The organism is Serratia sp. TSA_105.2 (genome assembly GCF_052692115.1).
The window spans coordinates 630,557-743,565 of record NZ_JBQZFT010000001.1 but is presented as its reverse complement, the minus strand read 5'-3'; the positions used below and the strand labels follow the sequence as shown (position 1 = coordinate 743,565).

103 protein-coding genes and 2 pseudogenes (2 of these 105 running past the window's edge) are annotated in these 113,009 nt (G+C 59.5%); 64 read left to right on the top strand and 41 right to left on the bottom strand.

The window, feature by feature from the left end; genetic code table 11:
• Positions 1-1,134 carry the 5' portion of an FAD-dependent monooxygenase gene (locus ACUTSC_RS03300; protein ID WP_033645813.1) on the bottom strand. It extends 18 nt beyond the left edge of the window, so only the first 1,134 of its 1,152 coding nucleotides appear in the window; it begins with the start codon at positions 1,132-1,134; the stop codon falls past the left edge of the window.
• 327 nt (positions 1,135-1,461) lie between these two features.
• On the opposite strand from ACUTSC_RS03300, the gene ACUTSC_RS03295 reads away from it, so the two are divergent.
• The 5 genes from ACUTSC_RS03295 to uilS all read left to right on the top strand — a co-directional run bounded on the left by ACUTSC_RS03295 (position 1,462) and on the right by uilS (position 8,213).
• On the top strand, positions 1,462-2,520 hold the full coding sequence (locus tag ACUTSC_RS03295) for a 2,5-dihydroxypyridine 5,6-dioxygenase (protein ID WP_197773979.1): 1,059 nt from the start codon (positions 1,462-1,464) through the stop codon (positions 2,518-2,520).
• A gap of 66 nt (positions 2,521-2,586) precedes the next feature.
• Positions 2,587-3,060, top strand: a complete 474-nt coding sequence (locus tag ACUTSC_RS03290; RefSeq protein WP_033634451.1) for a MarR family winged helix-turn-helix transcriptional regulator — start codon at positions 2,587-2,589, stop codon at positions 3,058-3,060.
• Between the two features lie 85 nt (positions 3,061-3,145).
• On the top strand, positions 3,146-3,688 hold the full coding sequence (locus ACUTSC_RS03285) for a (2Fe-2S)-binding protein (protein WP_445653072.1): 543 nt from the start codon (positions 3,146-3,148) through the stop codon (positions 3,686-3,688).
• Entirely contained in the window at positions 3,681-7,253 is a 3,573-nt protein-coding gene (locus ACUTSC_RS03280) for a molybdopterin cofactor-binding domain-containing protein (protein WP_445653071.1), read from the top strand. Before ACUTSC_RS03285 ends, ACUTSC_RS03280 begins: the two co-directional genes overlap by 8 nt.
• A 99-nt stretch (positions 7,254-7,352) precedes the next feature.
• Positions 7,353-8,213 carry a UilS family quorum-quenching N-acyl-homoserine lactonase gene (uilS, locus tag ACUTSC_RS03275; protein ID WP_197773977.1) on the top strand — a complete coding sequence of 287 codons (861 nt, stop codon included), beginning with the start codon at positions 7,353-7,355 and terminating at the stop codon, positions 8,211-8,213.
• Here the strand turns inward: uilS and ACUTSC_RS03270 are convergent.
• Entirely contained in the window at positions 8,197-9,102 is a 906-nt protein-coding gene (locus ACUTSC_RS03270; protein ID WP_197767804.1) for a LysR substrate-binding domain-containing protein, read from the bottom strand. The genes uilS and ACUTSC_RS03270 overlap by 17 nt on opposite strands.
• Before the next feature lie 107 nt (positions 9,103-9,209).
• On the opposite strand from ACUTSC_RS03270, the gene ACUTSC_RS03265 reads away from it, so the two are divergent.
• From ACUTSC_RS03265 to ACUTSC_RS03215, 11 genes are all read left to right on the top strand, one after another.
• Entirely contained in the window at positions 9,210-9,956 is a 747-nt protein-coding gene (locus ACUTSC_RS03265) for a TSUP family transporter (protein ID WP_197767805.1), read from the top strand.
• Between the two features lie 547 nt (positions 9,957-10,503).
• Entirely contained in the window at positions 10,504-10,770 is a 267-nt protein-coding gene (locus tag ACUTSC_RS03260; RefSeq protein ID WP_443003376.1) for a hypothetical protein, read from the top strand.
• A gap of 58 nt (positions 10,771-10,828) precedes the next feature.
• On the top strand, positions 10,829-10,993 hold the full coding sequence (locus ACUTSC_RS03255; RefSeq protein ID WP_443003375.1) for a TcdA/TcdB catalytic glycosyltransferase domain-containing protein: 165 nt from the start codon (positions 10,829-10,831) through the stop codon (positions 10,991-10,993).
• Between the two features lie 89 nt (positions 10,994-11,082).
• Complete coding sequence (locus tag ACUTSC_RS03250) at positions 11,083-12,357, top strand: HlyD family secretion protein (protein WP_445653070.1); 1,275 nt, start codon at positions 11,083-11,085, stop codon at positions 12,355-12,357.
• Positions 12,350-14,449, top strand: coding sequence for an ABC transporter transmembrane domain-containing protein (locus tag ACUTSC_RS03245; RefSeq protein WP_197767807.1), 2,100 nt, complete (start codon positions 12,350-12,352; stop codon positions 14,447-14,449). The genes ACUTSC_RS03250 and ACUTSC_RS03245 overlap by 8 nt, the downstream gene beginning before the upstream one ends.
• A 348-nt stretch (positions 14,450-14,797) precedes the next feature.
• Positions 14,798-15,853, top strand: a complete 1,056-nt coding sequence (locus ACUTSC_RS03240; protein WP_197767808.1) for a P1 family peptidase — start codon at positions 14,798-14,800, stop codon at positions 15,851-15,853.
• A 16-nt stretch (positions 15,854-15,869) separates the two neighbouring features.
• Positions 15,870-16,694 (top strand): M55 family metallopeptidase, encoded by an 825-nt coding sequence (locus ACUTSC_RS03235; RefSeq protein WP_197767809.1) that lies wholly within the window; start codon positions 15,870-15,872, stop codon positions 16,692-16,694.
• Positions 16,695-16,894: 200 nt separating this feature from the next.
• Entirely contained in the window at positions 16,895-19,117 is a 2,223-nt protein-coding gene (locus ACUTSC_RS03230; protein WP_445653069.1) for a molybdopterin cofactor-binding domain-containing protein, read from the top strand.
• Entirely contained in the window at positions 19,117-19,575 is a 459-nt protein-coding gene (locus ACUTSC_RS03225) for a (2Fe-2S)-binding protein (protein WP_038880659.1), read from the top strand. The genes ACUTSC_RS03230 and ACUTSC_RS03225 overlap by 1 nt, the downstream gene beginning before the upstream one ends.
• 11 nt (positions 19,576-19,586) lie before the next feature.
• Complete coding sequence (locus ACUTSC_RS03220) at positions 19,587-20,891, top strand: c-type cytochrome (RefSeq protein ID WP_445653068.1); 1,305 nt, start codon at positions 19,587-19,589, stop codon at positions 20,889-20,891.
• A gap of 238 nt (positions 20,892-21,129) precedes the next feature.
• Positions 21,130-21,714: a LysE family transporter gene (locus ACUTSC_RS03215; RefSeq protein WP_197767811.1), complete on the top strand. Its 585-nt coding sequence runs from the start codon at positions 21,130-21,132 to the stop codon at positions 21,712-21,714.
• Between the two features lie 29 nt (positions 21,715-21,743).
• On the opposite strand, the gene ACUTSC_RS03210 is transcribed toward ACUTSC_RS03215, so the two are convergent.
• Entirely contained in the window at positions 21,744-22,637 is an 894-nt protein-coding gene (locus ACUTSC_RS03210) for a LysR family transcriptional regulator (protein WP_445653067.1), read from the bottom strand.
• Between the two features lie 110 nt (positions 22,638-22,747).
• On the opposite strand from ACUTSC_RS03210, the gene ACUTSC_RS03205 reads away from it, so the two are divergent.
• From ACUTSC_RS03205 to ACUTSC_RS03180, 6 genes are all read left to right on the top strand, one after another.
• Positions 22,748-23,491, top strand: coding sequence for an SDR family oxidoreductase (locus ACUTSC_RS03205; RefSeq protein ID WP_060428129.1), 744 nt, complete (start codon positions 22,748-22,750; stop codon positions 23,489-23,491).
• A 164-nt stretch (positions 23,492-23,655) separates the two neighbouring features.
• Entirely contained in the window at positions 23,656-24,501 is an 846-nt protein-coding gene (locus ACUTSC_RS03200) for an MBL fold metallo-hydrolase (RefSeq protein ID WP_443003373.1), read from the top strand.
• 167 nt (positions 24,502-24,668) lie between these two features.
• On the top strand, positions 24,669-25,484 hold the full coding sequence (locus ACUTSC_RS03195) for an AraC family transcriptional regulator (RefSeq protein WP_039566251.1): 816 nt from the start codon (positions 24,669-24,671) through the stop codon (positions 25,482-25,484).
• 67 nt (positions 25,485-25,551) lie between these two features.
• Entirely contained in the window at positions 25,552-26,184 is a 633-nt protein-coding gene (locus tag ACUTSC_RS03190; protein WP_443003371.1) for a LysE family translocator, read from the top strand.
• 127 nt (positions 26,185-26,311) lie between these two features.
• Positions 26,312-27,061 carry an SDR family NAD(P)-dependent oxidoreductase gene (locus ACUTSC_RS03185; RefSeq protein WP_033634470.1) on the top strand — a complete coding sequence of 250 codons (750 nt, stop codon included), beginning with the start codon at positions 26,312-26,314 and terminating at the stop codon, positions 27,059-27,061.
• A gap of 22 nt (positions 27,062-27,083) precedes the next feature.
• Entirely contained in the window at positions 27,084-28,547 is a 1,464-nt protein-coding gene (locus ACUTSC_RS03180) for an aldehyde dehydrogenase family protein (protein ID WP_197767814.1), read from the top strand.
• Between the two features lie 39 nt (positions 28,548-28,586).
• Here the strand turns inward: ACUTSC_RS03180 and ACUTSC_RS03175 are convergent, their stop codons facing one another.
• Positions 28,587-29,501: an AraC family transcriptional regulator gene (locus ACUTSC_RS03175; RefSeq protein ID WP_039566244.1), complete on the bottom strand. Its 915-nt coding sequence runs from the start codon at positions 29,499-29,501 to the stop codon at positions 28,587-28,589.
• 225 nt (positions 29,502-29,726) lie between these two features.
• On the opposite strand from ACUTSC_RS03175, the gene ACUTSC_RS03170 reads away from it, so the two are divergent.
• From ACUTSC_RS03170 to ACUTSC_RS03160, 3 genes are all read left to right on the top strand, one after another.
• The gene (locus ACUTSC_RS03170) at positions 29,727-30,929 is read left to right on the top strand and encodes an MFS transporter (RefSeq protein WP_197773275.1); all 1,203 of its coding nucleotides are present in this window, start codon (positions 29,727-29,729) and stop codon (positions 30,927-30,929) included.
• Between the two features lie 485 nt (positions 30,930-31,414).
• Positions 31,415-32,470 carry an adenosine deaminase gene (gene add / locus ACUTSC_RS03165; RefSeq protein WP_060419028.1) on the top strand — a complete coding sequence of 352 codons (1,056 nt, stop codon included), beginning with the start codon at positions 31,415-31,417 and terminating at the stop codon, positions 32,468-32,470.
• Positions 32,467-33,450, top strand: coding sequence for a nucleoside hydrolase (locus ACUTSC_RS03160; protein ID WP_197773273.1), 984 nt, complete (start codon positions 32,467-32,469; stop codon positions 33,448-33,450). The genes add and ACUTSC_RS03160 overlap by 4 nt, the downstream gene beginning before the upstream one ends.
• A 23-nt stretch (positions 33,451-33,473) precedes the next feature.
• Here ACUTSC_RS03160 and ACUTSC_RS03155 read toward each other — a convergent pair whose 3' ends face one another.
• Entirely contained in the window at positions 33,474-34,385 is a 912-nt protein-coding gene (locus tag ACUTSC_RS03155; RefSeq protein ID WP_080432929.1) for a LysR family transcriptional regulator, read from the bottom strand.
• Positions 34,386-34,536: 151 nt separating this feature from the next.
• Here ACUTSC_RS03155 and ACUTSC_RS03150 point away from each other — a divergent pair, with 151 nt between their 5' ends.
• Positions 34,537-35,457: an alpha/beta fold hydrolase gene (locus ACUTSC_RS03150; protein WP_197773272.1), complete on the top strand. Its 921-nt coding sequence runs from the start codon at positions 34,537-34,539 to the stop codon at positions 35,455-35,457.
• Positions 35,458-35,499: 42 nt separating this feature from the next.
• On the opposite strand, the gene ACUTSC_RS03145 is transcribed toward ACUTSC_RS03150, so the two are convergent.
• Together ACUTSC_RS03145 and ACUTSC_RS03140 are read right to left on the bottom strand one after the other, a co-directional pair.
• A complete protein-coding gene (locus tag ACUTSC_RS03145; protein ID WP_197773271.1) occupies positions 35,500-36,669 on the bottom strand; it encodes a cupin domain-containing protein in 1,170 nt (389 codons plus the stop codon).
• A gap of 290 nt (positions 36,670-36,959) precedes the next feature.
• A complete protein-coding gene (locus ACUTSC_RS03140) occupies positions 36,960-37,871 on the bottom strand; it encodes a LysR substrate-binding domain-containing protein (RefSeq protein ID WP_445653066.1) in 912 nt (303 codons plus the stop codon).
• 103 nt (positions 37,872-37,974) lie between these two features.
• Here ACUTSC_RS03140 and ACUTSC_RS03135 point away from each other — a divergent pair, with 103 nt between their 5' ends.
• Together ACUTSC_RS03135 and ACUTSC_RS03130 are read left to right on the top strand one after the other, a co-directional pair.
• Positions 37,975-38,541 carry a chromate transporter gene (locus ACUTSC_RS03135; protein ID WP_033634481.1) on the top strand — a complete coding sequence of 189 codons (567 nt, stop codon included), beginning with the start codon at positions 37,975-37,977 and terminating at the stop codon, positions 38,539-38,541.
• Positions 38,538-39,059, top strand: a complete 522-nt coding sequence (locus ACUTSC_RS03130; RefSeq protein ID WP_033648485.1) for a chromate transporter — start codon at positions 38,538-38,540, stop codon at positions 39,057-39,059. Before ACUTSC_RS03135 ends, ACUTSC_RS03130 begins: the two co-directional genes overlap by 4 nt.
• A gap of 4 nt (positions 39,060-39,063) precedes the next feature.
• Here the strand turns inward: ACUTSC_RS03130 and ACUTSC_RS03125 are convergent, their stop codons facing one another.
• Positions 39,064-39,417 carry an AprI/Inh family metalloprotease inhibitor gene (locus tag ACUTSC_RS03125; RefSeq protein WP_197767819.1) on the bottom strand — a complete coding sequence of 118 codons (354 nt, stop codon included), beginning with the start codon at positions 39,415-39,417 and terminating at the stop codon, positions 39,064-39,066.
• Positions 39,418-39,828: 411 nt separating this feature from the next.
• On the opposite strand from ACUTSC_RS03125, the gene ACUTSC_RS03120 reads away from it, so the two are divergent.
• On the top strand, positions 39,829-41,445 hold the full coding sequence (locus ACUTSC_RS03120; protein WP_197767820.1) for a serralysin family metalloprotease: 1,617 nt from the start codon (positions 39,829-39,831) through the stop codon (positions 41,443-41,445).
• 43 nt (positions 41,446-41,488) lie between these two features.
• Here ACUTSC_RS03120 and ACUTSC_RS03115 read toward each other — a convergent pair whose 3' ends face one another.
• A complete protein-coding gene (locus ACUTSC_RS03115; protein ID WP_197767821.1) occupies positions 41,489-42,139 on the bottom strand; it encodes a dihydrofolate reductase family protein in 651 nt (216 codons plus the stop codon).
• A 69-nt stretch (positions 42,140-42,208) separates the two neighbouring features.
• On the bottom strand, positions 42,209-43,210 hold the full coding sequence (locus tag ACUTSC_RS03110) for an alpha/beta fold hydrolase (protein ID WP_445653065.1): 1,002 nt from the start codon (positions 43,208-43,210) through the stop codon (positions 42,209-42,211).
• Positions 43,211-43,444: 234 nt separating this feature from the next.
• On the opposite strand from ACUTSC_RS03110, the gene ACUTSC_RS03105 reads away from it, so the two are divergent.
• The 5 genes and pseudogenes from ACUTSC_RS03105 to ACUTSC_RS03085 all read left to right on the top strand — a co-directional run bounded on the left by ACUTSC_RS03105 (position 43,445) and on the right by ACUTSC_RS03085 (position 49,726).
• Positions 43,445-43,876, top strand: coding sequence for a DcrB-related protein (locus tag ACUTSC_RS03105; protein ID WP_033634486.1), 432 nt, complete (start codon positions 43,445-43,447; stop codon positions 43,874-43,876).
• 31 nt (positions 43,877-43,907) lie between these two features.
• Positions 43,908-48,176, top strand: a complete 4,269-nt coding sequence (locus ACUTSC_RS03100) for an RHS repeat-associated core domain-containing protein (RefSeq protein ID WP_445653064.1) — start codon at positions 43,908-43,910, stop codon at positions 48,174-48,176.
• Positions 48,173-48,649: a hypothetical protein gene (locus ACUTSC_RS03095; protein ID WP_445653063.1), complete on the top strand. Its 477-nt coding sequence runs from the start codon at positions 48,173-48,175 to the stop codon at positions 48,647-48,649. Before ACUTSC_RS03100 ends, ACUTSC_RS03095 begins: the two co-directional genes overlap by 4 nt.
• Positions 48,650-48,712: 63 nt before the next feature.
• Positions 48,713-49,369 (top strand): annotated as a pseudogene (locus ACUTSC_RS03090) (RHS repeat-associated core domain-containing protein); the annotation flags it as partial.
• A gap of 3 nt (positions 49,370-49,372) precedes the next feature.
• Positions 49,373-49,726 carry a hypothetical protein gene (locus ACUTSC_RS03085; protein ID WP_197773260.1) on the top strand — a complete coding sequence of 118 codons (354 nt, stop codon included), beginning with the start codon at positions 49,373-49,375 and terminating at the stop codon, positions 49,724-49,726.
• Positions 49,727-50,022: 296 nt separating this feature from the next.
• Here ACUTSC_RS03085 and ACUTSC_RS03080 read toward each other — a convergent pair whose 3' ends face one another.
• Entirely contained in the window at positions 50,023-50,919 is an 897-nt protein-coding gene (locus ACUTSC_RS03080) for a PhzF family phenazine biosynthesis isomerase (protein ID WP_197773259.1), read from the bottom strand.
• A 54-nt stretch (positions 50,920-50,973) separates the two neighbouring features.
• Entirely contained in the window at positions 50,974-51,891 is a 918-nt protein-coding gene (locus ACUTSC_RS03075; protein WP_049199489.1) for a DMT family transporter, read from the bottom strand.
• 181 nt (positions 51,892-52,072) lie between these two features.
• Between ACUTSC_RS03075 and ACUTSC_RS03070 the strand changes: the two genes are divergently transcribed.
• From ACUTSC_RS03070 to ACUTSC_RS03055, 4 genes are all read left to right on the top strand, one after another.
• Positions 52,073-52,942: a helix-turn-helix domain-containing protein gene (locus ACUTSC_RS03070; RefSeq protein ID WP_197808495.1), complete on the top strand. Its 870-nt coding sequence runs from the start codon at positions 52,073-52,075 to the stop codon at positions 52,940-52,942.
• A gap of 17 nt (positions 52,943-52,959) precedes the next feature.
• Complete coding sequence (locus tag ACUTSC_RS03065; protein WP_197658281.1) at positions 52,960-53,394, top strand: glyoxalase; 435 nt, start codon at positions 52,960-52,962, stop codon at positions 53,392-53,394.
• Between the two features lie 310 nt (positions 53,395-53,704).
• Entirely contained in the window at positions 53,705-54,157 is a 453-nt protein-coding gene (locus tag ACUTSC_RS03060) for a MoaF-related domain-containing protein (protein ID WP_204275775.1), read from the top strand.
• 9 nt (positions 54,158-54,166) lie between these two features.
• Positions 54,167-54,658: a nuclear transport factor 2 family protein gene (locus ACUTSC_RS03055; protein WP_047727596.1), complete on the top strand. Its 492-nt coding sequence runs from the start codon at positions 54,167-54,169 to the stop codon at positions 54,656-54,658.
• A gap of 171 nt (positions 54,659-54,829) precedes the next feature.
• Here the strand turns inward: ACUTSC_RS03055 and ACUTSC_RS03050 are convergent, their stop codons facing one another.
• Positions 54,830-56,029: a multidrug efflux MFS transporter gene (locus ACUTSC_RS03050; protein ID WP_004940721.1), complete on the bottom strand. Its 1,200-nt coding sequence runs from the start codon at positions 56,027-56,029 to the stop codon at positions 54,830-54,832.
• Between the two features lie 251 nt (positions 56,030-56,280).
• Between ACUTSC_RS03050 and ACUTSC_RS03045 the strand changes: the two genes are divergently transcribed.
• A complete protein-coding gene (locus ACUTSC_RS03045; protein ID WP_038875187.1) occupies positions 56,281-56,730 on the top strand; it encodes a MarR family winged helix-turn-helix transcriptional regulator in 450 nt (149 codons plus the stop codon).
• A 37-nt stretch (positions 56,731-56,767) separates the two neighbouring features.
• Here ACUTSC_RS03045 and ACUTSC_RS03040 read toward each other — a convergent pair whose 3' ends face one another.
• Positions 56,768-57,049: a YjcB family protein gene (locus tag ACUTSC_RS03040; protein ID WP_033634498.1), complete on the bottom strand. Its 282-nt coding sequence runs from the start codon at positions 57,047-57,049 to the stop codon at positions 56,768-56,770.
• 294 nt (positions 57,050-57,343) lie between these two features.
• On the opposite strand from ACUTSC_RS03040, the gene mrdA reads away from it, so the two are divergent.
• Positions 57,344-59,269 (top strand): penicillin-binding protein 2, encoded by a 1,926-nt coding sequence (gene mrdA / locus ACUTSC_RS03035; RefSeq protein WP_197767173.1) that lies wholly within the window; start codon positions 57,344-57,346, stop codon positions 59,267-59,269.
• Between the two features lie 107 nt (positions 59,270-59,376).
• Positions 59,377-61,095, top strand: a complete 1,719-nt coding sequence (locus ACUTSC_RS03030; RefSeq protein ID WP_038875183.1) for a penicillin-binding transpeptidase domain-containing protein — start codon at positions 59,377-59,379, stop codon at positions 61,093-61,095.
• 72 nt (positions 61,096-61,167) lie between these two features.
• On the opposite strand, the gene ACUTSC_RS03025 is transcribed toward ACUTSC_RS03030, so the two are convergent.
• The 3 genes from ACUTSC_RS03025 to ACUTSC_RS03015 form a co-directional block, all read right to left on the bottom strand.
• The gene (locus ACUTSC_RS03025; RefSeq protein ID WP_071605288.1) at positions 61,168-61,368 is read right to left on the bottom strand and encodes a hypothetical protein; all 201 of its coding nucleotides are present in this window, start codon (positions 61,366-61,368) and stop codon (positions 61,168-61,170) included.
• 229 nt (positions 61,369-61,597) lie between these two features.
• The gene (locus ACUTSC_RS03020) at positions 61,598-61,993 is read right to left on the bottom strand and encodes an SRPBCC family protein (protein WP_197767174.1); all 396 of its coding nucleotides are present in this window, start codon (positions 61,991-61,993) and stop codon (positions 61,598-61,600) included.
• A gap of 49 nt (positions 61,994-62,042) precedes the next feature.
• Entirely contained in the window at positions 62,043-63,281 is a 1,239-nt protein-coding gene (locus ACUTSC_RS03015; protein WP_197767175.1) for a hypothetical protein, read from the bottom strand.
• Positions 63,282-63,695: 414 nt separating this feature from the next.
• Here ACUTSC_RS03015 and ACUTSC_RS03010 point away from each other — a divergent pair, with 414 nt between their 5' ends.
• On the top strand, positions 63,696-65,240 hold the full coding sequence (locus tag ACUTSC_RS03010) for a methyl-accepting chemotaxis protein (RefSeq protein ID WP_197767407.1): 1,545 nt from the start codon (positions 63,696-63,698) through the stop codon (positions 65,238-65,240).
• 155 nt (positions 65,241-65,395) lie between these two features.
• Here ACUTSC_RS03010 and osmB read toward each other — a convergent pair whose 3' ends face one another.
• The gene (gene osmB, locus ACUTSC_RS03005) at positions 65,396-65,608 is read right to left on the bottom strand and encodes an osmotically-inducible lipoprotein OsmB (RefSeq protein ID WP_044031272.1); all 213 of its coding nucleotides are present in this window, start codon (positions 65,606-65,608) and stop codon (positions 65,396-65,398) included.
• 231 nt (positions 65,609-65,839) lie between these two features.
• Here osmB and ACUTSC_RS03000 point away from each other — a divergent pair, with 231 nt between their 5' ends.
• From ACUTSC_RS03000 to ACUTSC_RS02990, 3 genes are all read left to right on the top strand, one after another.
• Positions 65,840-66,235: a DUF427 domain-containing protein gene (locus ACUTSC_RS03000; protein WP_197767176.1), complete on the top strand. Its 396-nt coding sequence runs from the start codon at positions 65,840-65,842 to the stop codon at positions 66,233-66,235.
• A 131-nt stretch (positions 66,236-66,366) separates the two neighbouring features.
• Positions 66,367-66,837: an Rrf2 family transcriptional regulator gene (locus tag ACUTSC_RS02995; RefSeq protein WP_048321542.1), complete on the top strand. Its 471-nt coding sequence runs from the start codon at positions 66,367-66,369 to the stop codon at positions 66,835-66,837.
• Positions 66,838-67,028: 191 nt separating this feature from the next.
• Positions 67,029-67,163: an AcrZ family multidrug efflux pump-associated protein gene (locus tag ACUTSC_RS02990; RefSeq protein WP_033643027.1), complete on the top strand. Its 135-nt coding sequence runs from the start codon at positions 67,029-67,031 to the stop codon at positions 67,161-67,163.
• A gap of 83 nt (positions 67,164-67,246) precedes the next feature.
• On the opposite strand, the gene ACUTSC_RS02985 is transcribed toward ACUTSC_RS02990, so the two are convergent.
• A complete protein-coding gene (locus tag ACUTSC_RS02985) occupies positions 67,247-68,134 on the bottom strand; it encodes a LysR substrate-binding domain-containing protein (protein ID WP_197767177.1) in 888 nt (295 codons plus the stop codon).
• 121 nt (positions 68,135-68,255) lie between these two features.
• Here ACUTSC_RS02985 and ACUTSC_RS02980 point away from each other — a divergent pair.
• A pseudogene (locus ACUTSC_RS02980) lies at positions 68,256-69,420 on the top strand (serine hydrolase domain-containing protein).
• Complete coding sequence (locus tag ACUTSC_RS02975; protein WP_197767179.1) at positions 69,411-70,628, top strand: MFS transporter; 1,218 nt, start codon at positions 69,411-69,413, stop codon at positions 70,626-70,628. The pseudogene ACUTSC_RS02980 and the gene ACUTSC_RS02975 overlap by 10 nt, the downstream one beginning before the upstream one ends.
• Here ACUTSC_RS02975 and ACUTSC_RS02970 read toward each other — a convergent pair.
• On the bottom strand, positions 70,555-71,430 hold the full coding sequence (locus ACUTSC_RS02970; RefSeq protein WP_197767180.1) for an alpha/beta hydrolase fold domain-containing protein: 876 nt from the start codon (positions 71,428-71,430) through the stop codon (positions 70,555-70,557). The genes ACUTSC_RS02975 and ACUTSC_RS02970 overlap by 74 nt on opposite strands.
• Before the next feature lie 148 nt (positions 71,431-71,578).
• Here ACUTSC_RS02970 and ACUTSC_RS02965 point away from each other — a divergent pair, with 148 nt between their 5' ends.
• The 3 genes from ACUTSC_RS02965 (at position 71,579) to ACUTSC_RS02955 (ending at position 74,916) form a co-directional block, all read left to right on the top strand.
• On the top strand, positions 71,579-72,328 hold the full coding sequence (locus tag ACUTSC_RS02965) for a DeoR family transcriptional regulator (protein WP_197767181.1): 750 nt from the start codon (positions 71,579-71,581) through the stop codon (positions 72,326-72,328).
• Between the two features lie 12 nt (positions 72,329-72,340).
• Entirely contained in the window at positions 72,341-73,408 is a 1,068-nt protein-coding gene (locus ACUTSC_RS02960) for an oxidoreductase (protein ID WP_197767182.1), read from the top strand.
• Positions 73,409-73,521: 113 nt separating this feature from the next.
• The gene (locus ACUTSC_RS02955) at positions 73,522-74,916 is read left to right on the top strand and encodes an MFS transporter (protein ID WP_197767183.1); all 1,395 of its coding nucleotides are present in this window, start codon (positions 73,522-73,524) and stop codon (positions 74,914-74,916) included.
• On the opposite strand, the gene ACUTSC_RS02950 is transcribed toward ACUTSC_RS02955, so the two are convergent.
• The 6 genes from ACUTSC_RS02950 to ACUTSC_RS02925 form a co-directional block, all read right to left on the bottom strand.
• Positions 74,901-75,440, bottom strand: coding sequence for a dihydrofolate reductase family protein (locus ACUTSC_RS02950; RefSeq protein ID WP_197767184.1), 540 nt, complete (start codon positions 75,438-75,440; stop codon positions 74,901-74,903). The two genes, ACUTSC_RS02955 and ACUTSC_RS02950, sit on opposite strands and share 16 nt — an antisense overlap.
• A complete protein-coding gene (locus ACUTSC_RS02945; protein WP_197767185.1) occupies positions 75,440-75,841 on the bottom strand; it encodes a VOC family protein in 402 nt (133 codons plus the stop codon). Before ACUTSC_RS02945 ends, ACUTSC_RS02950 begins: the two co-directional genes overlap by 1 nt.
• Before the next feature lie 141 nt (positions 75,842-75,982).
• Positions 75,983-76,177 (bottom strand): ribbon-helix-helix protein, CopG family, encoded by a 195-nt coding sequence (locus ACUTSC_RS02940; RefSeq protein WP_004928567.1) that lies wholly within the window; start codon positions 76,175-76,177, stop codon positions 75,983-75,985.
• Between the two features lie 80 nt (positions 76,178-76,257).
• On the bottom strand, positions 76,258-77,046 hold the full coding sequence (locus ACUTSC_RS02935) for a fused MFS/spermidine synthase (RefSeq protein WP_197767186.1): 789 nt from the start codon (positions 77,044-77,046) through the stop codon (positions 76,258-76,260).
• 30 nt (positions 77,047-77,076) lie between these two features.
• A complete protein-coding gene (gene fabZ, locus ACUTSC_RS02930) occupies positions 77,077-77,532 on the bottom strand; it encodes a 3-hydroxyacyl-ACP dehydratase FabZ (protein WP_033648284.1) in 456 nt (151 codons plus the stop codon).
• Positions 77,533-77,721: 189 nt separating this feature from the next.
• On the bottom strand, positions 77,722-78,216 hold the full coding sequence (locus tag ACUTSC_RS02925; protein ID WP_197767408.1) for a TIGR00645 family protein: 495 nt from the start codon (positions 78,214-78,216) through the stop codon (positions 77,722-77,724).
• Between the two features lie 215 nt (positions 78,217-78,431).
• Here ACUTSC_RS02925 and ACUTSC_RS02920 point away from each other — a divergent pair, with 215 nt between their 5' ends.
• Complete coding sequence (locus tag ACUTSC_RS02920) at positions 78,432-79,094, top strand: CPBP family glutamic-type intramembrane protease (RefSeq protein ID WP_197767187.1); 663 nt, start codon at positions 78,432-78,434, stop codon at positions 79,092-79,094.
• A 22-nt stretch (positions 79,095-79,116) separates the two neighbouring features.
• Here the strand turns inward: ACUTSC_RS02920 and ACUTSC_RS02915 are convergent, their stop codons facing one another.
• Both ACUTSC_RS02915 and ACUTSC_RS02910 read right to left on the bottom strand, forming a co-directional pair.
• Complete coding sequence (locus ACUTSC_RS02915) at positions 79,117-79,410, bottom strand: SelT/SelW/SelH family protein (protein WP_004928553.1); 294 nt, start codon at positions 79,408-79,410, stop codon at positions 79,117-79,119.
• A 118-nt stretch (positions 79,411-79,528) separates the two neighbouring features.
• Entirely contained in the window at positions 79,529-80,767 is a 1,239-nt protein-coding gene (locus ACUTSC_RS02910) for an FAD-dependent oxidoreductase (RefSeq protein WP_197767188.1), read from the bottom strand.
• 191 nt (positions 80,768-80,958) lie between these two features.
• Here ACUTSC_RS02910 and ACUTSC_RS02905 point away from each other — a divergent pair, with 191 nt between their 5' ends.
• The 3 genes from ACUTSC_RS02905 to adhP all read left to right on the top strand — a co-directional run bounded on the left by ACUTSC_RS02905 (position 80,959) and on the right by adhP (position 84,263).
• The gene (locus tag ACUTSC_RS02905; protein ID WP_443002518.1) at positions 80,959-81,744 is read left to right on the top strand and encodes a sulfite exporter TauE/SafE family protein; all 786 of its coding nucleotides are present in this window, start codon (positions 80,959-80,961) and stop codon (positions 81,742-81,744) included.
• Between the two features lie 16 nt (positions 81,745-81,760).
• The gene (blh, locus tag ACUTSC_RS02900; RefSeq protein ID WP_197767410.1) at positions 81,761-83,050 is read left to right on the top strand and encodes a bifunctional sulfur transferase/dioxygenase Blh; all 1,290 of its coding nucleotides are present in this window, start codon (positions 81,761-81,763) and stop codon (positions 83,048-83,050) included.
• Positions 83,051-83,246: 196 nt separating this feature from the next.
• Complete coding sequence (gene adhP / locus ACUTSC_RS02895) at positions 83,247-84,263, top strand: alcohol dehydrogenase AdhP (protein WP_004928541.1); 1,017 nt, start codon at positions 83,247-83,249, stop codon at positions 84,261-84,263.
• A 52-nt stretch (positions 84,264-84,315) separates the two neighbouring features.
• Here adhP and exaC read toward each other — a convergent pair whose 3' ends face one another.
• On the bottom strand, positions 84,316-85,836 hold the full coding sequence (gene exaC, locus ACUTSC_RS02890) for an acetaldehyde dehydrogenase ExaC (RefSeq protein WP_110157812.1): 1,521 nt from the start codon (positions 85,834-85,836) through the stop codon (positions 84,316-84,318).
• A gap of 275 nt (positions 85,837-86,111) precedes the next feature.
• Between exaC and ACUTSC_RS02885 the strand changes: the two genes are divergently transcribed.
• Complete coding sequence (locus tag ACUTSC_RS02885) at positions 86,112-87,887, top strand: sigma-54-dependent Fis family transcriptional regulator (RefSeq protein ID WP_107226169.1); 1,776 nt, start codon at positions 86,112-86,114, stop codon at positions 87,885-87,887.
• 37 nt (positions 87,888-87,924) lie between these two features.
• Here ACUTSC_RS02885 and ACUTSC_RS02880 read toward each other — a convergent pair whose 3' ends face one another.
• On the bottom strand, positions 87,925-88,923 hold the full coding sequence (locus tag ACUTSC_RS02880; RefSeq protein ID WP_197767189.1) for a colicin-like pore-forming protein: 999 nt from the start codon (positions 88,921-88,923) through the stop codon (positions 87,925-87,927).
• Positions 88,924-89,227: 304 nt separating this feature from the next.
• On the bottom strand, positions 89,228-90,145 hold the full coding sequence (locus tag ACUTSC_RS02875) for a transporter substrate-binding domain-containing protein (RefSeq protein ID WP_197767190.1): 918 nt from the start codon (positions 90,143-90,145) through the stop codon (positions 89,228-89,230).
• A 149-nt stretch (positions 90,146-90,294) separates the two neighbouring features.
• Here ACUTSC_RS02875 and ACUTSC_RS02870 point away from each other — a divergent pair, with 149 nt between their 5' ends.
• Positions 90,295-91,488, top strand: coding sequence for an MFS transporter (locus ACUTSC_RS02870; RefSeq protein ID WP_197767191.1), 1,194 nt, complete (start codon positions 90,295-90,297; stop codon positions 91,486-91,488).
• A gap of 30 nt (positions 91,489-91,518) precedes the next feature.
• Here ACUTSC_RS02870 and ACUTSC_RS02865 read toward each other — a convergent pair whose 3' ends face one another.
• The 7 genes from ACUTSC_RS02865 to ACUTSC_RS02835 all read right to left on the bottom strand — a co-directional run bounded on the left by ACUTSC_RS02865 (position 91,519) and on the right by ACUTSC_RS02835 (position 100,899).
• A complete protein-coding gene (locus ACUTSC_RS02865; protein WP_142109878.1) occupies positions 91,519-92,331 on the bottom strand; it encodes a hypothetical protein in 813 nt (270 codons plus the stop codon).
• A 22-nt stretch (positions 92,332-92,353) separates the two neighbouring features.
• On the bottom strand, positions 92,354-93,526 hold the full coding sequence (locus ACUTSC_RS02860; protein ID WP_197767192.1) for an MFS transporter: 1,173 nt from the start codon (positions 93,524-93,526) through the stop codon (positions 92,354-92,356).
• Positions 93,523-94,332, bottom strand: a complete 810-nt coding sequence (locus tag ACUTSC_RS02855; protein WP_197767411.1) for a hypothetical protein — start codon at positions 94,330-94,332, stop codon at positions 93,523-93,525. The genes ACUTSC_RS02860 and ACUTSC_RS02855 overlap by 4 nt, the downstream gene beginning before the upstream one ends.
• Positions 94,333-94,335: 3 nt before the next feature.
• Entirely contained in the window at positions 94,336-95,784 is a 1,449-nt protein-coding gene (locus ACUTSC_RS02850) for a radical SAM protein (protein ID WP_197767193.1), read from the bottom strand.
• A complete protein-coding gene (locus ACUTSC_RS02845) occupies positions 95,784-97,061 on the bottom strand; it encodes a glycosyltransferase (RefSeq protein ID WP_197767194.1) in 1,278 nt (425 codons plus the stop codon). The genes ACUTSC_RS02850 and ACUTSC_RS02845 overlap by 1 nt, the downstream gene beginning before the upstream one ends.
• An 81-nt stretch (positions 97,062-97,142) precedes the next feature.
• Positions 97,143-98,492: a glycosyl transferase family 2 gene (locus tag ACUTSC_RS02840; RefSeq protein ID WP_443006749.1), complete on the bottom strand. Its 1,350-nt coding sequence runs from the start codon at positions 98,490-98,492 to the stop codon at positions 97,143-97,145.
• Between the two features lie 301 nt (positions 98,493-98,793).
• Positions 98,794-100,899 (bottom strand): EAL domain-containing protein, encoded by a 2,106-nt coding sequence (locus ACUTSC_RS02835; protein ID WP_197767196.1) that lies wholly within the window; start codon positions 100,897-100,899, stop codon positions 98,794-98,796.
• A 944-nt stretch (positions 100,900-101,843) separates the two neighbouring features.
• Here ACUTSC_RS02835 and ACUTSC_RS02830 point away from each other — a divergent pair.
• Positions 101,844-103,283 (top strand): serralysin family metalloprotease, encoded by a 1,440-nt coding sequence (locus ACUTSC_RS02830; RefSeq protein ID WP_197767197.1) that lies wholly within the window; start codon positions 101,844-101,846, stop codon positions 103,281-103,283.
• A 98-nt stretch (positions 103,284-103,381) separates the two neighbouring features.
• Positions 103,382-103,696 carry an AprI/Inh family metalloprotease inhibitor gene (locus ACUTSC_RS02825; protein ID WP_197767198.1) on the top strand — a complete coding sequence of 105 codons (315 nt, stop codon included), beginning with the start codon at positions 103,382-103,384 and terminating at the stop codon, positions 103,694-103,696.
• A gap of 74 nt (positions 103,697-103,770) precedes the next feature.
• Here ACUTSC_RS02825 and ACUTSC_RS02820 read toward each other — a convergent pair whose 3' ends face one another.
• Both ACUTSC_RS02820 and ACUTSC_RS02815 read right to left on the bottom strand, forming a co-directional pair.
• Positions 103,771-104,067, bottom strand: coding sequence for a DUF1330 domain-containing protein (locus ACUTSC_RS02820; RefSeq protein WP_197767199.1), 297 nt, complete (start codon positions 104,065-104,067; stop codon positions 103,771-103,773).
• A gap of 1 nt (position 104,068) precedes the next feature.
• On the bottom strand, positions 104,069-104,863 hold the full coding sequence (locus ACUTSC_RS02815; RefSeq protein ID WP_443006750.1) for a GntR family transcriptional regulator: 795 nt from the start codon (positions 104,861-104,863) through the stop codon (positions 104,069-104,071).
• Positions 104,864-105,202: 339 nt separating this feature from the next.
• Between ACUTSC_RS02815 and ACUTSC_RS02810 the strand changes: the two genes are divergently transcribed.
• The 6 genes from ACUTSC_RS02810 to ACUTSC_RS02785 all read left to right on the top strand — a co-directional run bounded on the left by ACUTSC_RS02810 (position 105,203) and on the right by ACUTSC_RS02785 (position 111,602).
• The gene (locus ACUTSC_RS02810; RefSeq protein ID WP_445653062.1) at positions 105,203-105,805 is read left to right on the top strand and encodes an amino acid synthesis family protein; all 603 of its coding nucleotides are present in this window, start codon (positions 105,203-105,205) and stop codon (positions 105,803-105,805) included.
• Complete coding sequence (locus ACUTSC_RS02805) at positions 105,777-106,604, top strand: alpha/beta fold hydrolase (RefSeq protein ID WP_070914354.1); 828 nt, start codon at positions 105,777-105,779, stop codon at positions 106,602-106,604. Before ACUTSC_RS02810 ends, ACUTSC_RS02805 begins: the two co-directional genes overlap by 29 nt.
• A complete protein-coding gene (locus ACUTSC_RS02800; RefSeq protein WP_147839969.1) occupies positions 106,591-107,520 on the top strand; it encodes a flavin reductase family protein in 930 nt (309 codons plus the stop codon). The genes ACUTSC_RS02805 and ACUTSC_RS02800 overlap by 14 nt, the downstream gene beginning before the upstream one ends.
• Before the next feature lie 19 nt (positions 107,521-107,539).
• Positions 107,540-108,577 (top strand): LLM class flavin-dependent oxidoreductase, encoded by a 1,038-nt coding sequence (locus ACUTSC_RS02795; RefSeq protein WP_049199552.1) that lies wholly within the window; start codon positions 107,540-107,542, stop codon positions 108,575-108,577.
• A gap of 11 nt (positions 108,578-108,588) precedes the next feature.
• A complete protein-coding gene (locus tag ACUTSC_RS02790) occupies positions 108,589-110,055 on the top strand; it encodes an aldehyde dehydrogenase family protein (RefSeq protein ID WP_197767200.1) in 1,467 nt (488 codons plus the stop codon).
• A gap of 161 nt (positions 110,056-110,216) precedes the next feature.
• Positions 110,217-111,602: a purine-cytosine permease family protein gene (locus ACUTSC_RS02785; protein ID WP_443006751.1), complete on the top strand. Its 1,386-nt coding sequence runs from the start codon at positions 110,217-110,219 to the stop codon at positions 111,600-111,602.
• A 406-nt stretch (positions 111,603-112,008) separates the two neighbouring features.
• Here the strand turns inward: ACUTSC_RS02785 and pqqF are convergent, their stop codons facing one another.
• Positions 112,009-113,009, bottom strand: the 3' end of a protein-coding gene (gene pqqF / locus ACUTSC_RS02780) for a pyrroloquinoline quinone biosynthesis protein PqqF (RefSeq protein WP_197767202.1). Its footprint extends 1,312 nt past the window's final position; the window shows 1,001 of its 2,313 coding nt (coding positions 1,313-2,313); its start codon lies off the right edge, out of view; its stop codon occupies positions 112,009-112,011.

The window sequence follows — 113,009 nt, the reverse complement described above, 5'->3', positions numbered from 1 at the left end:
TTTCAGCGCTTGCGCGTACAGGTCATAGCCGTAGACCCAGGCCGGATCTTCCTGGGTGCGCAGGAAGGTGTTGGCGTTGGACACCGCCTGCACCCTGGATGCGCGCTCCTTGCGGTTGGCTTCATACAGCTGGAAGGCGGTGCGGTAGTCGCCGAGGCCGGTTTCCTGCAGGCAACGGGTCAGCATGGCGGCGTCTTCGATCGCCATCGCCGCGCCCTGCGCCATGTGCGGTTTCATCGGATGGCAGGCGTCGCCGAGCAGCACCAGGCGGCCTTCGCTCCACAGCGGCAGTGGTTTGCGGTTCAGCAATGGCCATTTGGTGACCTGCTCGCTGGATTCGATCAGCGCCTGCACGATCGGGTGGTAGCCGGCGAAGGTCTCGAACATCTCTTCGCGGCTGCTGTCGATGAAGCTGCCCTGGAAATCCCAGGCTGGGTGTGGCACGCCGCTCACGTAGTAATACTCGTCGCGCCGTTGGGTGGTGTAGTAGACCATCAGATGGCGATCCGCCGACCACCACTTCACGCAGTCTTCGAACGTCAGGTTGTATTTCGCCAGCTTCTCGCCGCGGATCAGCGCGCGGTGGGCCACCCAGCCGCTGTAGGTCGGCGCTTCCGCCCCCAGCAGATGTTCGCGGATGCGCGAATTGATGCCGTCGGCGCCGATCACGATGTCGGCATGGGCCGAGGTGCCGTCGACGAAGTTCAGCACCACCTCGTCCCCGCGATCTTCAATCTTGCTCAGGCATTTGCCGAAGTGCAGGGTGCCGGGCTGCAGCGCGGAAAGCTGCAACGCCTGGAGATCGCCGCGGTGCACCGTCACATAGGCGGCGCCGTACTCCCGGCGGGCGAAGGCGCCCAGTTCGATGCGCGACAGATAGTCGCCGCTCTCGGCATCGCGGCTGAACCAGAAATCGGGATGAGACGCCATCTGCTCCAGCCGCTGCTCAATGCCGAGCCGGCGGAAAATCTTCAGGACGTTCGGCCCCATGTGAATGCCGGCGCCGAGGCGCGAGAACGCCGGGCTCTGTTCATACAGATCGACGGTAAAGCCGGCTTTTTGCAGCAGCCCGGCGGCGGCGGCGCCCCCCAGCCCGGCGCCGACGACGGCGATGCGTGGTTGTTTGCTCATCATATTTCCCCTGTCTGTTGGCTTTTTTCAGCGTAGGCCCAACGCGTGGCTGGACGATCGATTTATAGTGTATGCACTAGATAACGCAAAGTTGCAAAAGTGTTAAATCAGATCTTGCTCACGCTAATTGACGGCGCATTACTGTTAAACTCATGTTAATCACAGGATTGCAGAGGGATGAAATAGGACTTTCTTATGATGGATAGTCGCGACTTGCTTTCCTTTGCTTTTTTGACTTAGATAAAAACGAGTGTGTTCACTTTAAATTGTTTGAAAAATCACCGCCGCCTTGCGGGCGTCGGACCCCCTTGACGAGACAGGAGACAGGCCATGGCGGTCAATGAAACCCAGTTGGTACAGCTGTTCGAGCAGGTGCTTACGCTGTCGAAGGTCGATGCTTCGCAGAGCGTGGCGATTTTGAAAAGCCATTATTCCGATGCGCGCACGGTGCGCGCCGCGACCGACGCGGCGCTGCGGCTGGGTGCCAGGGTGTATGCCGTCGAGCTGCCGGCGTTCAACCATCCGCGGGCGATGGGCAACGACATGACCGCCTATTGCGGCGATACCGCGCTGACCGGCAACCTGGCGGCGCAGCGTGCGCTGGAGGCCGCCGACCTGATCGTCGATACCATGATGCTGCTGCATTCGCCGGAGCAGGAGCAGATCCTGAAAACCGGCACCCGCATCCTGCTGGCGGTGGAGCCGCCGGAGGTGCTGGCGCGCATGTTGCCCAACGCGGAGGACAAGGCGCGGGTGCTGGCCGCCGCCGCCGTACTGGAGCAGGCGAAGCTGATGCAGGTGACCTCCGCCGCCGGCAGCGATTTCCGCGCGCCGCTCGGGCAATACCCGACGGTGACCGAGTACGGCTATGCCGATGAACCGGGGCGCTGGGATCACTGGCCGAGCGGCTTCCTGTTCACCTGGCCGAATGAGGAGCAGGCGGAAGGGGTGCTGGTGCTGGAGGTCGGCGATATCTTGCTGCCGTTTAAAAGCTACGCGCGCGAACGCATCACGCTGGAGATCGAACAAGGGTTCGTTACCCGCATTCACGGCGGTTTCGAGGCGGAATACCTGCGCGAATACATGAAATACTTCGACGATCCGGAGGTGTACGGCATCTCGCACATCGGCTGGGGCCTACAGCCGCGCGCCCAGTGGACGGCGATGGGCCTGCACGACAAGAACGACGGCATGTGCATGGACGCGCGCGCGTTTTACGGCAACTTCCTGTTCTCCACCGGGCCGAACACCGAAGTGGGCGGCACGCGCAAAACGCCTTGCCATATGGACATCGCGCTGCGCCGCTGCGACATCCGCCTCGACGGGCAAACGGTGGTGGTGGACGGGGAAGTGGTGGCGCCGGAGGCCTCGCGCGTGCGCCGGGCTTAATCGTTGCTGCCAACGGCGGGGGTTTGTACTATTCTCGTGGATTCCATAGATGGTGAGAGTAACGCAATGACGCCCCCCGAATACCCGTCAGCCGTGAGCGGCCAACCCGAAAATTATCATTTTACCGAGCAAGTCGGGCACCTGCTGCGCAAGGTTTATCAGCGCCACCTGGCGATTTTCCAGCAAAACGTCGGCGATTCGCAGCTGACGGCGGTGCAGTTCATTACCCTGTGCGCGGTGCGCGATATGGGGCCGAGCTCGCTGACCGAGCTGGTGCAGGTGACGGCGGTGGATCAGGCCACCATACGCGGCATCGTCGAGCGGCTGAAGGCGCGCGATCTGATCACGGTGACGCCGGATCCGGTCGATCGGCGCAAGGTGGTGGTCGGCCTGACCGACGCCGGCGCCGTGCTGCTGACGGAAACGGTGCCGCAGGCGGCGAAAATCACGGAGCTGACGTTCGGCACGCTCAACCCGGCCGAACGGATAGCGCTGATATTCCTGCTGAATAAAATGCTGGAAGATCCGCCCACCGGCTGATTCGCCCGCGCAACGTCGGTTGCCTGGTGGTCGGTGGCGAGAGGCCAGCCCATAAGACCATCACGTGCAGGCGGAGACGCGAACAATGGCGATATCTGAAGTGCAGTCGCCCAGGGAAGGCGCGAAAACCACGCTGACGGAGCATCCGCTGATGCTGTCGGTGAACGGCGAACAACTTCATGCGCAGGTGATGGCGGATACGCCGCTCTTGCTGGTACTGCGCAACGATCTGGCGCTCAACGGCCCGAAATACGGCTGCGGCCTGGGCGAATGCGGCGCCTGTACCGTGTTGATCGACGGCGTGGCGGCGCGCTCCTGCGTGATCCCGGCGCTCGGCGTGTCCGGCCGGGCGATCGTGACCCTGGAAGGCCTTGGCGATCGCCAGCGCCCGCATCCGGTGCAGCGTGCCTTTATCGAAGAGCAGGCGGCGCAATGCGGCTACTGCCTCAACGGCATGATCATGACCACCAAAGCCCTGTTGGATCGCAATCCCGCCCCGAGCGAGGCGGAGATCCGTCAGGCGCTGTCCGGCAACCTGTGCCGCTGCGGCACCCATCTCGAAATCCTGCGTGCGGTTCAGCGCGCCATCATCTTCTGCCGCGATGAGGACGCCCACGCTCATGACTGATTCCCGTCCCTCATCGCCGAGCCAGGCCGAATTGCTGCAGCGCGACGGCGTGCTGCTGATCGTCGACAGCGTGCAACCGCCGTCGGGGCCGGTGCCCAAAGGGCAAACGCCGGTGCTGAAGCCCAGGGAGCAAGGGCTGTTTATCGCCCTGTGCGGCAGCGGCGAAATCTATGCCTTTAACGGCCATGTCGATCTCGGCACCGGTGTACGCACCGCGCTCGGCCAAATCGTCGCCGAAGAGCTGTACCTGCGCATGGATCAGGTGCGAATGGTGTTGGGCGATACCGAACGCGCGCCGAATCAGGGCGCCACCATCGCCAGCGCCACGCTGCAGATCTCCGCCGTGCCGCTGCGCAACGCCGCCGCCGAAGCGCGCCGTTGGCTGTTGCGCCAGGCGGCGCAGCGCTTCGATGCGCCGGTGGAACAGCTGACGCTGGTGGAGGGCGTGATCCGCAGCCCGCAGGGGCAGGCGCTCAGCTACGCCGAGCTGGTGGCCGGCGGTCATGTCGAACTGTCGATTTCCGGTGACGCGCCGCTGAAACCGCAGGCGGAATATCGCCTGGTGGGCACCAGCGCCGCGCGCGTCGATATTCCGGCCAAGGCGACCGGCGAAACCACCTACGTACACGACATGCGCCTGCCGAACATGCTGCACGGCCGAGTGGTGCGGCCGCCCTATGCCGGGTATGACAGCGGCGAATTCGTCGGCACCAGCCTGCTGGCGGTGGACGAAACCTCGATCGCGCATATTCCCGGCATCGTCAAACTGGTGGTGATCGGCGATTTCATCGGCATTGTCGCCGAGCGCGAAGAGCAGGCGATCAAGGCGGCGCAGGCGCTGCAGGTCAGTTGGAAAGACTGGCGGCGCAATTTGCCGCAGATGACCGACGTGGCGCAGGCGCTGCGCGACAACCCGCATTCGACCCGGGTGGTGCACGATACCGGCGATGTGGACGCGGCGCTGGCGGCGGCCGACAGGCGTTTCACCCGCAGCTACCTGTGGCCGTATCAGCTGCATGCCTCGATTGGCCCTTCCTGCGCGCTGGCGGACTACCGGCCGGAGCGCCTGCAGGTCTGGTCAGGCAGCCAGAACCCGCACCTGCTGCGCGCCGATCTGGCCTGGCTGCTGGAATACCCGGAAGCGCAGATCGAGATTGTTCGCATGGAGGCGGCCGGTTGCTATGGCCGCAATTGCGCCGATGACGTCTGCGCCGACGCGGCGCTGCTGTCGCGCGCGGTGGGCAGGGCGGTGCGGGTGCAGCTGACCCGTGAACAAGAACATGTGTGGGAACCGAAGGGCACGGCGCAGCTGATGGAAGTGGACGGCGGGCTGGACGCCGCCGGGCACCCGGTCGCCTACGACTTTCGCACCTATTATCCTTCCAACGGCGCGCCGACGCTGGCGCTGTTGCTGACCGGTCGGGTCGAGCCGTTGCCGGTGGCCTATGAAATGGGCGACCGCACCTCGGTGCCGCCTTATGAATATCCGGCGCTGCGCGTCAGCATCGAGGACATGGCGCCGATCGTGCGCGCCTCCTGGATGCGCGGCGTTTCCGCCTTGCCGAACACCTTCGCCCACGAATCTTATATCGATGAGCTGGCCCACGCCGCCGGCGTCGATCCGCTGGAATACCGGCTGCGCTATATCCATGACGAACGCGCCAGTGAGCTGATGCGCAGCACCGCAGAGCGCGCCGGCTGGACGCCGCATACCGAACCGATGCAGACCCCGGCGGAAGACGGCGTGCTGCGCGGGCGCGGCTTTGCCTATGCCCGTTACATCCACAGCAAGTTTCCCGGCTTTGGCGCGGCCTGGGCCGCTTGGGTGGCCGACGTGGCGATCGACAAAGCCAGCGGCGAAGTGGCGGTGACGCGCATCGTGGTCGGCCACGACGCGGGCATGATGGTCAACCCGGACGGCGTGCGCCACCAAATTCACGGCAACGTGTTGCAATCGACCAGCCGGGTGTTGAAAGAGCGCGTGACCTTTGAGGAATCGACGGTCTCCGCCAAAGAATGGGGGGCTTACCCGATCCTGACCTTCCCGGAGGTGCCGGAGGTGGACGTGGTGATGATGCCACGCCCTTACGATCCGCCGCTGGGCGCCGGGGAGTCGGCGTCGGTGCCCAGCGCGGCGGCCATCGCCAACGCGGTGTTCGACGCCACCGGCATTCGTTTTCGCGAGCTGCCGATCACCTCGGATAAGCTGCGAGAGGCGCTGAACGGGCCGGACACCGAGCGGCAGGCCGCCCCGCCCAAGAAAAAGAAGCGCGGCAAATGGTGGTTCGGCGGTGCGGCGGGGCTGTTCGGCGCGGTGCTGGGCATCGCGGGCAGCGCCTTGCCGTGGCGGGCGGAGATCGCGCCGGTGGCGACGCCCGGTGCCGGCACCTGGTCGGCCGCCACGCTGGAGCGCGGCCGCCAATTGGCCGCCGCCGGAGACTGCGCGGTTTGCCATACCGCGTCGGAAGGGGCGACCAACGCCGGCGGGCTGGCGATGGCGACGCCGTTCGGCACGCTCTACAGCACCAACATTACCCCGGACGTGGCAACCGGCATCGGCAACTGGTCATTTACCGCGTTCGATCGGGCGATGCGCCAGGGCATCGCCCGCGACGGCCGCCATCTCTATCCGGCATTTCCTTACACCGCATTCAGTAAAATGACCGACGGCGACATGCAGGCGCTGTACGCTTATCTGATGTCGCAACCGGCGGTGCGCCAGAGCAATCCGGCCAATCAGATGCGCTTCCCGTTTAACCTGCGGCCGCTGATGGCCGGCTGGAACGCGCTGTTCCTGCGCCAGGGGGAATTTCAACCCGATCCGCAACAAAGCGCGCAGTGGAACCGCGGCGCCTATCTGGTCAACGGGCTCGGCCACTGCGCCGCCTGCCATTCGCCGCGCAATCTGCTGGGGGCAGAAAAGGGCGGCGCGGCTTTCCTGGCGGGGGGGATGGTGGACGGATGGGAAGCGCCGGCGCTGAATCAATTGGCCAATGCGGACAAGCCCTGGACCGAGGAGCAGCTGTTTCAGTACTTCCGCAGCGGGCATTCTGCCGAACACGGCGTGGCGGCCGGGCCGATGGGGCCGGTGGTCAGCGAACTGGCGACGTTGCCGCAGAGCGATCTGCGGGCGATGGCCAACTATGTGATGTCGCTGAGCACCAAGGCGACGCTGAATGTGGAACCGCAGGCGCAGTTGGCGGCCCGCGCCTTGCCGGCGGCGGGGCAACTGGCGGGCGAGCGGTTGTTTCAGGGCGCTTGTCAGGCCTGCCACAGCGCCGCCGCCGGCGGGCCGCAGCTGTTCGGCGTCAGCCCGGATCTGGCCAATAACACCAATATCTTCAGCGATCGCCCCGATAACCTGATCAAGGTGATCCTGCAAGGGATCCCCAAACCGGCCACCGCCGAATTGGGCTTTATGCCGGGCTTTAAGGACAGCTTTTCCGATCGACAGGTGACGGCGCTGGTGAATTATCTGCGCCAACGCTATGCCGGTGACAAACCGGCCTGGCGCGACGTGGAGGCGCAGGTGGCGCGGCTGCGCGCGGAACCGGGGAATCATTAACATTGTAAATTGTTACATTGAGTTATTGACTGGCGACGTTCATTCGGGGATTAATGTGAGCCTGATTTTTACCTTACCTATAAAAAACAGGATGTTAACATGGCATTAACCACGCATAAAATGGAAAGCGGCCTGGCCGTAACAGTTCGTTTACCTGATAACCCGACCAAGGTTCCGGCGATTATTCTGTGTCACGGCTTCTGCGGCATTCAGGAACTGTTGCTGCCGGCCTTTGCCGAGGCCTTCGTCAACGCCGGTTTTGCGGCGGTGACGTTTGACTATCGCGGCTTCGGCGCCAGTGAGGGCGAACGCGGGCGGCTGGTACCGGCGCTGCAGATTGAGGATATCCTGGCGGTGAGCCGGTGGGTGCAAACGCAGCCGCGGATCGACAGCGAGCGCATCGGCTTGTGGGGCACGTCGTTTGGCGGCTGCCACGTGTTCGGCGCTGCCGCGGCCGAGCCGGCCATCAAGTGCGTCGTTAGCCAGTTGGCCTTCGCCGACGGGGAAACCATCGTGACGGGGAAAATGGCCGCCGACGAAAAACAGGCGTTCATCGCCACGCTGGACAAAATGGCGGAGAAGAAACAGGCCACCGGCAAAGAGATGTTTGTCGCCGTCACCCGGGTGTTGAGCGATGACGAGTCGAAGGCGTTCTTCGAGGAGAACAAGGCGCGTTACCCGGCGATGGACATCAAGATCCCGTTCCTGACCGTGCGCGAAACGCTGCGCTATCAGCCGCGTGACAATGCGGCGCGCGTCGCATGCCCGGCACTGGTGGTGGTGGCGGGCGGCGATACCGTCAATCCGCCGGAGCAGGGCATCGCGCTGTATGAGGCGGTAGGCAGCGCGAAAAAGGCGCTGCATGTCGAGCAGAATGCGAAGCACTACGACATGTACGCCGGCCCGCATTTCGCCGGCATCATCGGGCGTCAGATCGCCTGGTTCAACGATCACCTGTAAGACCGTCTTCCCCCTGGCGCAGGAATGCCACCAGCCGCTGCGCCGGCAGCGGCAGCTGCGCCCGTTCACGCACCACAACCGACAGGTTCCGGGTCGCCCAGTCGTCCGTGAGCGGCAGAGCGCCATGCCGGATCTCCGGATGGCGTTGGGCGCTCTCTTCCGGCACCACCGCCAGCCCGGCGCCGCGCCGCACCATACGACAGATGGCGTCGAAATTAGCGGCGCGCGCCCGTAGCCGCATCGGGCCGCCGCTGCGTATCGCCAACTGCTCCAAATGCTGTTGCAGCGCGCTCTGTTCCGGCAGGCCGATGAAATCAAAAGGCAGGGCGTCCGCAAAGCTGAGCTGGCGGCGGCCGCTGAGCGCATGCCCCGGCGGCAGCGCCAGCACCAGACGATCCTGCCGGAAGGGGTAACTTGCCAGCCCGCGCAGATCGGCGTGATCCGCCACGATGCCGATATCCGCCGCCCGTTCGGCGATCGCCTGCGCGATGGCCGGGCTGGGCAACTCCTCCAGTGCGATGTCGGTGTGCGGGTGCAGCACCAGAAAATCCGCCAACAGCTCCGGTAAAAAGGCGTCGGCGGCGACGGTATTGGCGACGATGCGCAACTGGCTGCGCTGGCCCGGCGCAAACTCGGCCATGTCACCGCGCAGCCGGTCGCGCTGCTGCAGCAGCACGCGTGCGTGTTGCAACAGGCGCTCACCGGCGGGCGTCGCCTGGACGCCGCGCGGATTGCGCGTCAGCAGCGCCACACCGGCCTGTTGCTCCAGCCCGCGTATGCGTGCGCTGGCGGCGGCCAGCGACAGCCCGACGCGCTCGGCGCCGGCGGTGATGCTGCCGGTCTCAAGCACCGCCGCCAACAGCCGCAGATCGATAAAGTCAAAATGCATGCGTTCTTCCTCTGTCTTTGCCGCAGGCAGGCTCTGCCATTGCCGCATTGTGCCGCGCTGCGCCGCCGGCCACAATCGGGCCGTTGATTCGCCATAAGGATAGACGCATGTCGCTGACGTTACTCGAAATTGTCGCCCTGACGGGCATTTTTACGCTGGCCGGCACGGTCAAAGGGGCGATCGGTTTGGGATTACCGACGGTGTCGATGGGGCTGCTCAGCCTGATGATGCCGCCGGGGCAGGCCGCCGCGCTGCTGCTGTTGCCCTCTTTGATCACCAATTTGTGGCAGTTGCTGTGCGGGCCGCGGCTGGGGGCGCTGTGCCGCCGGCTCTGGCCGATGATGCTGTGCGTCACGCTGGGCACGTTGCTGAGCGCCGGCACACTCACTGCCATCGACGGCCGCCTGGCGCCGCTGGCGCTGGGCGTTTGCCTGATCGGCTATGCGCTGTTGGGTTTTACCCGTTTCGACTGGCGCGTTTCCACTGCGGCGGAGCCTTGGCTGGGGCCGCTGTGCGGCCTGGTGACCGGCGTGCTGACCGGCGCCACCGGCGTGTTCGTCATACCGGCGGTGCCTTATTTGAACGCATTGGGTCTGGCGCGTGACGATCTGGTGCAGGCGCTGGGGCTGTCGTTCACCGTCTCGACGCTGGCGCTGGCCGCCGGACTAGCCTGGCATCAGGCGCTGCCCGGCGCGCTGCTCGGCGTTTCGCTGTTGGCGCTGCTGCCGGCGTTGGCCGGCATGTGGCTGGGCGGGATCGCGCGTCGTCACAGCAGCCCGCTGATTTTTCGTCGCCTTTTCTTTATTGGGTTATTAATCTTGGGCGTTGAGATTATTTGGCGTTCAATTAATTGAATCGATAGCATCTATGTGTAATCAGGTTTGGTATATTATTCTGGGTTTTATTCTAATATGATTGTTTTCGATATTTAAAATAAACTTTGCTTATTGGTTTTTTTATGAAATAAAGAGTGGTTATGGATTGTTATTAGTGCATTTTGTTTTTTCAACCACAACCCGTTTAAAACGGGGCAACCCCAGTGAATCCATAGGATAATATTGATGAAGGAAATTTTAAGCAGCCAATTCGATGCGGTGTCGGGTGGATGGCAGGATCGAGATGGGAGTGGAAAAAGATCGTCTGATAACGGAGGCTCCGGTTCTTCAAGTCGCGGCGGAAATAACGTCGGTGACCGCGGGCCTCAGTTATTCCTGTCAAAAAACAGCCCTTATGGCAGTGGTTCCGGCGCCGGCGGTTTCTGGGGGAATGCTAGTTCAACAAAAATGGGTACGGCGGCAATGGCACTGGACCGAGAGAGGCCAGAGAATTCGGAACCAAACGCTAATTAACAGATGCAATCCCAGCACAGAAGTAAAATTCTGTGCTTTTATGGGGTATATGATGAATAGGTATGTTGTTTTTATAAAGAGTGATGAATCAAAAGTGCTAAGAAAAGACATGGTTACACGAGAAATTATTAGGGATATGAAGCGGAAGGGCTTCAGAAAGCATCATGTCGAAGTAGAGGCTGATAACGAAAGCGATGCCATTAACAAATTAAATAAGAACAGCAATGACTATTTGGATTCATTGAAAAATTTTTCCGGTGATTTATTGTTCTGTTCTATTTGTGTTGTTGTTATGGCGATAGTCTATTTTTTGAGCTAAGCATAACCCAGCATTGAATCATTCAAGTTTTACATATTATATTTTCGTGGTGATGTAAATGAACCATCAGGCATTGGGTGTCGATTTATCAAAGATAGAAAAGTCATCCGTTCCAAATATCCTGCACTTTATATGGATTGGTGACTTAAATGATGTAAATACGCATTATATCGACATATGGAAAAAAGCGAATAAAGATAAGCAGATATTCTTTTGGTCTTGAAATGCAGATTAACTGACCTTCTGCTTGTTTTATTGTCAATACAATAGCCTGTGAATTTGAATGTTAGATATCACTAAGGGACGCTGATCATGTTTCGCCAGGAAGCGATCGATAATCAGAAAATGAAATGGCGTGGTCGGGCCCTCCTGCTACCCGGCATTCCTTTTTGGCTTACGGCAGGGCTCTGCCTGTTTTTTCTCATTGCTTTTCTCACCTTCGCCATCGCCGGCACCTATACCCGGCGGGTCAACGTGACCGGCGAGATCAGCACCTATCCCCGGGCCGCCAACGTCTATTCCGCCGTCCAAGGGGTGGTGGTCAAACAATTCGTCACCGAAGGGCAGGTGATCGCCGTCGGAGCGCCCATTTACCAGATTGACGTCAGCAAAAACACCCGCAGCGGTGTAGTCAGCGATAACCAGCAACGGGATATTGATGGCCAGCTGGCGCGCATTGCGCAAATCATCAGCCGACTGGAAAGCAGCAAGCAGGCCACGCTTATCATGCTGGAAAAACAAAAGGCGCAATATATCGCCGCGTTCACCCGTTCAACCGACATCCTCAAACGCGCCCAGGAAGGGATACGCATCATGAAGGAAAATATGGAGAATTACCGGCACTATCAAACCAAGGGATTGATCACTAAGGATCAGCTCACCAACCAGGTGGCGTTGTATTACCAGCAGCAGAACAACCTGCTGGGCCTGTCCGGACAGAACGAACAGAATGCGCTGCAGATCACCGCGCTGGAAAGCCAGATCCATATCCAGGCCGCCAACTTCGACAACCAGATTTACCAGATGGAGCTGCAGCGCCACGAGCTGCAGAAGGAGCGGCTCAACATTGATGCCGGCGGGGCGATCATCGTTCGCGCGCTGGCCGATGGCCGCATCGATTCGCTGAGCGTCACGGTTGGCCAGATGGTCAACGTCGGTGACAGTCTGCTGCAAGTGCTCCCCCACAATATCGATCGCTACGCCCTGGTGCTATGGGTGCCCAACGACGCCATCCCTTACATTGCCGCCGGTGACCAAGTCAATGTGCGTTATGACGCCTTTCCGGCGGAGAAATTCGGGCAGTTTGCCGGTACGGTAGTCGTCATCTCCAAAGCCCCGGCCTCACCGCAGGAAATGCTGACCTACCAGGGGGCGCCCAAAACGGCGCTGACCGCCGCCGTGCCGTACTACAAGGTGATCGTCATTCCGGAAAAACAATCCATTGCCTATGACGGTAAACGTCTGAGCCTGGAAAACGGCATGAAAGCGCAAAGCCCCCTGTTTCTGGAAGAAAGGAAGATTTACCAGTGGATGTTGTCACCGTTCTACGACATGAAACACAGCGCGACGGGGCCGGTCAATGAGTAAGCCCACATTCAAACAGCGGATCAGCCAGCTGGACCTGCGGCTGCGCCACCGGGTTCCGATGGTGCACCAGACCGAGTCGTCAGAATGCGGGCTGGCCTGCCTGGCGATGATCTGCGGTTACTACGGTAAAAACGTCGACCTGATCGCGCTGCGCCGGCAGTTCAGCCTGTCGACCCGCGGCGCCACGCTGACCGGGTTAACCGGTATAGCCGAACAGCTGGGGCTGGCCACTCGCCCTCTATCACTTGATATTGACGAGCTCAGCGCGCTGAAACTCCCCTGTATTTTGCACTGGGAGTTCAACCATTTCGTGGTGCTGGTCAGTATCAAAGGTCACCGCGCGGTGCTGCATGATCCGGCGCGCGGGCGCCGGGCCGTCAGCCTGACGGAACTGTCGCACAGTTTCACCGGCGTGGCGCTTGAGGCCTGGCCCGGCAGCGCCTTCACCGCCGACAGCGTCCGCCACCGTATTCACCTGCGCACGCTGATTGGCAGCGTACACGGTCTTAAGGGGGCGCTCGGCAAAATCTTTTGCCTGTCTCTGGTATTCGAAACCATCAACCTGGTGATGCCCATCGGCACGCAACTGGTGATGGATCATGCTATTCCCGCCGGGGATCGCGGGTTACTGACGCTCATCTGCGTTGGTCTGATGCTGTTCATCCTGTTACGGGCAGCTGTCGGCATGGTGCGCGCCTGGGCCGGACTGGTCATGTCGACGCTCATCAACGTGCAGTGGCAATCCGGTCTGTTTACCCACCTGTTGCGCCTGCCGCTGGGCTACTTTGAACGACGCAAACTGGGTGACATTCAGTCACGCTTCGGCTCGCTGGATACGCTGCGCAGCACCTTCACCACGAGCATTGTCGGCGCCATCATGGACGGCATCATGGTGATCGGCGTGCTGGTGATGATGGTGCTGTATGGCGGCTGGTTGACCTGGGTGGTGATTGCATTCACCGCGCTCTACGTGTTGATGCGGCTGCTGACCTACGGCTATTATCGCCAACTGTCCGAAGAAGCGCTGGTCAGGGAGGCCCGTGCCGGCTCGTATTTTATGGAGACGCTGTACGGTATCGCCACCGTCAAGATGCAGGGCATGGCGGAACGTCGCATTGCCCATTGGCTCAACCTTGAAATCGACACCATCAATACCGGTATCCGGGTCACCCGCATGGACATGCTGTTTGGCGGGATCAACACCTTCATTGCCGCCTGCGATCAGGTCGTGATTCTTTGGCTGGGAGCCAGTCTGGTGATCGATAACCAGATGACCCTCGGCATGTTCGTGGCCTTCGGCGCCTTTCGCGGGCAGTTCTCCGAATGCATCGGGTCGCTGACGGAATTTTTGCTGCAGCTGCGCATGATGAGCTTGCATAACGAGCGCATTGCCGATATCGCCTTGCACCCACGAGAAAACCGTAAACCAGACCTTCCCTACGCGGCGGGCCTGCAACCTTTGGGATTGACGACCCATGCCCTGAGCTATCGTTACGACAGCCAGTCACCGACGGTCTTCGCTGCCTTGGACATCAATGTTGCGCCGGGCGAGAGCGTGGCCATCGTGGGGCCGTCCGGCGCCGGCAAGACCACATTGATGAAGGTGCTGTGCGGGTTATTTCCCCCGGACTCAGGGCGGGTTGAGGTGAACGGCGTCGATATCCGGCAGCTTGGCATCAACAACTACCACAAGATGATCGCCTGTGTGATGCAGGACGACAAGCTGTTCTCCGGCTCGATCCGGGAAAATATCTGCGGGTTCGTGGACGAGGTGGACGACGCCTGGATGGAAACCTGCGCCCGTGCCTGCTATCTGCACGACGTGCTCATGCGTATGCCGATGGGGTATGAAACCCCGATCGGCGAGTTGGGGGAAGGATTGTCAGGCGGGCAGAAGCAACGCCTGTTCATTGCCCGGGCGATTTACAAGAAGCCGGCGATTTTGTTCCTGGATGAGGCCACCAGCGCACTGGATAAGGAGAGCGAAGCTGAGGTGAATCAGGCCATCAAGAGACTCAATATCACGAAGGTGATCATTGCCCACCGTGAAACGACCATTGCGTCGGCAGATCGGGTAATACATTTTGGATAAGGGGAGATATCACCCGCGGCACCGGCCGTTTACCCTGTTTTGCCCCCTAAAAACCCAATAAGGCTCAGGCCTGCGGGATGCCTAAAATGGTCTCCCATATGCCGGCGAGATACCCGTTTGGGGGCCATGTCTTTGCCGTGCGTCACGTCGCAGCGTTTGCGCATTCAGCACCAGATCTTTCACCCGCATCCTGATAACGCAGCAGGGCGTCTTCGATGCCCTGCGAGTTGGTCTGAACGGCGATGAGGCAAGGCTATTTTCGCTGTCCGCTCCGGTTTTCAATTTACTGGGCGCTTACATTGCGCGATATTCTGGTTTTCTGATGGGCTAACGGCAGATGAGGGAACCATGACAGACAGCCAGGCGTTTGAACAACAAAGCCTCGACAATCTGCTGAGCTATTGGCGGCGCCATCGCCGCCTGCCGGGCGCGCGCTATCCGGCCGGGCCGACCGACAGCCTGTGCGACGTGCCGGGCGTCAGCGTCGGGCATCACACCCTGACCGATGGCGAATGCCAGACCGGCGTCACCGCCATCGTGCCGCCGGGCGATCTGTTCAACCAGCCGCTGCCGTGCGGCAGCGCGGTGCTCAACGGCTTCGCCAAGCCGCTGGGATTGGTGCAATTGAATGAGCTGGGGGAGTTGCAGACGCCCATTCTGCTGAGCAACACCTTCGCCGTCGGCACGCTGTTCAACGCCATGGTGCGGCGCAGCTGCCTGCGCTACCCGCAGATCGGCCGCGGCAGCGCCACCATCAACCCGCTGGTGCTGGAGTGCAACGACGGCTACCTCAACGATATTCAGGCGATGGCGGTGCGTGAGGAGCACGTCTTCAGCGCGCTGGATAACCATTCCACCCGCTTTGCGCGCGGCAGCGTCGGCGCCGGGCGCGGCATGAGCAGCTTCGGCCTGAAGGGCGGCATCGGCACCGCCTCGCGCTATTGCCCGGGATTAGGCACCATGCTCGGCGTGCTGGTGCTGGCCAACTTCGGCACCCTCGACTCGCTGACGCTGAGCGGCGTGCGCGTTGGCCCGGCGCTGGGCAAGCTGTTGGCGGATCCGCCGCCGCAGGTGGACGCCGGCTCGGTCATTATCATCATCGCCTGCGATCGGGCGCTGGACAGTCGCCAGCTGAACCGCATCGCCCGCCGAGCGGGCGCGGGCCTGGGGCGGGTGGGTAGCCATTGGGGACACGGCTCCGGCGATATCGCGCTGGCGTTCTCCACCCGGTTGCTGGGGGCCACGCTGCCGGACGAACGGCTGGAGCCGCTGTTTGCAGCGGCCGCGGACGCCACCGAATACGCGGTGCTGGATGCGTTGCTGAGCGCCGAAGGCGTCAGTGGTTTCCAGCAGCATACGCGCACGGCGCTGGGCCCGCTGCTCGATCGGCTGGCGGCAACTTAAATAACGGGAGTGTGATGTGAAAGTCTTTATCTCTGCGGATATCGAAGGTATTGCCGGCGTGATGCGGCCGGAGCAGTGCAACCCGGCCCATGCCGACTATGCGGCGGCGCGCGAGCTGATGGAGCAGGAGGTGAACGCCGCCATCGACGGCGCTTTCGCCGGCGGGGCCTCCGAGGTCACGGTGGCCGACAGCCACGCCATGATGCAGAACCTGCGCGCCGATCGCATCGATGGGCGCGCGCGGCTGGTGCAGGGCAAGCCGCGCGGGCTGTCGATGGTGGAAGGGCTGCAGCATCAACGCTACGACGGCCTGATGTTTATCGGCTACCACAGCGCCGCCGGCGAACATGGCGTGCTGGCGCACACCATCAACGGCCGGGCCTTTTACCGCGTCAGCCTGAACGGCGAAGCGGTGGGCGAAAGCGATCTGTATGCGGCGGCGGCGGCCGAGTTGAACGTGCCGCTGTGGCTGGTGAGCGGTGACGACGAGCTGCAACGCTGGATTGCTGAACGTTATCCGCAGTCTGGCTATGTTTGCGTGAAGCGCGCTATCTCGCAAACCGCCGCCGAATCGCTCAGCCCGCAGCGGGCGCGCGCCGAGATCCGCGAGCGGGCGATGCAGCAGGTGCGCCAGGGCGCGAAACTGCCGGTGGAACGCCGCTTCATGCCGCCTTACCGGCTGACGCTGATGGCGGCCAAACCGGTGCTGGCGGATCTGTTCAGCCTGGTGCCCGGCGTGGAGCGCCAGGACGCGCTGACCGTGGCCTTCGACAGCGACAACATGGCGGCGCAAATCCGCCTGCTCAGCGTCTTCTCCTATCTGGCGACGACGCAGAGCTGACCCCGGTGCGGGTTCTCGCCCGCACCGCACGATTCCTCAACGAAAAATCCCTTATCAAGATTAGGCCTGCTGGATAATAGGCTACGCTAATTATTGCTCTGTTGCGCTATATCACCTGACGGGCGCGACAAGCCATTCCCATAACAAGATTTGTTTCGCCGAAGGCAGTGACGCCTTCGGCTTTTTTGGAGTCATGAGCAATGAGCATATCCCAAGTTCCGCTTTCGCGGCGGCGGTTTATCGTCGGCGCCGGGGCGTTGGTGATCGGCGCCTATCTGCCGTCCACCGGCGCACTGGCGCGTTCGGCTGCCCCGGCCGCCTCCGGCGCGGCGGCGTTTGACGCCAACGCCTTCGTTCAGATCGGCGCCGACGGCGTCGTCACCGTGATCAGTAAACACACCGAAGTGGGCCAGGGGGTCTATACCGGCATGGCGACGCTGGTCGCCGAAGAGCTCGATGCCGACTGGGCGCAGGTACGGGTCGTCGCCGCGCCGGTGGACACCAATATCTACAAAAACCTGACCTTCGGATTCCAGGGCACCGGCGGTTCCAGCTCGGTGGCCAATGCCTATGAGCAGATGCGGCGCATGGGCGCCATGGCGCGCGCGCTGCTGGTACAGGCCGCCGCGCAGAGTTGGAAAACCTCGGCGCAGGAAATTACCGTGCAGGCGGGCAAGATCCGCCATGCCGCCAGCGGGCGCGAGGCGGGCTTCGGCGAATTCGCCGCGCTGGCCGCCACGCTGCCGCCGCCCGATCCCGCCAGCCTGACGCTGAAGGATCCGGCCAATTTCACCCTGATCGGCAAAACGCGCGGCCTGCACCGCGTCGATTCATTGGCGAAAACCAACGGCAGCGCGCAGTTCTCGCAGGATATCCACGAACCGGACATGTTGACCGTCACCATCAAGAAGCCGCCGCGCTTCGGCGGCAAGGTGGCGACCTTCGACGCCGAACGGGCGCTGGCGGTGCCGGGGGTGGTGGCGGTGAAGCAAATCGCCACCGGCGTGGCGGTTTACGCCAAAAACACCTGGGCGGCGATCCAAGGGCGGGAGCGGCTGAAGGTGACGTGGGATGACGCGCAGGCCGAACGGCGCAACACCGAGGAGATCTACGCCGAATTCCGCCAGGTGGCGCAGAAAACCGGCGTGGTGGCGAAGAGTCTCGGTAAGCCGGACGAAGTGTTCGACAAGGCCGATAAGGTGATCGAGGCCGAATATACCTTCCCGTACGTCGCGCACGCGCCGATGGAGCCGCTGGACGGCTATTTGTTCTGGGACGGCGGGAGCGTCAAGGCGCGCTATGGCTGCCAAATCCAGACGCTCGATCACAAGCAGCTGTGCGATCTGTTCGAGTTGCCGCCGGACAAGGTGCAGATTGAAACCATTCTGGCGGGCGGCAGCTTCGGCCGGCGCATCGATTTAGGCAACCCGACGCTGGGGCCGGATCTGGCGGCCGACATGGCGGCGGCCGCCAAGGGGATCGGCCCCGGCCACGGCGTGAAGGTGGTATGGACGCGCGAGGACGACATCCGCAACGGCTGGTATCGCCCGATGATCCTGCACCGCCTGCGCGGCGCCATCCGCGGCGGCAAGGTGGTGGGCTGGACCGATACCGTGGTCGGCCACTCCTGGACGCGCCACAGCGCGATGGATGCGCTGGTGGTCAACGGCCTCGATCAGATGATGGTCGAGGGCGCCAGCGAGGTGTCATACACCTTCGAAGCCTTCCGCTGCGATGCGCATATCGTGCCGGGTAAGGTGCCGACCACCTCGCTGCGGTCGGTGGCCAGCACCCACACCGGCCACGCGGTGGAGAGCTTTATCGACCAGTTGCTGCAGGAAACCGGGCAGGATCCGGTCGAAGGGCGGCTGGCGCTGATGGGCGATGCGCCGCGCGCGGCGGGCGTGCTGCGCGCGGTAGCGAAAGCCGCTGACTGGCAGGGCGCGAAAGTGGTGGACGAACGCGCGCGCGGCGTGGGCGTCGCCAAGGCCTTCGATACCTATGTGGCGCAGGTGGCCGAGGTCTCGATCGGCGAAGGCGGCATCCCGAAAGTGCACAAGGTATGGTGCGCGGTGGACTGCGGCGTGGCGGTGAATCCCGACGTGATCCGCGCGCAGATCGAGGGCGGCATCGGTTATGGCCTGAGTATGGCGCTGTACGGCAATATCACGCTGAAAGACGGCGTGGTCGAACAGTCCAATTTCAATAACTTCCGCCCGCTGCGCATCGATGAGATGCCGGAGATCGAGGTGATCATCGTGCCTTCGAGCGAGAAACCGACCGGCGTGGGCGAGCTGGGGGTGCCGACCATCGCCCCGGCGGTCGGCAACGCGCTGGCGCTGCTCGGGCGGCCGCGCACCTCGCTGAGCCTGCCGCTGCATAATCCTACCGCGAACCCGGCGTCTGACAAGGAGAGAACCTGATGATTCAACTAACCGTAAACGAGCAGCCGCTGACCTTCGAGGGCGATCCGCACATGCCGCTGCTGTGGTTCTTACGTGACGAAGCCGGCCTGACAGGCACCAAGTTCGGCTGCGGCATCGCCATGTGCGGCGCTTGTACCGTGCATCTGGATGGTGTGCCGGTGCGCTCGTGCATGACGCCGGTCTCCGCCGCCGTCGGCAAAAAAATCACCACCATCGAAGCCGTGGGCGCCACGCCGGAAGGCAAGGCGGTGCAGGAAGCCTGGCTTGATCTGGACGTGGTGCAGTGCGGCTACTGCCAGTCCGGCCAGATCATGAGCGCCAGCGCGCTGCTGGCGCAAAGCAAGGATCCGAGCGATGCGGACATCGACGCGGCGATGGGCGGCAACGTCTGCCGCTGCGCCACCTATGTGCGCATTCGCGCCGCCATCCACCAGGCCGCCAAGGCGTTGGGTTAGGGAGAGATGCGATGAGCAACGCCTTGAAAGGGCTGTTATGGCTGATTATCGTCGTGGTGGTGTTGGCGGGAGGATACGCGCTGTACACGCTGCTGCGGCCCACCGGCGCGGAGCCTGCGGCGCCGATCGCCGGGGCGCCGGCCGGCATCACCGATAAACTGGCGCGCGGCGAGTACCTGGCACGCGCCGCCGACTGCGTGGCGTGCCACACTGCGCCGGGCGGCGCACCTTATGCGGGCGGCTTCGCCTTCAAATTGCCGTTCGGCACCATTTACGGCACCAACATCACCGCCGACAAGGAGACCGGCATCGGCAACTGGAGCGACGATCAGTTCGTGCGCGCGGTGCGTGAGGGCATTGGCCCGCAGGGCAACCTGTATCCGGCGATGCCGTACACCTCGTACACCGAACTGAGCCGCGACGACGTGCTGGCGATCAAGGATTATCTGTTCAGCCTGCCGCCGGTGAAGCAGGCCAACCCGCAAAACGATCTGTCGTTCCCGTTCAATCAGCGTTGGGGCATGAAATTCTGGAATCTGGCGTTCTTCCATGAGCAACGCTTTGCGCCGGATCTCAACAAGGACGAGCAGTGGAACCGCGGCGCCTATCTGGCGACGGCGCTGGGCCACTGCGGCGAGTGCCACACGCCGCGCAATCTGGGGTTCGGCCTCAACCAGAGCAAGCACCTGAGCGGTGAAGTGGTGCAGGGCTGGTTCGCCGCCAACATCACGCCGGATAAGCAGACCGGCATCGGCGGCTGGAGCGACCAGCAGCTGTCGCAGTATCTGGCCACCGGCCATGCGCCGGGGCGCAGCAGCGCCGCCGGCCCGATGGCGGAAGCGGTGGAAAACAGCCTGCAGTTCCTGACGCCGGAAGACAATCTGGCGCTGGTGAAATACCTGCGCGATATCGAACCGATCGCCGGCGACGGCGCGGCGGCGGTGAACCTGCAGCCGAAGGGCGCGGGGGCCTCAACGCCGATCCTGCCGGGCGGGCAAGACAGTTCGCTCGGGCGGCAGGTGTTCGCCAACGACTGCAGCGGCTGCCACCAGTGGAACGGGCCGGGCCGCCAGAGCGAGTATGCGTCGCTGGTGGGCAGCACGGCGGTGAACGATCCGCAGGGGCGCAGCGTGGTGCAGGCCATCCTGAAGGGGACGAGCATCAGCATCGGCGATCGGCATGAAATGATGCCAGCGTTCGGCAGCGCCTATTCCGACGAGGAAATAGCGGCGGTTGCCAACTTCGTGGTCGGCCACTTCGGCGATAAGCAGGGCAACGTCACCGCCAAGCAGGTGGCGGAGCAGCGCAAGCAGTAGCGCACTGCGGCCGCCACGGCGGCCCGCAGGATAAAGGCGGCGATATCGCGGATATCGCCGCCTTTTTTATAAAGCAAGGCAAATCAGCTTCTTCCTTCTGCATAGAACGATCGATGTCGCGTGTGAAGGCGCAATTTCATTCTATCTCTCCCTCTCGCTTTCTGTTTTTCTCATCATGAACGTTGTGCGCATTTATGCACGTGCGATAAAGAAAATAACCGAACGCAAAGAGGCAGGTATGACAGGGAATATGATTGATTTGGTTTCATACACTTTTGCAACTGCCTTCACGCCCGGCCCCAACAATATCGTTGCATTGGCATCGGTCATGGCGCTCGGCCTTAGGCGCAGCGCCCCCTTTTTATTGGGAATAGGCGCCGGAATGGGCGTGACCATGTTGGTCACGGGCGCATTGACCTCCTGGATATTGCTCACCTTTCCGGCGGCTGTCGTTATTTTAAGAGGGCTGGGATTTATTTATCTGGTCTGGCTTGCGTATAAAATTGCCACCAGCAGCCGTTTTGACGAGGAACAACGCGAAAGTGGTTATGGTTTCCTTAGCGGTTTTGTTCTTCAGGTTATCAATGTAAAAATCATACTGTTCACCATAACGGCCATTTCCGCTTTTATCATTCCGGTCGGTAGCGGCCTGTTGTTCATTTTAGGGGCATGCCTGGTCACAGCGTTGATAGCGTGTTTGGGCACGCTGACCTGGGCGGTCGTAGGGGCGTTTCTCAAAAAAGCTTATCTGAAGCACTTTAAAGCGGTGAATATAACCATGGCCGCCGTGCTGATCTATTTCGCCTGCAAAATGATTATTTAAGCTGTTCGGGGCCTGTAGATGAGCCGCGGTTAATCGCCTTGGCTTAATTGATTGAAAAGATAGTCAAAGACCACGCGCACGCGCGCCGGGCAGGCATGCTGATGCGTATGATAGAGGTTGACTGGCCAGGGCGGCGGGGCGTCGCCCGGCAGAACGGCCACCAGCTCACCCGTGGCGAGATGTTTTTCAACCAAATACCCGGCCAGTTGGCCAAAGCCTAAACCGGCGAGCACCGCTTTACGCTCTATATCGGGCGTATCGGTGACGAAGGCGGCGGACTTCGGGTAGAAATAGCGTTTTTGGCTAAACTCCCAGGGCCAGTAGCGCCCGGTTTTGCGGTTCACCAGCGCGACAATCGGCAGATGGGCGAGTTGGTCTATCTGCTCCGGCGGTGGCAGGCGATCGAGCAGCGTCGGCGAGGCAACCAGATGGAAAGGCATGGTTCTGGGCTGGCGAACGATACAGGTTTGGTCGTGCAGAAAGCCGATGCGAATGCCGATATCAATTCTTTCTTCGACCAGATCGCTGTGGATATTCGACAGGTGGAACTCGATCGTAATCGCAGGATACTGGCGCGCGAATTCCGCCAGTATCGGCATGACGACCTCGCTGCCATAGGTATGCGGCGCCGTAATGCGCACCACGCCACCGAGATCTTCCGCCGCTTTCCCCTGCGGCTGAAACAGCCTGTTCAACTGATCCATCGCCGTTTTGGCCTGCTCAAGAAAGCCGAGGCCGAAATCCGTGATTTTCACGCTGCGGGTATTGCGGTGGAACAGCTGCTCACCGAGCACCGACTCGAGCTCTTTGATGGCTCGGGTGACTTTTTGCGGGGAAATGCCGAGCCTGGTCGCCGTGTGTTTAAAGTTCATCTCCTCGGCGGCGGCGCAGAAAATGCGCAAGGCTTCTTGTCTGTTTTGCATGTTGACCTCTTTGTTCCAAAAAATGGAATTCTCAAAGCATAACACTTCCATTTACTGGCCGGAAACGGCGGATAAAGTATTCGCACTGACCCTAACAAGAGGAACGAGAGATGAACCGCATTTCAGGCAAAGTGGTGGTGATTACCGGCGCCAGCAGCGGGCTGGGCGAGGCGACCGCAATACATTTGGCCGCGCAGGGGGCGACGGTGGTGGTGGCAGCGCGCAGGAAAGATCGTCTTGATGCGCTGGTTCGGCAAATCGTTGGCGACGGCGGCACCGCGTTGGCGCTGCAGGTGGATGTGACGAAGCGCCAGGAGGTCGAAGCGATGATCGCCCAGGCCGTCAGGCAGTTTGGCAAGATTGATGTCTTGGTCAATAACGCGGGGCTGATGGCGATCGCACCGCTGAGTGCCGTGAAGGTCGATGAATGGGAACGGATGATCGATATCAATGTGAAAGGCGTACTGTACGGCATCGCGGCAACCTTGCCGCTGTTCGAAAAGCAGCAATTCGGTCATTACATCACCATTTCCTCCATTGCCGGCAAGAAGGTGTTCAGCCCCGGCGGCACGGTCTATAGCGGCACGAAATTCGCGGTCAGCGCGATCGCCGAAGGTTTGCGCCACGAAGTCGGCGGCAAGATCAGAACCACGACGATCGCCCCCGGCCTGATCGACACCGAACTGAAACAGGGCAGTTCGCACGCGGAAAGTTTGCAGGCCGTTGGCGAACTCTACCAGAGCCAGGCAATTTCCGCCGATGCCATCGCGCGCGCCATCGCCTATGCGATCGAGCAGCCTTCGGACGTGGACGTGAGTGAGATTGTCATCAGGCCGACCGTGCAGGAGTTTTAAATCGCCAGGGGCATTCCCAGGGCTTTTAGCCGTATTTTCTTATCGTTATGAGGTTTTCTATGCGTCGCAATCTGCTTATTGGCGCCTTTTTCGCCGCTTTTTCTGCCGCTGCAATGGCCGCGGCGCCTTTTTCTACAATAGACAATCCCGGGTTCTACCGGATCATGCTGGGTGATGTGGAAGTGACGGCCCTGTCTGACGGCATCAGCCCGATGCCCGCCGATAAAATTTTGATCAATACCCGGCCGCAGCAGCTTGAAAAGGCGATGGCGGCCAACAACCTGTCGCTGCCGTTGCCGACCTCGGTGAACGCCTACCTGATCAATACCGGAAGCAAGCTGGTTTTGGTCGATGCCGGGACCGGTGCGCTGCATGGCGAAACGCTGGGCAAAATGATGAAAAACCTGAACGCTTCCGGCTATCAGGCGGAGCAGGTGGATGAGATTTATTTAACGCACCTGCATCCCGACCATGTGGGCGGGTTGATGGCGGACAAGCGTCTCGCCTTCCCGAACGCCACCGTCTGGGTGGAAAAAGACGAAGTCGCCTTTTGGCTGAGCGAAGAGAAAAAACGGCAGGCGGAAGAGAAAGATAAACGTTTCTTCGATGCCGCCATCGCCTCATTGCAGCCTTACGTCACGGCGGGGAAACTCAAAACGTTTGCAGGGAATCAGGCGCTCACCCCGGGCATTTCGGCTATCGATACGCGTGGGCACACGCCAGGGCACAGCGTGTTCGCCGTCGAAAGCAAAGGGAAAAAGATGGTGATTCTGGGGGATATGATCCACGTCGCCTCCGTGCAGTTTACCGATCCGAATGTCGCCATCGCCTATGACATCGACGTTCCCGCCGCCGTTGCGCAGCGCAAGCGGCTGTTCGATGACCTCGCGCAGCAAAGGGCGCTGGTCGCAGGGGCGCATTTGTCTTTCCCGGGCCTTGGCTACATCAATAAACAAGGGAAAGGTTACGACTGGCAGCCGTTGAACTATGGCGCGATGAATCCACATTAATCGGCATGAGAGCAAGGCCAGAAGGCAAATGAACAATGCGAAGGGGCCTGCCGGCCCCTTTTTGCCGACGTTCAGAAAGCCGCTTCCGTGCAGAGCGCAGAGCTTTCACACGGTACGTTGTGTGTTATTTTGGCCGCTGTGGATAACCGGCAATCGGGTAAAAGAGGATGGGCAATTCGGCATTTATGCATCGTTTTGACGCATTGGGCGGGCTTGAACTGCTCGTCGCGGACTTTTCAGACCATCGGTTTGACGTGCATTGGCATGATACCTGGTCGATTGGCGTTGTCCTGCGCGGCGCCAATAACAACAGCGCCAAAGGCGATGCCGACGGTATCGTCAGCCGTGGGCAAGTCAGCCTCATCGCGCCGGGGCAGATGCATGCCGGGACGGTGCTGGGAGAAGAGGGATGCCATTATTTCATGTTTTACCCCAGCCACGAGATGCTGCTGGACGCGGCGGAAAACATGGAGATGCCCCTGCCGCCGGCAGTGAAGGGGAAGCATATCGACCATGCGCCTTTCGCCAACCGGTTGTGTGAGGCCGCGACGGTATTAACCGCGGCGCAATCCAGCCGTTTCGACCGGGAGGTGGCCTGGAGCCACTGTGTGGCGGATCTGCTGGCGGTGTGTTCCCCGCGGCGCGCGCCATTGGCAGACGCCGGCATCGCGCCGGGCTTGCGCAGGGCGAAAGAGTATCTGCACGATAACCCGGCGCGGGAAGTGCGTCTGGAGAGGCTGGCGCAGGCCGCCGGTCTGTCCAGGTTTCACCTTTGCCGCCAGTTCTCGGCAACATTCGGCTTGTCGCCGAGCCGCTATCAGCGGCAGCTTAGGTTGCAGCAGGCGAAGGCCTTGCTATCCCGGGGCGGCGACATCGCGGAAATCGCCGTCGTCTGCGGGTTCGCCGATCAGTCGCATCTGGGCAGGGCGTTCAAGTCGAGTTACGGCGTGACGCCGCGCGGCTATCGCGATCGCTGCCTGTGAGCAATATCGTTCTATCTCGCCGACTTACGGGGGCCGACAATGCGCCTATTTACGACGCGAGAAAATCATGGTCATCGAATTATCCACGCTGGGTTTATTTGCCCTTTCGGCCGCCGTCTTAACGCTTATTCCCGGCGCTGATATGCTGTGCGCACTGTCCAACGCCGTCAGTCAGGGAACGAAAGCGGGGCTGATTACCGTATTGGGGGCGGTCACCGGGGTGATATGCCACGTCTGTTTTGCGATTGCCGGCGTCACGGCACTGATCGCCTCTTCGCCGCTGCTGTATCAGCTTTTCGTCATCGGCGGCGCGCTGTACATCATGTGGGTCGGGTTGGGCATTTTTACCCAGGCAAATGCGATTGGCCTGGAAAACCACGGCGAGTGCAAAAGCCGCAAAAGGCTCTATTCGCAAGGATTCCTGACCAATCTGCTTAACCCCAAGGCCATTATTTTCATGCTGGCGTTTATTCCGCAGTTTATTCGGGTGGAGGCGGGCAGGCCGGGAATGCAGATGCTGATATTAGGCATTGAGCTCATCGTCATCATGTTTCTGATTGAAGTTCCCCTGGTATTTCTGGCGGGAAGGATTGCGCTGAGGATAAAACGGCGTCCGGCCATCGGGATTTATATCAATAAATGCTTCGGTGGCATCATTCTGTTATTAGCCTGCGCCATTTTGGCCGCGCGGTTATGCTAAAAAATTAAATTCGCTTTTGGGCAAGGTTGTTCGATCGATAAGGTTTTATGTTCGCCCCGCTATGCTGCACGGCGAGCATTTACCGTAATCTTCTCCCGAGTTTCACAAACACTGAGGAGAATGACTAATGAAACGCTTTGAAAATAAAGTTGCCCTGGTGACGGGCAGTTCAAAGGGAATTGGCGCAGCCATTGCTAAACGCCTGGCGGCGGAAGGCGCCGTGGTTTTCATTAACTATTCCCGCGGGCGTGAAGATGCCAACCGGTTGGTTAAAGAGATCAATGAGCAGGGCGGCGTCGCTTTTCCGCTGCAGGCCAATGTCGGCATTGAGGCCGAAGTCAACGGCCTGATGCAAAACATTGTCGAGCAGTATGGTCGCCTGGACGTGCTGGTCAATAACGCCGGGGTTTATGCCACCAATAGCCTGGAAGCCTTCAGCGACGCGGAATATGAAAGGCACTTCAATTTAAATGTCAAAGGGCTGATTTATTGCTGCAAGGCGGCGGTCGCCGCCATGCCTGAATCGGGCGGCAGCATTGTCAATATCAGCTCCAGCGTGACCTCGTTTACGCCGGCCAATTCGCTGGTTTATACCGCTTCCAAAGCCGCGGTGGACTCGATCACCAAGACGCTGGCCAACGAGCTTGGCGGGCGCAAGATCCGGGTCAATGCGGTCAATCCTGGCTTGGTCATCACGGAAGGCGTACATGACAGCGGCTTTTTCGATACCGATTTCAAAACGCACATTGAATCCATCACCCCGCTGGGGCGCATCGGCACACCGGAGGATATCGCCCCGGCCGTGGCCTATCTCGCCTCGGACGAGGCGGGTTGGGTGACCGGCGAGAGCCTGATCGTCGGCGGCGGTTTGCATTAATTTAGCGAAGAATGGAACAGAAATGACATTAGATAAAGCCTACGGGCCACTGATTAACGGCGTATTCGAGCTGGATGGCACGGACATTCATCCCGTTATTTCCCCCTCGACCGGGGAGCGCCTGGCGGATTTGCACTACTGCAACGAACGGGACGTCGAGCGCGCCGTGTTGGCGGCGGAAGCGGCTTTCCCCGCCTGGAAGGCATTCGGGCAGCAGGCCCGCGCCCGCCTGGTGACGCAGCTGGCAGATGTGCTGGAAAGCGATCTGGAAAGAATGGCGCAAATCGACGCGCGGGATGTGGGCCGCTGTATCAGCGAAGTGCGCCGCGATTATCAAACGGCGGTCAGACACTATCGCTATTTCGCCGCGGTTGTCATGGGGCACGAAGACAGCGGCAGAAGCATCGCGGACGGCTACAGCCTGGCGAAACGCGAGCCGCTCGGCGTCTGCGGGCAAATTATTCCCTGGAATGCGCCGGCGATCATGGCGGCGTTCAAGCTGGCACCGGCGCTGGTGACCGGCAACACGGTGGTGCTGAAGGCCGATGAAAACGCCTCGCTCTCCACGCTGGAGCTGGGCAAGATGATCGCCAATATTTTCCCTGCCGGCGTCGTCAACATCATTACCGGGCTCGGGAGCGTGGCGGGGGCGGCGCTGACCGGCAACCGCAAGGTGCGCAAGCTTTCGTTCACCGGCAGCACGGAGGTGGGCAAGCGGGTGGCCAAGGCCGCCGCGGAGCGGCTGGTGCCCGTCACGCTGGAGCTGGGCGGGAAGAGCCCCAATATTGTGTTCCCGGACATCGAAGACCTGGACGCGGTGGTGGACAATGTGACCTTTGCCGCCATCCACAATAACGGCCAGTCCTGCCTGGCGGGCACCCGGCTGTTCGTTCACGCGGACATTTACGACCGTTTCAGCGCCAAACTGGTGACGGCTTTCGAACGGGTGCGCGTCGGTTCCCCGCTGGCCGAGCAATCCCGGGTCAGCTGCCTGGTTTCTGAGAAGCAGGGCGAGCGGGTGCTGGCTTATATTCGGACCGGCCTCGAGGAGGGCGCTACCCTGCTGACCGGCGGCAAACGCCGCGCCGTCGCCGGCTGCGAGCACGGCTACTTCATTGAGCCGACGATTTTTGCTGCGGAAAATGGCATGCGCATTTGCCAGGAAGAAATTTTCGGGCCGGTGCTGACGCTGATCAAATGGTCAGACTACGACGAGATGATCGCCCAGGCTAACGACAGCGAATATGGGCTGGCGTCGGGGATTTACACCCGCAGCCTGAAAAACGCCCTGGCGACCGCAGACCGGCTGGAGGCCGGGTCCGTGTGGATCAACCGCTACTCAAACATTACCGATGGCACCGCGTTCGGCGGTTACAAGAACAGCGGGATCGGCCGCGAGTTCTGCAAAGAAACGCTCAATGCCTACACGCAAATAAAAACCATCACGCTGCAGACGGATCTGCCCGCGGCCTGGTTTGCAAAATAAGGACAAGACCGGCACAGGGACGAGCCGCCGTTGGCCGCTTCAGGAAATATGGCTGCCGATATAACTCCTTGGCGACGCGCCCATGCTTTTTTTGAACGCGGTGCTGAAGGCGCTTTCCGATTCATATCCCAGGTCAAAGGCGATCTGGGATATTTTTTCTTTATTGGCGACCATTCGCTCAATGGCCAGGCTAAAACGCCAGATGCGAATGTATTCGTTGACGCTGTAGCCGGCCAGCTTTCTGAAGCGGGTGGTGAAGGCGGTGCGCGACATGCCGGCCACGCCGGCGAGCTCGTCCAGGCGCCATTTCCTGCCCGGCTGGTCGTGTATGCGGGTCAGCGCGAGGCCAATATGTTTGTCCGCCATCGCGTAAAACCAGCCCTCGCCGCGGCCGAGCGCGCCGGAAGAGAGCAGCATGCGCAGCGCCTGCGTCAAAATGATCTGCAGCAGATGCTCGGTGATGAGCTCACTGCCCGGGCCGGGATTTTCTATCTCCGACGAGAGACGGCTCAGGAAATCCTTGATGCCGGCGTTCTCCTCCCGCTGCGTTTTGATCACGATGGGTTCGGGCAGGCTGGTGATAAAGCGGAAGGTATCGTTGATCTGAAAGACGAAGCGGCAACCCACAAAGGAAAAATCGCACCCGCCGTTGCTGAAGCAGGAAGAGCGGTCTTTCATCACGTGAACTTTTGTTATATCGATGGCCGGCGCGTTAGGGCTATCAAAAATGCTGAATTCGCGCCCGCTGGATAAGATCAGCACATCGCCTTGTTCAATCGGGTAACTGTTGGCGTCGCCCGCCAGTTTAATGAAAAAAGATCCGCGCTTGGCGATATAAATTTTCATCCCGGAATAGTCGGGAAACAGCGCTTTGGTATTGGCGCTCATGTCAAACGTCACAATTTTCTGGCTGCTGATTTTTAGCCTGGAAACAATATCGGATAACGGATCCATTATTACCTGCTTGTCTGATGCGTTTACTGTTGAGCATAGTCGCTATTGCGCCAGGGTTATGCATGATCCCGGCAGTGCGGCGAGGTGAACGCATTATGGGTGAGGCGCCAGCCGGTGTACAGGCTATCTCGCCGTCCTGTCCGAACGATAAGAAAAAAAGTGCGAACGCGAAAGTTCGCGATCCGGTCGGGTGCTACGATCGGTATTTTCCATGATGGTGGCATAATGACTTCTGACCAGACAAACCGTAGCCAGGTGAGCCTATTGGCGGCGTTGACGATCGCTTTATTTTTTATCTTGTTGAACAGCGGCTCTCCTACGCCGTTATATCCCCTCTATCAAGAAACCCTTGGCCTGAGTAATATCGACCTGACCTTCATTTTCTCCTCCTACGGGTTTGGCGTATTGCTGGCTTTGTTTTTATCACGCAGGCTCACCATCACCGATAAAAATGCCCGGCTGCTGGTGGTGGTGTCGCTGATGGTGGTGGTGGTGCCTACGCTGTGCTTTTCCTTTGCTCGTTCTTTGCAGGCGCTGTGCCTGTTCAGGTTTATTTCCGGTTTAGGGGCCGGTACGACCACGGCCATCATCAACATCTTGTTGATTAACGTCAGCCGCGGCGACAGCGCCAAACGCGCCGCGCTGTTGGGCAGCCTGGCTTTGGTGACCGGCCTGGCGCTGGGCCCGGTGATCAGCAGCGTTTACGCCCAGCTGGCGTTTTACCCGCTCACTTCGCCGGCGGTGACCATCGCCGCGTTGGTTTTCCTCTCTGCGATCGCCATCGTCCTGCTTTGGCCGAAGAAAGGATTGCCTACCCTCGGCGTTGCGGACACGAAAACGGCAGAAAAGGGCGCCGGTTTTAGCCAACCGCTGTTCTATCTGCTTGCGCTGTGCGTGTTTATCTCCTGGTCATACGCCGCGCTGATCCTGTCGTTGGGGCCGACGGCCGCGATCCAGGTCTTCGGGCTCCAGTCACCCGCGGGCTTTGGCTATATCGCCACCGGTTATTTACTGGTGGCCGGCGTGGTGCAGTTCACGATCCCGCGTTTTCTGAAGCCTGAGTTTTCTTTGGTGCTGGGGCTGATTACGCAGGTTTTCTCCATGGTGATGATGACCATGGCGCTCGAGAGCGGTTCTGTGGCCAGCGCGGCGGTGAGTCTGGTGCTGTCCGGCTTCTCGTACGGCGCGGTTTTTGTGGGCGGTGCCATCCTGGTCAATAAGCTCTCGCTAGCGGCGCCAGGGTGGAACGCGGTATCGAAGTTTTACTTTATCGTCTATTTGTTCAATATCATGCCGCCGGCCGCAGGTTGGCTGGCGGATAAAATAGGGGTAGTGAGCGCTTTGTTCGCCGCCATTGTCCTTTTTATGGCGATATACATCGCCTTTGCCGTGCTGGCGCTGTGGGCGCTGTTGCTGAGAAAGTCCTGACGTTTCCGGCGTTGGGGAAGGGCTTTACAAGCCCCCCTTGCTTTCATAAGCTTGGCGGCGTGTTTTGGCGCTGATTGCTGATGATTGCCGCGCATAACAGCGGCTGCCCGGCGACTCTGCTTTAACACGCCATGTTTTACATAGGTTCAGGTAAGAGAACGGCCCCATCGATGATTGCCGGCGCCCATAGAAATCGGGCGTTGCAGTGAGGATGGGGTGATGCCGTGCCGGCTTCGGTGATGAGAGGCGTGTCCGCCTTCACCGGTTGCCGCACGCATAGGTTACTGACCTGTTGATGAATTTTTGGATGGCCTGCCGTCTGACTCATTACAGGATTAACATATTGCGATGCTTACCCTAGATCATTCCTCGTTTCACCGCGTTTTTTACCGCATTCACTCCCTCTTCAACGAGTCTTTCGCACCCATGCCGTCGCGCGAAAAAGTGCTCGTTGGCCTGCATAAATAACCCTTGGGAGCCATTTTATGGAATGGAATGTAAACCAAACCACGCTCTCTCGAGCGCAGATGGTTTCCCTGCCGAAGGCGGAAGTGCACGTGCATCTGGAGGGCTGCTTTGAGCCGGAACAGCTCTCGGCCTGGGCGTTATCCTCGGGGATACCGATGCCCAGAAAGCAGGCCGAGCTGCTGAATTTTAACGGGCTTGCCGACTTTCTCGATTTCCTCGATTGGTCCTGCAGCCTGGTGAGCAGCCGCGAACGCCTGGCGCAGTTAAGCTACTCCTATGCACAACGGCTGTCGCGGGATGGCGGGCTGTACGCCGATCTGATTTTCAACCCGACCCATTGGAAAGCGTGGCGCGGCAGGCTTGGTGACATGATCGACGCGATTGACGCCGGTTTGCGCGCGGCCGAAGAAGATGGATTGGCGTCCGTTGGGCTGTGCGTCAGTTTGCTCCGCCGGCAAACCGCCGCCGAGGCGAGTGAGCTGGTGGATTTTTTAACCGCGCTGCGGCACCCCAGAGTGGTCGCGTTGTCCGTCGATGGCAATGAGGCCGTCACCAAAGGCAGCGGTGCGCGTTTCGCGCAGGCTTTCGCCCAGGCGGGCAGGGCCGGGTTGAAGCGAACCGTGCATGCCGGGGAGTCCAGCGGCGCAGAGGGCGTGCGCGACGCCATCTTGCTGCTGGGGGCCGACCGCATCGATCACGGCGTTCGGGCGATAGACGACCCGGCCGTCGTGGCGCTGTTGGCTGAACGACGTATCCCCATCGGCGTATGCCTGACCTCGAACATCAAACTGGGCGTCTATCCCGGCTACGCGGAACATCCGCTGCGCCGGCTGCGGGATGCCGGGGTCATCGCGACCATCAATACCGACGACCCGGTCTTATTGCACACCACGTTGGTGGATGAATATCTGATCTGTCAGAGCGAATTTGCATTTTCCACCCAGGATATCGTCGATGTGGCCCTGAATGCTTTTGCCGCCAGTTTCGCCGGCGACGAGGCAAAAACGGAGTATCGGAAGAAAATGGATCTTTGGGTTGCCTCTCTTAATACAGAAAATGGAGACAAGCGGTGAGCGAGAAGAAAATAAAATTATATTTTGACTGCGATACCGGCATCGATGATGCGATGGCGCTGGGCTATTTGCTCGCAGAAAGCGACAAGGTGGATATTCTGGCGATCGGCACGGTTTGCGGCAACGTCGCCGCCGATGCCGGAGCCAGAAATACGCTGGAGCTTGCCCGCCTGGCCGGTTTTCCCGCGATCCCCGTCGCCGTGGGGGAACGGGATTACCTGCGCCAGGCGTATCTTTGCGATGTGCAGCATATACACGGTGACAACGGCATCGGCGACATCGCGCTGGAAGCCTCACACGCCAAGCTGGCACCGCTCTCGGCCCCCGAACTGCTGGTTGAGCTGGCCAGAGCGCACCCGGGGGAGCTGGACATCTTGGCGACCGGCCCGCTGACCAACATCGCCAAAGCCTTGCAGCTTGAGCCCGCGCTAGGGGAGCTTATCGGCACGCTGACGATCATGGGCGGTGCGGCTCTGGCGCCCGGCAACCGAACGCCCGTTGCGGAGGCGAATATTGCCTGCGATCCGGAGGCGGCGGCCATGGTATTTAAAGCGATGAAGAATATCGTGATGGTGCCGCTTGATGTCACCATGTCGCATACCTTTGAAGAGGCGGATCGGCTCAAACTGCTGTCGGCCGAGAGCCGGTTTGCGCAGGCGATAGGGCAAATGCTGGGGCGGTATATCCAGTTTTATATCAATACCTACGGCCGCAAAGCCTGCGCGCTGCACGATCCGGTGGCTGCGGTGTTGGCGGTGCAGGGCATCGGCGCCTGCCTTGCGCCTAACGTGAAGGTGACGATCGATGATTCCGACGGGCCAGGCCGCGGGCAAACCCTGTGCGATATGCGGGGACGATATATGAACTATCCGCCGCAGCCCGATGCCAATTGCCATGTGGTATTAAGCACCGAGCTTAATATGTCGGAGTTGCTGCTCGCGAAGCTGTTGTCGCTGCCAGCGGAGCCGCATAAACAGTAAAGCGAAACGGCGCGCGGGCCGGCTTAGCCTGCGCGCTTCTCGACCAGAAAGTCCAGCAGCGCCCTGACCTTGGAAGACATGTGTTCACGGGAGGGGATATACAGGTAGAAGCCGGGAAACGGCTGTGACCAAGGCCGCAGGATCCGCACCAGTTCACCGCGTTCCACCAGCGCCTTCACGGCGAAATCAAAGTGCTGAATAATGCCGACATGCTGCAACGCGGCGCGGATCATGCCGTCGTCGTCGTTGGTGATCATGCTGCCTTGCGGCTCGACGGAAAAGGTATGGCGCGCGTGCCGCTCAAGGGTGGAAAACTCCCATTGATAAATGGCCCCGCTGGTTGCGTGGCGAAAAGCGATGCAGTTGTGGTTGACCAGATCCGCCGGCGTGGCGGGCGTGCCGTAGCGGCTGAGGTATTGCGGCGTGGCCACCGCCACCAGTTCCACCTGCGGGGTGATGGGGATCGCCACCATATGCTCGGCGAGGCTTTCACCCAGCCGCACGCCGGCGTCGTAGCCTTCGGAAATGATGCTGGCCATGCCGTCGTCCATCACCAGTTCAAGCTTCAATCTGGGATAGCGCGCCAGAAATTCGCCAATATGCGGTTCGATAAAGTGCTTGGCGGCCGTGCGCGAGGCGTTTATCCGCAGCAGCCCCGCCGGCTCGTGACGGCTCTCTTCCAGCGTGCCGACGGCGTGTTCGATCGCGTTGAGGGCGGGCGCCAGAGCCTCGAGCAGGCGTTGCCCTTCCTCCGTGAGCGACATATCGCGGGTAGTGCGGTAGAGCAGCTTGACGTTCAGCTGTTTTTCCAGCGCCTTTAGATTTTGCGACAGCGCGGCGCGGGAAACGCCCATTTGGGCCGCCGCTTTGGTGAAGCTGCGGTGCTGCGCGATATGCGCGAACCACGCCAGTGAGGGAAGCAGGGAAGGATCCATCGAGACGCTCCGCATTGTAAATCACAGCTTAACACTGTAGTCCATTCCCTGTGCTTCTCAAAGAACAATACGACGTCTAAAGTGAGCGTTATCCCAGCGGAAGCGATGCCGAGCGCGTTTCCCGAGCCAGCAACCCTGTGAGGAACTCATGATGAAAACGGTCAAAATCAAGCGTCAGTATTGGGACATCGCGGCGGATATTCATTTCCCGCCGGATTTCGACGAGCGGAAAAAATATCCGGCGATCATCAGCGCCCACCCGATCGGCAGCTGCAAAGAGCAGACCTCGGGCAATGTCTATGGCGCGGCGCTGGCGAAAGCCGGCTTTGTGGTCATCGCATTCGACGCCAGCTTCCAGGGTGAGAGCGGCGGCGAACCGCGCTTTATCGAAGATCCCGCTCAGCGCGTGGAAGATTTTCGCGTCGTGACCGATTATCTGGTGACGCTGGACTACGTTGACGACCAGCGTATCGGCGTGCTCGGTATCTGCGGCGGCGGCGGTTACGCCATCAACGCCACGATGACGGAGCGGCGCATCAAAGCGGTGGCGACCATCACCGGCGCCAACTATGGCCGGGTGATGCGCGAGGGCGTGTTGGCCAACGGCGATCCTGTGGCTTTCCTGGAGGATATTGCCCGGCAGCGCACCGCAGAGGCGCGCGGCGCGGCGTTGCGCGTGGACGTAGGCCTGTACCCGAGCGTTGAGGCGGCGCAACAAGACGGTGCCGATATCGATCTGCGCGAGGCGACGGAATACTACCGGACGGCGCGCGGCGAGAAGCCGAACGGCGCAAACAAGACGCTGTATTCCCATAACGCGGTAGCCGTGGGTTGGGACGCGTTCCACCTGGCGGAAGTGCTGCTGACCCAGCCGCTGTTGGTGATCGTCGGCAGCAAATCCGGCTTGTTCGGCGCGTTGCGCGATGGCTATGAGATCGTGCGCCGCGCCAAATCGCAGCACAAAGAGCTGGTGGTGGTGGAAGGCTGGTCGCATTACGATCTCTACGACAAACCGGAGCCGGTAGCCCAGGCGCTGGAGAAGCTGGTGCCGTTCTTTAACGCCACGCTGTAAGCGCAGGCCGGACGGCGAGGGAGTCTCTCCCTCGCCGTGGCGTCAGCGGCTGCGCCGTGACATGACCCGTTTGTCTTTCGGCCGATCCTGCCAGTCCTCAGCCTGGTTGTTGAAGTTATCCGCCAGCAGGTAGGCCGGGGTTTTCGCCAGCCAGTCGGACAACGAAATATCCTGATAAATGCCATTGTCCATCACGATCAGCACTTTCAAATCCTCATCGCCGATGTTCTCGATGTAATGGCCGAAGCCCTGCGGCACATAACCGACGTCCGAAGGGGCATACTCTTCCGTCTGCGCGTGGCCGTGTGAGCTGAACACCGTCATGCGGCCCTTACCGGCAATATAGTATTGCCATTCGTTGGCATTGGGGTGCCAGTGCAATTCCCGGATCGCGCCGGGTTTCACGATCTCGATGATGCCGGTCATGGTGGTGGAAATGGGAAATTCTTTCGATGACACCAAATGCACGCTGCCAGCGTCATTTTCAAAGAACGGCTTTTGCTTCATTAATTCATAGCGGTGGGTCAGCGGGGCGTTATTTAATCCGCCGTCGTTTTTCGGCAATGGCAGGGCGGGCGGAACGGCGCCGCCGACAATATAGGCCTCACCCTGTTTGGCCTTGGAAAATACCGCCGCCGGCATGTCGACGCTTTTTTCCAATACCTCTTTCGGCATATGCGCCACCCAGTCGGTGATGCTGAAGGTGCCGAATTCGGAGAAATGCCCGTTATCGAACGCCAGAATAAAATGCGCGCCGTCCGCCAGCGCCTGAATGGAATGGCCGTAGCCTTTCGGGAAATACCACACGTCGCCGGGCCCGAAATCCGCCACTTCGCATTTGCCCTCGGGATCGAGGATGGTGATGCGCGCATGGCCTTCCAGCATAAACGCCCATTCGGCGGCGATGGCGTGCCAGTGCAGCTCGCGCACGCCGCCCGGCTCCAGCGTCATGTCGACGCCCGCCACGCCTTCGGAGATTGGAAACTGCTCGACGGTGGCTTCGCGCGCCCAGCCGCTGGGCAGGCTGCGTTTCTTGCTGTCGGTGAATTTGTACTTATAGAGATGCTGCGCATTAGCAGGCGGCTGATAGCTGCTGGGGGGCACGATATTGCGGTGGTCGTCGGCAGCGGAATTTTTAGCGATGCCGCCGATCATGCCGGCGGCCGCCGCGCTGACGGCGGAGACTTTCAATATATCACGACGCGATAGCATAGCGTTTTCTCCAATATAAAACCGTGCGCCCGCAGAGGCAGGCGACAGGGAAGGCGCGAGCGCCATTGAAATGATTTTTTGTCATCGGCGGGAACAGGCTGTGACCCTTAAATCCTAGTGGCTGGAATTTATTGGGTAGGCGCTTATTTGTTTGCGTTTGTTACTAAGTGAGAGCGGGTTTGATTAATCCCCAGGAAGTTGAATAGTCATTAATTGGAATTAATTTTAGTCTCCTACCGGTTTAAATAAATAATAAACGAACGTCATTTTTTATTGGCCGTTTGGGCTTTTTATGACTGCCCCACGGTCTCCAGCACCAACTGACGAAACCGCTCGACGATCGGCGAAGCCGGGCTGCGGCGCAGCGCCAGGTAAAGCGGGGCGCTGAGCTGCGCTTCTTCGGCGAGGGGGCGGTAGACGATGCCGTCGCCGCCCAGCCGCCGCATTGAGCCGGGCACCACTGACAGCCCCAGCCCGGCGCCGACCAGGCTGAGGGTGGCCGGCAGGCGCGGCGCTTCCTGCACGATGCGCGGGCTGAAGCCGGCGCGGTGGCAGGCGGCCAGGATGGCGTCGTACAGCCCCTGGCCGGCAGGGCGGCGATAGAGAATAAACGCCTCGTGGGCCAGTTCGGCCAGCGGCAGCGGCTGCTGCGTTTCTTGCGCCAGTCGGTGGCCCAGCGGCAGGGCGAGGATCATCGGTTCGCTGAGCACCGGCTCCACGCTCAGGCCGGGAATGCCGCTGGCCGGCGAGCGCACGAAGGCGGCGTCGAGGCGCTGTTCCAGCAGCGCCTCCATCAGTTCGCCGCTGCCGGCTTCTTCCAGCTGGGTGGTGATGCCCGGCAGGATGTCGCGGTAGCGGCGCAGCAGGTTGGGCACGAACGGGTGCAGCGCGGCGGAGCTGGTGAAGCCGATGGCGATGTGCCCCTGCTCGCCGCGAGCGGCGCGCTGCACCGCTTCGCGCAGCCGTTCGGCGCGCGCCAGCAGGGCGCGGGCCTCTTCGAACAGCACGCCGCCCGCTTCGGTGACGCGCACGCCGCGCGGCAGGCGCTGCAACAAGGTGACGCCCAGTTCATCTTCCAGCCCCTGCAGCAGGCGGGTCAGCGGCGGCTGCTGGATAAACAGCCGCTCGGCGGCGCGGGTGATGTTGCCTTCTTCCACCACGGTGACGAATGCCCGCAGGCGACGCAGTTCGATCATAGTCATACCTCAAAGGTATCTTTAGTTGTTCCGGAATGCATTAGACATCATGGCACGGCGGCGCGCATGATACCAGACATCAAAACAAGCGATGTGGAATGGCAATGTCATGTCAGATATCAATACGTTAAAACCGCACCCGGCGGCCGCGCCGGGCAACGCGGAGCTGTTTGTGGGCTTTCTGTGGCTGGGGCTGATTGGCTTCGGCGGCGTGCTGCCGCTGGCGCGCAGCATGCTGGTGGAGCGCCGGCGCTGGCTGAGCGGCGAACAGTTCACCGAGCTGCTCGGGCTGTGCCAGTTTCTGCCCGGCGGCAACGTGATCAACCTGTCGGTGGCGGTGGGCATGGAATTTCGCGGGCTGCGCGGCGCGCTGTGCGCCTTGCTGGGCCTCATCAGCGCGCCGACGGCGATCGTGGTGGGGCTGGGCGTGGTCTACGCCCGCTTCCAAAACGATCCGCATGTGCAGCATGTGTTCGCTGGGCTGGCCGCCGCCGCCGCCGGGCTGCTGCTCTCGACCGGGATCAAGATGCTGCTGCCGCTGCGCGGTAAATGGCCGGCGCTGGCGATCGTCGCGCTGGCATTGATCGCCATCGCCTGGCTGCGCCTGCCGCTGCTGCCGACCATGCTGGTGCTGGCGCCGCTGAGCATTCTGCTGATGTGGCGGTGGCCGTCATGAGTGGGGTGTTGATTGCGCTGGCGCTGATCTTCACCGAGCTTTCTCTGTTGGCGTTTGGCGGCGGCATGACCATTCTGCCGGAGATGCAGCGGCAGGTGGTGGAGGTGCATCAATGGATGAGCGCCCAGGAGTTCAGCGCGCTGTTCGCCATGGCGCAGGCCGCGCCGGGGCCGAACATGATGATCGTGCCGCTGGTCGGCTGGCACGTCGCCGGCTGGGCGGGGCTGCTGGTTTCTTCGCTCGCCAAGTTCGGGCCGTCTTCCATCGTCACGCTGCTGGTGATGGGCGCCTGGCGGCGCTTTAAGGATCGCCCGTGGCGCCGCATCGTGCAGGCCGGGCTGGTGCCGCTGACCGTGGGGTTGGTGGCGGCCAGCGGTATCTTGATCGCCGAGGCTTCCGCACCCAGCTGGCGGCTGGCGGCGATCGTGGCGCTGGCGACGGGATTGAGCATGAGCAAGCGCCTCCATCCGCTGTGGGTGCTGGCGGGCGGCGCGCTGCTCGGGTTGCTGTTCGCCTGAGGGATTAGCGCGGGATCAGCACAAAGCGCGAAGGGCCGCCGCGATCGACTAGCTCATAGCGCTTTGGCGCGGTCAGGGCCAGAAACGCCACCATGCCGCCTTCGGCGTCGGTCAGCGTCATGCCGTCCGGCGTCGGCCGCCAGGCGACCGGCAACGTTTGCAGCGCCAGCGGTTGCAGGCACTGGGCGGAGGCGCTGAAGCGGAAGGCGTTGGTGTTGGCCACCGCTTCGTCGCTCAGCTGCACCTCGCAGACGGTTTTACCGTCGCCGATGGCGGCGAGCTGCCAGTCGCCCTTCAGCGCGGCGGGTTCCAGCAACGGCAGTGAACTGCCCAGGGCACTGCTGCACAATACGCTCATAACGACTCCTGTCAGGCTGGCGCGGCGCAAGGCGCGCATAAGGAAATGGGTTGGCATCGGGTCACTCCTTTCGGCTGTCCGTTCACACCTTAGCACGTTCCCTGCGGGATGGTGAGGCAAGGATTAGGTTTTTTAATCCTCGATAATTCTGATCTAACCGGCGATAACATGCCCATAAAGACGAGTCATTAGCCTGCCTATACGCTGATCTTTCTCATTAATACTGCGCTAATACAAATCGTTATGATTATTTCCGTCTTAACGCCCGGCGCGATGATGCGCGGCGGCGTCGGGTCGCGCCGTCGGGGTTAATTACTATACTGGTCAATCCTAAGCCTTGGCTTAGATTAGAACGACTGATGAATAGTCTTACAAAGCGAGTGGATTCCTACTGTGTAAAAGGAGAATGCAATGAGCAGTCGCCACAACGATATTTTGCAAGATGACGATGAGTTCACCAGCCTGTCCGCCACATCCCTCAACGATCATAACTATCAGTTTTACTATCACCAGCCCGGCAGCCTCTATGACGGATTGGGCTACGGCGCGCTGTTTACGCTGGACAACGCCAACCTGTACAGCAACCAGCGCGGCGGAGCAGCCATCAACAACCTGGGTAAAATCCGCGATAACTTCAGCTTCGATCGCGCCGCCGATCAGCTGACGCGGCCGGGCCTGACGCACAACGGCGATCAGGTCTATCACCAGCCGGTGGCGCTGACCTATTCCTTCCTGACGCAGAGCGCGCTGAACCGCATCGGCCAGACCGGTGACGGCGACAAGGGATTGCAGCCGTTGACCCTGGCGGCGCAGGCACAGGCGCTGAAATCGATGCAGGCGTGGGCCGACGTGGCGAACGTAACCTTTACCGAGGCGGCGTCCACCGATATCAACCACCGCGCGGACATCACCTTCGCGTACTTCACCCAACGCGCCGACGGCAGCGCCGCTGAGGGCAGCGGCCCGAATGCCATTAACGCTTACGCCTATTACCCGCCGAGCTCCAAACCGGGCAGCGATAACGCCTTTGCCGGCACGGTGTGGTTCAACAAAAACTTCGCCACCCATCAGGCGCCGGTTAGCGGCGACTTCAGCAGCCAGACCTTCACCCACGAGCTGGGGCATGCCCTGGGGCTGGCGCACCCGGGATCTTATGACGCCTCGTTGGGCAACCCGAGTTACCAGAACGACGCCGCTTACTATCAGGATTCGTTGCAATACTCGATCATGAGCTATTTCAACGCCGGTTATACCGGCGCCGACACCAAAGGGGTGTACGGCTATGGCCCGATGGTGGATGACATCGCCGCGATCCAAAAATTGTACGGCGCCAACATGAGCACCCGCACCGGCGATACGGTGTACGGCTTCAACTCCAACACCGGGCGCGATTTCCTGACCGCCACGGCGGACAACGGCAAACCGGTCAACTTCGCGGTGTGGGACGCCGGCGGCAACGACACGCTGGACTTCTCCGGCTACAGCCAGCAGCAGATGATCAACCTGAACGACGGCGCGTTCTCCAGCGTCGGCGGCGGCACGCAGAACGTCGCCATCGCGCGCGGGGCGATCATCGAGAACGCCATCGGCGGCAGCGGGCGCGATGTGATCATCGGCAACGATCAGGACAACCTGCTGGCGGGCAACGCCGGTTCGGACATCCTGTACGGCGGGATGGGGGCGGATCATCTGTGGGGCGGCAAAGACGCCAACAACTTCACCGACTATTTCGTCTATCTCAATGCCAAAGAGTCCACGGTGGCGGCGTTCGACGTGATTGAAGACTTCGAGCATGGCATCGACAAGATCGATCTCTCCGGCCTGCGCTTCAACAACAGCCTGAGCGAGCTGCGCTTTATCGACAGCGGCAGCGCCTTCAGCGGCCAGAAAGGCGAGATCCAGCTCAACTTTGACGCCTTCAACGGTACCACCGATCTGCTGATGAACACCCAGAGCAACAGCTATGCCGCCGACTTCAAGATCCATGTGGTCGGGCAGGTGGAGCAGAGCGATATTCTGTTTGCCTGAGGGTGATGAAGGGGAAAGAGAAAAGGGCCGAACGGCCCTTTTTTTACGGCTGGGCCGCCGCCGCGCTTTCCGCCACGAAGGAGCCGGTCGTCACCGCGCCGGCGCGGCGGTAGTGGGCCACGATCACGCCGCCGGGCGAGACCACCGATTGGGCCAGCGTGAAGGCCGCCGGCGCCGCGTTGTCATCGAACAGCCGCTTGCCGCCGCCGAGTAGCACCGGGTAGGTGAGCAGGCGCAGTTCGTCCACCAGATCGTTGGCCAGCAGCTGTTGCATCAGCGTGCTGCTGCCCTGCACCAGCAGCACCGGCCCCTGGGTGCGCTTCAGCTCGCGCAGCCGGGCGATGATGTCCCGCCCCAGCCACTGGCTGTTCTGCCACGCCAGCGTCTCGCCGTGGTGGGTGGCGACGTACTTGGTGGCCTGATTGAATACGCGGGCGATATCGGCGGAAAACGGATCGGCCTCGTCGGTGATCTGCGGCCAGTAGCCGGCGAAAATGTCGTAGGTGCGCCGCCCCAGCAGCAGATCGAACGGCGCGGAGAAAAGATCGCCCATCGTTTCGGCAATGGCGTCATCCCAGTAGGGGGCGGTCCAGCCGCCGAAGCGAAAGCCGCCGCTGCGGTCTTCGTCCTGCCCGCCCGGCGCCTGCATGACGCCGTCGAGGCTGACGAAGGCGCTGGCAATAATCTGTCGCATGGCTGTCTCCTGCCGTTGAGTGCCAGCTGAAAGTTTAGCTGCCGCGCGGCGGCTACGCCAACCGGCCGCTCAGGGCTGCAGCGCCTTGAGCAGTGCCTGATGGAAACGCTCCGGTTCCTCCATTTGCGGCGCATGGCCCAGCCCGGCGAACTCGATCAGCGTGGCGTGCGGGATCAGCTTCGCCGCCTGTTTGCCCAGCTCTGCGTAGTGACCGATCCTGGCCTTGACCGCCGGCGGGGCGATATCGCTGCCGATGGCGGTGGTGTCGGCGGTGCCGATCATCAGCGTGGTGGGGGTTTGCAGATCCTTGAACTCGTAGTACACCGGCTGGGTGAAGATCATGTCGTAGATCAGCGCCGAGTTCCACGCCACCAGGCGATGGCCCGGCCCGTTGTTCAGCCCGGCCAGCATATCCACCCAGCGATCGTACTCCGGCTTCCAGCGGCCGCCGTAGTAGGTGCGCTGCTCATAGTTGCGGATGCCCTCGGCGGTGGTGTTCAGCTCGCGCTCGAACCATTGATCGACGCTGCGCCACGGCACGCCTTTCGCCTTCCAGTCTTCGAGGCCGATCGGGTTGACCATGACCAATTGCTCCACCGCCTGCGGATACATCAGGCTGTAGCGCGTGGCCAGCATGCCGCCGGTGGAGTGGCCGATGACGATGGCCCGGCTGATTTTCAGGTTTTGCAGCAGGCCGTGGGTATTTTGCGCCAGCTGCTGGAAGCTGTACTGGTAATGCGCCGGCTTGGTGGAGGAGCAAAAGCCGACTTGGTCCGGCGCGATGACGCGGTAGCCGGCCTTGCTCAGCGCCTTGATGGTGTCCTGCCAGGTGGCGGCGCAGAAGTTTTTACCGTGCAGCAACAGCGCGGTGCGGCCGTTGGCGGCGCCTTCCGGCGGCACGTCCATATAGCCCATTTTTAACGCCTGCCCCTGCGAGGTGAAACTGAACTGCTGCAACGGATAAGGGTAGTGAAAACCCTGCAGCTCCGGGCCGAACTTCGGCGTTTCGGCGGCGGCGGGGAACGCGGCCAGCGTGGCGCACAGCAGCGCGCTACGGGTGAATCTCAGCATCCTGATCTCCTGAAAAACGGACGATAGCCGAGTATAGCCATAATCAGGGCGTCGGCGCGCCGATGGTTTCAGATAATTCTGTAATGTTACGGCCCGATCCCGGGCAAGGTTCCGGCCACGGCCTTGCACACAGTGAACGCGGTCACGCCGCGCAACATTGGCGGTGCCTGATGGTTTTATTTCAAGGCTAAGTTATGCGATGCTTAAGCATTATTTATGCAAAAGGATCCTCGCATGTCCGCTTTATCCCGCTGCGCTTTCAGCGAAGGCAGCGTCGCTTTGCCGGAAGGCTATGCCGATCGCACCGTCAACGTGCTGTTGGCCGGCGATGATGTTTCCCCCTCAATCAATATTTCCCGCGATGCGCTGCAGCCGGCGGAAAACCTGGAAGGCTACGTCACCCGCCAGCTCGATGCGCTGGCGCAGGGGCTGAAAGGCTGGGCGTTCAAAAGCCGCGAGCCGGCGACGCTGGGCGATGGATTAACCGCCGGTGAATGGGTGCGCGCCAGCTACCTGCGCGACGGCAAGCGCATCTGGCAAAACCAGGCGGTGTTCGCGCTGGCGGAGGGCCGGGTGCTGGTGTTCACCCTGGCGATGGCGCGCAAGCTGACGCCGCAAGACGATGCGCTGCTGTTGCAGGTGCTGAGCAGCTACCGGGCGGCATAACGATGAACCCTTCACGTAAAAGGACCTTACGATGACCGAAGCGGCCCGCGTCGGCGATACCATCGGGCATTCCCATGCCCTGGCCGGCATGATTGCCGGCACCCTTGTCGGCGGCCTGATCGCCGCCGCAGGCGCGGTGGCGGCGGGTGCGCTGTTCGTCGCCGGCCTGGCGGCTTCCTGTATTGGCGTTGGCGTGTTGCTCATCGGCGCCAGCCTGGCGGTGGGGTATCTCACCGGGGAGGCGGCCACCGCGGCGCGCGACGGCATTGCCGACGCCGGTGCCGGTAGCCTGACCCCCAAAGGCAATATCGTCACCGGCTCCCCCAACGTCTTCATCAACGGCAAACCCGCCGCGCTCGCCACCAACAGCCAGGTGGCCTGCAGCGACGACGGCCCGAGCATGCAGATGGCGCAGGGTTCCGACAAGGTCAGCATCAACGGCCAGCCCGCCTCGCGCGTGGGGGACAAAACCAACTGCGACGCGCAGGTGATGGAAGGCTCGCCCAACGTGTTTATCGGCGGCGGCACCGTCACTACCTTGCCGATCAAGCCCGAAGTGCCGGATTGGTTGTACAAGGTCTCTGATCTGACGCTGCTGTTCGCCGGCCTGGTGGGCGGTGTGGGCGGCGCCGCCGGCAAGCTGGGGGCGCTCGGCAAACTGTTGGGCAAGCTGCCCGGCATCAACAAGCTGGCGCGCATCGCCTGCCGCGCCGGCACCCTGATGACCGCCACCGCGGCCGTCGGCATTATCGCCCGGCCGGTGGATATCGTCAGCGGCCAGAAATTCCTCGACGGCGAAGACGATCTCGATTTCGTGCTGCCTTCGCGCCTGCCGGTCGCCTGGCAGCGCTATTGGCGCAGCGGCAACCCCGGCGACGGCGTACTGGGCCGCGGCTGGAACCTGTTCTGGGAGAGCAGCCTGCAGCCGTATCAGGACGGCCTGGTGTGGCGCGCCCCTTCCGGCGACTTCGTCGCTTTCCCGCAGGTGCCGCGCGGCCACAAAACCTACTGCGAAGCCGAAAAATGCTGGCTGATGCACAACGACGACGGCAGCTGGCAGCTGTTTGACGTCGGCGAACAGATTTTCCACTACCCGCCGCTGGCGGGCGACCAGCCGAGCCGGCTCAGCATGATCACCGACGCCATCGGCAACGCCACCTCGCTGTTTTACGACGACGAGGGGTTGCTGAGCGAACTGGTGGACAGCGCCGGGCAGCGCCTGATGTGCCGCTATGCGCAGGGCCGCCTGCGCGAAGTGGCGCTGCAAACCGCCGAAGGCGAACGGACGCTGGCGCGCTACGGCTACGATGAGCAGGGCCAACTGACGACGGTGAGCAACCGCGCCGGTGAGGTAACGCGCCGTTTTGGCTGGCGCGACGGCCTGATGATCAGCCACCAGGACGCCGCCGGGCTGCTGAACGAATACCAATGGCAAGAGATCGACGGCGTGCCGCGCGTGACGGCCTACCGCAACAGCGCCGGGGAATCCCTGGAGTTCGGCTATGACTTCGCCGGCGGGCGCCGCAGCGCGGTGCGCGGCGACGGCAAGCGCGCGGAGTGGCGGCTGGATGACGACGACAACGTGGCGCAGTACACCGATTTCGACCAGCGCCGCTACGGTTTTATCTACCAACGCGGCGAGCTGTGCAGCGTGCTGCTGCCCGGCGGCGCGCAGCGCCAGAGCGAATGGGATCCTTACGGCCGCCTGCTGTCGGAGACCGATCCGCTCGGCCGCGTGACGCGCTATCAATATTCGCGCAACAGCGGCCGGCTGTTCGCCGTCGCGTACCCGGACGGCAGCAGCGAGGCGCAGCATTGGGACACGCTGGGGCGCCCGACGCGCTATGTCGATGCCCTGGGCAATGCCACGCTGTACCGCTATCCGGATGACGAAGAGAGCCTGCCCGCTAGTGTGATCGACGCGCTGGGCGGGGAGGTGAAGCTGGAGTGGGACGCCCGCGGCCAGCTGACGCGCTACACCGACTGTTCCGGCAGCGTCACGGCTTATACCTACGATGCGCTGGGGCAACTGACGGCACAGACCGATGCCGAAGGCCATCAGACCCATTACCGGTGGGATAACGGCGGCCGCCTGCACACCCTGATCCACCCGGATGGCGGCGAAGAGCGCTTTAACTGGAATGCGCACGGCCAGCTGGCAGAACATCAGGACGCGCTGGGCAGCCTGACCCGCTGGCAGTACAACGCCCTGGGGCTGCCGGTCAGCATCACCGATCGCATTAACCGCACCCGGTGCTATCACTACAGCCCGCAGGGCTGGCTGACGCGGCTGGAGAACGGCAACGGCGGCGAATACCGCTTCAGCTACGATGCGGTGGGCCGCGTGCTGGCCGAAGAGCGCCCGGACGACACCCGCCACTATTATCGCTACGGCGCAGCCGGGCTGCTGGAGGAGCACCGAGAGGTCGGCCTGCCTGGCAGCGCGGGTGAGCTGACGCAGCGCGAACAGCGCTTCCGCTTCGACGAGGCTGGGCAGCTGGTCTGGCGCGGCAACGCCAGCGCGGAATGGCATTACCGTTTCGACGCCATGGGGCGGCTGCGCGAGCTGAACCGCCTGCCGACGGCGAGCGGCGCGGCGCTGGGCATCGAGCCGGACAGCGTGCAGATGCACTATGACGCCGCCGGGCGGCTGCTCGGTGAGCAGGGCGTGAATGGCGAGCTGCAATACCAGTGGGATGCGCTGGCCAACCTGCAGGCGCTGACGCTGCCGCAGGGCGATCGCCTGCAGTGGCTGTATTACGGCTCCGGCCACGCCAGCGCCATCAAATTCAACCAGCAGGTGGTGAGCGAATTCACCCGCGATCGCCTGCACCGGGAAACCGGCCGCAGCCAGGGCGCGCTGCAGCAGCAGCGGCGTTACGACGCCATGGGGCGCCGCAGCTGGCAAAGCAGCGCCTTCGGCCACGACAAACTGACCCGGCCGGAAGACGGCGTGCTGTGGCGCGCTTATCGCTATACCGGCCGCGGCGAGCTGGCCGGAGTGAGCGACGCGCTGCGCGGCGAAGTGCACTACGGTTACGACGCCGAAGGCCGCCTGCTGCAACACCGCGAGCCCAATCAGGGCAAACCGGGCGCGCGGCTGGTGTACGATCTGGCGGATAACCTGCTGGGCGAGCGCAGCCCGCAGAGCGACATCGACGCGCACCTGCCGCTGGCGCCGATCGCCGATAACCGGCTGACGCACTGGCAAAAACTGTTTTACCGTTACGACGCCTGGGGCAACCTGATCAGCCGGCGCAACGGCCTGTACGAACAGCACTACCGCTACGACGCCGACAACCGGCTGGTGCAGGCGCACGGCCGCGGCCCGCAGGGCGAGTTCGAGGCGCAGTACCATTACGACGCGCTGGGGCGCCGCAGCCGCAAGGCGGTGCGCTACAAGGGCAAAACCGAACAGACGACCCGTTTCCTGTGGCAGGGTTACCGGTTGCTGCAGGAGCAGCGCGACGACGGCAGCCGCCGCAGCTGGAGCTACGATCCGGCCAGCCCGTGGAGCCCGCTGGCGGCGCTGGAGCAGGCGGGCGACAGCCGCTCGGCAGATATTTACTGGTATCACACCGATCTGAACAGCGCGCCGCTGGAAGTGACCGACGCGGCGGGCAACCTGTGCTGGTCCGGGCAATACGACACCTTCGGCAAGCTGCAGGGCCAGACAGTGGCCGGCGCGGCGAAGCGGCAGGGCGCGCAATATCAGCAGCCGCTGCGCTACGCCGGGCAATATCAGGACGACGAAAGCGGTCTGCACTACAACCTGTTCCGCTACTACGACCCCGAGGTGGGGCGTTTCACCACGCAGGATCCGATAGGGTTGCGCGGCGGGTTGAACCTGTATCAGTATGCGCCGAACCCGCTGATGTGGGTGGATCCGTTTGGGTTGAGTATTGAATGGGTTAATCCTTCGTCGTTAAATTATTCTCAAGCATATATATCTGATAACGTAACTGGATATATACATGATATGTCTAATAACAATTGGGATTGGAATCGAAGTGGACCATTGAATGTTGCCGAAGTGGATGGACAATTAGTATCTCTAGACAACCGCAGATTATATGCAGCACAAATGGCTAATGTAGAATCTGTACCGATTAAGAGAGTTAATTTATCTGAACCGTTACCACCACCAGCAACTGGAGGTACGTATGGGAGTAATCTCAATAAAAAACCGAACTCTAAACCTAAGAATTCTGATGTTCCTAGAGTCCAGTTGCCAGCAACAGGAACACCTAAAAAGCCAACAATTGTTAGCAAGAACAAAAAAACGGGGAGTTGCAAATGATAGCTAAAGAAATGCAGAGTAAGTGGGAAGACAATCAACTGATCGGATTAGATGTAATCATTAATGATGTAGGTGTCGTAAGAGAAATAGACATTGAATTCGAGATGAATTATAAATTTAAAGACACCTTTAATAAGGAATATAAAATTTCATTAGGTAATGAGACAACCTTGAATGCATTGATTGAACAGTATGACGAGGTGTGGTCAGAGATTCAAGTGAATAACAAGGTGCAACTTCCTGACGGTGATTTCTTGTTATGTGGTGAGGGTGAAATGGGCAATGAAGGGTTTATTGCACGTACAGATGGAATTAATAGATTGAAATGGTTTATGTACTCAACAACCTCTAACCCTTTTGTTAACGTTATAGAATCTGGCAAATGTGTATATTTTCAATCTACGCTGGGTTTCTATCTCTGCTTTGATATAACCAATAATAACATATCTATAAAAAATGAAAAAAGTTGGTGAGACTTTAAACGAAAGTGATTGGCGTGGATGAAAGTTTATTTCTATGAAGTGATGAGCTAAATCGGCAAGCTTCAGGGCCAGACGGTGGCCGGCGCGGCGAAGCGGCAGGGCGCGCAATATCAGCAGCCGCTGCGCTACGCCGGGCAATATCAGGACGACGAAAGCGGCCTGCACTACAACCTGTTCCGCTACTACGAACCCGAGGTGGGGCGTTTCACCACGCAGGATCCGATAGGGTTGCGCGGCGGGTTGAACCTGTATCAGTATGCGCCGAACCCGCTGATGTGGGTGAATCCGCTGGGGTTATCTGTAGAAGGAGTTTCACATGGCTTTAATAGTTTCGGCCAATTTAAACAATTCGGTGAAGCATTACAGGCAGGAATGAGTAAATTAGGATATTCCGGCGCAGTTTCATATATGCAAGGAAGCTCCGTATCTGGGGTAAGTTTCTCTAAAGGTCAACCATTTGATGTTGGCCGTGTTAGTGATTTTGATGTTGCTATTTCACACCCTGAGCTATATCAAAAGGCAGAGCAGCTGGGAATAGGAAAAGGAGGGCGCACTGGACCAATTGATATGGGGAGTGAAATGGCTGATACATTGCAAAAACTATCCAAAATGTCAGGAGGTAGACCTGTGAACGCAATGGTCTTTGAGTCTGCTGCTGAAGTTAAGGCTAAAGGAAAGGGAACTAAAATACCTGGTAAATGTGGTGGATAAATTATGAAAAAATTATTTTTTTTAAAATATGGTAGCGTTATATCAAAAGAAGAAGTAAGCAAATTATTGGACGATAAATGGGATATAACATGCTCTGAGCATGACAGCTCCTATTTTGGTGTTTACTTTGCATATGCTGGTCTTTATGCGGATAAGTTAACCATTACTGATAATTATACTCCTCACTCTAATGAGTGGTTAGAGGAAGATAACAAAGAGTTTAGTACGATAATTAAGGTGTCTTTCACTAATGGGAAGAATCCAGAAAAACTCAGCAGGTACAAGTTCTTGAAGAATACGTTTAATCAACTTGATGGATTATCGATCATAAGTGATGAGTGCATCGAAGAAGAGTGACCGACAAGCTGTCGAAAGGATCCTTTCTTTGGGGCTCTTTAGTGAGCAGCATTAAATATGAGATATAAGATCAAAGCTTGAAAAGGAGATATTAGGTTCTTTAAAAATAAAAAAAGGAAGAGTAAAAACATTAGATTGTTAGTTGCATCAAAGGCCGCCTGCTGCAACACCGCGAACCCAATCAGGGCAAACCGGGCGCGCGGCTGGTGTACGATCTGGCGGATAACCTGCTGGGCGAACGCAGCCCGCAGAGCGACATCGACGCGCACCTGCCGCTGGCGCCGAGCGCCGACAAACTAAATACCCAATGTGCCATCAATCAGGGTGCGGCAGTGCCCGCCGATCCAGGGTTCGCCGTCAATAAAACGCACGCTCACGCGGCCATCTCGATTCAGTTGGGTGCCCTGGCGCACCAGGTAGCCCTGTGCGGTCTGGCCGCCGTCGGGAAAGCGGTTGGCCTTCAATAAGCGCGCCAGGCAGGCGTTGGCGCTGCCGGTCACCGGATCTTCAATCAAAACACCGCATTCCACCATAAACGCCCGCATTTCGTAATCGGCCGGTTCGGCCGTGGGGCAGGCGCCATAAATCACCACGCCATCCACATCGCAAGCCGTTTGCAGCCGTTTAATCGTGGCCTGATCCGGCGTCGCCGCCAGGCAGGATTGTGCGTCCGGCAGGCGCACCATCAGCCAGCGAATGCCCATCTCGGCAATCACCGGCAGGGGACCTCCTTCAATCACCGCGGGCCGTAAAGCGGCCATCAGCCGTTCTGTTTCCTCAGCCGCCATTGGGCGAAACTCAACTTCGGGCGCGGCGAACGCCAATATGCCTTCCGGCTGGATATTGACCGCCACCAGGCCGACGCCGCATTCCTGCATCACCGTTCCAGGCCGTTTGGGCGTCAATCCGGCTTCCAGCAGGGCGTGGGCGGTGCCCAGCGTCGGGTGGCCGGCGAAGGGCAGCTCTTTTTCGGTGGTGAAAATGCGCACTTTATAATCCGCCGCCGGGTGCGTCGGTTTAAGCACAAAGGTGGTTTCCGAAAGGTTGGTCCAACGGGCCAATGCCAGCATCTGCGCGGTGCTCAGCCCCTCGGCCTCCAGTACCACCGCCACGGGGTTGCCCTGCAGCGGCGTATGGGTAAACACGTCCACCTGTTTGTAGGCGCGGGGTGTCACATCATCACTTCTGAGCATTGGCCATCATCCGTTATCAACAAAACCTGATGATAACGATATTCGCAAATGGCTTCAAAGGGTTGAGTTTTGTTTTGAGATACCCGCCCGTCGCCATTTCAGCCCCGGCTTGGCGAACATCACCAGGTTGCCCAGCAGGATCAGGCACAGGCCCAGCACGGCGTTGAAGTGCCACTGATAGCCTTCGTAGATCGTTGAGATGGTCAGCGCCACCAGCGGGAACAGCAGGGTGCTGTAGGCCGCCGCGCCGGCGCCGATGCGGCCGAGCAGGCTGAAGTAAGCGGCGAAGGCGATCACCGATCCGAAAATCGCTAGGTACAGCAGGGAGCCGATATAGCGGCTGCTGTGTTCCATCTGGAACGAGGCGCCCTGCGCCAAGGCGATCAGCGCCATCAACAGCGCGCCGTAGGTCATGGCGTAGGTGTTGGTGGAAAAGATATCCAGCCCGCGGCGCTGATGGCGCGTGCTGATCATGTTACCCAGCGAGAAGCCGTAGGTACCGAGCGCGCTCAGGCCGATGCCTTTGAGCAGCTCCGGCGCCATGCGGGTGGCGGCCAGATCTTGCCAAAACAGCGCCACGATGCCGGTCAACCCCAGCAGCGCCGCCGGCAGCAGGTTGGGGCTGGGGCGCTGGCGGAAAAACAGCAGGCTGTTGAGGGCGTTGAACAGTACCGCCATCGAGAAGATCACCGATTCCAGCCCGCTGCTAATGTAGGCCGCCGCGTGGTAGAAGCAGAAGAAGTTGAAGCCGAACACGCAGCAGCCCTGCAGCACGCAGAACAGATGATCGCGCGGAGCGAGGCGGCGCAGGCGGCGCGTTAGCAGCAGCACGGCGAACATCACCGCGGCGGAAATGGCGAAGCGGTAAGCGATCGATACGGGAATGGCCACCGGCCCTTCCTGTTGCAGGGTGATCGCAATCCAGGTGGTGCCCCAAATCAGCACCACGGCGAGGTACAACAGCGCATTCATTCTATTTGTTACTCCGAAAAAACCGATGGCGCAGTATCCGCTTTGGCGCGCGGCGGCGCTTGCAGCGCTTTGCGCTCAGTTGCATATTCTTGCGCTTTTTTTGCCAAAAGCGCGGGGCGGCGGCTGGTATGCGGCGGCGCCACTCTTTACACTGTCGGCATGTCGAACAACGGGGCCGGCGATGTCCAACTATCAGGCGTTTGAAACACTGCGTGAGCACAAGGCGCGGCTGCACGGCAGCGTGCTGCTGGGCACCGGCGTGGAGCTGGCCGCCTGGTCCAACTGCAACGATCGCGTCACGCAGGAAAGCGCCGACCACCATACCCTGAGCCTGTACGTCGCCGACGGCTATGAGTGCTACCAGCAGGTGCCGGGCGGCTGGCGCAACGGCGGCGGGCCGGATCGGTTCTGCATCATGCCGCGCCAATACGCCTCCACCTGGGATGTGCGCAGCGATTTGTCGTTCGTGCACCTGTATTGCACCGACGGGCATCTGCGGCAGCTGGCGGAGCAGACCTGGGATCGCAGCCCGGCGGCGATCAACGTGGAGCCGCGCAGCTTCGGCGAAGATCCGCAGATCACGCTGCTGTATCGCCAGTTTTTGCTCAACTGCGACTGGCGGGACAGCGCCAATCTGCTGGCGCTCAGCAGCGCGTCTAACCTGCTGATGTCGCATCTGATCCAGCGTTACAGCCAGCTGCAGTGGAAGCTGCCGCAGGCGCGCGGCGGCCTGGCGCCTGCGGTGGCCAGGCGGGTGCGGGAATATATCGAAAACCACCTTGAACGGCCTTTGCTGTTGGCGGATCTGGCGGCGCAGGCCGGGTTGAGCGAATACCATTTCGCCCGCATGTTCAAGCACGCCACCGGCCTGGCGCCGCACCAGTTCGTGATGCGCGCCCGGCTGCAGCGGGCGGAACAGCTGTTGCGGCATAGCCAACAGCCGATCACCGAGATCGCGCTGGCGTGCGGCTTCAGTTCCGCCAGCCATTTCAGCAACCGCTTCAAGGCGGCCTATGGATTTGCTCCGCTGCAGGTGCGGCTGGGGCGCTAACCGAAAGGGGGTGCAGCATGGATCAACAGTTTGCCGGGCTGGGCGTGTTGTTTGTCGCCGGATTCGGGCCCATCACGCGTGAGAACGACGAGAGCAAGGCGTTTTATGTCGAGGCGCTGGGGCTGCCGCTCAAGCCGATGCCGGGCAACGAAACCTATCTGCTGTCGGAGCAAGGCGCGCTGGACGGGGTGAAGCATTTCGCCCTGTGGCCGCTGGCGCAGGCGGCGCAGTCCTGCTTTGGCGACGATCGCTGGCCGGCGGATCTCGCGGTGCCGCAGGCGTGGATCGAGTTCGACGTGGCCGACATGGCGGCCGCCACCCAGGGGCTGGTCGATCGCGGTTATCGGCTGTTGGTCGCCAACCGCGAAGAGCCGTGGGGGCAGAGCGTTACCCGTTTGCTCAGCCCGGAAGGGTTGCTGGTCGGCGTCACCTATACGCCCTGGCTGCGGTAAACGCCACGCCGTTCGCCGCCGCCTGCCGGCGGTGAGCGGCTTAAGAACAAATACGCATTAGCTTAAAGCGGTCTGCGCTATAGACCCATCAAATCCCCGAGTGGTTTCCCTTCCTGTAAGCAGAAATTCCGTTCATTGCGTAAAAACCAATGGCCAGAACGCGCTATTGCCATGCCATTTTACGGCGATTTTCCCCCGTCTTTTTTTGCCGCCAGGTGCCTGATGGGAATAGAGATTATTCTTATATTTCCGCCAACCCTTAAGAAATAATAATGATTCTCGTTTTCAACCACGGAAAGGAGAAGGAACGATGAAAACAGTGAAGCGAACGGGCATCGCGCTGGCGATAGCCCTGACTTTCCCCCTCGCATTGCCCGCCGCTACGGCGGCGCAACCCTCCCTGACAAACAGTAAGGCGGCGACGATGACGGAAAAACACGGGCAGTTCATTGCGGTCGGTAAAGTGGTGCAGGTGACCTTCGGCGATTTCGCCTTCAAGCTGGATTTTACCGATGACAAGACCATGACCTTCACCGGCATCGGCGAGGCGTCGCAGGGCATCACCGATACGGTGCAGTACACCGCAGTGGAGATTCGGCCGAAGGTTTACATGGTTTATTGGCACGAACCGCAGTCCGGCGACAACGTGACGCATATCGAGGACTTTGAGCGCGGCGAGGTGTACACCAACATCGCCGCCAAGGACGGCAGCTTCACCCATCTGAAAGGGCAGCTGAAAATCGTAGGTCACTCAGGAAAATAAGGAGCAGTTATGAAAAAGGCATTGATCACCTGTGCGATCGTCGGCGGCTTGCTGGCGAGTTACCCGGCGCTGTCAACGGATCAGGCGGCGTCTTACAAATCGGCCGGCAAAGGCGGTTATCATCATGCCCAGCAGAAGCTGAAGGTGGTGGAAGATCTGTACGCTGGCTTCTTCAACCGCCATGACATCGGCGTGGCGCAGAGGCTGATTGTGGAAAACTACAAGCAGCATAACCCGTTCGTCGGCGACGGCATCAAGCCGTTCCTGGATTTCTTCAGCCAGACCTTTAAGGACAATCCGCAGTACAGCGCCAAAATATACCGCAGCGCGGTCAACGGCGATCTGGTCTACGTTCACGTCAAATACCAAAATAACCCGCAGGATCGCGGCACCGCCAGCGTGGATATTTATCGGGTGAACGATCAGGGGAAAATCACCGAGCATTGGGACGTCAATCAGGATGTGCCGGAAAAATCGGCTAACGACAATACCATGTTCTGATCCGCAAGGGCCGCTGCGGCGGCCCTCAACACGCCCGCAACACTTTATTTACTTACATAAATATTAAATGACCGCCGCGTCGAGTAGGCTACGGCCGCCTTTGGCAGTGGTGGCACGGTTGATGGGCGTCATTGTCCCACCACTGCTTGAGGCGTTTCCCCGCATTCCCCGTTATCCCGCGCGTTGATTCTCCACTTTTTTGAACTGATGGCGCAGCTGCAGCGCATTGCAAAGCACCAACACCGCCGTCACCGCGAACACCCAGCGGAACCCCATCATCGCCGAAATGCCCGAACCCAGCAGCGGACCAACCACGTTGCCCAGATACATAAAGGACTGGTTGTAACCGAAGATGCGCCCGGTCACCTGATCGGAGGAATACTTCAGCAGCAGCGCCTGCACCGCCGGCATTAGCGCGCCGTCGGCGAAGCCGAGCAGGAAACGCAGAATGCCCAGCTGCAGCGGCGTATTGACCCAGGCCATCACGGCGAAAAGGCCGGTGGTGAACAGCAGCGCGGCGATCAGGATGCGCGCGGTGCCGATGCGATCGCCGAGGCGCCCGAGGCGCGGTGCCGAGATCAGCGCCGCAATGCCGGGCACGGCGGCGATCATGCCGCTGACAAAGGCGATATTGCTGACGTCGCCGGACAGCTCGCGGATGAACAGCGTCAGGATCGGGCTGATGGACGAGTTGGCCAGCTGAATCATCAGGGTACAAACGAACAGGGTGACGATCAGCGTCGGATAGGGCAGCGAACGGAATACCGCCTTGCCGCTCAGCTGATCCGCTTTTTTCACCGTGATGCGCCGCTCTTTAATCAGGAACAGCGTCACCAGGAAGCTGACGAACATCAGCCCGGCGGTGACGAAAAATACCACCCGCAGCCCCAGATGATCGGCCATCAGCCCGCCCAAGAGCGGCCCGGCGATCACGCCGGAGATCTGCCCGGTAGAGAGCGTGCCCAGCGCCCAGCCGCTTTTATCGCGCGGCGCCTGCGAGGCGACCAGCGCCATGGCGTTGGGAATATAGCCGGACGTCAGCCCCATCAGGGCGCGCAGCGCGAACAGCTGCCAGACGTTGGTGGCCAGCCCCTGCAGCGCGATGACAATCGCCATGCCCAGCGAGGCGCGCAGCAGCATCAGCTTGCGGCCTTTGCGGTCGGCCAGGCTGCCCCACAGCGGTGAGACTACCGCCGAGACCAAAAAGGTGCCGCTGAACACCAGCCCGGACCACAGGCTGAGGGATTGGTGATCGCTGACGCCGAGCTGTTCGACGTACAGCGGCAGAAAAGGGAGGATTTGGCTCATCGCCAGCCCGGTGAAGAAACACCCGAGCCAGACCGAGATCAGATTGACTTTCCACGCTTCCATCGGCTTACCGTACCACGTTGAATAAGGAGGGATTTATTAAGCAAAATAATAATAACACTGCAAATTAATCGGCGAGGGGCAAATGCGTGAGCAAACGTAACCCTGCCGATGCAGTGTCTTTTTTGCTATATATTAATAGCTATATTATCATAGGTAACTAGGTTAAGCCAGAGCGGCGCGGTAGCCAGGAAGGGTACCGCGCGATCCGGCGGTGTGAAAGCAGGGATAAACTGAACGCTAGATTTATGCCAATGAAAAAAGATCATCCTGAAGACGTGACGCTGCTGCGCACGCAATTAATGTCGCTGGTGCGCCGTTTACGGCGCGAATCGCGCAGCGACGAAAAATCCTGGGCTCAACTGATGCTGTTGGGGGCTATCGATCGCCACGGCGGCGAGGCGACGCCGTCGCTGCTGGCGGAATCGGAGCGCATGCGCTCCTCTAACCTGGCGGCCGCCTTGCGTGAGCTGGAGGCCGATGGCTTGCTGGTGCGCACGCCGGACGCCGAAGACAAACGCCGGGTGCGGGTGCGCCTGACGCCCGCCGGGCTGGGCCTGCTGCAGCAAAGCCGCAGCCGGCGCGAGGCGTGGCTGCTGGCGGCGATGGAGAGCTGTTTAACGGAACGAGAGCAGGCGCTGTTGATTGAGGCGGGGGCCTTGATGGCGCGGCTGGCGGCGGCGCCGTCAACGGAAACGGAATAATCGGCGGGGCGGCCGGTGCGCCGCCCCTGCGGCGAGATTACGGCATCGGCCAATCGACCGGCATGGTGCTGACCACGTCCACGTAGCGATCCCAGGCCGAAGACCAGAATTGGGTGAAGGCTTCCAGGGTCAGGTGGATGCCCATCAGGCCCATCACGAACCAGCAGGCGGTAAACAGGCCCAGGCTGCTGAACATGAACGCCATGCCGTTGCGGCTGGTCTTACGGCAAACGACGTTTAACTGGCTGGCGAAGAACATCATCACGGCGCTCAGCAACTCCCAGCGCATCATGACTAAACCGGTGGCAATGGTACTCATCGAACTCGATCCTATGTAACAAAAAGCCGCATCCGGCAGGGCGCCGACAGGGAAATGCGGGGGAATATCGGGAATAGTGTGATTAAGATCACATTGTAGCATTGGGGCGAACGGCGGCTCAATGGGAAGCGCGGTGAAAAAAACGCCGACGGTAACATTCCAATATGCTGAAACAGTTATGCCATTTCATTAGCAACCTTTTCATGGGGCGGTGCGCCCGATAACGCTATGCTTGCCGGCTTTTCAGTTCCCTGATTTTGCGGGGAAATGTGACGCAAAAGGTAACGGCACCGCATGGCCCTGTTAAAAGAAAAGATTCGCGACCACTCTGCGGAAGAAAGGCTGTTTATCCGCCGGGCAGGCGTAGCGCTGGCGCTGGTGGTGGTTTGTTTCGGCGCGCTGATCGTCAATCTCTACCGGCTACAAATCCGCCAGCACGGCTTTTACCAGACGCGCTCCAATCAGAACGACATCAAGATGCTGCCGATCGCCCCCAGCCGCGGGCTGATCTTCGATCGCAACGGCACCCCGCTAGTGCGAAACGTGACACTGTATCGTATCGAGGTCACACCCAGCAAAATCAGCGACATGGCGGCGCTGCTGCAGGCGCTGATGCCGATCGTCGACCTGACGCCGGAGGACATCAGCGCGTTTCGCGACGACATGCACCACAACAGCCGCTACAAACCGGTGACGCTCAAAGCCGGGCTGAGCGACACCGAAGTGGCGCGCTTTGCCGTCAATCAATACCGTTTCGACGGGGTGACGATCGATACCTATCAACAGCGTGAATATCCCTACGGCGCCCAGTTGGCGCATGTGCTGGGCTATGTGTCGAAGATCAACGACAGCGATCTTAAACGCCTGGACAAGGCCGGGCTGAGCGAGAACTATGCCGCCGACCGCAACATCGGCAAACAGGGCATCGAGGCCTATTACGAGTCCGAACTGCACGGCACCACCGGCTATCAGGAGGTGGAGGTGGATAACCACGGGCGGGTGATCCGCCTGCTGAAGGAGCAGCCGCCGAAGGCCGGCAAGAACATCTACCTGACGCTGGATTTACCGCTGCAGCAGTACATCGAATCGGTGCTGAAGGGGCAGCGCGCCGCGGTGGTGGTGGAAGATCCGCGCGACGGCGGCATCCTGGCGATGGTCTCCAGCCCCAGCTACGATCCCAATCCCTTCGTCAAAGGCATCGGCTATCAGGCCTATAAGGCGCTGCTGACCAACCCGGATTTGCCGCTGATCAACCGCGTCACTCAGGGCTTGTACCCGCCGGCGTCGACGGTGAAGCCCTACATGGCCGTTTCGGCGCTGTTCGCCGGGGTGATCACACCCACCACCACCTTTTTCGGCGCGCCGACCTGGACGCTGCCCGGCACCGAACGCCGCTACCGCGACTGGCTGAAAACCGGCCACGGCATGCTCAACGTCACCAAAGCGATCGAGGAATCCGCCGACACCTTCTTTTATCAGGTGGCGTATGAGATGGGTATCGACCGTATCCACCACTGGCTGAGCCAGTTCGGTTACGGCCAGTCCACCGGCATCGATCTGAACGAAGAGTACCGCGGCGTGCTGCCGAGCCGCGACTGGAAGCTGAAGGTGCACAAAAAGGGCTGGTATCAGGGGGATACGGTTTCGGTGGGCATCGGCCAGGGGTATTGGGTGGCGACGCCGATCCAGATGGTAAAAGCGCTGACCACGCTGATCAACAACGGCCAGGTGAAAACGCCGCACCTGCTGTATTCGTTGCAGCAGGGCAACCGGGTGACGCGCTACCAGCCGCCGGCGCAAGCGGCGCAGATCGGCGATCCCCACTCGCCTTACTGGGGCATCGTGCGTAACGGCATGTACGGCATGGCCAACTTGCCGAACGGCACCGGTTACAAGCTGTTCCACACCGCGCCGTATCAGATCGCCGCCAAATCCGGCACCTCGCAGGTGTTTAGCCTGAAGCAAAACCAGACCTACAACGCCAAAATGATCCCGGTGCGGCTGCGCGATCACATCTTCTATACGCTGTTCGCGCCTTACAAAACCCCCCGGGTGGCGATGGCGCTGATCCTGGAAAACGGCGGCGGCGACGGCGTGGTGGCGGGGCCGACCGCCCGCGCGATACTCGACCACATTTTTGACCCGGCCAACGCGCCGCAGCCCGGCGATCCGGCGCAAAGTAAACCGCAGTTAAACGACAGTGCGGATGTGCAGCGGTGATGCGGTTTGTTTTTACTTTCTTACAAACTGCAATCTCCTGACCATTTCGGGCAAGGTAGACTGAAATAACACCATAAACCGAATAAAAACGCAGGGTTAACACAACAGTGGCGCCATCGACCAAAAAAAGCGGTAAAACCTATTCCACAGTTCGTTTCGGCTGGATTTGCGCCGGCATGCTGGTCTGTTTTTTTCTGTTGGCGTTCAGGGTCGGCTATCTGCAGCTGCTGGAGCACCAGCAGCTGGCGGATCAAGCTGACCAGCGCTCTATCCGTACCCAGGTGGTGCCGACCAACCGCGCCATGATCACCGATCGCAACGATGAGGCGCTGGCGGTCAGCGTGTCGTCCAAAGACATCGTGCTGGATCCGAAACACATTCTCGATACCCAGACCGACACCGGCAACGAGCGCTGGCAGAGCATGGCCAACGTGCTGAAGATCCCGCTGGCGGACGTGCAGCATCTGATCCAGAGCAACGCGCATAAACGTTTCGTCTATCTGGCGCGCAAGGTGGAGGACGACAACGCCGCCTACATCAGCAAACTGCATCTGACCGGCGTCAGCACCGAGCAGGATTTCAGCCGCTTTTATCCGATGGGCCAGGACGCCGCCGGGCTGATCGGTATCGTCGGCCAGGACAATCAGGGGCTGGAGGGCATCGAGCTGGGCTTCAACCCGCTGTTGCAGGGCAAAAACGGCCTGCGGGTCTATCAGAAGGACGGCAGCGGCGCGGTGATCGGCGTGCTAAAAAGCGTGGATCCGGTGCCGCCGCCGAACGTGACGCTCAGCATCGACAAATTTATCCAGTATGTGCTCTATGCGCAGATCCGCGACGGCGTGGTGGCCAACCAGGCCGACTCCGGCTGTGCGGTGCTGGTCAAGATCGACACCGGCGAGATCCTCGGCATGGCCAGCTACCCGTCGTTCAACCCGAACAACTATGGCAGCACCCCGGCGAAAGACATACGCAATGTGTGCAGCAGCGACAGCTTCGAGCCGGGCTCGACGGTGAAACCGGTGGTGGTGATGGTGGGGCTGGAGCATAAGCTGATCCGGCCGGATACGGTGCTGGACACCACGCCGTATCGGGTGAACGGTCACCTGATCAAAGACGTCGGCCACTGGTCGAAGTTGACCATCACCGGCGTGCTGCAAAAATCGAGCGACATCGCGGTATCGCACATTGCGCTGGCGCTGCCGGCCACGGTGCTGCCGGCGGTCTACCGCAGCTTTGGCCTGGGGCGGCCGACCGAGCTTGGCATCGGCAACGAGAGCAGCGGCTATCTGCCGCAGCATCGTGAACGCTGGGCCGATATCGAACGCGCTACCTTCTCCTTCGGCTATGGGCTGCGCGTGACGCCGCTGCAGATGGCGCGCGAGTATGCCGCTATCGGTTCCTTCGGCATTTATCGGCCGCTGTCGATCACCAAGGTGACGCCGCCGGTGATGGGGCAACGTATTCTACCGGCGGATACGGTACGATCGGTGGTGCATATGATGGAGAGCGACGCCTTGCCGGGTGGCAGCGGGGTGAGCGCCGCGGTGCCGGGCTATCGGCTGGCGATCAAAACCGGTACCGCCGAGAAAATGGGCCCGAGCGGCAAATACGACGGCGGCTACATCAACTACACCGCCGGCGTGGCGCCGGCCAGCGATCCGCAGGTGGCGCTGGTGGTGATGGTCAACAACCCGAAAGCCGGCAAGCACTTCGGCGGTTCGGTGGCCGGGCCGGTGTTCGGCAAGATCATGGCCCAGGTGCTGGAGCACATGAATATTCTGCCGGATGCCCAGCCGCTTAACGTGGTGTCGTCGGTCAAGGGGTAATGATTTAAGCAGGTAATATTGGGCCAGAGAATCTCTGACCCAATATTTAATACAACGAGTCTGACTTACGCGTTATTTCCCTTGGGTTGCCCACCATTTCGCTACGCAAGCATTGGGTGCCTGAATAGTTTTACCTTCTTTGGTGATATAAGGTACCGGTGAGTAGATTCTTGAGCAGTAGCCTGCCGGGCGTTCGGTAGCATTAACGGTGAGAGGGAGGCTAACGGTGGTGGCTAAAATCGCTGTGAGCAGCATCAGATTTGATAACTTCATCATTCTTCCTTAATTAATGAAAATAGAGTTCCATGCTTGCCGTTACACGACGAGCGCTAATGAGAGTATTAATTTGTTGGTATAACGTCTACGGCAGATTTCATTATGGATACGCCCTGATTCATTGATTAATATTTATATTGCATATTTATATCAACATCTAAAAACAACATTTATTTTCCCGAACGCAATTGCTGTCTTTCATTGAAATAAATGTTCCAACAAGCGGTTAGCTGGACTCAAGGTAATGCTTCAGCGCCTGCAGATCGGCGTTCACCAGCTCGGCGTCGCGGGCGAACAGCGCATCGTCCATGTCCGGCTGGCGGAACAGGGTGAAGATCACCTCGGTGCCGTGCCGGTTGGCGAACGCGCGCAGCGGCACGTAGACCACACCGCCGTCCGGCAGCGTCACCCAATGATCCAGTACGCCGAAGGTATTCGGCGCGCTGAAGCGAATGCGGATCCGCCCCTGTGGGGTGTCCGCCACCCAGTCTTCATTTTCCCGTCGCAAGCTGTTGGCTAACCCTTTGGCCCACAAGGGGAAGTTTTCCGGCTGGCTGAGAAAGGCGTACACCTCGTCACAGGGGCGGTTGATGGCAACATGCAGCGTTTGTGCGCTCAGCATCGTGGCTTCTCCGGTTGGCGGCGATACTTCAGTGTAGATCCCGCCGCGCTTAGAAGTAGTAACCGATGTTCACGTTGGTGCGAAAATACCATTTATTGCTGCCGGGGGACTGGGTGCCGGTCCAGCCGGTGGCGTTTTCCACGCCGCCCCACGGGTTGGCGTTCTGCGCCCAGGTCAGATCCACCCACAGCATCACCGGCATAGCGAACACTTGTACCCCCAGCGTGTTCATTTTAGAGTCGGAGCCGCCGTGCCTGTCCTTCCAGAGCACGCTGTAATCGTTGTAGAACCGCAGCTTTTTCACCGGCCCCCAGGGCACGTCGACGTCGCGCGCCAGGTTGATGGCGGCGGTGGTGGCCTGCGACGGGATCAGATAGGCCGGCGTCAGGCCGTTGCCCCCCATCAGGATCACCGAATTGTTGGCCCCGTCCGGGCCTTTGGCGTTGTAACCGTAGCGGATCACCTGGCCGGACAGATGCCAGGGATCGTAATTCACCAGCGTATGTAAACCCGCCGCCCAGAAGCTGCCGTTATCGCCGGTCGCCTGGTTATAGAGCCGCGAGGCCGCCAGCGAACCGCCGAGCTCATTGTTCCAGCCGCCCTGATGGAAAGCGCGCGTCAGCCGCAGGTTTACCTGATCGCGTTTTTCGTTGCGCTGCAGGTGCTGTGACGCATAGTTGGTGTTCTTCAGATCGTCGTAGCTGGCGACGTCGGGGGCGTAACGCACGCCGGTCGGCATCATGCGCGGGTAGTAGGCGGCGTCGAAGGCCCAATCGTCATGCTGGTATTGGTATTTGGCGCCCAGCCCGGTGTTGACGCCAAAGCCGAGGTAAAACGGAATGCCGTACGACCAGCCGAACTGCGGGTAGGGCATCAGGCCGAACGGTTTGAACGGCGCGCCGAGCTGCACTGCGGAGCGCTCAGACAGGTGGTAGCCGACATAGGCGCGGTCGATGGCGTATTTGCGCCGATCCTGAAACCAGAATCCGCTATCGAAAAACGCGTCGTTTACCTGGCCGGCGGCATCGATGCGAAAGGCATCAAAGCGTAAATGCGGAGGATTCCGATAATTGCTGCTGTGCCAGTCTTCATAGCGATAATTGGCGCGCAGCGCGCCGCCGATATCAATACTCTTTTTATTGTCCTCGCTTTGCCAATGAATATGCGGAAATGCCGGGCGGCTTTTTTTTACCGGCGTTGCGGTGGCGACAGCATCGTTGGGCAATGCGACGGTAGCCGCATAACTCACTGGTGAGAAAAGAAAAAAACACAGCGTGATCTTGCGCATGCCTGGCCCCTGAAGAAAGTAGACTGTTTATTAAGGCGAGCGAGTTTCACCTGTGAACAGGGTGTCTACGCTCATCGGTTTTATATTTGAGACGATTTTATTGGGCGTCTCATATATTAAATTCAGCGTCGGTTAATATATGAAACTTTGTTTCTTTTTTAATGGGAAAACTATAAATCCGGTATTAAACAAGTCAAGAAATAAAAATGAGAGTTGCCGAGCAATACCGATTATTGGGTTGTTTTGGTCGGCGGGGGCGGCACAGAGCAGGCTGAAATATTAGTGTCATCAATGCCCGTTAGACTCGCGGCATCCTGGTATTACTGAATAAAAATCATGAACATAAAACTGACACTGGGCCGCAGGGTAAAATCTGCGGCGGCGCTGCCGCGCGCGTTTGGCTTCGGCAAGAGCATGGGCTTATTAAGCGGCGTAATTTGCGTTATCGCGCTATTTTCTCTGCTGCAACTGTTTTCCACCGTATTTATTTCTAATATTCTGCGCGACGCCAAGGCTAACCTGGTGGCGGGCGACGGCTTGCATCGCCAGCAGGCGACGATGGATCGCGCCAGACTGTCACTGCTGACGGCCAGCGACAGTCTGAACCGTGCAGGCATCTATTACCTGCAGGACAAAGCCACCGGCTCCGACGGCAGTTGGCACAGCCTGCTGGATGAGTCGTTGGCGGCGCTGCAGGCTTCAGAGCAGGCCTTCGCCCAGTTCGAGCGCCTGAGCGCGGAGGCGCCCGAGGCGGCGGGCGCCCTGAAAGACAGCTACCGCCTGTTCTATGACGGCCTGAAAGAGCAGGCGCAAGGGTTGCAGGGCAGCAGCATCGATGCGTTTTTCGCCGTGCCGATCCAGGCATTTCAGGCGGATTTCAACGAAAAGTATCTCGCTTATCAGGCGCTGAACGAACGGCGTGGCGATGATGTCAACGTGCGGCAATTGGCGGCGCTGGAGCAAGCCAGGACCTTTGCGCTCGGTGCGCTGGCCGCGCTGGCGCTGATCGCCGTGGGGGTGTGGGTCGGCGTCTCTCGCTGGGTGATCGCACCGCTGCGGCGGGCAATCGCGCACCTCAACGTGCTGGCCGCCGGCGATCTTTCGCGGCCGCTGCCGCCTGAGCGGGCATTCAACCGCGAGATGCAACAGCTGCAGACCAGCATTGGCCACATGCAGGGCGGCCTGCAGCGCCTGGTCAGCGAGGTGCGCGATGCGGCGAGCGGGATCCTGAACGGCGTCGGGCGGCTGGCGGACGGCAATCGACAGTTGACGGCGCAGTCGGCGAAGCAGAACGGTGAATTGCAGTTGGCGACCGAGCACGTGCAGCAGCTGGCGGCGCGGGTGGAGGAAAACGGCCAATACGCGCAGCAGGCCAGCCAACGAACCGAACAGGCCCGGCAGTGCGCCGGCGCCGGTGAGCAGATGATGGAAACCGTCAATGTTTCGATGCAAGGGATCGTCAACCAATCGGCCGAAATGCGCGGCATCGTCGCACTGATCGACAGCGTGGCGTTCCAGACCAATATTCTGGCGCTGAATGCGGCAATCGAGGCGGCGCACGCCGGCGTTCATGGCCGCGGCTTTGCCATCGTGGCCAAAGAGGTGGGGCTGTTGGCGCAAAAGAGCAGCCATTCGACGCGCGATATTCAGCAGTTGATCAACCGTTCGCTGCAGCAAATCGATCAAGGTTCGCAGGCGGTGGATCTACTGACGGGCAACCTGCGCCAGATTATCGATCTGGTGAACAAATGCAGTGCGCTGATGGGGGACATTTCCCTGGCATCGCTCAATCAGGGGGAGAGCATTCAGGACGTGACGGCGCGCATCTCGGCGCTGAATCAGGTGGCACGGCAAACCGGCACGGTGGTGAACGCGGTGACCGAGGCTTCGCAGCTGTTGCAGGGCGAGTCGGAACGGTTAGAAAAAGCGATGGCGCGTTTCAGGCTGCCGGCGCAATAAATACTTCCGATGCAGGTTAATGAATAATAAAGCTGCGCTTAACGTTATTTATTATTTTCGTGCCCTGAGAAAGTTCAGCGGTTAAATAAAAGTGCAGGCCGACGCTTATGGATTAAAAAAGCATCGGCCTGCAGAGATTATTTTTGACGGGATGATTAACGGCTGGTCTGGTGGCCGATAATGCCGCCGAGCGCTGCGCCGCCAAGGGTGCCCAGCGTGCTGCCGTCGGTCAGCACCGCGCCGCCGACGGCGCCCACGCCCGCGCCGATCGCCGTGTTGCGATCGCGATTGGACATATGCCCACATGCGGTAACGGAAAGCGTTGCCATCACCACCACCAACACACCTGTGGCACGTTTAATATTCATAATGAGTTCCTGGTAAATTGACTGATTAATGGATTAAAAATAATCCGATTAACCTGCCGGTAGAAGTTGGAATGAATGTATTCCTCCGTAAGAAAATCGAACAGGTAAAAATTCTTAATTTTGCGGCGGTGAAAAGCGATTGCTCGCCGAATGTGCGGCTGCCGATAAAATCGTGGGTCTATACTGGAAAGACGCCTCGCGGGGTGCGGGGCGCACACTCTGGAGGCCGCCATGTCCGATCTCGTTTCCGCATCCGGCAAACCGGTGAAAATCCCCGGCGCGGACCACCCAATCACCTTGACCCGCCATCCGGCGCGGGTTGTCGTGCGTGCAGCCGGTCAGACCCTGGCCGACAGCCGCAACGTGCTCATCCTGCAGGAAGCCACCTATCCGCCGGTGTTTTACTTTCCGCGTGAGGATGTGAATCTGGCGCTGTTGCAGAAAAACGAGCACGTCAGCTACTGCCCTTATAAGGGCGACTGCAGTTATTTCTCCCTTGTGCTTAACGGCGAGCAGGCGGCCAATGTGGCCTGGAGTTATGAAATGCCCTACAACGCCGTGGTGGCAATCAAGGATCATCTGGCATTTTATCCCGATAAAGTGACGGAGATCCGCACCGAAGCGTGAGCCGCAGCGGCCATCGGGCGGGGGCAGGTTGACATTCTCATTGTCCCTACTCATTATGTGTATTACCGGGAATTGATACGCTTTTCTTATGTTTTAATCCGACATAAACGAAACTCTGAGCAGGTGCCAAGGTGTCTACCTCTACGCGATTTGCCGTTGCCATCCACATTCTGACCAACATCACGCTGTGTCGCGGCCAGACGGTGCGTTCCGAAGATATCGCGCGCAGCGTCAACACCAACCCGACGGTGGTGCGGCGCATCCTCGGCGCGCTGGCGGAGGCCGGGCTGACCTATTCACAGATGGGGCAAGGCGGCGGGGCGCTGCTGGCGCGGCCGGCGGAAGCGATCTCGCTGCTGGACGTGTATCGCGCGGTAGAGGATCAACCGTATTTCATGCTGCACCGTACCCGGCCTAACGATGCGTGCTATATCGGCCACGCCATTACCCCGGTGCTGGAGCAAGAGTTCGCGCGCGTCGGTCACGCGCTGGAAGCCAGCCTGGCGCAAACCAGCATCGCCGAAATGGCCGGGCAGGTCGAGCGGCGCGCAGGCTATCCTTTTGTCCCTTGTTCACCGCAATATCAAGCGGATACGCAATAAAAACCACGCCAATTCCCGCTACGCGCAGAGCATTTTTTGCATTGCTTTAATGTAATTGTGTAAGTTACATTAGCTCGCATCAGTGTGATGTAGCTCACGTTTTAGACTGCCTCCCCACGATACTCAACCGATTGGTCGGAAACCTTTTCTTCCGGCGCAGATTCGCTGTGCTTATAAACCAGGAGAGAACGATGTTAGAAATGATTGAAAGCTTGGCCACCGTGGTGGTCCTGGTGCCGGTAATGGTAGCCGTCTTGCTCGGCGCGATTTACGGCCTGGGTGAAGTGTTCAACGTCTTTTCCGCTATTGGCCGCAAAAACGGCTGATGGCACGCCAGGGGGCGGTTCTCGTCCTCCGGCTCCCCCCGAATTATCCTGCACCCTCCTTGCTTCATAGCGTAAATACCCCCCTAATCCCGAAAAAGCCGGGCGCTCAGCGTATCGATGAACACCCTGAGTTTCGGCGTCAGATGCTTGCTGGAAGGCCACAGAACTTTAAAGCTGCCGCTGTGGTGACTATGCTCGCGCAATATCTGCTGCAATCGCCCCTGTTCCCGTGCGCGCTTCACGGCAAAATCCGGCAAACAGGCAATGCCCTGGCCGCTTTCCGCCAGGTAAATCAGGGTATCGACGGTGTTGCAGACCAGCCGGGTGTTGATCCCCTCGGCGAGCAGCTTTTCCCATCCGGCGATCGGCCAGGGTTCCACTTTGCCGGTCGAGGGAAATTTGTACAGCAGGCAGGTATGGCCTTGCAGTTCCGCTGGTTGATGCGGGATCCCCATCTGGCGCAAATAATCCGGCGAGGCCACCAACTGCAGATGAAACATGCCCAGCTGGCGGCTCATCAGTCGTGAGTCCTCGGTCTCGCCGACGCGAACTACGGCATCAAAGCCTTCTTCGATGACATCGACCCGGCGGTCGGAAAAATCGGTTTCCAGCTCAATCTCCGGGTAACGCCGGACAAATTCCGCCAGCACCGGATTCAACAGGCCGCCCACCAGCGGCAAACTGACACGCAGCTTGCCGCGCGGCGCGCTGTGCGTATCGCTGATTTCCTGTTCCGCCGCCGCCAATTCTCCGAGAATACGCTGGCAGCGGTGCAGAAACAGCCGGCCTTCGGCGGTCAGCGTCATGCTGCGCGTGCTGCGGTGGAACAGGCGTGCACTCAGCCGGTTTTCCAGGCGGGCGATGCTTTTCCCCACCGCGGAAGCGGAAATGCCGAGCACGCGGCCGGCCTCAACGAAGCTCAGCGTCTCGGCGGCCTGCACAAAGACGCTCACCCCAGACAGATTATCCATTGCTTACCCCATTGCGGACGTGAATGTCCGCTATGAAAGGAAATCTAGCCTGTTTTTCCGTTAATCGCCACGCTCTATGCTCGGTGGCGACAGCATGGGCTGACTACCTGGAGCAATAAAGATGAGTGAATACGGATCCTCCACCAACGCGATCGACGGCGCGATAGAGAAAGCCTTGCGTGAAAAACGATTGGTTGGCGCGGTCGTTTTGGTGGCGCAGGGCGGTGAGATCGTTTACCGACGCGCGGCGGGCATGGCAGATCGCGAAGCGGGCAAACCGATGGCGTGCAATACGCTGTTTCGGCTGGCTTCGGTGTCCAAACCGATCGTGTCCACGGCGGCGCTGGCGATGATGGCGGGAGGAGACATGCAGTTGGACGATCCCGTTACCCGCTGGCTGCCGGATTTTCGTCCGCGACTGGCGGATGGCACCCAACCGTTGATGACGCTATGGCATTTGATGACCCACACAGCCGGATTAAGCTACCGTTTTTTCCAGCCGGAAGGGGGATTTTACGCTCAGTCGGCGGTCTCCGACGGCATGGATGAGGCGGCGGTAAGCCTGCAGGAAAATGTGCGGCGCATCGCTTCCTCGCCGTTGTTGGCACCGCCCGGCGCGGAGTGGCGCTATTCCATCGCCACCGATGTGTTGGGCGCGGTTATTGAACGCGCGAGCGGCCTGCCGCTGGCGCAGGCGGTCAAAATGGGTGACCGGGCCGCTGGCGATGACGGATACCGATTTCCTGGCGGTGGACGCCGCGCGTTTGGCGGCCGCATACGCCGACCATCCCGGCGAGCCGCGCCGCCTGCGCCAGCCGGATCGTTTACCGTTCATCGACGGCAGCGCCGGTTTTCATCTGTCGCCGGCACGTGCGCTGGATCCGCAGGCGTACGCCTCCGGCGGTGCCGGCATGGTCGGATCGGCCGAGGATTTCCTGCGTCTGCTGGAAGCGTTGCGTCAGGGGGGCGGGCAGGTGCTGCCGGCTGATTGGGTGACGGCGCTGGCCACCAACCAAATCGGCGATCTGCCGATGCCGTTTTGGCCAGGGCGCGGCTTCGGCCTGGGCATCACCGTGCTGAAAGATCCCGTCGCAGCGCAAACGCCGGAGTCTGTGGGCAGTTGGCGAATGGGCGGCACCTATGGCCACTCGTGGTTCGTCGATCCTGCCCGGCAGCTCAGCGCGGTGGCGTTTACCAACACGGCGCTGGAAGGGATGTCCGGCGCCTTTGTCGGCGAGATTTGTCAGGCGGTTTATGCCGCCACGGGAGTGCCGTCATGGGCCTGATGCCACCGATTTTCTTCATCGCGCTGGGGCTGTTCGGCGTTTACTGCATCGAGTTCGGCGTGGTGGGTATTTTACCGCAGATCATCGCGCGCTATGGCATCTCCACGGCGCAGGCCGGCTGGCTGGTCGGGATCTTCGCCCTGACCATTGCACTGCTCGGGCCGCTGTTGGTGCTGTTGGCATCGCAATTCAATCGCAAACGCATGTTGTTGATCGCGTTGACCGTGTTTGCGGCGGCCAGCACGCTGGCCGCTCAGGCGGACAGCTTTGCCATGCTGATGCTGCTGCGTATTTTGCCGGCGTTGTTTCATCCGATCTACTTTTCACTGGCCATGGTGGCGGCCGCGGCGCTTTATCCGCCGCATCTGGCCACCAAAGCAACCGCTTATGCGTTTATCGGCACCAGCATGGGGATGGTATTGGGCATACCGCTGACGCAATGGATCGCCGGGCAGTTCAGCTATGAGGCGTCGTTCCGGTTTTGTGCGTTGGTAAACCTTCTGGCGGCGCTGGGATTGCTGTGGCGCTTGCCTGATGCGACCGTGCAGCGCCTCAGCTACGGCAAGCAGTTGGCAATCCTGCGCAGCGGCACGCTGTGGTTGAATATCACTACCTGCGTGCTGATCTTTGCCGCCATGTTTGCCGTCTACGCTTATGCAGCCGAGTACCTCAGCCGTGAAATCGGCCTCAGCGGCGGCGTCATCGGCTGGCTTCTGGTGGCGTTCGGGGTGGGCGGCGTTGCGGGCAACCTGTTGGCCGGCAAGGGGTTGAGCCGCCATCGCGCAGTGACGGTGCTGCTGCATCCGATAGCCTTGATGGCGGCCTATGCGCTGCTGTATCGCTACGGCAGCGCGAATATCGGCTCGATGACGGCACTTTGTCTGTATTGGGGGGCGGCGCACACCAGCGGTTTGATCGTGACGCAGGTCTGGCTGACCTCCGAAGCGCCGCAGGCGCCGGCGTTCGCCACCGGGCTGTATATCGCCTTTATCAACCTGGGCGTGGCGGTGGGGTCGCTGGTGGGCGGTTGGTTTATCGCTGCCTGGGGGCTACAGGGCAGCCTACTGTGTGGGGCCATGTTTGCCGCACTGGCGGCGATCGCGATCGCCGCCAGGCTGTGGCTGCAACGGCAGGCTACGCTTGCGTTGCGTCAATCATCGCCATCACCTGCCGAAACATCGCGCTTTCCGCATCGGCCAGTTCGTTGACCAACGTAAAATGATTGCAGTGGCGATCGGCCAGCAGCTGGACGTCGAGGCCGCGCGCCAGGCAGGCGTCATAATAGGCCTGCGTCTGGTTTTTAAACCCTTGGGTTTCCCGCTGGCCGACGTCGAGCAATATCTGCGGCGCATGTTCCTTCGCCGGCAGCAAAAACAGCGGGCTGAGGGTTTGCGCCTGCTCGGGCGTCAGGTGCAGCCAGTCGTTGATGTAGATATCGCACAGCGGGCGCAGATCGTAGAGACCGCTCAGCGCCAGCGCGCCTTTGATCGCGTCGGGCGGCAGGCGATAGCGTGGTTGCCAGCCGTCGGCGATCAGCATGCCGCACAGGTGGCCGCCGGCCGAACTGCCGCTGACGAAAATGCGTGCCGGATCGATGCCGAAAGGCGCCCCGTGATGATAAAGCCAGGCGACGGCGCTGCGCACCTCGTGCACGATCTCCGCCAGCGTCGCTTCCGGCGCCAGCGTGTATTCCAGCGTGGCGACCGCCACGCCGCGGCGGGCAAACGCGGCGGCCATCGAACAGGCTTCCTCTTTGCGCTGCGAATGCCAGTAGCCGCCATGAATAAAGATCAGCAGCGGGGCGGGCTGCGTGCAGGCCGGGAACAGATCGAGGCGCTCTGCGGCGCTCATGCCGTAGCGCAGGTCGTAAATGCCGGGCGTCTGTGCCCTGGCGCGCTGGGCCAGCGCGGCGTATTCCGCCATGCAAGCGTCAAAGTCTTCCACCGAAGCGCGGGCGTTGTATTGCACGGCGCGCGCGCTCAGGTCTTCAAACGTCAGATCGATGCTCATCACTTCTCCGGATTGTTATGCGTTATGCCTTCATCATCGTCCCGCAGGCGAAAAGATGTTTGATCTCCGGTGCGCATCATTGCGGCTTCTCTGATGCTGTTTTCTGCTGTATATTGCTGTTTTATGCTTTTTACTGCGGAATAAACCCATGCACAAAGCGGCACGACAGCGCCATTTACTGGATTTGCTCAGCGAACGCGGGCAGGCGGCGGTGGCAGAATTGGCCGGCGCCATCGGCGTTTCGGTCGATACCGTGCGCCGCGATCTGGCCGATCTCGAGCGGCAAGGGTTGGCGCAGAAACATCACGGCGGGGCGATCGCGCTCGAACCGTCCGACATGCCGCGCCAGGCGCGCGCGGCGCTGTTGCCGCAGGTCAAGCAGCGGCTCGGCCGCGCGGTGGCCGCGCAGATCCCGCCCGGCATCACCCTGATGCTGGATGCGGGCAGTACGCTGCTAGCGGTAGCGCAGGCGCTGCGCGGGCCGGCCACGGTGATCACCGCGTCGCTGGATATCGCGCAGTGCCTGAGCGACAGGCCGGAGATCAACCTGATTCTGCTTGGCGGCCAGTGGGATGCGCGCCAGCGGCTGTTCGCCGGCGGCGCCACCCTGGCGTTGCTGGCGCGCTACCGCGCGGACATTGCCTTGCTGGGCGCCTGTGCGGTGCATGCGCAGCTGGGGCTGAGCGCCGGCGAGGAGGCCGATGCCGAGGTCAAACGCGCCATGCTGGCTAACAGCGGCGAGCGCTGGCTGGTGGCCGACCATATGAAGCTGGATCGCTGCGAACCGCATCACGTTGCGGACCTGGCGCAGATCCAACGCCTGTTTACCGATCGCCCGTGGGACAACCTGGACGAACAGTCATTGATTGAACTTTGTGTCGTCGCCGACGACCGCTAGAGGAGAACACTGATGAACGATACCGCTCGACCGTTGCAGGTGGCGCTGATTGGCTACGGCTTTGTCGGCAAGGCGTTTCACGCGCCGCTGATTAACGCGGTGCCGGGGCTGGAACTGAGCGTGGTGGCTTCGCGCGATGCCGCCAAGGTGCATGCCGATCTGCCGCACGCGCAGGTGATCGCCGACCCGCTAGAGGCTATCCGCCGGCCGGAGGTGGATTTGGTGGTGATCGCGTCGCCGAACGATACCCATGCGCCGCTGGCGCTGGCCGCGCTGGAAGCGGGCAAGCACGTGGTGGTGGATAAACCCTTTACGCTGGATTTGGCGCAGGCGCGCATGCTGATTGCGGCGGCGGAAAAACACGATCGCCTGCTGTCGGTGTTTCAGAACCGCCGCTGGGACAGCGACTACCTGGGTGTGAAGCAGGTGATTGAACAGGGGCTGATCGGCAAGGTGACGCACTTTGAGTCGCACATCGATCGCTACCGCCCTGAAGTGCGGGTGCGCTGGCGCGAACAGAATCTGCCGGGCAGCGGGCTGTGGTTTGATCTGGGGCCGCACATGGTCGATCAGGCGCTGCAGCTGTTCGGTTTGCCGCACAGCGTGCAGGCCAACATCGCTACGCTGCGCCCCAACGCGCAGGTTAACGACTGGGCCCACGTGGTGCTCAACTACCCGACGCACCGCGTGATCCTGCACGGCAGCATGCTGGTGGCGGGGGGCGTGGCGCGCTTTACCGTACACGGCGAGAAAGGCAGCGTGGTCAAAGCGCGCGCCGACGGGCAGGAGAGCCAACTGCTGGCCGGCGTGACGCCGGGCTCGGCGGAGTGGGGCAAAGACGACGACGCGATGAGCCTGTTTATCGGCACGGAGCCGGTGCGCACGCTGCCGACGCCGGATGGCGATCAGCGTCAGTATTACGTCCAGGTGCGCGACGCGCTGCGCGGCGCCGGCGCCAACCCGGTTACCGCTGCGCAGGCGCTGGCGGTGATGGCGGTGCTGGAGGCGGCCACCCTGGCGGCGGAAACCGGCGTCACCCAAACCCTGCCGCTCACCGAGGCGGAGATCGCCGCCTGGTAACGGCTCGCGTCAGATAAGGCGTCAGACGCATGGATACAGTGCATGCCGTGCGTCTTCCGCCATCCCAACCCCTGGCATAGGCTAACCCTCAGTCTATGTCAGGAGTGTTTATCATGTTATCCCATCCTTCGCCGCAGGGCGTCCGCGGCACATTGGCCGCACTGTCTCTGAGCATGCTGCTGTCATCGCTCGGGATCAGCATCGCCAACGTCGGGCTGCCGGCGCTCGCCACCGCGTTCCATGCTTCGTTCCAGGCGGTACAGTGGGTATTGCTCTGTTATTTGCTGGCCGTCACTACCTGCATCATCGGCATCGGTCGCTTGGGCGACAGCCTTAATCGCCGCCGCCTGCTGCTGGCGGGTACCGCGCTGTTTACCGCCGCTTCGCTGGCTTGTGCGCTGGCCCCGCAGCTTTGGCTGCTGCTGGCGGCGCGCATGGCGCAGGGGTTGGGGGGCGCGGTCATGATGTCGATCGCCATGGCGCTGGCGGGCGAAGCGCTGGGCACGGAAAAAATCGGCCGCGCGATGGGTCTGCTCGGCACGATGTCGGCAGTGGGCACTGCGTTGGGGCCGTCGTTGGGCGGCGCGCTGATCGCCGGTTTCGGCTGGCGGGCGATGTTTCTGATCAATCTGCCGCTGGGCCTGTTGGCGCTGTGGCTCACCTGGCGATACTTGCCGGAGGGGGCACGCCCGGCAGCGCGCCAGGAACCGTTCGATCGCGCCGGTACGCTGCTGCTGGGCGGCGCATTGCTCTGCTATTCGCTGGCGATGACCCTGGGGCGCGGCAATTTCGGCGCGCTCAACCTGGCGTTGATGCTGGGGGCCCTGTTGGCGGGGGCGCTGTTCATCGGCGTGGAACGCCGCGCCGCATCGCCGCTGTTGGCGCCGACGATGTTCCGCCATCCGGCCCTGACGGCGGGGCTGGCGGCCAGCGCACTGGTGATGACGGTCATGACCGCTACGTTGGTGGTCGGGCCGTTCTACCTGTCACGCGCGCTGGGGTTAAGCGCTGCGCAGGTCGGGCTGGTGATGTCGGCGGGGCCGGCAATGGCGATCCTGACCGGCATTCCGGCCGGTTATCTGGTGGATCGTTTTGGATCGCAGCGCATCGCCCAGTTTGGGCTGGCGGCGGTGGCCGCCGGTGCGGCGTTGCTGTCGCTGCTCAGCCGCGCCGGCGTGCTTGGCTATGTGGCACCCATCGCGCTGCTGACCGCCGGCTATGCGCTGTTTCAGGTGGCCAACAACACCATGCTGATGAAGGATCTGTTTCCTGAAAGGCGCGGTTTGATCGCCGGAATGGTCAATCTGGCGCGCAATCTCGGGGCGATCACCGGCGCTTCGGCGATGGGGGCGCTATTCTATCTGGCTTCACAGCGGGTGGCGGGCGCGGCGGCCGCCGCGGCTTACGGGATGCAGGTGACTTACGGCGTGGCGGCGCTGTTGGCGCTGGCGGCGTTGCTCATCGCCTTCGGCGGCCGCCGACTGATGCTGCGTTACGACGCGCGCTGAACCGCGTAGCGTTCTTGCACGAAGCCGTTGTCCGAGGGAGTGACGGCGAGCAGGCGCAGGCGCTGCTCCGGGCCAGCGGCGCCGAACAAGGGAATGCCGCCGCCCAACAGCAGCGGCACGCGCGTGATAGTCAGCTCGTCGATCAACCCGGCCTGCAGGAAGCGCTGCACGGTCTGGCCGCCGTCGATATACAGGTGACGGCAGCCTTGAGCGGCCAACTGCGCCACGATGGCCGCCGGTTCGCCAGTCATCCAGCGAACGTGCCCGGTATCTTGTTGTGCGGGCGGCTGCGTCGACAGCACCACCACCGGCAGTTCGCCATAGGGCCACTCGGGAAAGGCGCGAACTTTGTCATAGGTATGGCGCCCCATCACCAGCGCGTCGATATCGGCGATAAACGCCTCATAGCTTAGCCCGTTGAGCAATGAAACCGCGTACTCGGGCCGCAGCAGCCAGTCGATGTCGCCGCCCGCGCCGGCGATGAAACCGTCCACGCTGGTGGCGATGTAAACCGAACATTTCATCAGGCGAGATCTCCCCGGTACACCACATGCACCTTGTTGCCGTCGGGATCGCGCAGGTAAGCGCCGAAATAGCCTTTGCCGTAATGCGCGCGTTCGCCGGGCTCGCCTTCACTGCTGCCGCCCGCCAGCAGCCCGGCGGCGTAGGCGCGTTTAACCTCCAGCTCATCGGCGGCGAGAAACGCCAGCATGCTGCCGTTGCCAGCGCTGGCGGGCTGCCTGTCGAAGGGTTGGTAGGCGTAGAAACGCGGCAGCGTTTGGCCCGGCCTCACCCAGCAGCGGGCTGCGGGGCCGCCGTCCGGCGTCACTTCTCGCCGCTGTAATCCCAGCGGCAACAGAATGGCGTCGTAGAAGGCGGTGGCGGCGTCCAGATCGCTGACACCGACGGTAATATGGCTGAACATGGCGCTTCCTTTCCGAAGAGAGAGTATGAACGGAAACAGTAGCAGCGATATTGCAGAATGGACAGACCGCAACGGAGGATTCGGATTAGGGACGCGCGCAGGGGCAAAGCGCGCTTCACGGTATGCGGGACAGGCTGCCGTTCAATTGCTTTCGACACGCGGATTGGCGTGAGTCGGTTGGCTGGGATAGTCCACCTGATGCTTGTGCAGATAATCGCGGATCAGCTGGCGCACCACCTGGGAAGGGGTGACGTCCTGCTGCAGGCACAGTTCTTCCAGGGCTTTCTTCTTGTCCGGGTCAATCAGCACCGTTAGCCGCGCCGTTTTCTTTTCCATCAGGATCCTCCAGAGAATGATAACTGAATGATAATACCACGTGGGCGAAGCGGCCAGCCAGACCGCGTCGCCGCACGTCTTTAGCGGAAATGCAGCCGCTCTATTTTACGCGACAGGTAGCCGAGTTCGCAGTTGAACAGCTCGCCGCTGCCGGCGGCCAGGTTGCGCAGCGCGCTCAGCGGTAACGTCACCTTGGCCGGCGTAGCGTAAATGATCACGTTGCCGCTGGGGGCGATGCAAAACAATACGGTGCCGAATATCCGGTGCAGGCTGTGGTACAGCAGGCTGCTTTCGTCGGGCAGATCGTGATAATTCAGCACCAGCCAACCGCCGTCATTCAGCCGCGCGGCGCAGTTTTCCAGGAAGGTCTGGGTGCCTTGCTGCGGATCCATGGCGAACGCCGAATAGAGATCGGAGAAGATCAGATCGTAACGCGTCTCGGCGGGCGGGCGCACAAAGTCCATGGCGTCGGCGGTGCGCAGGCTGATGGTGTCGGTGGCCGGCAGCGTAAAATAGCGGCGCGCGACGGCGATCACCGCAGCGCGCAGCTCGACGACGTCGAGGCGCATCGCCGGATCGAGCGCGTGCAGCGCACGCAGCAAGCTGCCGCCGCCCAACCCCAAAATCAACGCCGAGGCCGGCGGCTGCCAGGCCACCGCCATCAGCATCGCTTTGATGTAGTTGTGGATCGGCTGCGCGGGGTTGCTGAGGCTCATCTTGCTCTGTTCGCAGATGCCGTCAAACCGCAGCGTGCGATAGTCCTTGTGGTCGGAAACGATGATTTCGCCCCAGGCGTCGGTTTCGCGAGCGATCACCTGGCCGCGCGGAGAGAAATCGAGGGTTTTGAGTAAGCTGTCAACCAGAGACATGGTATTCGCAGGGCTCCTTCGGCAAGCGGCCTATTTACGGGCGCACATGAAATCGGCGGTGCAAATGCGCCGGCCGTCGATGCTGGCGCGGCCGGTAAAGCGGGCGATCGCCCCACGGCGGCGTACAAAGGCGACCTCCATCAGCACCTGGTCGCCGGGGCGGGCAGCACGATAAAACCGCGCGCGCTGAATGGCCGCGAAATAGTAATGCTCCCCTTCGTTCAGCGCCCCGAGATAGTAATGCGCCAACAGACCGGTGCTTTGCGCCAGCGCTTCCACCAACAGCACGCCGGGAAAACCGGCGAAGTGCGCGTGGCCGTTCCAGAACGTTGGCTCATTGGCGGTGATGTTCTTGATGGCGCTCAGCCTCCCTTCGGCAATGCAGGTGCCGGCGGGCAGCACGCGATCGACCAACAGGCAGGGATAACGATGAGGCAAAATCGCCTGAATATCGTTGAATTGCAGGGGGTGACCAGTCAATGGCATGAGAGAGCGTGATCCTGTCTGCGGCGAAACCGGTGCGAGGGCCGGCGTTCAGTCCATGATGAGTGTAATAACATTATAATAAAATTATCATCAGATGTGCCAGATGAAAAAAACGACGGCGGAGAAACAGACGAAGAAGGGAGCGTGAGGGAGGCACCCGATCATGACGACCGGGTGTGGCAGTGCGTTTTAGTGCTTGGAGCGGGTCACTTTATCCAGATAGCCCATCACGAAAGCGGACAGCACAAAGGTAAGGTGGATGATCACATACCACATCAGCTTGTTGTCCGGCACGTTCTTGGCGTCCATAAACACCCGCAGCAGATGAATGGAGGAGATGGCGACGATGGAGGCGGCGACTTTGTTTTTCAGCGAGGTGGCGTCCATTTTGCCCAGCCAGCTCAGCTTTTCTTTCCCTTCGGTGATATCCAGCTGCGAGACGAAGTTTTCATACCCGGAGAACATCACCATGACCAACAGCCCGCCCACCAGCGCCATGTCGACCAGCGACAGCAGGGTCAGGATCAAATCGGCTTCGGCGACAGAAAAAATGTTGGGCAGGACGTGCAGGATCTCCTGAAAAAACTTGATCGACAGGGCGACCAGGGCCAGTGAAAGGCCGACATAAACCGGTGCGAGCAGCCAACGGGAGGCGTACATCGTGTTTTCGAGCAAGCGTTCAATCATAAAATTGTTATAAATGCGTGGCAAAAAGGGCGCCCAGTATAACGCAGGTGGCCAGGGCGAAATCAACCACGTGCCAATGGCTTGGAGAAATTTGCGAATGCACGTTCGCTTCGAACGGGTTCATGACAATGATATCGCATGGGGATAAACTGCCGCGGTCTCTTGCCTTGCTACCGTTTCGTCAAGCGCTGCTCAAAACTAAGGATGGTTATATGGTCGATAATGCGTTTATCGCGAGAACGCGAGCCGTTAATGGCTGCTTTTCCATGTTTTTGCTGATGTTCCTGATTACATTCATTCCGTTGTTCATTGAGAACAGAACCGCCTTGATGCGACAAGGGCTATTGCTGCCGTTGCTGTACGGAATAGAATTTGTCGCTATCTTTTCGTTATACCTGCTCTTTTTCCGCCGTAGAGAAGGATTGGGCAAAGGCGAGGTTAAGCGCAACGATTTTGCGCTGCTGCTGTTCGCGCTGTTGGTGATTCAGTTTATTTTCCCGCGTTTGATGGGCGTGGAAAAAACGGAAACCTGGGTGATGGAGCAGGTGGCATTGCCCGGCGAGATTTTGGCGCTCAATGCCGCTTTGTTGGTTTTCGTCGTCCCCGTCTATGAAGAGATCGTATTTCGCGGCTGTCTGTTTAACGCACTGATGTATTGGTTTAACGATAAGGTGCTTTGGGCTGCGTTAACGGTGTCTGTCATCTTTGCCGTTTTGCATACCCAGTACACCGATTGGCGCACATTAGCAGCCCTGGTGCTCATCTCGCTGGTGTTAACGGCCGCCAGAGTGAGATCCAAAGGGATCTATTTGCCCATTGGGCTGCATATGACCATGAATGGCGTCGTGATGGCGGCCAGCTATGCGTTAAATTGAAGCTGTGCTTGCCGCCGGATGTTCAGTGCCGAGCTTTCTTACCGTCGCTGTGGCCGAGAGAGCGATCGGGGAAGCTGTGATCGCGCAGCCGCTGCTTCAGCTGCGCCGCATCGGGGAAGCCGCCGTCAATCTTGCGATCCCAAATCATCACGCCATCGACGCTGATTTGATAGACCCCGCCGGTGCCCGGCATCAGGGTGACGGAGGCGAGATCGTCGCCGAAGGTATTGAGCAGCTCTTGCGCCATCCAGCCGGCGCGCAGCAGCCAGTTGCATTGTGAACAGTAGTGGATCGTCACTGCGGGGGCATTTTTCATCGATGATCGACCGGTAGTGGTAACGGCTTGCAATCAGCCTGAGGGACCTGCAAGCGATGGTGGCTTTGTCTCGCCGAATAGTCAAGCGTCTGCTGCGGCCAGAGCGGCCGAGTGTGCGTCATGGCCGCTTGCTGCCGGCAAACCATTCAACCCCACGCAGCATGCCCGCCCAATAAAACCGGGGTAAAAACCAGGCTTTGAGCCACCAGGCCAGCCGGCTGGGCTGGGTTGCGTCGAGCAGGGGAAACGTGGGCAGCAATTTACCGTCATAGCCAAACTCCGCCAGCACAACTTTGCCTTTCTCGACCGTCAACGGACAGGAACCATAGCCATCATAATGGGCAGTGAGAGGCGCGCCATGAATCAGCGCAGCGAGGTTTTCCGCCGCCACCACCACCTGCTTTCGGGCTGCCGCCAGGGTTTTGGCGTTTGGCGTTGAGCAACAGTCGCCTACCGCAAAAATATCCGGCCAATGCTTATGCTGCAGCGTCAATTTATCCACATCGCACCAGCCGGATCCCTCAGCGAGCCCGCTCTGAGAAATAAACGCCGGGGCCGATTGAGGCGGCACCACGTGGAGCATATCGAAGGGCAGGGTTAACTCGCGTTTTCCCTCTTCATTTGTCTCTACGGCAAATGTTGCTTGCCGATTCTGGCCATCAACACGGATTAAATGATGATTGAAATTGATCTGTGCACGGTATTTTTCCAAATACTCGCTCAGCGGGGGGACAAATTGCGGAATACCGAAAACCGCCGCGCCCGCAAGGCAGAAATTGACGTTAATATTATTCAGGATGCCTTGACGGCGCCAGTGGTCGCATGAAAGGTACAAGGCTTTTTGCGGTGCGCCGGCACACTTTATAGGTAGCGTCGGTTGAGAAAATATCGCCTGGCCTCCTTTCATTTCCCGGACCAGTTTCCAGGTATATTCGGCAAGATCAAAGCGATAATTAGACGTGACGCCGTTTAATCCCAGCGTGTCTTCAAGGCCCTCTATTTTATCCCAGCGTAAGACGAGGCCGCACGCAACAATAAGAAAGTCATAGTTTATTTTCTGACCTTGGCGGGTCTCGATGTATTTCTGACGGGGCTCAACCCTGACAACGCTATCCTGTACCCATGCGGTTCCTGCGGGCAGGACAGCGCGCATGGAGCGCCGTGTTTTATTGATATCAAAGAGCCCGCCGCCCACCAGGGTCCATGCCGGTTGATAATAATGACAGTCGTTAGGCTCCACGAACGTTATATCAATGTCTTTAACTCGCTTCCTTATGCTTGCCGCGATACCTATTCCGGATGAGCCGCCGCCAATAACAACGACGCTTTTCTGGGTATTTATTTTTTCTGGTTTCATGCAGGCCTCCTTTCATAAGAAAGTAGGGGGTTGCCGTCCAGATGAAAAGCGAATTTATAGAACTTGTGGTTATATAAAAAATCATATATTCCATTTTGCTATATGTAATAACAAAACGAAATAAGTTATTTGACATTGCCAGTGAACTGATCGTTAATAATTGGCATGAGCATCATTAAGGGATTAACACAGTGGATTTTTTCCATTTCAGTTTTTATATCGTGATGCTGTTAGTGATCACCGGGGGAATTGTGGGATTTCTCCTGGCCCTGACCGGCGGCGGCGGATCAATCGTCTGCGTGCCATTATTGCTGTATATGGTGAAAGTGCCGGATACGCATTTGATTATAGGAACCAGCGCCATGTCGGTGGCCATTAACGCGCTGATTAACCTGGCCGCGCACGCTGCCAAAGGCAACGTCAGGTGGCAGACCGGGTTTGTCGTTTCGCTGGTCGCTGTCATGGGCGCTCTGGCGGGATCTCAGATGGGAAAAATCACGGACGGACACTACTTAACCCTGCCTTTCTCCCTGTTGATGCTGGTTGTCGCCGGATTGACGCTGAAAAGAAATCACCTTGCCGACACCCCCTTGTCGTCCCCCCATTCTGCCGTTCATCCCGCCATCGTATGGCCTGGCGTCCTGGCCCTGGGCGGGCTGGCGGGTTTTCTGGGCATTGGCGGCGGATTTTTGGTTGTGCCGGCGCTGGTCTGGTTTTTCCGCTTCTCGATGGTTGAGGCGGTGGCAACTTCACTGGTGGTCGTGGCGGCCATGGGGCTATCGACCAGCGCCAGCTACGCCATGTCCGGAAAGGTCTCGATCGCCATTACGTGCTGGCTCATCGTCGGCGGCGTTCTGGGGGGCGTGGTAGGGGTGGCGCTCGCCGATCGCCTGAAAAAACGCGAGGACATTATCAATGTGCTCTATGCCGCCATGCTCCTGGCACTGGCCCTGTATATGTTATTTAAAAGCCTATGAAACAGAAGGAAAAAACATGCGCATTCGCACTTACCACCCTCAGCTCTCCTTTTCGGGCGCGCCTGAAGCGAGTGATTTCAAGGCGCTGTCTCAACAGGGCTACCGCCTTATCGTCAACAATCGGCCGGACGAAGAGCCGGGGGAGTATCTTGACCATCAGCAAGAGAAAGCGTTGGCTGAACAAGGGGGAATGCGTTACGTCTATCTCCCTTACACGTTCGATACGCTGACCTGGGAGACCGTTTACACCTTCCAGTTTCTGCTGCGGCAAGGCCGGAAGACCCTGGCGCACTGCAGGAGCGGGGCTCGCTCTGCCTGCCTTTCCCTGCTGTATGCGCTGCGCGAAGGTCAGATAGATGAAGCGCAATTTCGCCGCCAATGCGACGAATACGGCGCGGACGCCGATAAGGCGCTCAGCTGGTATGGCAAGCATCGGTCCGCGTGGGCCACAGCGGAAGTTCACGCGTTTTATGAGCCGGAAAGCGGCAGCCTGCAGTATGTGGTTGCCGATCCCGAGGCGCGCCGCTGTGCGATTATCGACCCGGTGCTGGATTTTGACCGCCGATCGGGCACGGTCTCGCATCAACAGGCCAACGACATTCTGAATTTTATCCATCAACGGGGGTGGGGAGTGGCCTGGGTGTTGGATACGCACCCGCACGCCGATCATTTTTCGGCCGCCACCTGGCTGGCGCAGAAAACCGGCGCCTTCACCGGCATCGGTGAAAAAATTACCGCCGTTCAGGGGCTGTGGGAAGAGATCTATAATTTAAAAGACCTGCCTGCGGCCAAGACCGTCTGGGATGTGCTGTTCGCGGACGGGGACGTCTTTTTTATCGGCAACCTGCGCGCTGAAGTCCTGCTGTCTCCCGGGCACACGCTGGCTTCCGTCACTTATTACATTGCGGATGCGGCGTTTATCCACGATACGTTCTTCATGCCGGACAGCGGTACCGCAAGGGCCGATTTTCCTGGCGGCAATGCGGAAGCCTTGTGGGAGTCATTGCAACGGATCTTGAGCCTGCCGGCAGATACCCGCCTGTTTACCGGCCATGATTACCGCCCGGCGGGGCGTGAGGCCCGCTGGGAAAGCACCGTGAGAGAGCAGCGCGAGAACAATCCCTGGGTGGTCAACATGGATAAATCCCGGTTCGTTGCGCAAAGAAAACAGCGGGACGCCACGCTGCCGCACCCGGAACTCATGCTGATGGCGCTGCAGGTCAATATTCGCGGCGGCGTTTTGCCTGACTGTGAAGACGATGGGCAACACTATCTGAAAATCCCCGTGAATCGATTTAAGGGGTGAATCAGGTCATGGCGGCGCCAGCGAACAGGCAAATCATTCGCCTGGGATCGCGCCGTCTGTTAATTGTTTTTTATGAAATAATCATGCTGATTCATATTTAATTATTTGTTTTTACACAAAACACGCGGCGCTTGCCCTCACTGAATACAGTCACTACATTAACAACTGTACTTCCCATTCTGCTAAGGAAAACACCATGAAAGCTGCCGTAGTGACGAAAAACCATACTGTAGACATTCAGGATAAAGTGCTGCGCCCGCTGAAACACGGCGAGGCGGCATTGAAAATGGAGTGTTGTGGGGTGTGCCACACCGATTTGCACGTGAAAAACGGCGATTTCGGCGAGGTGCCGGGCATTACGTTGGGGCATGAGGGCATCGGCGTGGTCTCCGCCGTCGGTGAGGGCGTCACCTCGTTAAAAGTGGGTGACCGCGCCAGCGTCGCCTGGTTTTACCAGGGTTGCGGCCATTGCGAATACTGCGTCAGCGGCAACGAAACCCTGTGCCGTTCGGTGAAAAACGCCGGCTACAGCGTTGACGGCGGCATGGCGGAAGAGTGCATCGTGGTGGCGGACTACGCGGTGAAAGTGCCGGACGGGCTCGATTCTTTCGCCGCCAGCAGCATTACCTGCGCCGGCGTCACCACCTACAAGGCGGTGAAGATTTCCGATATCAAGCCGGGGCAGTGGATCGCCATCTATGGCCTGGGCGGGCTGGGCAACCTGGCGCTGCAGTACGCCAAGAACGTGTTTAACGCCAAAGTGATCGCCATCGACGTCAACGACGGCCAGCTGGAGTTCGCCAAACAGATCGGCGCCGATCTGACCATCAACTCCAAAACGCAAAACGCGGAGGAGATCATTCAGCAGCAAACCGGCGGCGCTCACGCGGCGGTGGTGACGGCGGTGGCGAAAGCGGCTTTCAACTCGGCGGTGAATGCGGTGCGCGCCGGCGGTAAAGTGGTGGCCGTGGGGCTGCCGCCGGAGAGCATGGATCTGAGCATTCCGCGCCTGGTGCTGGACGGCATTCAGGTGGTGGGTTCGCTGGTGGGCACGCGCGAAGATCTGAAAGAGGCGTTCCAGTTCGCCGCCGAAGGCAAAGTGACGCCGAAAGTGACCAAACGGCCATTGGGCGATATCAACGCCATCTTCGACGAGATGAAGGCGGGCACCATTCGCGGTCGCATGGTGATCGATCTCGGCATGGCGAAATAAGCATCGCTAAAAAAGGCCACCCGCGGGTGGCCTTCTTGCTGTTACGCCCTAATCAGAACAGGCCCAGCGGTTTGGCGTCGTAGCTGACCAGCAGGTTTTTCACCTGTTGATAGTGCGACAGCGCCGCCTTGTGGGTTTCGCGCCCGATGCCGGAGTTCTTGTAGCCGCCGAACGCGGCGTGCGCCGGATACAGGTGGTAGCAGTTGGTCCACACGCGCCCGGCCTTGATCGCACGTCCCATGCGGTAGGCGCGGTTGATGTCGCGGGTCCACAGCCCGGCGCCCAGCCCGAACTCGGTGTCGTTGGCCAGCGCCAGGGCTTCGGCCTCATCCTTGAAGGTGGTGACGCCAATCACCGGCCCGAAGATCTCCTCGCGGAAGAAGCGCATGCTGTTGTTGCCGGTAATCAACGTCGGCTGCAGGTAGAAACCGTTTTGCACTTCGTCGCCACGCTGGGCGGGTTCGCCGCCCACCACGATTTTGCCTCCCTCGTTTTTAGCGATGTCGATGTAGGACAGGATCTTGTCGTACTGCTGTTTTGACGCCTGGGCACCGATCATGGTCTCGGTGTCGAAGGGATCGCCCTGGCGGATGGTGGCGATACGTGCCAGCACTTTCTCCATAAACTGCGGGTAGATGGATTCCTGGATCAACGCGCGTGAAGGGCAGGTGCAGACCTCGCCCTGATTGAAGAAGCCCAGCACCAGCCCCTCAACCGCCTTGTCGATAAACTCCGGCTCCGCCTGCATGATGTCTTCAAAATAGATGTTCGGCGATTTGCCGCCCAGCTCGACGGTGCTGGGGATGATGTTCTCCGCCGCACAGGCGAGGATATGGCGGCCGACCGGTGTGGAGCCGGTGAACGCGATCTTCTCAATGCGTTTGCTGCGCGCCAGCGCTTCGCCGGCCTCGGCGCCGAAGCCTTGCACCACGTTGAGCACGCCCGGCGGCAGCAGATCGCCGATCTCTTCCATCAGCACGCTGATGCCGAGCGGGGTCTGTTCCGCCGGTTTCAGCACCACGCAGTTACCGCCCGCCAGCGCCGGCGCCAGTTTCCAGGCGGCCATCAGCAGCGGGAAGTTCCACGGAATGATCTGGCCGACCACGCCCAGCGGCTCATAGATGTGGTAGGCCACGGTGTTCTGATCGATCTCCGCCGCGGTGCCTTCCTGCGCGCGCAGGCAGCCGGCGAAGTAACGGAAATGGTCGACAGCCAGCGGCAGATCGGCATTCAGGGTTTCGCGGATCGGTTTGCCGTTGTCCCAGGTTTCGGTCAGCGCCAGCATCTCCAGCCGCGACTCGATGCGATCGGCGATCGCCAACAGCACGTTGGAGCGCTCCTGCACGCTGGTTTTGCCCCAGGCATCCGCCGCCGCGTGCGCCGCGTCGAGTGCCAGCTCGATGTCTTTGGCGTCGGAACGCGGGAATTCGGCGATCGGCTGGCCGGTCACCGGCGAGGTGTTGGTGAAGTAGTTGCCGGATACCGGTTCGACGAATTTGCCGCCAATGTAGTTGCCATAGCGTTTGCGGAACGAAACCAGCGAGCCAGGCAAACCGGGGTGGACATATTTCATGTGAAGCACCTCTCTGCAGATGAAAATCAGCGCTATTGGGCTGCGCCTGTGAGTGCGGCATACCGCCGCAGCACGGAGAAGCACGGCGCGTGCCAGATTAACGAGGGGCGAGGGTGCTCATTAAAAGACTTTATTTATTAGAGCGTTAAAAATGGGTATAGCTTAGCGAATCGAGCGGATCCACCGCCGTCGATGTTTTTTTGTGTCCCGTGTCGCAACGCCTGATACACATTCGTGATACATATTTGCAACACTCGCGAACGGGGGAGAAACGCATGTTGCCTGACGACCGCTTGCCCACCGAGGGCGCCAGTTTGTTGACCCACCCGCTGGCGGAATCCTGGCAGCGCAGCCGGGGCTACGGCCTGACGCGCGCCGATCAGCATATCTCGTTCATCAAAGCCGGGTTGCTCGATGAGCTGCGCAGCCGCAACGACTGGGTACCGCAACGGGTACAGCCGCTGATCGAGCAACTGGGCGCAAAAATTACGCGCCAGCCGGCCATTGTGGTGATCGCCGACGCCGATGGGCTGGTGCTGGAAACCCGCGGCAACACCGACTTTCTGCACAAGGCGTCGCGCTTTGCGCTGGCGCCCGGCAACCCTTGGGGAGAAGCGGAGCGGGGCACCAACGCCATTGGCACCGCGCTGGCGCTGGGCGCGTTCTGTGAAGTGCGCGGCGACCAGCATTACCTCAACCAAAATGCCGGATTGAACTGCACTGCCGCACCGATCTACCGGCCGGATGGCCGCATTGCCGGGATATTGGATCTTTCCGCACCCGCGCAGCGGCCGTACCGCGATGCGCGGCACCTGATCATGCAGGCGGTGCGACATATCGAACACCGCTGGGTCAGGAGCGCGATCGCCGATCGTCACTGGACGCTGCGCCTGCATGCCGACGCCGGTAGCCTGGGCAGCGCGCAGGAGCTGCTGCTGGTGTTTCACGACGAAGTGTTGGTCGCCGCCAATCGGCTGGCGATGCTGGAGTTCCAGCTCCCACCGGCCGCATTCGGCTCGGTTGAGTTTGCCCAGCTGTTCCCCGATCTGCTGCGACAGCCTTCCGGCGCACCGCACCAGACGCTGGCCGGCAATCAACGGCACTATTATTCGCTGCTCGAGGCGCCGCAGCGCCGCATCAGCGCCCTGCGTTCGGCACCGCCGGCGGAAAGGCATGACGAACAGCATCAGAAAGCGCTGCGGATCCTCAATGCCGGCCTTTCGCTGTGCGTGACCGGCGAAACCGGCTGCGGTAAAGAGCACTTCAGCCGACGCCTGTTTCAAGAGAGCCGCTGGCGCAACGGCAACTTCGTGGCGATCAACTGCGCGGCGCTGCCTGAGCCGCTGATCGAGTCCGAGCTGTTTGGCTATGCGCCGGGGGCGTTTACCGGCGCCAACCCGAAAGGGTATATCGGCAAGATCCGCGAGGCGGACGGCGGCGTGCTGTTCCTCGATGAAATCGGTGACATGCCGGCGGGCCTGCAGACGCGCCTGCTGCGGGTGTTACAGGAAAAAACGGTCACGCCGCTCGGCAGCCGCAGCGCTTATCCGGTCGAATTCGCGCTGGTCTGCGCCACGCACCACGATCTGTCTCGGCAGGTACAGGCGGGGGCGTTTCGCGAGGATTTGCTGTACCGCATACAGGAATACAGCCTGCGCATTCCGCCGCTCAGAGAGCGGGCGCAGCTGGAGGCTTTCATTTTGCAGCTGTGGCGAGAGCTGGGCGGCGAGCGGCGCGACATTCGCCTGCTGCCGGAGGCGCTGGCGATGCTGGCGCGGTATCCATGGCCCGGAAACGTGCGGCAGCTGTTGAGTACGCTCAAGGTGCTGCTGGCATTGGCGGACGATCATGCGGTGCTTACCTTGGACGATCTGCCGCAGTCCATCGCGGTGTTGGCGCCGCGCCAGGAGAACGCCGATACCGACCTGGGAGAGCTGCAGGCGGCGATCGACAGGGCGGGCGGCAATCTCAGCCGGGCGGCGAAGGCGCTCGGCGTTTCGCGCAGCACGCTGTACCGCAAGCTGGGGAGGCAGAAAGCAGCGGCGGAATGAAACCAAAGAAAAAGGCGGCAATTGCCGCCTGATGTGCTTAATAAGCCGAAGGAATGAGCTCGCGATTAAGTTTATCCACCAACTTGTCGTCGATGAGCGAACTTAACAGGCTAATCGCGATGATGCCGGCAAAGGTGAGCGCTGTCAGCACTAATCCTGACAAAGAAAATAAAGAGAGCGTCGTGGCCAATATCCCTAACGCGACACCAGAAGCCAGTCCACTAATGGCCATGGATTCAACTTCAAGCAACAGGGGCTTCCAGTCGCCCGTGGCATAACCTACCAGGCTTTTCTCCCGAATTTTCTCTACTTTCATTGCTGCATCTGCCACTTTGAAAAACTTGCCAACGTTACTCAGCTTGCTTGCCATGTCATTGGCATTAATATTTCGCCAGGCATTGAGCAACGCTTCTTTATCTGCAGGTTTAACCTTCATGTTGGGATTAGCCAGCACTTTTTCTAGTGATTTCATTGCGTCATCAAGGGTGCGTATTCTCTTGCCCTGGAAGTTTTTAATATCGCTCGCGATCTCATTGGCGAAGTCTTGATAGCGCTTGCCGAGATGCTGAGCGATTTCTTTGGCTGAGTCGGCAACGATAGCCGATGCAGATAACAAAAACTCTTTGTCTCTTTTCTCTTGGGCTTCTCGCTTTTTTTTCAACGCATCGGCGAAATTTGCTCGATTCATACCGCTAAATTGCGCGAATTTGGTCATGTGGATTTTTTTTGCAGTCTTCATATCACCGGCTCTTATCGCATCGCGCAACAATTGGTATGACTTTTCCGTTTTGATATAGGGACAGTTTTTCTTACCACAGACCAAGCAAATGTCGTTATCCAACAGCTCTTTGGTTTCTTCGGAAAGTGATGTGTCACCTGTTGGCCAGACAACCAGAGTTTCTTCCGCACCACCAATGCTGATGCCGGTAGTCGGCCATCCCCAACTTTCACCGCTCCAGACCAGACCCGCTTCAGGCGCTATGCCACCGTTGTAACGGTAGGGATCATAATTGATAGTTGAACTGTGTTTCTTCATGTTGATTCCTTAGATGTTAGCAATAAAGTACTGTATTAATAAACAGTAAATGGGAATCTACATGCGGCTAGGTCAGAACTCAATAATTGATAATAATTATCATTTGTGTTGTTTTTGGCACAAAACTGTCTGAAAATTAACGGTAATGGAAGGTGGAGGATCGGTAGCGATTAACAGGAAAAAGCTTTAGGTAGCAGGCAACAGGCAAGACAAACAAAACAAATAGAGGGCTATCTGGGAATATTCGACAGGCATAGTATCGAGCGGTTCATCAAAGCCCCGCAGTACGGGGCATGTTGCTCTCTCAATCCCCCAGGCCCGGCGGGTTAATCTCGGAATGGGCGATCTTCTCGTCGCTCTCCGCCCAGCGATCCAGCACCTGCAGATAGCTGCCGTTGGCGATGGCGCTGTTGAGCGAAGCCTGCACCGCGTCCACCAGACCGTTGCCTTTCTTCAGCGTGACGGCGATGTTGGCGGTCTTCGGCCAGCCGCCGGGCACGATGCCTACCAGCCGGGTTTTGCCGGTCAGCCGCGCCTGGTAAGCGCCGGAGACGTTGGGCCCGAAGGTGGCGTCGGCGCGGCCGGACTGAATGGCCAGCGTGGAGGCGGCCTTGTCGGTGACGTACACCGGCTGCAGCGGCGCCAGCCCCTTGGCGCGGTTCTCCTTGTCCCAGGCCAGCAGCACCGCTTCCTGATTGGTGCCGGAATCGACGATGATTTTTTTACCGGCGATATCCGGCGCCGTTTTGATCTGGGTGATTTTACTGTCGGACTTGACGTAGAAGCCCAGCGTATCCTGGCGATAGGTGGCGAAATCGAATTTGGTCTTGCGTTCGTTGGTCACGGTGATGTTGTAAACCGCAGCGTCATATTTGCCGGAGGCCACTCCCAGCGGCCAGTCTTCCCACGAGGTGGGCACCAGCTTGAGTTTCAACCCCAAACCGTCGGCCACCAGGCGCGCGATGTCCGCCTCGCTGCCGATCACCGTTTTATTGTCGCGGGCATAGAGGCCGAATGGCGGGCCGCTGCCTAACAGCGAAATGGCCACCGTCAGCGTGCCGGGCTCCACGAACTTGAAACCGGCGGGGATTTTGGCGACCGCCTCGGCGTTCTTCACCGTAGGGATCGGCGTTTCGTTGGCGACGAGATCCACGCCCGGTGCGGCGGCGGCGGAAAAACTCAGCAGCGCCGCCATCACTATCATCTTTTTGCTATCTATCATTATGTTAATTACCTTCATTATTATGGATGTCACAGGGTGGTTGCACTATCTCTAAAGGCTGCAGATCTGTGAACGAACAAAATCAACTAACCAATCTTGGAAAAATCATGATGCGCCGCCGGTGGCGCTGAATCTTTCGAGGATGAACCATGTCGTCGCGCTTCGTTACGTTGGGCCGCATACCGCGCGGCGTGTGGGTATTGGGTGGGGTGAGCCTGTTGATGGACGTTTCCTCGGAAATGGTCCATAGCCTGCTGCCGCTGTTTATGGCGACGACGCTCGGTGCCAGCGTGATCGTCATCGGGCTGATCGAAGGGCTCGCGGAGGCGACGGCATTGATCGTCAAGGTGTTCTCCGGCGTGCTCAGCGATTACCTCGGCAAACGCAAAGGGCTGGCGCTGCTGGGCTACGGGCTGGGCGCCATCAGCAAGCCGTTTTTCGCCATCGCATCGTCGTCCGGCATGGTGATGAGCGCGCGCCTGCTGGATCGCGTGGGCAAAGGCATCCGCGGCGCGCCGCGCGACGCCCTGGTGGCCGATGTCACACCGCCGGAAATTCGCGGCGCGGCCTTCGGGCTGCGCCAGTCGCTGGATACCGTCGGCGCCTTTTTAGGACCTCTGCTGGCCGTCGGCCTGATGCTGCTGTGGCACAACGATTTTCGCGCCATCTTTTGGGTGGCGGCGATCCCGGCCGCGCTGGCGATTGCGCTGCTGTTTTTCGGCCTGAAAGAGCCGGCCGCCGCGATAACCGACAAGCGCACCAACCCGATCACCCGCGCCAACCTGCGGCTGCTGGGGCGCGGCTATTGGTGGGTAGTGGGCATCGGCGCCATCTTCACGCTGGCGCGCTTCAGCGAAGCGTTCCTGGTGTTGAAGGCGCAGCAGGGCGGCACGCCGCTGGCGCTGATCCCGCTGGTGATGGTCGCCATGAATCTGGTCTACGCCTGCTCGGCCTATCCGTTCGGAAAACTGTCTGACCGCATGAGCCATAAAGGATTGCTGAAAGCCGGGTTGCTGGTGCTGATCGCCGCCGACCTGGTATTGGCGCTGAGCGAGCATTGGGGCGGGGTGCTGTTTGGCGTAGCGCTGTGGGGCGTGCACATGGGCATGACCCAGGGGCTGTTGGCGGCGATGGTGGCGCATACCGCGCCGGCTCATCTGCGCGGCACCGCGTTTGGCATGTTCAATCTGATCAGCGGCGTGGCGCTGCTGCTGGCGAGTCTCGGGGCCGGCATGCTGTGGGAGCTGGTCGGTTCCGCCTCCACCTTTTACGCCGGCGCGATCGTCTGCGTGGTGACGCTTATCGGCATGCAGCTGGCGCCGTTCGGCGAATGGCGGCCGTGAAGGCGGCGGCGCTCAACGCCGCCACTCGGTTTACGCCGGATGCGCGTGATTCTCATTGCCGCCAATCGCCAGGTAATCCGTGTAGATTTGTGGCGCGCCGGAGAACGACGCCAGTGTTTTCCACTCGTCGTACATATGTTCAGTGTCCTGATGCTCCGCCACGAACCTGAGCGCTTGCTCGGTTGAGACATCGAGATCCGGATGGAACGCGTTGAGCGACGCCAGGCTTTCAATGATCAGCATCACCGCGTATTGGTCCAGGCGGTTGCCGCTCTGGCCCTTCAGCAGGTGAAACTTCCAGCCTGGATAGTCTTCCACGCGGTGGATGTTGTCGGTAATGAACCGTTCAAAACGCTGGGGCGTGACGCCTGCTTTGAGCGCCAGGTTATGAATGCCGATGACACGTTGAATGCTTTCCTGTCCCGGTTGGTCGCGATAATTGGGGCCGGGAGGCAACGAACTGCGACTATTCTCCGCCACCAGGCTGTAACAGGTATAAAGGGTCGGCAGTTCGGCGAAGGTCGCGAAGGTTCTCCACTCCTCAATCAGTGCGGCTGCCTCCGGGCGCTGCCGCCAAAAGGCGTGCGCCTCATCGGTCAGCTCGCCGTTGCCGTCGATATAGCGCGTGTAGGTGGCGGCGTCCTTAGCCTGATAAACCATCAGGTACTGATTTTCACGCTCGCCGCGCAGGCCGCGCAGCAGCGTCCATTGCCAGCCGGGGTAGGCTGGGATGGCGACGCCTTTGCGGCGAACGAAATCTTCGAAGCGATCCGAGGCGATGCCTCTTTTCAGGTTGATCCCCACGTAGTGCAGGGAGAAAACCGGCGTTGTTGAAACATTCATTTAACGATCCTCGCAAATTGAATCAGTGAGATGAGCGCGTCACGGCTCTGGCGCTGATGCTGACCAGCACCAGGCAGAGCAGCGTGCAACCGAAAGCCAAAGTCAGAGTGGTGTACTTGGCGATAAAACCGATCAGCGCCGGGCCGGTTAATAAACCGATATAACCGACCAGCGTCACGGCGGGAAACGCCTGGCCAGGCGGTACCTGTTTCTGATTGCCGACGGCGTTGAACAGAATGGGAACGATGTTGGCGATGCCAAGCCCGATCATCATCAGCCCGCCGAAGGCGGCCCAGGCCAGAGGAACGGTGACGGTCAGCAGTAACCCCGTTGCAGCGCACAGGCTGCCGAACAGCAGAGTGCGGTAGCGCCCGATGATGCCGATCAGTCGGTCGCCATACAGCCGCCCGCAGGCCACGGCCACGGCGTACAACGTGAACCCCATCCCCGCCTGCGATTTGGCCACGCCGCGCTCGGCATGCAGGAATAATGCCGACCAGTCGAGCATCGCTCCCTCTGTCAGGAACACGAAGAAACAGAGCAGGGCGATAAACAGGATCTTGCCATGGGCCAGCGCTAACCGCACGCCGCCCCGGCACCGTTCGCCGATGCCGCCCTGCGCCAGTAAGTCGCCGGCGACGATCGGCAGCAGGATCGCGATGAGGAGGGCGATCAGGCCGATGGTCAAGGCCGGGACGATGCCCAGCAGCAGGAGCAGACTGACGCCGCCGGCGCCGGCAATGCCGCCAAGGCTGTAAAAACCATGAAAGCCGGACATTTTCGCCTGGCCGCTCTCCCGCTCGACGACTATCGCCTGTGAGTTCATCGCCACATCCATGATGCCGTTAACGGCGCCAAATACCCCCAAAGCCACCCCCATCAGCAGCGGAACATCGAGTAATGCCAACAACGGCAAGTCGATGCACAGCAAGGCGCCTGCACCCAGCAACACGGTGCGGCAGCCCAGTTTGGCGATCAGATAACCGGCGAAGGGCATGATCGCCATGGAGCCGGCAGCGAGGCAAAACAGCAGCAAACCGAGCGTGCCGTCATCGATGCCCAACCGCGCTTTCACAAAAGGGATCAACGGCGCCCAGGCGGCCATGCCCAACCCGGCGAGGAAGAAGATCGTGCGGGTGGCGATTTGCCGGCGATAATTCTCTGTGGCCTCACCGGTTAGCCAAGGCAGCATCATGACGATCGGCTCTGTGCGACGGACAGATAATCGGTATAAATTTGCGGTGAACCGGAAAATGACGCCAGTTGCTTCCACTCTTCATACATTTGTTTGGTGTCGCGATGCGCTTTGGCGAAGGTTGCCGCTTCGGCGGTGGCGATGTCGGGTTCCGGGTAGAACACGTCCAGCGCCGCCAGGCTGACGATTTCCATCATCACCGCGTACTGGTCGAACCGATTGCCGCGCTCTCCCTTCAGCAAATGAAACTTCCAGCCCGGATAATCTTCAATGCGATGATGATTCTCGGCGATAAAACGTTCGAACTGCGGCGGCGTCACGCCCTCGTGCAGCGCCAGATTGTGGATGCCGATAATGCGTGCTTCAGGTGCCTCTCCGGGCCGTTCTTGATAACGCGGGCCACTCGGCACGTCACTTCTTTCATTCTCCGCCAGCAGACGGTAATCGCTGAACAGCGTCGGCAACTGACTGTAGGTGCCCAATTTTCGCCACTGGGCGAGGATCTCCTGCGCATCGGCATGTTGCCGCCAGAATTCATGCGCCTGTGTCGTTCGCTGCCCCGTAGCGGTAACGTAACGATCGCGCTGCTCGACGCTGTCAATCTCATACAGCATCAGGTATTGCCCGACGCGCTCACCGCGCAGGCCGCGCAGCAACGTCCAGCGCCAGCCGGGATAACAGGGGATATGTACGCCTTTTTCGCGGACAAAGGTTTCAAACTGTGGTTGCGTTACGCCGGCTTCAGTATCGATGCCGATGTAATAGAAGCTGAATACCGGTTTAGGTTTGGAGGCGGTTGTGGTCATCATTCACTCCTGATGGGGGAATTCTGCGGAAAATTGGGTATTGATAATGGCTTCAACCAGTGTGACGCCGATGGGCGTTAGCGTGACGCACGGGCCATCGACGATGACCAGCATTTTATCCACCAAGGTTTTCAACGTGCGGCGGATGACCGGGTTAGCAAACAGGCTGTTACCGCCAAAGCGCCGTTTAAACACCCGATCGTCAACCGGCAGCAAGGTGGAGAGCGCCATTTTGAAGGCGTTCACTTCACGCTGGATCGGGGAGAAACCGCGGCTTTCCTCGATGGGCAGGCGGTCTTGGTTGAGCGCCTCCTTGTACTTCTTGTAACCGGTGATGTTGATGGCTTCGGATCGCGTCGATTTGGAGCTGCCGCCCAAACCGATCGCCACTTCCGGATACTGCTTATCGAGATCGGTGATGAGCGCTTTCCACTTTTCCGGCTGTTGATCATTGCGGTGAAAGTACATGGTGGGGTGTTCGGTATAGCCGTCGTTCAGGTATCTTTCGACCAGTTCGCGCATTTGGTACTGCTTGCCCAGTCCTGGGAAGCGCATGTTATTGATACTGATCAGCCCCTTTTTCTGCCACAGGCTTTCGCGTTCGCCCGAGACGCCGGTGCGATTTTTAATAAACTCATCCATGTGCAGCTTGGTGCAGACGACATGTGACAGATCCAGCGCAAGCGCCTTTTCCATGTCGTATTTTACGTCGTCCACGCTTTGACCCAGCATGCCATAGATGAGATCCACGCTGACCCAATCGATGCCGAGTGCACGCGCATGATAAATGGTTTCCACGCACTCCTCGGCCGAATGCATGCGCCCACAGGCGGTGATGATGTCATCATTGAAGGACTGGGTGCCGAAGCTGATTTTGCTAAAGCCAAGCTCTTTCAACAGCGTCAGATAGGCTTTATTCAGGGTGCCTGGCTCTCCTTCGAAGCGCAGGGTGGCGTTGGCGAAGTTAAAGTGGCTGTAGTAGAAGGCCATCATGCGGCGCAGTTCCGGCTCCGGCAGCAGGGACGGCGTGCCGCCGAAGACGTTGAATTCGCCGATTTCCACCTTGGCCAGGCTGGGCACGCGCGCCAGCCACATTTGAGCCTCTTTGATATTGAAGTCGACCAAATCGCGGAATACCTCCTGAGAGGCGGGCGCCTTGGGATTGAGTATCACCGTGGGGTATTGGCAAAAATGGCAGCGATAGCGGCAGGTCGGGATATAGGCCCAGAGATGGATTTTGCCCGCCTGACGAATGTCGTCTTCCATATCGTCAAAAAACGCGGACAGCGGATAGTCGACGATATCGCCGGGGAACACGTGACAGCCGAAAGGATCCTTATGCACATACTCCAGAAAGGCCCGGTTTTCCGGTTGCGCCAGAAAACCGTTCACCTGCGGCGTAGGGTAGTTTTCATCGATATCCAATAACGATTGCAAGGCTTCGTCATTCATCAGAAGACCCCTCCATTACCGAAATAGTTATGGGCTTCGCCGGACTCGCGGTCTTCACAGAAGTAATAAACAAAGCGGGAGAAATCCTCGTCGTTGACCGTGTCGAAACAGGTCGGCAATGCGGGCGGGAAACCGATATCGTCACCGACGGCGCGGCGCATGGCGGCAAACAGCGCATCACGAAACTCAAGGTAGAGCCGATAGGCGGGGGTTTTGTAGGCATGAATTGGTTTGAAATCGATGATGCGCATTTCGTGTTTCAGCTCGTGAATGCGGCGGTAGAGGCGGTCGGCCAACGGGCCGGAGAAGAAATCGCGCACTTCGCTGTTTTCCAACAGCAGATATGGGTTGAGCAGCACGGGCAGTAAGATATTCTTGGGCGTGTAGTCCTTGACCGAGTAATCCCAGGCCAGTTTCGCCTCCGCCGGTGTGGCGTCCGCCAGCACGGTTTTCTGCTGCTCAACGTCCGGCCGGATGTCCTTCATGATAATGATGCCGTCTTTGCCGTAGGCGATGCCGTTGATTACCTCGTCGAGGATGGTGTCGACCCGACGGCTGTTGATCTCAACGTAAGCATGCCGGGCGTAAACCGGTTTTCCGCCGTAGGCGATAACTTTAATGCCGAAATCCCAGTCGTCGGACAGGTGCTCGACAAAACGGCCGTTGTTGAGCTGATAGAAGATTTCGATGCCGCCTATCGCGTCATACAGGCTGCGTTCCACCCCGAATCCCTTGCCGTCGGGGAAGCCGCCGAACAGGGAGAACGAGAATTCGCGCAGACGCAGCGTTTTTTGGATCTCGCGGAACAGGTTGGGGCGCTGCTCAAAATCTACGGGGTTGTAGTAATAGTTGCTGGTGCCCAGGTCGCCTTGTTGATCGAGCATAGTATTCACCAGCTCGTAAAGCCAAAATGCATCCACGGTGCAATCGGCATCGGCGGAAACGATATAGTGCTTGCGTTTCTTTCCCAGCCGGCTATCGCGGGCTTTGGATCGCAGCGACGCATAATCCATACCGCGTTTTCTGGCCGAAGAGACCCCCTGTACCTTTTCATCGATAACGAGAATATCCATAACCGGATATCTTTCACTAAAAGCATTTATTTTAGCGACGGAATCATCGGTGGAGTTATTATCGACAATAATCAGCTCGTAAGTGTCGTGGGTGATTAATTCATCTTTGGTATTCTGATTGAATAGAGAAAGCAAAACCGCCTCAATACGGTCGCTTTCATTATAAACGGGCAGTACGATAGACACAAAAACAGTATCACGCATAGATCCTCCAGGGTTAATGAAAGTCCACAGTTATAAATGCCTTGTCTGAAAGTGAAATATCACATCAAGTGATATTGACGTTTAACTAATATTTAAATATTCCATGACGTTGTTTGACAGCACCCGTTTCCCTAGCGTGAAATTGTTTTCCGCTACGCGTCTCATTTTTTCTTTGTTGTTAATAAATTGATAGAGTTCGTCGACGAATTCGTCACTTGGCAAACCGTCGTGTAACTCAGAGATCGTCATGATAGGGGCTTCAAAGCCGTGCTGGCCATAGACCTCATGGTAATACTCGTAGCTGGTGGCGATATAGCAGCGCCGGCAGCTTACCGCTTCACCAATGGGATTGCCGTAGCTGTCATAGTCATATGAGGTGAGAAAAGAGACCAAATCGCAGGAATAATAAAGGTCCTCTATGCAAAGCGTATCACTTTGCGAACGCATACTGGCATGGGGAAGCATGCCGACAAATTTGATGTAGGGGAGAACTTGCAGCTCCTGCGCCAATTTGGCGAGCTGCAAATAACATGAAGGATTCTCATATTCATTGCCGGCGATCGCCAAACAGACTCGGCGAGTGTTGTTGTCACGTATAAATAAAGCGTTAAGCCTGCTGACCAGTACAATATCACGATCCAATCTTTTTTGGGGGATTATACGGGTGGTTCTGGCAATGAGAATATCATTTTCACGTATGTTAATCTGCTTTCTGCAGTTTATCCTTTCGAGGTTTTCTGAGAAATCATAGGTGTTTTTCTTTACCTCGACATGGACATCATGATTGCACCAAGCCTCAAGCTTCTGCTTCAGATCGTGATTGAGCGTGACATAGGTAATGTATTTTGAAGCGATAGGTTTGATGGCGTGAGAATAAGGTGGGGGGCCGTATTTGAGCACCTTTTTTTCACTGTTCCACATCAGGTCATGATCGCGCCATATCACGAAACGCGTCAGTCGATAACGCCGGCCGTAATCTTCGATCGCTAGATACAGCGCTTTGGTATAGATGATGTTTTCCGGCAGCGTGCCGTTTTCCACTACCACATGGCTGATTGCGAGCGCTTCCCATTGGGCGATGAGGCGATCCGCCAGTTGCCGTGCCGCCAGCGCAATAGTGTGCAACAAAGCGGCTTTTTCTTGCTCGTCAATGGGCGTTTTCTGGCCGATCAACGCCGCGTGCGCGTGGTCGAGAAAGGCGGGGTGGTAGTCTGGAATCGACGTGATGCCGTCCAGGCGGACCAGCGTAAAGACATCCCGGTAGATATCATGCTCATGTCTATAGGGTTTATTAAAGTTTCCCTTATCAATCTTGATGTCGTATCCCAGATCGAGATAAGACCGAAATCCACAGGCTTGCAGTCGTTTGGCAATCTTCATTGCTTCTACCGTGATCCCTGAGACCGAGACGGCATCGAACGAAATGAACATTGCATTCTTCTCTTGCCTAGCGTGCATCGCAGAACCTCCTGCCATTGAGTAGTGCATTGATTTGGATTAACTATTTTTTAACAAATCTCCGGTAACGTTCCCAATTGAGTGGAAAAAGAATCTCTTTGACGCTCTGGAATACACTCAAATCCGACAGAACGGAAGCTCAAGCGTTCAAAAATGTAAAGATGCGTTTATGCTTTGTGAGGGTTCTCACAAATATCTCGCTGAGGAAGTGGTGAAAAAACAGTGGGGAATATGGGGGGCAAAACCCCCGAATACGGGATATGCGATGCCTGGTTTAACGGTTCGTCATGCCGCCTTTGGCGGGTTGTCGTATCGTCTGCAACATTTCGGGCACCCGCTGGGAGTCCACCGCCCGGCTGAACAGAAAGCCCTGGCCGATATGGAAACCGGCTTCGCACAGCGTTTGCCGCTGCTGCTCGGTTTCCACGCCCTCGGCGATGATATCGATCGACAGCTTTTTACCAAGGATGCCGATGCTTTCCACGATCGCCAGGATCGCCGGTTCGGTATTCATACGTTGAACGAAGTCGCAGTCCAGCTTAATGCAGTCCAGCGGGTAATCCATGATATGGCTGAAGGAGGAGTGGCCGGTGCCGAAATCGTCCAGCGCGATGCGGATGCCCATCTCCTTAAGCATTTGCAACGCGCGCAACACGTACTTCGAGCCGTGCTTGTTGAACGCGTGCTCGGTCACTTCCAGTTCGATCAGGTGGTGAGGAATGTGGAATTTCAGCAGGCGCTGCAGGAAAGTTTCGGCGTAGTTGTCGCGTAAAAACTCGATCGGCGACACGTTCAGCGAGATAGGCCGCACCGCCACGCCTGCCGCGCGCCAGCGGGCGATATCGGCGAAGACTTTCTGCTGCATGGCTTCGCTGATCTTGGTCGCCAGCTCGTAGTCGTTGAACGCCTCGCTTACCGTCGCCGGCAGCTGCACGCCGTTGATCGGGCAGTGCCAGCGCAGCAGCGCTTCAAAGCCGACGATGCTGCCGTCGATCAGGCAGACCTTCGGTTGATAGCTGGGGCGGATGCAGTTGTCGCGCACGATCTGGCGCGCGTAGTTGAGCTGGCTGGCGCGGGCGCGGGCCTTGTCCATCATCTTGCGATTGAACATGTAGACGCCGCCGCGGCCGCCGTCTTTGAGCTCATACAGCGCGGTATCGGCGCATTTCATCAGCTCTGAGGCATCGCGGGCGTCTTTGGGATAGATGGCGCCGCCAATGCTCATGCCGCAATGCAGCGTTTTGCCTCCATGGGTGATCGGCGTCTCCAGCTGCAGCAGAAACTTGTTGGCGATGCGGAAAATATCCTGCTCGTTTTCGACGTCGCTGATCACCACGGCGAACTCATCACCGCCGAGGCGGGAGACGAACGAGTGCGCATTCATGCAAGCGCTGAGCCTTTTGCCCAAAACCCGCAGCAGATGGTCGCCCGCCGCGTGGCCCAGCGTGTCGTTCACCAGTTTGAAGTGGTCAAGATCCAGCAACATCAGCCCCAGTGACTTGTTGCCGTGCAGGGCGCGCTTCATCTCTTGCTTCAGCTTTTTCTTGAACAGGCGCCGGTTGGGCAGGCCGGTCAATTCGTCATATTCGCTGGCGAGCAACAGACGTTGCTCCATCACGCGCTGCGAAGTCACGTCGCGCGAGACGCACAAGATCTCGGCCACGGTGCCGTGTTCATCGCTGACCGGCGTGAGAATGTTGTCCCAGTGCTGTTGTTTACCCTGCGGCGTCACGCTCAATCCCGTGAAGCGCGCATTCTTTCCGGCTCTGACGCTGCGCAGCGCCTTACTGCCGCGGCGACGGATCTCGGGCGACAGTAGCCCCAGCCAGGGCATGCCAAACTCTTTTTGCGCCGGATCAAGGCCGAGCGCCAGGCTGCCGGAGCGGTTCATGTGGCGCAGCGTGCCATCGTGATTAATCACTTTGATGCAGTCGACGCTGGCGTCCAGCATGTCTTGCTGGATAGAGAGCGCCTGAACGTTTTGCTGGCGCTGCAGCATTTGCGGGTGGATGTCGGTCGCCGTGAGGTACCAGTTGGGTTCCAGCGCCATGCCGTCCTGCCGGGCGTTAAACGCCAGCATAAACCAACGGTAGGCACCGCTGCGATCGCGGAGGCGGGCCTCGCCGGCAAATGAAGAGAGGGCAACGATCGCCTGGCGCCATTGCACGGCCAGCCGCTCGCGATCGTCGGGATGCAGGGCATCGAGCCAGTCGGCGGCACCGTGTTCACCGGCGATGGCGCCGGTATAGTCGCGCCACTGTTTATTGAAGTAACCGCCAAGGCGGTTGCCGAAGCAAATCAGGCCGGGCAAGTCGTCTACGATTTCGCTATAGAGATCAATCGGATTTTTGTTATTGCTCTGCTTGGGCAACAGGGTCATGCGGTATTTCCTCGGAAAATTACCCATATTCTCGCTCTAGAGCAGAGCTTCTTTCAATATAGTCTTGCCAATGAAAATGGGAATAGCCAGCGGGCGCGGCTAAAAATCGGCCCGCTAGCATGGAATACATCCAGCGTGAACGCATTAGGAATACTCCTGTTATTTATAAGCATCCCTTATATTGCAGCGAAAAATAAGTGATCGGACCACACCGCGTTATTGCCGTGAAAATTAATCATTCTTGATGTTTCTCTATGGCCAAATGTTCAGTCGCCATGATGTACTCCCGAACGGTATTCGGCCTGCTTTATGTGGTAACAATGACAAAAACCGCAGTCCAGACGGTGATAAACGCCATTTTATGCACTCTGCAGCGCCCGTCATCGCCCGTTTTCTGGGCGCTTAGCGAAAAAGTCATGATGCAAATCAAGAAATGTTTTGTTTCATCTGTTGACACTTTGCTTACGCGTGAGATAGCCTCGCGAATGATAATCATTAGCAAAACTGGATGGTGGCGCAAATGCATTCACGCAATTATCTCCGGGTAACCGTTCGGATAACAGGCCAGATTCACAGCACAAGCCCCTGCCTGATATGGCCTCTGGCAACGAGACCATGCATCGAACGGCCGTTGTCATTAGACCTCTTGAGCGGCATCTCAACGTAGCCTCAACGCGCAGACACTGGAATCACACCCTTGCCGGATCAATGCGGTCTGTTACTTTCGCGCATTTTGCACGGACATATCGCGATCTCATGCAGTTGCACCAGTTCTCAATCATGGGTAAGGAGGCTCGGGTAGTTAAAAGTAAATTTACTCTCTGGGTGTAAAGGGATAGGAAAAAGAGTGAGCGTATTGGGTTATCGCTATTCTCTGGACTTTGATTATCCCCAAGAGACATTTCGGATGTCATATTAATACTAGCTACTTTGTGGAGAAAGTTATGGGTAATACCATGAATGGAAACGAAACGGGTTGGGACAGTGTTAACGATCTTATTCACTACCACGAGCGCGGGAATGGCCTGACGATAAATAACAAACCGTCTTATGACATAAATGAGGCGGGGGTGCAGATAGCGCGCGGCGATAAAACCTGGAATGGCGTTCACGTCACGGGAAAAGAGGCGACGGTGACCTACTCCTTCCCGGATTGGGATTATAACGAACTGAACCTGGGCCACCGCTCCCCGGAACGTGATACGGGGCTGAGTGCGTTCACGCAACAGCAACAAGAACAGGCGAAGCTGTCTTTACAATCCTGGGCCGATGTTGCCAACATCAAATTTGTCGAAGTGGCTTCAGGTCAACCCTCCAATATTACCTTTGGGAATTATGAGGGGACGGGACAAGCGTATGCCTTGAAACCGTACTCATATAATGGCAATGATTACAGAGGATACAATTCTGATGGGCAAAGTTGGTACAACATTAAGAATCACTCCGAAAATTTGCATCCTGAGCTAGGTAATTACGGCCGCTTAACCATTACCCATGAAGTTGGCCATACTCTCGGGTTAGATCACCCGGGCACTTATAATGCGGGGCAAGGCAGCCCAAATTATACCAAGGCAGTTTACGCCGAAGATACCCGGCAGTTTAGCGTAATGAGTTACTGGAATGAATCCATTACCAACGCGGATCATGGCCATTACTATGCCGCTGCACCGCTGGTTGATGATATCGCGGCCATCCAGCATCTTTATGGCGCCAACATGACCACCCGAACCGGCGACACCGTTTACGGGTTTAATTCAAATACAGGCCGAGATTTCTATACGCTCAAGGACAGCCACGACAAGCTGGTGATGACTGTTTGGGATGCAGGTGGCAATGATACCCTCGATTTCTCGGGGTATAGCCAAAATCAACGTATCAATTTGAACGAGGGCGCTTTCTCCGACGTCGGTGGATTAAAAGGGAATGTTTCCATCGCTGCCGGCGTCACCATCGAAAACGCGATAGGGGGGGCAGGTAATGACGTCATTGTTGGAAATCACGCAGACAATACGCTCAAAGGCGGCGCCGGCAACGACGTTATTTACGGTGGAGCGGGCCAGGATCAATTATGGGGAGGGCAAGGTAACGACATTTTTGTCTTCTCTGACCTGAATGACTCGCCTGTTCGGGCTCCTGATACAATTTGGGACTTTGAGTCAGGCAAGGACAAGATCGATCTGTCCTTCTTCAACCAAGGCGATAAAGGCAGTGATTTTATTCAGTTTGTCGATCATTTCAGCGGGCAGGCCGGTGAGGCGCTGGTGTCCTATGATACCCAAAGCAATCTGAGCGAACTGGCCTTCAACATCCATGGCGGTGCAAATCCAGACTTCCTGGTGCACATCGTCGGACAGGCTGACGTCGCTGTTGACTTTATCGTGTAAAACGGCAACGGTGGGCGATGATGCCCACCGTTTTGCATGGGCCAGCTATGTGTAAATCTATTCTTGTCGGAATAATATTCTTGTTTTCAGGAGCCTCTATGGCAAGCAGCCTGGTTTTACCTTCTGCCGAAACGCTATCCGGGCAGTGGACGCTCAGCGATAAATCAAAGTCCTGTGTTGTACAGCTCAACACGGAGAGTGTGGAATCGGCCGGCGGCTATAGCCTGAAATTTTTGTCTGATTGCACGCCCGACGTCTTGCCGCAAGAGCCAGTGGCGTGGCGTCCTGCACCCGATGGCATTGCATTGTTAGACAAGGAAGGGCTGACCGTACTTTTCTTCTCTCAGGAAGACGATCATTACCGCAGTCAAATCTGGGCCGAGACGGGAAAGATCCTGAAGAGAAATAACTAGCGGAAAACGCCGGTCTGACCCGGCGGTTAGCCCACCTCACGCCACCCAGCCTCCGCCGTAACGGTGGGGGGCTTTTATGGGGAGGTCGGCAAGCCGTCGACGATGGCAATCATGGCTTCCGCCACGTGGCGCCGCTGTTGTTTCGCCAGCTGATAGGCCGGCGAATGGTAGCAGGCTAACGCGGTGGCGTAGTCGTCGAACTCGATCAGCACATGTTTCACAAACGCCGGGCCTTCCAGCGTTTGCGCCTGTTCGCCGCGGGCGAGAAAACGGGCGTTGAACTGGCGAAACGCATGGGGTGCCAAATCCATATAATGCTGATATTGCTGCGGATCTTTCACGGTGACATGGGCAATCCAGTAAGCGGGCATCTCAGGACTCCTGTTGCAGAATGCGCTTGGCCAGCGCGGCGGCCTCGGTCAGGTGATCGATGACTTCTTGTCTGGCCTGCGCCGGATTGTTTTGTTCGATGGCGTGATAGATCCGCGTCATACGCTCGAAACCGGCCAACTGACGCTCCGGGGTTTTCAGGGTCAGGGCGCGCAGGCGGCTGATGCGGCTATTCAGGCGTTGAACGATTTCCCAGGCGATGGCGTGATGGGCCACCTGGAATATGGTTTCATAAAAGGCCTGCGACGCTTCAACGCGCTGAATATCGTCCTGCCCGGCCGAAGCCTGATTAATCGCAATTAATTTTTCATGCAGTTTCTTTTTATCTTCCGGCCCGGCTTTCAAAGCGCAGTCGTGAGCGGCATCCTGTTCAAGCAGCAGACGAATAGTATAAATCTGCTCGGCAATTTCCCAGGTCAGAATAGCGACAATCGGCCCTTTCTTGCCGAGTGTTTCAATGAGCCCCTCCGCTTCGAGATAACGGATCACCTCGCGCACCACGCTGCGGCTGACGCCCAGCTCCTCGCACAGGCTGCGTTCCACCAAACGATCGCCGGCCTGAAAATACCCTGAGATAATCGCCTGCCTAATTTTCGCCAATGCCAATTCGCGCAAGGTGACCGGTGCATTCTCAATCTTCAATGACGCCTGAACCATAATTGTCTCTATTTTTTGTGGATCATCATTAATCCGGATAACGACGCGTATTTCCGTTTGCCCGGTACTATTAACATCTTTCCAACCCGCAAAGCAACGGCGGTCGATTTCGCGCCGCATCGCCAAAACGGCGAATGTTGCAGCAGCTCACAAAATTGAAAGATAGCCTAAAAAAAACCGCTTTTCGTTGCCGATACCCGCTGGCTCAACGGGCTTGGCTCGGGCACCGGCCGCTGAGCGGAGGCGGTCGTGGCCGGCGTTTCACCCCCGGCTAAAGCCCACGCGTGTTTGTTAATACCTTGATTAATATAGGTTATTTTCATCTTTCCTTTACCGTCTTAGATGAAAATAAGAATACCGTATTATGGTATACCAAATTTTGACATGCCAATCTGCCCGATGCTATACCCTCGACTCGTGACATCTGATTAACATTTGATTTACTTTTCGAGGTCCCTTATGCATCAAGACATCCGTAAGACTCTGGTTTCCACAGAAACCCTCTACGCCGACGGTGGCAAATCGGCGGGCAAACCGCTGGTGATGATCGCGGCGGCGGCGGTGATTAAAAACCCCTGGGCCGGGCAAGGCTTTGTTGAGGATCTGGCGCCAAAGATTCGAGAAATGGCGCCGGTGCTGGGTGAGCTGCTGACCGGTTTGATCCTCAAAGAGGCCGGCTCCGGCGAGCGGGTGGAAGCCTTCGGCAAAAGCGCGGTGGTGGGGCTGGGCGGTGAGTTGGAACACGCCTCGGCGCTGATTCACACGCTGCATTTCGGCAACCACTACCGCTCGGCGGTCAACGGTAAAAGCTATCTGGCGTTCAACAATACCCGCGGGCCGGCCAACGCGCCGATCCTGATCCCGATGATGGGGAAAAACGACGAAGGCAGACGCGAGCACTACCTGACATTCCAGTTCAACATCAACGACGCGCCTTTCGACGACGAAATCGTCATCGCACTGGGCGCGGCGCTGGGGGGGCGGCCGCATCACCGTATCGGCAACCGTTATTTGGATCTGAAAGAGCTGGGCCATGATCAGAACAATCCGGCAGCTGTCTGAGCCCGCTCTGCGGGTAGGGTATCTGGAGGCCGGGCGTGGCGAGCCGCTGGTGTTGATCCACGGCGTAGGCATGAACGCGGAGGCCTGGTATCCCCAGCTCGATGCGCTTAGCGCGCACTTTCGGGTCATCGCCGTCGATATGCCGGGCCACGGCGAAAGCGAAGGCTTCGCCCACGCCGCGACGCTCGAGGATTACGTGCGCTGGATGGCGGCCTTCTTAAACACCCTGGATACGCCGAGCGTTGCGGTGGCGGGGCACTCGATGGGGGCGTTGATCACCGCCGGTTTGGCGATCGATTATCCGGAACGGGTCAAACGCGCCGTGGTGATGAGCGGCGTGTTCCAGCGCTCGGCCCAGGCCAGTGCCGCGGTTGCGCAACGCGCCAGCGCGTTGGCCAGCGGCCAGACGCAGATCGACTCGCCGCTGAGCCGGTGGTTTGGCGCCGATCCCGCCGAACAGCGTCTGCGCCGGCAGGTGGGGGGCTGGTTGCAACAGGTGGACGTCACGGGCTACGCCCGCGCGTATCAGGCGTTTGCTACCGGCGATCGGGTGTATGCCCAGCGTTGGCACCTTATCCGCTGCCCGGTGTTGGTATTGACCGGCGAGCACGATGCCAACTCCAGCCCGGAGATGGCGCGGCAAATGGCGCAGGCCGCACCGAACGGGCGCGCGGTGATCATTGAGAACGCCAAACACATGGTCAGTCTGACCGATGCGCAACGCGTCAACGCGCTGATGCTCGATTTTCTGACCGCAGAGCAACCTTTGACTTTAGGAGCGGCAAATGGACGCGGATAAACGCAGGCAGTTGCGCGACGCTTTCGGCGCCTTTATGACCGGCGTCACCATTGTGACCTCGGTGGACAAGCAGGGGCGGCCGATTGGCTTCACCGCCAATTCGTTTTCTTCGGTGTCGCTGGATCCGGCGCTGCTGTTGGTGAGCATCGATAAACGTTCGGCAAACCTGGAACACTTCACCCAGTGCAGCCACTTCGCCATCAATATTCTGGCGGAACAGCAAAAAGAGGCTTCAACCATTTTTGCGCAAAAGAACGAAGACCGCTTTGCGCTGATCGATTGGCGCTGGAGCGCGTCGCGGGTGCCGCTGATCGAGAACAGTTCGGCGTGGTTCGACTGCTCGCTGCATCAGGTGGTGGATGCCGGCGACCATGCCATTCTGATCGGCCAGGTCGAAGGGTTCGAGTCCAACGCCACCGCCGGTCTGGGGTATTACCGCGGCGCCTATTTCACGCCTTATCAAAACGCGCAGTCGCTGATTGGCGGGCCGCAGGTGGTGGTGAGCGCGCTGATCGAGTTTGAAGGGCATGCCGTGATGGTACGACAAAACGACGGCGGCTATCAGCTGCCGTCCAGCGCGGTGGAGAAACGCAGCGTCAGCGAAACGTTGGGAGATTTACTGCAGCAGTTGGGCATCAACGCCCATCCGGGTTTCGTCTATTCCGTCTATGACGACCGGCAGAAGCACCAGCAGCACATCGTTTTTCTGTGTGCGCTGCCGACCGATGCCGGCAGCCTGACGCCGCAGCTGAGCGCGGCGGAATGGTTCGATATGCCGACGCTGGCGCGGCTGCCGATCAAGGATCCGGCTCTGCGGTCGATGCTGGGCCGGTTCGTCAAAGAAAACGCCGTGGGCAATTACGGTATCTATTATGGCGATGAGCACAGCGGTGCCATCAAGCAATTCGCCGGTTGAGGCTGAACGGGAGAGTGTGATGAAACTGTCTTTATTCGTGCATATGGAACGAACGTTACCCGAAGAGTCGCAGGAAAAGCTCTACCAGGAGATGATCGAACTCTGCGAAATCGCCGATCGTGGCGGCATGCACGCCATCTGGACCGGTGAGCACCACGGCATGAATTTCACCATCGCGCCGAATCCATTCATCAATTTGGCGGACATTGCCCGGCGCACCTCCAGGGTGCGGCTCGGCACCGGCACCATCATTGCGCCGTTCAACCACCCGATCCGTCTGGCGGGCGAGGCGGCGATGACCGACATCATCACCGGCGGCAGGCTGGAGCTGGGTATCGCGCGTGGCGCCTATTCCTATGAATACGAACGGCTGATGCCCGGTTTGACCGCCTGGGATGCCGGGCAGCGCATGCGCGAGCTGATCCCGGCGGTAAAAAAACTCTGGCAGGGCGACTATGCCCATCAGGGGGAATACTGGTCGTTCCCGGCAACCACCTCCTCGCCGCTGCCGAAACAGCAGCCGCATCCGCCGATTTGGGTGGCGGCGCGCGATCCCAACAGCCACGAATTTGCGGTGCAAAACGGCTGCAACGTTCAGGTTACGCCGCTGCATCAGGGGGAAGAGGAGATCGTACGGCTGGTGACCTGTTTCAACGAGGCGCGTGCGCGTTTCGCCGCCGAGCAGCCGCTGAAGATCATGCTGTTGCAGCATGGTTACGTAGCGGAAGACGAGGCGGACGCCCGCCTGGCGGCGGAAGAGCTCAACCGTTTCTACCACTACTTCGGCGCCTGGTTCAAGAACCAGCGGCCGGTGCGGCAAGGGTTGATTCAGCCGCTGAGCGATGAAGAGATCGCCGCCAATACCTATTATTCCGCCGAGATGATGCGCACTAACCTGGCAATCGGTACCGCCAATGAAGTCATTACGCGGCTGAAAAAATATGAGGCGCTGGGTTATGACGAGTTTGCGTTGTGGATTGACAGCGGCATGAGCTTTGCACGTAAAAAGGCCTCTCTGGAGCGGTTCATTCGCTGCGTGATGCCGGAATTTCACTGACGGAGGCGCTGATGGAATCGTTCAAACTCTACATCGACGGCCGGTTTGACGCCGGTTCGGCGACCTTCGCCTCGCTCAATCCGGCGACCGGCGAACCTTGGGCGCAGGTGGCGGAAGCCCGCGCCCAGGATGTGGATCGCGCCGTTGCGGCGGCGCGCCGGGCATTTCAGGGGGCCGAATGGCGCGACATGAACGCCGGCGCGCGCGGCAAGCTGTTGTTGCGGCTGGCCGACTTGCTGGAGCAGCATGCTCCCGAGCTGGCGCGGCTGGAGACGCTGGATACCGGCAAGATCATCCGGGAAACCCAGGCGCAGATCGCTTATGTGGCGGAATACTACCGGTACTACGCCGGCCTCGCCGACAAGATGGAAGGCAGCGTGCTGGCGATCGACAAACCTGACATGGAAACCTGGGTGCGGCGCGAACCGATCGGGGTGGTGGCGGCGATCGTTCCCTGGAACAGCCAGCTGTTTCTTGCGGCGGTGAAAATCGGCCCGGCGATCGCCGCCGGCTGCACGCTGGTGGTCAAGGCGGCGGAAACCGCGCCGGCGCCGCTGCTGGCATTCGCCAGGCTGATAGACGAGGCCGGTTTTCCACGCGGCGTGTGTAATGTGATCACCGGTTTTGCCGCTGAATGCGGCGCGGTGCTGACGGCGCATCCGCAGGTAGACCACATCGCCTTTACCGGCGGCGCGGAAACCGCGAAGCACATCGTCCGCGGCAGTGCGGAAAACCTCGCCAGCACTTCGCTGGAGCTGGGCGGGAAATCGCCGTTTATCGTCTTCGACGACGCGGATCTGACCAGCGCGGCGAATGCGCAGGTGGCGGCCATTTTCGCCGCGTCGGGCCAGAGCTGCGTCGCCGGTTCGCGCCTGCTGGTGGCGGAAAGCATCAAAGACGCGTTTTTGGCCCGGCTGACGGAGAAGGTGCGCAGTATCCGCATCGGGCCGCCGGATCGCCAAGACACCCAGTTCGGGCCGCTTTGCACCCGGCAGCAGCAAGAACGGATCGCCGCTATCGTCAGCCGCTCGTTGGAACAGGGGGCGAAACTGGTGATTGGCCACGCGGCGATCGATTCTCCGGGCTTTTACTACCCGCCGACGATCGTCGACTGCAGTGCGCAACCCGACGCCGAGTGCGTGCAGCAAGAGCTGTTCGGCCCGGTGTTGTCGGTGTTGACCTTCAGGGATGAAGCGGAGGCGATTCAGCTTGCCAATGATTCAGCCTATGGCCTGGCGGCCGGCATTTTCACGCAGAACCTGACGCGCGCGCATCGGGTGACCCGTCGCCTGCGAGTGGGCGTGGTGTGGCTGAATACTTATCGAGCGGTATCGCCGCTGGCGCCGTTCGGCGGCTACGGCAAGTCGGGGTTTGGCCGCGAGGGCGGGATTGACGCCGCGCTGGAATACACCACCAGCAAGACGGTATGGCTGCGCACCAGTGACGATCCGATAGACGATCCCTTCGTCATGCGCTGAGTCAGCGCAATCAGGCGCGATCTCGGATCGCGCCGGCAGCCCTGTTTTTATCGCGTTGATACAGGCGACCGCAATGTCGCCGGGGCAAACACACGCTTTTTTCGGCGTATTCGCACCCTACAGGCTGCAAAAAATAAGAATCCAGGTTAACCGGGGGATATATGAATTCTCAGCCAGAGCAGACCGCGTTTATTGAAGACAAGTCTATCGATTTTGTTCCCGCCGGGGAGCGTCACGGCCATGCCCGCAGCCTGTTCACCCTGTGGTTTTGCACCAATATTGCGCCGCTGGCGGTCGTGACCGGGGCCATCTCCACGCAGACGTTTCATCTCGATATTCTCTCGGCGCTGAGCGCGATTATCGCCGGCCACCTGTTCGGCGGCATTTTTCTGGCGCTGACCTCGGCCCAGGGGCCGCAGGTCGGGATACCGCAAATGGTGCAGAGCCGGGCGCAGTTCGGCCGCTATGGTTCGCTGTTGGTGATTGTGTTCGCCACGGTGATCTATCTGGGGTTCTTTATTTCCAACATCACGCTTTCTGGCAAGGTCATCCATAACGTCATCCCGTCATTGAGCATGGGCGTGGCGACGGTGATTGGCGCGGTGCTGGCGACGCTGATCGGGGTGGTGGGCTACCGTTTCATCCACAAGATCAACAAAATCGGCGCCTGGGTGATGGGCAGCGCGCTGATTCTCGGGTTGGTATTGATGTTTTCTCAACCGCTGCCGGCGGATTTTTGGCAGCGGGGATCGTTCAGCATTGCCGGTTGGTTCGCCACGTTCTGCATCGGCGCCGTCTGGCAAATCAGTTTCTCGCCCTACACGTCAGACTATTCGCGTTACCTGCCAGCGGAAGTCGGTATTGCCAAACCCTTCCTGTATACCTATCTGGGCGCCTGCAGCGGTACCATTTTAGCCTTCGTGTTCGGTATGGTGGCGGTCAATCTGGTCGCCGGCAGCGACGATGCCATGGAGGCGGTACGCCAGGCGACGGGAGGGTTGGGGCCGGTGCTGATGGTGCTGTTTCTGATCAACATCATCTGCCATAACTCGATGAATTTGTACGGTGCGGTGCTCTCGTTGATTACCGCCGTACAAACCTTCTTGCCGCAGTGGATGCCGAATGCGCGGATACGTACGCTGTTCTCGGCATTGATTTTGCTGGGATCGGTATGGGTGGCGTTGGTTGCCTCGGCCAACTTTGTACATCTGTTCCTGAACCTGATCTTTGCCTTGATCTCGGTGCTGATCCCGTGGTGCATGATCAACCTGATCGATTTTTACCTGCTTAACCGCCAACGCTATGACATTTCAGCCATTTTCAGCGCCGACGGCGGGCGCTACGGCCTGCTTAACATCCGCGCGCTCGGCGTTTATTTCGGCGGTATTGTGGTGCAGGTGCCTTTTGTTGAGAACGCGTTCTTCTCCGGCCCTTACGCCAATCTGATCCCGGGCGCAGACATTTCCTGGGTGATCAGCATGGTGCTGACCGGCATCGCTTACCCACTGTGTTGTTCACGACGGGCTAACTGGGCGGTGCAATTATAACTCTCGAGCCTCGCCGGCCAGCATAAAAGGCCGGTTTGAGGGATGTGATAAAGTAATATTTAGAACAGGATGTTTCTAATTTTTTAATTTATTAAATTAGATAATAATCATATGAAATGGCTAAATGGATTTGGGCTAACTTATGATTGTTATATTAATGTTGCTGCTCATGGTGTTTTATATATCTCTAGCTTATGAGTTTAGAAGAATGAAAAAGCGAAGAATATATGCCTGGTATAAAAGGAAAAGGAAGAAGTCGGTTAAGCGATTAATCAACATGCTCTTATTTAAATAATTTTCAGGAGCAAGCTTTACAGGGATAACATGATTTTCTGAGACATATCTTTTCCTGATGATTGTTTGTCTTGCTGCGTTTATATCGCGTCGGATTGGCATCGCCGCAACATCAGCCTGCGGGGAACAGCCGCTGCTGCCAATCCGTCAGTTGCGTCAGTGTCATCGGCTTGGCGGCAATGAGTGCGCGATCTTCCAAGGCAATTTCTCGGGCGCGCTGCAACGATTCGGTGCTGAGGCGCTGCAGGCTTTGCCGCAGCGCCTGTTGTATTTGCGCCAGCTCGCCAGCGCCAATGTGCGCCAAATCATGGCGCATCTGCAATAAGAATTCGTCGGTTAACTGCCGCAGCTGTTCAACGTTGAACGTCGGGGATTGCAGCGCGAACAGCAGGCCCTCGGCATCGGCACAGCGGTGGAAGGCGCATTGCACCACATAGCCCACGTTGCGATCCACGCGCAACCGCTGAAAATAACGCGGGGCGTAAAGCTGAGCCAGCACGCGCAGCGCCCAACGGCCTTCGGCTTCGCCGTTCGGCAGCGGGTAAAACTGCAGTAAGGCGCTTTCGGCGCCGCTTTCCGTCAGCGTGATTGGGCGATGATGGTGATGTGTCGGCAGCGGCGGCTGCGCGGCTACGGAATAGGGGAAGTCGTACAGCAGGTGCGACAGCTGCCGTTTTAACTCGCCATCGCCGCCGATCAAGGCGGCATGCCATTGCGCCGCTGCGGTTGGCGCGCTGAGCACCGCCGGCAATTGGGCTAACAGACGGCGAATGGCAATATCGTTTTGCTCTTTCCGCTGCGTATGGCGCAGGTTTCTCGCCGCCTCGTTGAGAACGGCCGGCGGCAACACCGCCAGCGCCCGGTTCACTACGCTCAGCCCGTGGCAAAGCAGCGCGTGGCTGCCCGCCAGCTGCAGCAGCCACACGCCCTGGTGGCGTTCGAAGCTTAAATGCCCCTCCCGATGCGCCAGTTCGGCCGCCCCGGCGCGCAGCGCCGCCTGTAAACCGTAGGCCTGTTCATCGCTGAAAGGGCTGGACGGCGACGGCCGCAGCAACAGCACCGGCTGCGCTGCGCCAGGGAGCAGATGCCGCAGCGGCGCCAGGCCGGAAGGCA

What these genes read in the sequence shown, in the direction of transcription:
- ACUTSC_RS03260 (WP_443003376.1), top strand. Translation starts at nt 10,504, where the DNA reads ATGAATAGGTATGTTGTTTTTATAAAGAGTGATGAATCAAAAGTGCTA.
- ACUTSC_RS03100 (WP_445653064.1), top strand. Translation starts at nt 43,908, where the DNA reads ATGACCGAAGCGGCCCGCGTCGGCGATACCATCGGGCATTCCCATGCC.
- ACUTSC_RS02790 (WP_197767200.1), top strand. Translation starts at nt 108,589, where the DNA reads ATGGAATCGTTCAAACTCTACATCGACGGCCGGTTTGACGCCGGTTCG.
- blh (WP_197767410.1), top strand. Translation starts at nt 81,761, where the DNA reads ATGCGCATTCGCACTTACCACCCTCAGCTCTCCTTTTCGGGCGCGCCT.
- ACUTSC_RS02875 (WP_197767190.1), bottom strand. Translation starts at nt 90,145, where the DNA reads ATGATAGATAGCAAAAAGATGATAGTGATGGCGGCGCTGCTGAGTTTT.
- ACUTSC_RS02880 (WP_197767189.1), bottom strand. Translation starts at nt 88,923, where the DNA reads ATGAAGAAACACAGTTCAACTATCAATTATGATCCCTACCGTTACAAC.
- mrdA (WP_197767173.1), top strand. Translation starts at nt 57,344, where the DNA reads ATGGCCCTGTTAAAAGAAAAGATTCGCGACCACTCTGCGGAAGAAAGG.
- ACUTSC_RS03130 (WP_033648485.1), top strand. Translation starts at nt 38,538, where the DNA reads ATGAGTGGGGTGTTGATTGCGCTGGCGCTGATCTTCACCGAGCTTTCT.
- ACUTSC_RS03295 (WP_197773979.1), top strand. Translation starts at nt 1,462, where the DNA reads ATGGCGGTCAATGAAACCCAGTTGGTACAGCTGTTCGAGCAGGTGCTT.
- ACUTSC_RS02850 (WP_197767193.1), bottom strand. Translation starts at nt 95,784, where the DNA reads ATGAATGACGAAGCCTTGCAATCGTTATTGGATATCGATGAAAACTAC.
- ACUTSC_RS03135 (WP_033634481.1), top strand. Translation starts at nt 37,975, where the DNA reads ATGTCAGATATCAATACGTTAAAACCGCACCCGGCGGCCGCGCCGGGC.
- ACUTSC_RS03045 (WP_038875187.1), top strand. Translation starts at nt 56,281, where the DNA reads ATGAAAAAAGATCATCCTGAAGACGTGACGCTGCTGCGCACGCAATTA.
- ACUTSC_RS02965 (WP_197767181.1), top strand. Translation starts at nt 71,579, where the DNA reads ATGCACAAAGCGGCACGACAGCGCCATTTACTGGATTTGCTCAGCGAA.
- ACUTSC_RS03145 (WP_197773271.1), bottom strand. Translation starts at nt 36,669, where the DNA reads ATGCTATCGCGTCGTGATATATTGAAAGTCTCCGCCGTCAGCGCGGCG.
- ACUTSC_RS02975 (WP_197767179.1), top strand. Translation starts at nt 69,411, where the DNA reads ATGGGCCTGATGCCACCGATTTTCTTCATCGCGCTGGGGCTGTTCGGC.
- ACUTSC_RS02855 (WP_197767411.1), bottom strand. Translation starts at nt 94,332, where the DNA reads ATGACCACAACCGCCTCCAAACCTAAACCGGTATTCAGCTTCTATTAC.
- ACUTSC_RS03085 (WP_197773260.1), top strand. Translation starts at nt 49,373, where the DNA reads ATGAAAAAATTATTTTTTTTAAAATATGGTAGCGTTATATCAAAAGAA.
- ACUTSC_RS02830 (WP_197767197.1), top strand. Translation starts at nt 101,844, where the DNA reads ATGGGTAATACCATGAATGGAAACGAAACGGGTTGGGACAGTGTTAAC.
- ACUTSC_RS02910 (WP_197767188.1), bottom strand. Translation starts at nt 80,767, where the DNA reads ATGAAACCAGAAAAAATAAATACCCAGAAAAGCGTCGTTGTTATTGGC.
- ACUTSC_RS03290 (WP_033634451.1), top strand. Translation starts at nt 2,587, where the DNA reads ATGACGCCCCCCGAATACCCGTCAGCCGTGAGCGGCCAACCCGAAAAT.
- ACUTSC_RS03060 (WP_204275775.1), top strand. Translation starts at nt 53,705, where the DNA reads ATGAAAACAGTGAAGCGAACGGGCATCGCGCTGGCGATAGCCCTGACT.
- ACUTSC_RS03280 (WP_445653071.1), top strand. Translation starts at nt 3,681, where the DNA reads ATGACTGATTCCCGTCCCTCATCGCCGAGCCAGGCCGAATTGCTGCAG.
- ACUTSC_RS03010 (WP_197767407.1), top strand. Translation starts at nt 63,696, where the DNA reads ATGGGCTTATTAAGCGGCGTAATTTGCGTTATCGCGCTATTTTCTCTG.
- ACUTSC_RS03150 (WP_197773272.1), top strand. Translation starts at nt 34,537, where the DNA reads ATGAAAACGGTCAAAATCAAGCGTCAGTATTGGGACATCGCGGCGGAT.
- ACUTSC_RS02950 (WP_197767184.1), bottom strand. Translation starts at nt 75,440, where the DNA reads ATGAAATGTTCGGTTTACATCGCCACCAGCGTGGACGGTTTCATCGCC.
- ACUTSC_RS02815 (WP_443006750.1), bottom strand. Translation starts at nt 104,863, where the DNA reads ATGCGGCGCGAAATCGACCGCCGTTGCTTTGCGGGTTGGAAAGATGTT.
- ACUTSC_RS03115 (WP_197767821.1), bottom strand. Translation starts at nt 42,139, where the DNA reads ATGCGACAGATTATTGCCAGCGCCTTCGTCAGCCTCGACGGCGTCATG.
- ACUTSC_RS03175 (WP_039566244.1), bottom strand. Translation starts at nt 29,501, where the DNA reads ATGGATCCGTTATCCGATATTGTTTCCAGGCTAAAAATCAGCAGCCAG.
- ACUTSC_RS02835 (WP_197767196.1), bottom strand. Translation starts at nt 100,899, where the DNA reads ATGACCCTGTTGCCCAAGCAGAGCAATAACAAAAATCCGATTGATCTC.
- ACUTSC_RS03080 (WP_197773259.1), bottom strand. Translation starts at nt 50,919, where the DNA reads ATGCTCAGAAGTGATGATGTGACACCCCGCGCCTACAAACAGGTGGAC.
- ACUTSC_RS03105 (WP_033634486.1), top strand. Translation starts at nt 43,445, where the DNA reads ATGTCCGCTTTATCCCGCTGCGCTTTCAGCGAAGGCAGCGTCGCTTTG.
- ACUTSC_RS03140 (WP_445653066.1), bottom strand. Translation starts at nt 37,871, where the DNA reads ATGACTATGATCGAACTGCGTCGCCTGCGGGCATTCGTCACCGTGGTG.
- ACUTSC_RS03205 (WP_060428129.1), top strand. Translation starts at nt 22,748, where the DNA reads ATGAACCGCATTTCAGGCAAAGTGGTGGTGATTACCGGCGCCAGCAGC.
- ACUTSC_RS03050 (WP_004940721.1), bottom strand. Translation starts at nt 56,029, where the DNA reads ATGGAAGCGTGGAAAGTCAATCTGATCTCGGTCTGGCTCGGGTGTTTC.
- ACUTSC_RS03220 (WP_445653068.1), top strand. Translation starts at nt 19,587, where the DNA reads ATGAGCAACGCCTTGAAAGGGCTGTTATGGCTGATTATCGTCGTGGTG.
- ACUTSC_RS02825 (WP_197767198.1), top strand. Translation starts at nt 103,382, where the DNA reads ATGGCAAGCAGCCTGGTTTTACCTTCTGCCGAAACGCTATCCGGGCAG.
- ACUTSC_RS02990 (WP_033643027.1), top strand. Translation starts at nt 67,029, where the DNA reads ATGTTAGAAATGATTGAAAGCTTGGCCACCGTGGTGGTCCTGGTGCCG.
- add (WP_060419028.1), top strand. Translation starts at nt 31,415, where the DNA reads ATGGAATGGAATGTAAACCAAACCACGCTCTCTCGAGCGCAGATGGTT.
- ACUTSC_RS03170 (WP_197773275.1), top strand. Translation starts at nt 29,727, where the DNA reads ATGACTTCTGACCAGACAAACCGTAGCCAGGTGAGCCTATTGGCGGCG.
- ACUTSC_RS03200 (WP_443003373.1), top strand. Translation starts at nt 23,656, where the DNA reads ATGCTGGGTGATGTGGAAGTGACGGCCCTGTCTGACGGCATCAGCCCG.
- ACUTSC_RS03245 (WP_197767807.1), top strand. Translation starts at nt 12,350, where the DNA reads ATGAGTAAGCCCACATTCAAACAGCGGATCAGCCAGCTGGACCTGCGG.
- ACUTSC_RS03250 (WP_445653070.1), top strand. Translation starts at nt 11,083, where the DNA reads ATGTTTCGCCAGGAAGCGATCGATAATCAGAAAATGAAATGGCGTGGT.
- ACUTSC_RS03190 (WP_443003371.1), top strand. Translation starts at nt 25,552, where the DNA reads ATGGTCATCGAATTATCCACGCTGGGTTTATTTGCCCTTTCGGCCGCC.
- ACUTSC_RS02945 (WP_197767185.1), bottom strand. Translation starts at nt 75,841, where the DNA reads ATGTTCAGCCATATTACCGTCGGTGTCAGCGATCTGGACGCCGCCACC.
- ACUTSC_RS03095 (WP_445653063.1), top strand. Translation starts at nt 48,173, where the DNA reads ATGATAGCTAAAGAAATGCAGAGTAAGTGGGAAGACAATCAACTGATC.
- ACUTSC_RS03185 (WP_033634470.1), top strand. Translation starts at nt 26,312, where the DNA reads ATGAAACGCTTTGAAAATAAAGTTGCCCTGGTGACGGGCAGTTCAAAG.
- ACUTSC_RS03210 (WP_445653067.1), bottom strand. Translation starts at nt 22,637, where the DNA reads ATGCAAAACAGACAAGAAGCCTTGCGCATTTTCTGCGCCGCCGCCGAG.
- ACUTSC_RS03225 (WP_038880659.1), top strand. Translation starts at nt 19,117, where the DNA reads ATGATTCAACTAACCGTAAACGAGCAGCCGCTGACCTTCGAGGGCGAT.
- ACUTSC_RS03230 (WP_445653069.1), top strand. Translation starts at nt 16,895, where the DNA reads ATGAGCATATCCCAAGTTCCGCTTTCGCGGCGGCGGTTTATCGTCGGC.
- ACUTSC_RS03265 (WP_197767805.1), top strand. Translation starts at nt 9,210, where the DNA reads ATGTCGCTGACGTTACTCGAAATTGTCGCCCTGACGGGCATTTTTACG.
- ACUTSC_RS02915 (WP_004928553.1), bottom strand. Translation starts at nt 79,410, where the DNA reads ATGAAAAATGCCCCCGCAGTGACGATCCACTACTGTTCACAATGCAAC.
- ACUTSC_RS02885 (WP_107226169.1), top strand. Translation starts at nt 86,112, where the DNA reads ATGTTGCCTGACGACCGCTTGCCCACCGAGGGCGCCAGTTTGTTGACC.
- ACUTSC_RS03125 (WP_197767819.1), bottom strand. Translation starts at nt 39,417, where the DNA reads ATGAGCGTATTGTGCAGCAGTGCCCTGGGCAGTTCACTGCCGTTGCTG.
- ACUTSC_RS02940 (WP_004928567.1), bottom strand. Translation starts at nt 76,177, where the DNA reads ATGGAAAAGAAAACGGCGCGGCTAACGGTGCTGATTGACCCGGACAAG.
- ACUTSC_RS02785 (WP_443006751.1), top strand. Translation starts at nt 110,217, where the DNA reads ATGAATTCTCAGCCAGAGCAGACCGCGTTTATTGAAGACAAGTCTATC.
- ACUTSC_RS03285 (WP_445653072.1), top strand. Translation starts at nt 3,146, where the DNA reads ATGGCGATATCTGAAGTGCAGTCGCCCAGGGAAGGCGCGAAAACCACG.
- ACUTSC_RS03075 (WP_049199489.1), bottom strand. Translation starts at nt 51,891, where the DNA reads ATGAATGCGCTGTTGTACCTCGCCGTGGTGCTGATTTGGGGCACCACC.
- ACUTSC_RS02845 (WP_197767194.1), bottom strand. Translation starts at nt 97,061, where the DNA reads ATGCGTGATACTGTTTTTGTGTCTATCGTACTGCCCGTTTATAATGAA.
- ACUTSC_RS03070 (WP_197808495.1), top strand. Translation starts at nt 52,073, where the DNA reads ATGTCCAACTATCAGGCGTTTGAAACACTGCGTGAGCACAAGGCGCGG.
- uilS (WP_197773977.1), top strand. Translation starts at nt 7,353, where the DNA reads ATGGCATTAACCACGCATAAAATGGAAAGCGGCCTGGCCGTAACAGTT.
- ACUTSC_RS03180 (WP_197767814.1), top strand. Translation starts at nt 27,084, where the DNA reads ATGACATTAGATAAAGCCTACGGGCCACTGATTAACGGCGTATTCGAG.
- ACUTSC_RS02985 (WP_197767177.1), bottom strand. Translation starts at nt 68,134, where the DNA reads ATGGATAATCTGTCTGGGGTGAGCGTCTTTGTGCAGGCCGCCGAGACG.
- osmB (WP_044031272.1), bottom strand. Translation starts at nt 65,608, where the DNA reads ATGAATATTAAACGTGCCACAGGTGTGTTGGTGGTGGTGATGGCAACG.
- ACUTSC_RS02920 (WP_197767187.1), top strand. Translation starts at nt 78,432, where the DNA reads ATGGTCGATAATGCGTTTATCGCGAGAACGCGAGCCGTTAATGGCTGC.
- ACUTSC_RS02795 (WP_049199552.1), top strand. Translation starts at nt 107,540, where the DNA reads ATGAAACTGTCTTTATTCGTGCATATGGAACGAACGTTACCCGAAGAG.
- ACUTSC_RS02840 (WP_443006749.1), bottom strand. Translation starts at nt 98,492, where the DNA reads ATGTTCATTTCGTTCGATGCCGTCTCGGTCTCAGGGATCACGGTAGAA.
- ACUTSC_RS03040 (WP_033634498.1), bottom strand. Translation starts at nt 57,049, where the DNA reads ATGAGTACCATTGCCACCGGTTTAGTCATGATGCGCTGGGAGTTGCTG.
- ACUTSC_RS02810 (WP_445653062.1), top strand. Translation starts at nt 105,203, where the DNA reads ATGCATCAAGACATCCGTAAGACTCTGGTTTCCACAGAAACCCTCTAC.
- ACUTSC_RS03015 (WP_197767175.1), bottom strand. Translation starts at nt 63,281, where the DNA reads ATGCGCAAGATCACGCTGTGTTTTTTTCTTTTCTCACCAGTGAGTTAT.
- ACUTSC_RS03215 (WP_197767811.1), top strand. Translation starts at nt 21,130, where the DNA reads ATGACAGGGAATATGATTGATTTGGTTTCATACACTTTTGCAACTGCC.
- ACUTSC_RS02935 (WP_197767186.1), bottom strand. Translation starts at nt 77,046, where the DNA reads ATGTCTCTGGTTGACAGCTTACTCAAAACCCTCGATTTCTCTCCGCGC.
- ACUTSC_RS02800 (WP_147839969.1), top strand. Translation starts at nt 106,591, where the DNA reads ATGGACGCGGATAAACGCAGGCAGTTGCGCGACGCTTTCGGCGCCTTT.
- ACUTSC_RS02870 (WP_197767191.1), top strand. Translation starts at nt 90,295, where the DNA reads ATGTCGTCGCGCTTCGTTACGTTGGGCCGCATACCGCGCGGCGTGTGG.
- fabZ (WP_033648284.1), bottom strand. Translation starts at nt 77,532, where the DNA reads ATGCCATTGACTGGTCACCCCCTGCAATTCAACGATATTCAGGCGATT.
- adhP (WP_004928541.1), top strand. Translation starts at nt 83,247, where the DNA reads ATGAAAGCTGCCGTAGTGACGAAAAACCATACTGTAGACATTCAGGAT.
- ACUTSC_RS03155 (WP_080432929.1), bottom strand. Translation starts at nt 34,385, where the DNA reads ATGGATCCTTCCCTGCTTCCCTCACTGGCGTGGTTCGCGCATATCGCG.
- ACUTSC_RS03195 (WP_039566251.1), top strand. Translation starts at nt 24,669, where the DNA reads ATGGGCAATTCGGCATTTATGCATCGTTTTGACGCATTGGGCGGGCTT.
- ACUTSC_RS03065 (WP_197658281.1), top strand. Translation starts at nt 52,960, where the DNA reads ATGGATCAACAGTTTGCCGGGCTGGGCGTGTTGTTTGTCGCCGGATTC.
- ACUTSC_RS03055 (WP_047727596.1), top strand. Translation starts at nt 54,167, where the DNA reads ATGAAAAAGGCATTGATCACCTGTGCGATCGTCGGCGGCTTGCTGGCG.
- ACUTSC_RS03270 (WP_197767804.1), bottom strand. Translation starts at nt 9,102, where the DNA reads ATGCATTTTGACTTTATCGATCTGCGGCTGTTGGCGGCGGTGCTTGAG.
- ACUTSC_RS02820 (WP_197767199.1), bottom strand. Translation starts at nt 104,067, where the DNA reads ATGCCCGCTTACTGGATTGCCCATGTCACCGTGAAAGATCCGCAGCAA.
- ACUTSC_RS02960 (WP_197767182.1), top strand. Translation starts at nt 72,341, where the DNA reads ATGAACGATACCGCTCGACCGTTGCAGGTGGCGCTGATTGGCTACGGC.
- ACUTSC_RS03240 (WP_197767808.1), top strand. Translation starts at nt 14,798, where the DNA reads ATGACAGACAGCCAGGCGTTTGAACAACAAAGCCTCGACAATCTGCTG.
- exaC (WP_110157812.1), bottom strand. Translation starts at nt 85,836, where the DNA reads ATGAAATATGTCCACCCCGGTTTGCCTGGCTCGCTGGTTTCGTTCCGC.
- ACUTSC_RS03025 (WP_071605288.1), bottom strand. Translation starts at nt 61,368, where the DNA reads ATGAAGTTATCAAATCTGATGCTGCTCACAGCGATTTTAGCCACCACC.
- ACUTSC_RS03110 (WP_445653065.1), bottom strand. Translation starts at nt 43,210, where the DNA reads ATGCTGAGATTCACCCGTAGCGCGCTGCTGTGCGCCACGCTGGCCGCG.
- ACUTSC_RS03120 (WP_197767820.1), top strand. Translation starts at nt 39,829, where the DNA reads ATGAGCAGTCGCCACAACGATATTTTGCAAGATGACGATGAGTTCACC.
- ACUTSC_RS02865 (WP_142109878.1), bottom strand. Translation starts at nt 92,331, where the DNA reads ATGAATGTTTCAACAACGCCGGTTTTCTCCCTGCACTACGTGGGGATC.
- ACUTSC_RS02805 (WP_070914354.1), top strand. Translation starts at nt 105,777, where the DNA reads ATGATCAGAACAATCCGGCAGCTGTCTGAGCCCGCTCTGCGGGTAGGG.
- ACUTSC_RS03020 (WP_197767174.1), bottom strand. Translation starts at nt 61,993, where the DNA reads ATGCTGAGCGCACAAACGCTGCATGTTGCCATCAACCGCCCCTGTGAC.
- ACUTSC_RS03000 (WP_197767176.1), top strand. Translation starts at nt 65,840, where the DNA reads ATGTCCGATCTCGTTTCCGCATCCGGCAAACCGGTGAAAATCCCCGGC.
- ACUTSC_RS02955 (WP_197767183.1), top strand. Translation starts at nt 73,522, where the DNA reads ATGTTATCCCATCCTTCGCCGCAGGGCGTCCGCGGCACATTGGCCGCA.
- ACUTSC_RS02970 (WP_197767180.1), bottom strand. Translation starts at nt 71,430, where the DNA reads ATGAGCATCGATCTGACGTTTGAAGACCTGAGCGCGCGCGCCGTGCAA.
- ACUTSC_RS02860 (WP_197767192.1), bottom strand. Translation starts at nt 93,526, where the DNA reads ATGATGCTGCCTTGGCTAACCGGTGAGGCCACAGAGAATTATCGCCGG.
- ACUTSC_RS03255 (WP_443003375.1), top strand. Translation starts at nt 10,829, where the DNA reads ATGAACCATCAGGCATTGGGTGTCGATTTATCAAAGATAGAAAAGTCA.